A 109056-nucleotide genomic window follows, 5' to 3' on the forward strand; every position below is an offset into this window, starting at 1 on the left:
GGCGGCGAGGTCGATGGCGTGGCGGGCGAACTCGCCCTTGTCGCCCCAGCAGAACGCGCCGCCGCGAACGAGGACGGCGACGGGCTTCGGACCGGTCGCCGCCGGGTCGTCGTACAGGTCGAGCGCCAGCGTCTCGCCGTCCGCCTCGCGAAAGGGGAGGTCGCGCTGTACGGTCACCGTCGACGGAGCGCTGTCTGTCACAGTGGTCGGTCGGAGCGTCCGAACCATAAGACCGTCGGGCCGAACCGCCCGAACGCGCGGCCGCTCAGGGGTGGCTGAAGTACGCGACGGACTCCGTCTCGGCGTCCGCGGCCACGTCGTCCAGGCGGGCGAAGCCGATGCGCTCGAACTGGACGACCGCGTCGGCATCGTAGTCCAGCAGGCCGGGCTCTGCGACGCCCGTCACGTCGCCGTCCATCGTCCGCAGGCGGAGCGCGGGGCCGTCGGCCGGGGCCCAGTGGATCACGTCGACGCCCTCCTCGCGCACGGCGTCGATGTCGTCGCCGGCGTACTCGAAGGCGTCCCGCGTGTGGCGCACGCAGCCGTAGCCCTTGAGCCAGACGCGCTCGCCGTGGGGCGGCAGGTCGTCGCCCTCCACGGCCACGCCGCCGGCGACCGGAATCTCGCGGCGGCCGCGCTCCTCGTGATCGGGGTGCAGCGGCGGTTCGCCGGCGTCGGGACCGCCGACGATCTGTCGCTCGACGAGGCCGCCGTGGGCGTCGTCGTCGCGGACGAAGAAGGCGCGATCCGAAGCGTCGTCGACCAGTTCGCGGTTGTTCGCGTAGATCGAGGACATCGCGAGGTCGACGTTCGAGGTCGACGTGCCCAGTTGAATCATCGCGTCGACGACGGCCTCGCCGCGGATGCCGCGCCGTTCGAGGCTCGCGACGGTCGGCGCGCGCGGGTCGTCCCAGCCCGCGAGGTCGCCGTTTTCGATGAGTTCCGCGATGCTCGACGTGGACAGCGGCACGTCGTACGCGTCGACCTGGACGTGGCCCCAGTGGATGACCTCGGGGTACTCCCAGTCGAAGTAGTCGTAGACGAACTGCTGGCGCTTCGCGGAGTCCTGCAGGTCGATGCCGCGGATGATGTGGGTCACGCCGAGCAGGTGGTCGTCAAGCCCGCTCTGGAAGTCGAGCATGGGCCAGCAGCGGTACTCGGCCGCCGCCTCGCGCGGGTGTGGCGTGTCGACGATGCGGAACGCCACGAAGTCCCGGAGCGCCGGGTTCTTGTGCGTGATGTCGGTCCGGACCCGCAGGACCATCTCGCCGCTCTCGTACTCGCCGTCGACCATGGCCTCGAACTCCTCGCGGGTGGTCTCGGCGTCCTTCTCGCGGTGGGGACAGGCCTCCCCGCCGTTCTTCAGGTCGGAGAACTCGCCCTGCGGACACGAGCAGGTGTAGGCCCCGCCCTTCTCGATGAGGTCGCGGGCGTACTCGTAGTACGTCTCGACGCGGTCGCTGGCTTTCACCACGTCGTCGGGCTCGAAGCCGAGGTAATCGATGGCGTCGAGGATGGCGTCGTAGGCGTCGAGGTCGGGGCGCTTCGTCTCGGGGTCGGTGTCGTCGAACCGACAGAGGAACTCCCCGTCGTAGCGCTCCTTGTACGTGCCGACGACGGCCGCCATCCGCGCGTGTCCGATGTGCCACGGACCGTTGGGGTTGGGCGCGACGCGCATCCGGACGGTGTCGTAGTCGTCGGCGTCGGGCAGGTCCGGCAGCGGGTGGTCCTCGCCCTCGTCCTCGGCCTCCAGTTCCTCGAGCTTCTCGGGGGCGAGTTCGGCCAGTCGCTCCCGCCGTTCCGAACCACTCATGCCGTTGACCCGCTCGACGACCGGTGCGATGACGCCCGGGATCTCGTCGCCGTGCTCGCGGAACTCGGGGTTCGCGCCCATGAGCGGCCCCATGATCGCGCCGACCTGTGCCTCGCTGTCGTGTTTGACTGCGTTGAGGAGGGCGTTCGTCTCCGCCGCCTCCCTGACGCGGTCTCGCAGCTCGTCGTCCATTACCGGGACCTGCGGCTGGGAGGGTCAAAACGCCGTCGGGTTCGGCGAGCTATTGGGGTTGGGTGTCAGAACGCGGTTCACGTACTCCGCGGGCTGCGATGACTCGGCTCGTTCAGTTCGACCGAATCACGGGCCACTCAGATGTTAAACTAGCCGCATCTTGTCACCATCGACGTGCGGGCTACAGAGAGTATAGTCACAGAATGATACTCGGCCAACTTGCTGCCCCGCTATCCAGTTTGCCACTCGATGAACTTCTCGAACCCATAGGTGAACCCGAGAAAGACGACAACGAACACGAGCCAACGGATTCCGTCGAAGGTACCAGTGAACGCGAGAACGTTGAATATGTACGATAGCGACGCACCAACGAACGCAGCGACGTAGAGGGTACGTCGACTGTCCATGGGGGCACTTCTACCGAACCCGAATTAATTCTTTTCCAGTGCCGTATACGAACGGCTCCTCCGGTGGAGTCCGTCGCACGAGTTCTTTCCCGGTTACCGCCGAGTCAGCTCGCCTGTTTCTCGGATGTCGAAGGTGAGACGCTCTGTCCCGTCTCCTGATGGAATGAAGTGAACGTGGTCCTCGTCGGTCAGCCTGGAGTGGTCCTCGTAAGCGTGATAGCGAACCAGATACCGTCCGGTCGCAACGACTGCCTCACGCGTCACCTCTCCATCGGGTTCGACATCGAGGGACGAACGATACGCTCTCGCCGCTGTGGCTGAAGCACCGTCGTCGAAGAAGCCAATCTCGACAGTGTATGCGGCGTCTGTTTGATTGAAAACGGTCACGTCGACGCTTCCGTTGCGGGACTGGAGCCACGAACAGCCGCCGAAGAGGCCGGTCGTTGCGACGCCGAGCGTACCGATGACGGCTCGTCTGGAGGGCATAGTCCCAATGAGAAAGAACGCACGATAAGCTTTCTTCGTTTACTCCTCGCTGAGCCGCGCACGCTGTCTATACAGCCGAACGCTTTATTGAGTCAAGCTTCTGTCAGTTCGTATGGAAGCAATTCAACAGGTGTTGTTTCGCGAGCCAGGTGGACGGCGGAAGGGTCTCCTCTTCTTGCTCTTCTCGTTCATTTGCATCCTCGGGTGGGTGTATTTCGGTATCGCACTCGACGGGCCGCACGTCATGCTCTTTTTGGGTATCGCGTTTGCGTTCTCTGGGTTCGCCGAATCCCTCCCACCGACTCGACAACACGCAGCGGGAGTCCTGCGACTACTCGGCCTCGGTTTTCTCGTCGCCTTGATCGTTCTCCTCACCCTGGTTCCAGAACCGATATTGGGCTGAGTAATAGCAACCGGACTGGACAAATACGGACACGGGCTGTGCATTCCCCGCAGGCCAATTCACCCGCGCTCGAGGAGCGGTCACTCCACAGCACCCAGCGAGTCCGCGACCCGTTCCAGCGCGTCGAGGCCGGTCACCTCGCCGGACTGGTCGGGAATCGTCCACACGTCGAGGTCGGGGAGCGCGTCCCGGAGCGTCGCGATGGCTTCCTCCTGATCGGCCTGCTTCGCGTGACAGCGCTCGCAGTCCCCGGCGTCCTCGATGACCTTGTTCACGACGAGCGTCGTCACCGGGACCTCGAACTCGCGGAGCTTTCCGACCAGCCGCTCTGACTCGCGGACGGCCATCGTCTCCGGAATGGTGACGACGCGGAACTCGGTCTGTTCCGGGTCCCGAAGCACCCTTCCGACGCGCTCCATCCGCTCGCGCATCGCGGTGAAGTCGTCGGGGCCGTCGTCTCGCCGGCCGGCCATCGGGCCGAACATCATGGTCCGCGCCGTGTTCACTTTCCGGCGGACCTGGTCGCGCAGGTCCATCGCCGTCGCCACGCCGCGGTCGAGCACTGACGGGAGGTCGAGCAGGCGCAGCGTGTGGCCGGTCGGCGCGGTGTCGAACACCACTCGGTCCCAGCGGTCGCTCTCGACGTAGGTCGCGAGACCCTCGATGGCCGCCAGTTCGTCGCTGCCGGGCATCACGCCAGACGTGAACAGTTCCGCGACCTCGTCTTCGTCCAGCCTGATGCCGGCGTCGGAGAACTCCGCCGCCAGCCCCTCGAACAGCGAACGGTAGCGGTCGATACCCGCCTGAGGGTCGACTTCGACGCCCCACAAGTGGTCGCGGATTTCGGTGGGTTCGCCGCCGACGGTCGTCTCGACGGCATCGCCCAGCGAGTGTGCCGGGTCCGTCGAGACGACCAGCGTCTCCCGGTCCGCCTCGGCCAGTCGCAGGCCCGACGCCGCCGCGACCGTCGTCTTGCCGACGCCGCCCTTGCCGCCGTAGAGGACGAATCGAGTCACGGGCGTCGCTAGGGAGCGACGCGTCTTAACTGCTGACCGGCCGAGAACCGCGGAAAAGGGACCGCCGGGGCCTCAGTACTCGCGCTCGACGAGGTAGTTCGCGATGCCTTCGAGCAGGTAGCGCGCCTCGTTGTCCGGGAGGACTTCGAGGTTCTCCTTGCCGCTGGCGATGAGGTCCTGGCCCGTCTCGCGGGCGTACTCGATGGAGCCCACGTCGCGCAGGCGCTCGACGGCCGCGTCGATCTCGGCCTCGGAGACCGCGTCGACGGAGTCCGTATCGACCAGCTCGCCCACGTCGACGCCCTGCTGGCGGGCGTGCAGCGTCACGAGCGTCTGCTTGTTCTCAACGAGGTCGGAGCCGCGCTGCTTGCCCAGCTTCTCCGACGGCGTCGTCAGGTCGAGCAAGTCGTCCTGGATCTGGAACGCCCGGCCCACGTCCAGGCCGTAGTTGTACAGCGCGTCGACGGTCTCCTCGTCCGCGCCGAGCAGGGTCGCCGGGATGGACGCGGCCGCGCCGTACAGCACGGCGGTCTTGAGTTCGACCATCTCCAGGTACTCCTCGGGCGTGACCACGTCGCGTTGTTCGAACTCGATGTCGAGGGACTGGCCCTCGCAGATGCGCGTACAGGTCGTGGCGAGACGCTCGGTCGCTTCGACGGACCGCTGGTGATCCGCGCCGGTCGAGAGCAGGAACTCGAAGGCCTTCGAGTACAGCGTGTCGCCGGCGAGGATCGCCGTCGAGAGGTCGTACTCCTTGTGGACGGCCGGGACGCCACGCCGGAGGGCGTCGTCGTCCATGATGTCGTCGTGGATGAGCGTGAACGTCTGGATGACCTCGATGGCGAGCGCCGCCGACATGACGTCGGCTCGGCCGCCGTCGAGCGTCGGGAACTCACGGTAGTCCGCCGTCAGCGGGTCGACGTCGAGCAGCGACTCGGCGACCAGCAAGAGGACCGTCGGCCGGAGCCGTTTGCCCCCGGCGTCCAGCAGGTACCGCGACGCCTCGTAGAGGTGGTCCGGCTTCGTGACCGGGAGGTTCTCGGGGAGGGCGTCGTTGACCTGGTCTCGTCGGGCGACGATCGCATCTTCGACCTGCTGGTGGCGTTCGGACATGTGAGTCTACTCTGTGAGCTGGATCATGTTGCCGTTGCGGGTGATGTGGAGGTCCCGTCCGGCCTTGTAGCCCATGTCTTCGGCGAGATCGACGTACGGTGCGAACCCTTCGAGGCTCTGGTGGGCCGGGATGACGTTCCGGGGCTGGAGCGCGTCGAGCATCTCGTAGTGCCCCTCCTGTCGCAGGTGGCCGGAGACGTGGATGTCGTCGTAGATGCGCGCGCCCTGCATCCCGAGCAGCTTCTCGGACTGGTAGCGCTGGCCCTCGTTGGTCGGCTCCGGGATGACCCGGGCGGAGAAGATGACCTTGTCGCCGTCGTCCAGCTCGTAGGGCGTCTCGCCGCGGCCCATGCGTGTGAGCATCGCTCGCGGCTCGCCCTGGTGGCCGGTGACGATGGGGAAGAAGTTCTCCTTGCCCTCGTTCATAATGCGCTTGAACGTCCGGTCGACGGACTTGCGGTGGCCGTACATGCCCAGGTCCTCCGGGAAGTCGACGAAGTCCAGTCGCTCCGCGGTGCCGGAGTACTTCTCCATCGAACGGCCGAGCAGGACCGGCTGTCGGCCGATGTCGTCGGCGAACTCAACGAGGCTCTTCACGCGAGCGATGTGTGAGGAGAACGTCGTCGCGACGATGCCGCCGTCGTAGTCGGCGACGCTGTCCATCACGTCCTTGAGGTGGCGGCGAGCGACGGACTCGGAGGGGGTTCGGCCCTTCCGGCCGGCGTTCGTACAGTCCTCGATGTAACAGAGGACGCCGTTGCCCTCGCGGCCGATCTCGCGGAACCGCTCCATGTCGATGGGGTCGCCGATGACCGGCGTGTGGTCCATCCGCTTGTCGAGGCCGTAGACGACCGCGCCCTCCGGCGTGTGGAGGACGGGGTTGATGGCGTCGATGATGGAGTGGGTGACGTTGACGAACTCCAGTTCGTTGCGCTCGCCGATGGACATCGTCTCGCCCGCCTCCATCTTCACGAGGTCGTTCTGGACGCCGAACTTCTCCTCGCCCTTGATCTGCTGTTTGACGAGTTCGATGGTGAAGGGCGTCGCGACGATGGGCGCGTCGTAGCGGTGTGCGAGCTTCGAGATCGCTCCGATGTGGTCGAGGTGACCGTGCGTCGGCACGATGGCCTTCACGTCGCCCTCGAGGTCGGACATGACGCGGTCGTCCGGGATCGCGCCCATGTCGATGAGGTCGAGCGAGTGCATGCGCTCGGTCTCGACGTTGTCGTGAATCAGTACCTTCGAGAGGTTCAGGCCCATGTCGAAGATGACGACGTCGTCCCCCGCACGGACGGCCGTCATCTGTCGGCCTACAGCCTCGTAACCGCCAATTGTCGCAATTTCGACTTCCATGGTTGTAGCTCCGAGTGGAGAGCCGACCGCGAGAAGCGGTGGGGCACGGCAACGACGGTGGCTGCAATGGAGGCGACTCTGGTCCGCGCTGACGTGCCAGGCCATCCGGGTACGCCCGTAGCCCGCACGTCCGCAGTAGAGGGACTTCCGTCCCGCGACTCACATCCGCCGTCTGCCGGCCGCCGAACCGCGGTCCGCGGGCGGCCGTGCGCTCGGTTACTCGGGCCTACAACGGCGCTTCTTAAAACGGTGTGGGTTCCCGACGACGCGTGTCGGCTGTCGGACGGGAACGCGCGACGGCGTGACGAAAGCGAGCGGCCGACGGCCGCGCTCGTTACTTGTCGTCCAGCGCGTCCGACAGCGGGTCGTCGTCGCTGGCCACGTCGAAGCCGGAGACGTCCTCGTCGGCGAGCGTTTCGGCCCCGTCTTCGTCGCCCGACGCCTCGACTTCCTCCTCCGCCGACTCCACACCCGCGTCGGTCGGCACGTCGCGGAGTTCGCTTCTCGAATCGTTCGTCCGGCCCGGTTCGGTCCAGTCTGCTGGCTCGCCTTCCGGCGCGTTCCGGGGGTCGGACTCGGCCGCCGAGTCGTTCGTCCGGTCGGTCGAATCTCCGCCGAACAGGTCATCGGTGGTACGGGGTCCGTGCTGGTCGCTCGACTCGTCGAGCACGCGCGTCTCCCGGGCCGTCACGTCCTCGTGCGACTCGTCCGCACTCTCGTCCGCGCCGTCCCAGCGCGACCCTGAGTCCGCCGTTTGGGCGGAGTCGGAGTCCGACGGTGCGTCGGATGCAGGCGGCGTCGCGTCGCCGTCGGCCGCGGGCGCGTCGCGTCCGGCGTCCGCTGTCGACGACCCCCCCTCGTCCCCCGTCACCCAGCCCGATTCGTCGGCTGCCTCGTCGTCCGGCGTGTCGAACTCCGCGGGGTCCGGCGGCGTCCACTCCTGGGGCTCCGTCCGCGGTTGCTCCTCCTCCGGCGGGTCCTGATCTAGCAGGTCGCGGTCCGGTACGTCGCCCGCGTCGGACTGCTCGGGAGACGCCGTCTCGGACTCGGTAGCGACCCCAGCGGCTGACGGCGCGGCATCGGGTTCGGCGTCTGGCGTCGCCCCATCGTCGACAGCCGTCGCTGCGGTGTCGGTATCGGGCGTCACGTCGGCGGACGGGACCGCCGACGCCGACTGGTCGTCAGCGGACGCCGGTCCGGCGTCGGCAGCCGCGGCTCGCGTCTCCGCGGCCGCCGGTTCGGACGCTGCGGGTGCGCTTTCGGTCGCCGGCTCGGGCTCAGATACCGCGGGTGAGTTCTCAGGTTCCGGTTCGGCCCCGGCTTCGGCCGGAGGGTCCGAGTGCACCTCACCGGCGGACGGATCGGAGACCGGTTCCTCGTCGTTCTCCGCCGTGTTGGGCTCTGATTCAGCGGCGACCGGTTCGGTCCGTGGTTCGGTTTCGTCACCCTCGTCAGAGCGCTCGGAGTCGGTCTCCGGGCCCGTGGCGGGGGCGGGAGGGGCACTGTCGGACTCCGCCTCGCCGGTCGCCGCGCTCACGGTGTCCGGTCGCGTCGCCCGGGCCGCGACGGCGCCGGCCATCGTCGCGTCGGCGACGAGCTTGTGGAACAGCCCGATGAGGCCGGAGACGAGGAGCAGGCAGCCGAGCGCGCCGACGACGACGCCGAGCAGCGCACGGTAGCCGGCGTTGCCGGAGAGCGCGTCGAGCGAGCCGTTCTGTATCAGAACGTAGCCCGCGGCGACGAGGCCGCCACCGACGCCGGCGACGACGAGCAACGCGCCGAGAAACTTCGTTCCGTATCGATAGACGTCGGTCAGACCTACAGCAGACATGGTCCAATTATTGATAACAGTAGGCAAATATGTTACGCCGAGGTCGGGACCGGGTGTTTCCCGGGACGCTCGGTCAAAAACCACGAGACGGCGCCGTGGCCGTCTCGCTACGCAAGGGCGTAAACCGCGGTTCGGACGAACCCGGTCGGGATTCGGGCGACGACATTCTCAATAGATAACACGACGGCGTCACTGGTTCACTTCAGCGTCGCCGCCGTCGATAGTCGTCCCCGGACGCTCGCCCGCGAGGAAAGGCCCGAGCGCGTCCGGGCCGAAGACGACTGCCTCGGAGGACAGCGAGAGGAGCGAGCGGACTTTCCCGGCCATCCCGCCCGACACGTCCGTCGCGTCGCTCCCGCCGAGCGCCGACGCCACGGCCTCGAAGGACTCGATTCGGTCGATCACGTCGCCGTCCTCGTCGAGGACGCCGGGGACGGTCGAGCAGACGCCTACGCGGTCGGCGTCGACGGCCGGCGCGAGTTCGACCACCAGTTCGTCGCCGCTCAGGACCGTCGCGCCCTCGCCCGCGTGCGCGACGAGGTCGCCGTGCAGGACCGGAACGAATCCCTCGCCGAGCAGCGTCTCGACCTGCTCCGTCGGGAGCGAGAGCACCCCGTCGGCGTCGCGGGCGGCCGCCGAGAACGGGTGGACTGGCACGGCCGGAACGCCTCGCTCCGCGAGCGCGTCGACGACAGCGTCGTTGAGTCGACACATCGCGCCGTGGACGGCGCGCACGCCGGCGGGGTCGCGGGTCCCGGAGGTCGTGCTGACGCCGTACTCGGCGGCGTGGTGGTGGCCGAAGCTCCCGCCGCCGTGGACGACCACGATGTCGTTCCCGACCGCGGCGTCGGCGACCGCGGAGGCGGCGGCGTCCAGCGCCGCTCGGTCCACCGTCTCCGGTTCGTCTTTCTCGGTGACGACGCTGCCGCCGAGCTTGAGGACGACCGTCATTCCCGCCGGACTCCGTCGGTGTCCAGTTCGGCGCGGAACACGTCCTCACAGCCCGGCGTGTACTTCAGCGCCGTGAGCGCGTCGTCCGTCTCGTCCAGCGCGACGATACAGCCGCCGCCGCCCGCGCCGGTGAGCTTCGCGCCGTGGGCGTCCGCGTCGCGGGCCGCCCACACCATCGAGTCCAGCGACCGCGAGGAGACGCCGAGCGCCGAGAGCAGGCCGTGGTTGAAGTCCATCAGTTCGCCCAGCGTCTCGTAGTCGTCCGTGCCGAGGACCGACTCGCCCTCGCGGACGACGTCGCCGATGGCATCGACCGTGTCCGCGGCGAAGCCGTACTCGTCTCGGAGGTCGCGGACGCCGGCGACCAGCGCCCCGGTGTCGCCCGCGCCGCCGTCGTAGCCGATGACGAACGGGAGATTGTCGATGCCCTCCAGCCGGCGGCAGTCGTCGCCTTCCACGCGGACCGCGCCGCCCATCGCCGAACAGAAGGTGTCCGCGCGGGAGGCCTGCCCGTCCTGCACCGCGTGTTCGACCTGGTACGCCCGGTCGGCGATCTCCTCGGCGGCCAGGTCGACGCCCAGTTCCCCGGTCGCCGCGTCGATAGCCGCGACGACCAGCGCCGCCGACGAGCCCAGCCCCGCCCCCAGCGGGATGTCTCCCTCGACGAATATCTCGAAGCCGGCGTCGGGCGCGTCGGCCGCGTCGCGGGCCTGCGCGATGGCTTCGTTCACGTACCCCATCCCCGCCTCGACGAGCGGTTCGGCGACGTCCACGTCCGGGCGGCTCTCGCCGTCGCCGGTGTATTCGACGGTGAAGCCGTCCAGCTGCAGGTCGTTCGCGTGGATTCGGAGTCCCTCGTCGATCTCGGTGGCCGTCACGCGGACCCGGCGCTCGATGGCGCAGGGGACCGCCGGCTCCCCGTAGACGACCGCGTGCTCCCCGAACAGGTACACCTTCCCGGGAGCGCTCGCTGTGACCATACCCGCTCGTGTGCACCCCGAGCGTTAGGCGTTTTCGGAGCGCTCCCACCCGGCGAACGCCGGTCGTCGACGAGGGCCTCTCCGACTGCGACGACCCGCTCAGGACTCGGTCTTCCTGAGCGCGTAGCTCCGCCGGCCGTGGGTCTCAATCGTCAGGTACGCCAGCTCGCAGTCGGTCTCGGCGCAGAACTGGTGGACGGCTGGGATGACGCCGTGGAAGACGTTGTAGTCGTCACCGGCGATGTAGCCGTCGTCGACCACTTTTTCGGCGCTCGCTCTGAGTTCGGCGAGCGTGTCTTCGTACTCGTGCGTGCTGTTGACGTAGACCCAGTCGAGCGCGCCGTCGTCGAAGGCGTCGAGGACGGCAAGCGAGTCGGCGTCGTTCACGCGGACGGCGTCCGGATCGCCGCCGGCCCGCTCCCGCACGGCGCGGCGGGCCTCGTCGGTCTCCCAGTCGTCGGCGAGCGTCAGTGCGGCCGGGTCGGCGGCGCTCCGGATCGACGCGGCGAGGTCCTCGCTCACGCCGAACACCGCCACCGTGCCCTCGGCCGGTAGTTCCCGAAACAGTTCCTCCCGGTCGGAGAGGAGCGTGGCGTGCGCGAACGCTTCTCTGGGAAGCGATTCGGGGACCTCGTCGACCCGTTCGAGAACGCCCGCCGCAGTCGAGTCGGCCGACGACGAAGCGGGAAACGCGGTCTGATACAGTCCCGCCAGCAGCGGGTCGAGACGCTCGGGACAGGATTCCGCGACGACGCGCTTCGCGAGCGACAGCACCATTCTGTCGCTCGGTTGTCACCACGCGCGCCTAAGCGTTTCCATCGGGTCGAGCCGGCCGCCTACGACCGGCGCTCGACGCGCATCTGCATCTCTTGGCGAGGGTGCGCGGTCAGCGAGGGCATGAGTTCGAGCGGCGTCTCGCCGAGGAACTCGAGGCGATACTCGCTCGCCGTGGTCGCGAGGATGAGCTGGGCTTCGAGCATCGCGAGGTGCTTCCCGATGCAGTGGCGCGGGCCGCCCCCGAACGGGAAGTACGCGAAGCGGGGCCGCTCGCTGGCCCGCTCTGGCCGCCAGCGCTCGGGGTCGAACGCCTCGGGGTCGTCGTAGAACCGCGCTGAGCGGTGGACGCCCCACTGCGGGAGCATCAGCGTCGTTCCGGCGGCCACGTCGTAGCCAGCCAGTTCGACGTCCGCCGTCGGCTCCCGAAAGATGGTGTAGACCGGCGGGTACAACCGCATGGCCTCCTGCACGACCCACTCCAGGTACTCCAGGTCGCGGACGTGTTCCATCCCCGGCCGGTCGTCGCCGACGACGTCGTCGAGTTCCGCGTGGACGCGGCGCTCGGCCTCGGGGTGTTCCGAGAGCAGGAACCACGTGTACGTCAGCGTCAGCGCGGTCGTGTCGTGACCCGCCAGCAGCATCGTCATCATCTCGTCGCGCAGTTGCTCGGGTGACTGTTCCCCGTCGTCGCGGGCGCGAAGGAGGACCGACAGGAAGTCCATGGGTCCGTCGTCGTCGGTCCCGACGGACCCCTCGCGGGTCGCGACGATGTCGTCCAGCACCTCGTCGAGGGTCGCCATCGCGCGGTCGAACTCGGCGTCGTCGGGCATCGGGAGCCACGACGGCGCGGCGAAGCGGAGCGGGTCGGGCTCGAATCGCTGCCCCAGCGGGACGAGCTGTTCCTCGACGGTCCGAACGCGCTCCTCGGAGAGTTCCACGCCCATCATCAGGTCCAGAATCACGTCGAGCGTGACCCGCGTCATCGCCCGCTCGGCGTCGACGGTGTCGCCGTCGGACCAGCCGGCGATTCGGTCCTCGGCGTGGCCCGTGATACGATCCGCCATCCCGGACAGTCGGGCCATCGAGAACGCCGGGTTCGCGAGCTTGCGCTGTTGCTCCCACGTCTCGTCCTCGCTCAGCAGCAGGCCGTCGCCGAGCAGGTCGCCGAGCGCGTCGCCCTGGAAGTCCGGTTTGCGAAAGCGGTCGGCCTCGGAGACGAGGACGCGCTCGATCGCCGTCGGGTCACAGAGCATGACGGTGTCCATCGGCCCCATGTCGAACCGGGCCACGTCGCCGTAGGCCCGCTCCAGCGCCGAGATGAATCGGAACGGGTCGCGAGCGTACGTGCGGCTGCTGCCGAACAGCGGTTCGCCCTTCGGTCCGGGCGGCGTCCCTGACATTGGTGTCACTAGTGCCCGGACACGTTTGAACGCCATGCCAAATCACGACGGAGCGGGCCGAGCGAGCGGGTCTAGAGCCACCGGCTCGCGTCCATATTCCAGTCGGTGTGGGCCCGGACCCACACCCCGCCGAGTCCGCCGAGCGCGCTCAGTCCGACGGTGTAGGCGAGAAAGAAGACGAACACCAGCGCCAGGAACAGCCCGTACCCCGGCGCGCCGGGCGGGATACCGAATCCCAAGAGTCCGGCGATGTACAGCGCCGGGACGAACAGCGCGAGCAGCGGGACCATCGCCGCGACACCGGCGAGCGTCCCCAGCCACGCTCCGGTCCGGTAGCCGCCCCCGTGGGTCGTCGCGGCGACGGCCCCGCCGACGACGGACGAGAACGGGACGAACGAGAGGGCAATCGTGACGAGCGCGCCGACGCCGGCGTCGGACAGGACCTCACGCATACTGGTTCCCCCGTTGCACGTCGCGCTTCATGTAGGTTCCGTGCCGCGCGGCCGCCCCGTCCGTCGGTGGCTCACGAAAACAGGTCGGTGTCGTACCGGACGTAGTTTCCGAGCCACCCGCCGAGCGCGCTCAGGCCGAGGAAGTACGCGGCCGCCGTCAGCGTGCTGGCGATGAGAAAGAGAACGCCGACGGCTCCGACCGCCGCCAGCGCCTCCGGCGAAAACGCGAGAAATACCGACAGCACGAGCAGGACGAACAGCGTGACGAGCACCGTTCCCACGAGTCCGAACACCCCCGAGAGCAGTCCGACTCGAACGGCGTCGTCTCGCGTGCCGCCCTGCAGATACCCCGCGAGCGCCCCACCGAACAGCGGCGCGAACGGAACGAACCCGCCCAGCACGGCCGTCGCGATTGCACCGATGACCACGTTCAGCAGCGTGTCGCCGTCTCCCATTTCAAGTCGCTACTCGGGGTCGCGAGAAATGTCTTGTGCCGAGCGCCGTCGCTCTGCGACTCGAACGCGTCGGAAAAGTGAACTCCGCGAACGGCGTCAGATGTCGGACTCGAAGTCGTCGAGTCCGTAGGCCGGTTCGGCACCGCGGCGGTCGAGCGTCTCGTTGGCCAGCAGCCAGTAGACGACCGACAGCGCCTTGCGCCCCTTGTTGTTCGTCGGGACGACCAGGTCGACGTTCGACGTGGTGTTGTTGGAGTCACACATCGCGATGACCGGGATGCCGACCGTGATGGCCTCCTTGACGGCCTGGGCGTCGCCGATGGGGTCGGTGACGACCACGACGTCGGGTTCGATGTAGCCGTCGTAGTCCGGGTTGGTCAGCGTGCCGGGGATGAACCGGCCCGTCCGGGCGCGCGCCCCGACGGCCTCGGCGAACTTCTCGGCCGGGAACCGGCCGTACTGGCGCGACGACGCGACCAGGATCTGCTCCGGCTCGTAGTTGGCCAGGAAGTCCGCGGCGGTGCGGATGCGCTGGTCGGTCATCGAGACGTCCAGCACGTAGAGCCCGTCGGTCCGGACGCGGTGGATGAACCGCTCCATGTCCTGGGTCTTCTGCTGGGTCCCGATGTGGACGCCGGCCCCGAGGTAGTCCTCGACGGGGATGAGGAGGTCTGCCTCCGACTGCTCGTCGGGCATGACGTCCTCGTCGAGCTGCGGACCGGCGGCCTCCTCGGCCTCGTCCGCGTCCTCGGCGTCTTCGTCGGTTGGTTCGGCCTCCGTCGCCTCGGCGGCGTCGTCGGCGGGCTGTTCGGCTTCCGTCTCGGTCTCTGCGTCGGCGTCGACCGCTTCCTCGTCCTCCTCGGACGGGTCGTAGTCTGACTCGGACGCGTCGAGACCCTCTTTTTCGTTGCCGCTCATACTGCGTTGTCCTCGATACGAATGAGTTCGTTCAGCTTGGCTGTGCGCTCGCCGCCGACCGCGCCGGTCTTGATGAACGGCGCGTCGGTGGCGACGGCGAGGTGTGCGATGGTCGTGTCCTCGGTTTCGCCGCTGCGGTGGGAGACGACCGACTCGTAGCCGCTCTCTGTCGCCAGTTCGATGGCGTCGACGGCGTCCGTCAGCGTTCCGATCTGGTTCGGCTTGATCAGGATGGAGTTGCCCGCGCCGGCCGAGATGCCGGCCTGCAGGCGCTCGACGTTGGTGACGAACAGATCGTCACCGCAGACGAGCGTCTGGTCGCCGACCCGGTCGGTCAGGTCCGCAAAGGCCTCGTAGTCGTTCTCGTCGAGGGGGTCCTCGACGTAGACGAGGTCGTACTCCTCGACCTTCTCGGCGATGTAGTCGATCTGCTCCGCGGTCGACTTGACGCCGTCGTCGTAGACGTAGCCGTCCTCGTCGGCGTCGTACAGCTCCGCGCCGGCCACGTCGAGGCCGAAGGCGATGGCGAAGCCGAAGTCGTCCGCGACGGTCTCGACCGCTTCGTCCATGATCTCGAACGCTTCGTCGTCCGAGACGGACGGTGCCCAGGCGCCCTCGTCGCCCTTGCCCGCTGGCAGGTCGCGGTCGGCCAGGATGTCGTGGACCTCCTGGTGGACCGCGGCGTTGGCGAAGACGGCCTCCTCGACGCTCGGTGCGCCGACGGGAGCCGCGAGGAACTCCTGGATGTTGGTCGCGTCCGCGGCGTGCTCGCCGCCGCCGATGATGTTGCCCAGCGGCGTCGGGTACTCGTTGCCCCGGAAGGTGCCGCCGAGGTGCTGGTACAGCGGCGCGCCGAGCACGTCGGCGCCGGCCTTCGCGGCCGCCATCGAGATGGCGACGGCGCTGTTGGCCCCGATGCCGGAGAAGTCGTCCGTGCCGTCGGCGGCGTGTAGCGCCGCGTCGACGTCACGCTGGTTCCCGGCGTGCACCTCGCCGACGAGCCGCGGGATCGCGTCCTCGCGGGCGTTGGCGATGGCTTCGGTGGCGGGGAGCTCGATGGCCTCGTACTCGCCCGTGCTTGCACCGCTCGGTGCCTTGCCACGACCGAAGCCCCCGCTCTCGGTGAGGACGTCGGCCTCGACGGTCGCGTTCCCACGCGAGTCGAGGACGCGGCGGAGTCGTACGTCAGTGATGAGCGTCATTTAGTCACCTCGCTTGACCGTGAATGGCAGTACGCCAGCGTCGTACTCCTCGGCCGCGATGAGGATGGGCTGGGTGTGTTCCGTCTCGATGAGCACGGGAGCGCCGTGGGCCAACTGCAGCGCTCGCGCGCCGAGCTTGCGGGCCTTCTCGTAGCGGCTTTCCTGTGCGTTCATTGGTAGGGTGAGACGATGTCGACGAGGTCTTTGTGCGAGACGAGCATCCGACGGCAGCAGTGCCGCTCGACGCCGAGTTCGTCGAGGACCTTCTCCGGGTCCTCGGGCTCTTCGGCCTCGCGGGTGCGCGCCTTGAACTCCTCCCAGTGCTCGCCGACGACGTTGCCGCAGGTGAAACACCGGACCGGTACCATCATACCTGGATCACCTCAGCGGTAGGATTTCTGGTAGCGGGCCCGAGCGCCGGGACCACCCCACTTCTTGGATTCGGACTGGCGAACGTCGTTGACCAGCAGCGAGCGGTCGAACTCCATGTACGCGTCGCGGAGCTCGGCGTCGTTGGTGTGTTCGACGAGCCCGCGAGCGATGGCGGTCCGGGCGGCGTCTGCCTGTCCCATGACGCCGCCGCCCTCGACGGACACCTCGACGTCGACCTCCCCGCGGAGGTCGTCCTCGGCGATGCGGAACGGTTCCAGCATCTTGAGCTGTGCCAGCTCCGGGTCGACCAGTTCGACCGGCTGGGAGTCGATACGTACGCGGCCCTCGCCCTCGCGAATGGTCGCGCGGGCGACGGCGGTCTTCTTCTTGCCAGACGTGTTCGTTACCATGTCTTGTTCGCTCCGAGCGTTTCGCTGATTTCGCCCAGCGTGACGAACTTGATGTTCGACAGTCGGTCGAGAGACGTGCCTTCGAGGACCTGCGCTTCGACGGCGTCGCCGTCTCGTGGGCTCCCGCCCACGCTGCCCTCGTCGTACGGGTTCCCGACGTAGGTGCGGACGTTCTCGAACGCCTCGCGGCCGCGGGCCTTCTTGTGAGGCAGCATGCCGCGGATCGAGCGCTTGAAGATGCCGTCCGGTCGCTTGGGGTAGAAGTACGCGTTGTCGTCACCGATGTCGACGCGCTTCTTGTACTTCTCCTTGATCTGGCTCTCTCGGCCGGTGATGACCGCGCGTTCGGCGTTGACCACGGCGACCGTCTCGCCGTCGAGGGCGCGTTCGGCGACCTGCGATGCGACACGGCCCATGATGCAGTCGCGGGCGTCGACGACGACGTCCGCGTCGAACTCTGCGATGCTCATCGGATCACCCGGACCTGGGAGCCTTCTGGGTTGTTTTCGATTGCCTGTTCGAGTGATACAGCCTCTCCGACCTGATCGATCTTCGTCTCGGCGGTTCCGGAGAAGTCGACTGCGGCGACGGTGACGTCCTTCTGCAGGACACCGGAGCCGAGCACCTTGCCCGGCACAACCACGGTCTCGTCTTCCTGGGCGTATCGTTCGATACGGCCGAGGTTGACTTCCGCGTGTGTGCGCCGTGGCTTTTCCAAGCGCTCGGCGACGTCGCCCCAGACAGCGCCGCCCGAACTGCGGGCGGCCGACTTCAGGTCGGCGATGAGACTACTGAGTCTCGGGTTCGTCTTGCTCATATGATTCCTCCGTTGTAGGAAAAGTGCAGGGAGCAGGATTTGAACCTGCGGACCCCTACGGGACAGCGCCCTGAACGCTGCGCCGTTGGCCAGACTTGGCTATCCCTGCTCGCATTGATGCGTTTCGCGTGCCCCGTAAAACCCCTTTCGGTCCTCGCGCTCGGGGGGCGGGCGGTCATCGGCGCCGTGGGTGTGGTACGGGACATTGGTACGTTACAGCTGGACTGCGTCTTTCAGTTCGGTCGCGCGGTCACGCAGCGTCTCGACCGCGCGCAGGACCAGTTCCTCGGTGGTGAACGAGCCGTCGGTCTCGACGTGGAACACGAACGCGTTCTCCACGTCGGTGACCTCGACCTCCTTGCCGGGATAGCGGTTCCGGAGGTCGTTGTCGAACTCGTCGGTCGCGACGAGGTCGCCGTTCTCGGCGTCGCCGGCGGCGTGTTCGGCCGCCTGCTCCTCGATGACACCACGCAGGATGTTCGGGTCGTCGTCCTCGAACTCACCGAGGTCGCCGACGACGTCCACGCGCTGGAGGTGACGGTAGCCGACGGCCACGCCACCCTGATGTTTCGCGTGCTCCCGACCGGTGTCGAGGACGGCGTCGGCCTCGACTTCGAGGCGCTGGCCGTCCTTCAGGTCGATGATCGGGATGTTGTCGTCGGCCGGTTCGACCAGCGGGTCCGAGGAGACGAGGTCGCTGGAGTAGGCCGTGCTCGGCCCGTCGACGGACAGCGACAGCGTCACCTCGTCGCCGATCTCGAAGTCGTCGAGGTCGGTCGTGAGCGGGACCAGCCCCAGTCGGAGGCCGATCTGCTCGTTGAACATCACGCTGGTGTTCTCGATGACGCGGACGGTGTCGATGCTGAACGTCGGCACGTCCGCGACCATCGCTCGCCGGATGCCGTTGGCGAACGCCGGCGTGATGCCGCGCACGAGGACGCGTGCCTCGCGATCACCGCGTTCGACGAACTCGACCTCGTAGTCCTGTGTCATTGGTTAGAATCCGGAGTTCTTCGGCGCGCGGGTGCCGTCGTGGGGCGTCGGCGTGACGTCCTCGATGCGGCCGATCTCCAGGCCGGCGCGGGCCAGGGCGCGGATCGTCGCCTGCGCGCCCGGACCGGGCGAGGTCTGGAGGTTGCCGCCGGGGCCACGAACCCGGACGTGGACGCCTTCCACGCCGCGGTCGAGGGCCTTCTCGGCGACGACCTCGGCCATCTGCATCGCCGCGTACGGCGACGCCTCGTCGCGGTTCTGCTTGACGACCGTCCCGCCGGAGCTCTTCGCGAGCGTCTCCGCGCCGGTCTGGTCCGTGATGGTGATGATCGTGTTGTTGAACGATGCGTGCACGTGGGCGATGCCCCAGATGTCTTCGGTTTCTTCGCTCATTCTTGGGCCTCCGCTCGCTCGGGGTGGAGTTCGTCCGACAGCGAGCTGTTCTCGTCGAAGCCGACCGTGTTCTCCACGGCAGTCTCGACGGTCATGCCGGGTCGCGTGACGCGACCGCCGTCGAGGACGATGTGTCCGTGAACGATGAACTGACGCGCCTGCTCGGGCGTGTTCGCGTAGCCCTTGCGGTAGACGACGGTCTGGAGGCGGCGCTCCAGCACGTCGGTCACGTCGAGCGACAGGACGTCGTCGAGCTGGTCCTGCTCGCTGAGGATGCCGTAGCGCTTGAGCCGGGAGAGGAACTCCTCGGCCTCGTCGTCGTGCTCGCCGGCGCTACCGAGCAGCTTTCGGGCCTCGCGGCGGTAGCCACGAAGCTCGGACTGCGCGCGCCAGAGCTCCTCCTTGTTCTTCAGGCCGTAGCGGCCGACGAGGTTCGACTCGTCGGCGATGCGCTCGCCCTGGAACGGGTGGTTCGGCGTCTCGTAGAACTTGGTGTTGGAACCGAGCGCCATTATTCGTCATCCTCCGCGGCGGCTTCCTCGGCCTGTTCTTCCTTGATGGCCTCGACGTTGACGCCGATGGTGCCCTCGGTACGACCCGTGGACTTGGTCCGCTGTCCGCGGACCTTCTGCCCGCGCTTGTGGCGGACACCGCGGTAGGAGTCGATCATCTTCATGCGGTTGATGTCCTGCCGGCGGGTCAGCTGGAGGTCGTTGCCGGTCTCGTGGGTGGTCTCACCGGAGAAGTAGTCCTTCTGGTGGTTGGCCATCCACTCGGGAACCTCGTCGGCGAAGTTCTCGACGTGGTCGACGACGCGCTCGATCACGTCGTCGTCGAGCTTACCGAAGACCGCGCGACGGTCGACATCCGCCTTCTGGGCGATGATTCGGGCGGCCCGGTGGCCGATCCCGTTCAGTTCTGTCAGCGCACGCTCGACGGACTTGGTCCCGTCGAGGTCTGTCTGTCCGATACGGACGAAATAGCGGATGTCCTCCTCCTCTTCGGCATCCGCGTCCTCGCCCGCGTTGGGGTCTTCTGCACTCATATGTGGGTAATCGGTTTTGGTGAGCGTCGTGGCTGGGATTCGAACCCAGGAGGCTGTACGCCACAGAGTTAGCAACCCTGCGCCTTGGGCCAGGCTTGGCTACCACGACACACGCTTCGTCGACACTCGCGCCCGCAGCACGCGGACTCGGGGGCCGGTCCCCCTACACGAGTCTGTCAAACTGTATTCCGGGGTTGTATTTAAACGCAACGAAGGGCCGCGGCCGCGTCAGTCCTGGACACACGCGATGAGCCATGTATTAGCATGCAGCACGGTACGCGCCGTCCAAAGCCAGTCCGGAACTGGAGGCGTTCGGGCTCAATTTACGAACCGTCGATGCAGCATCGTGTGGGCACCATACGCGAGATAACTAGCCACGCCAAGCGACAAGAGGACCGGAGCAAGGACCGGGACGAGCATCGAACCAGACCCAAGCGTGGGGATTCCGATGACGGAGAGCGCAACTATCCCGAGGCCGGTCAGTATATTAGATGCGAAGAGCGACGGAATCAGCAGGGCAATGAATTCTGCAGACCGGGTCCCGGCCTGGTCCGTATCGGTCAGCACAGAGCCGATAATCGCACCGAGACACACGGCCGCGACGATACCCGGCCCACCATCGAGGCTGTAGTTGTCCTGTGTGGCAATGAGATACTGCCCGTACACGACGAAGCCAGTAAGGCCGACCAGCATTCCGACAACAGCGCCCTGGATTGCCCCGAGAAGTCTGGGCCGCCAGCGGTGGTACCAGTCGGTCCCTACTCGATAGGCCAACAGATACGAGCCTACGAAGACTGAGACGGCCGTCAGGGTCGGGATGACGAAGTATGGTATCGAAAACAGCCTATCTCCGAGAAGCCACTGGAGGGCGATCTCCGGGACGATAGCGACTGCCCAACCGGCGACGAGCGCTCCGACAAAGACGACGCGGTTCCGGTGTGCCGACGGTGATGCTACAGCGCGCCCACTCGTCACCCAGCGGTATCCGCCGATGCCGCCGATAAGAAGACCGAGCGGGGCGGCAAGTTGGAGTGACATCACCCAGTCAGGTGGAAAGAACGCGTCCGACGTTGCGCGGTAGTAGTTCCGGAGCAGTCGGCCGAGCGTGTCGAGAATGAACGTCTGGACCAGCCCCCACTGCAGGGCTGCTACGAGTGCATGTTTGCGCGTTGACAGAGTATCTTGCGGGGCCATATCTGAACGCCTGTCTCAGTTATGATGTCATATTGATAACCCATCATACTACTGGTAGACAGGAGCGTACCTGTCGGTCTGGCCCAGATATGTGGAGAGTTCTTCGTCACCATCTCTCGACACAAAGCATACCAGTTGGCTTTCCCTGCACAGACGCATGTCCCGGCGCGTCACCGACGGCGGCAGCGGCGTCGACCCAACCGACAGCACAGCGGTCCGTGACCACCTCGAACGCTTCGCGGGGTCCGACGCCGTCACCGAAACGGAAGACGGGACGCTCCGTGCCGATTTCGGCAGTCGAACCCACGTCGCCGTCGCCGCTGACGGAACGATCAATACGGGGATGCCGCTGCACTCGTTCGACGGCACTCCCGACCGGCTCGTGTTCGACCACGACGGCGGTGAACTCCGGGTCGAACTCGACGATGGCACCGTGTATGTGTTCCGCCGGCCCTGAGCGCCGCTGGTATTCGTGCCTCCCGCATAAGGACGAACCCTCTGTGACAGGTAGCAGGCGAAGTCGAGGGACTGTCACCCGATTGTCGGTTGGGTCCTGTCACAATCCTTATCGCACCTCCGGGACCTACTCCTGTGCATGAATACAGACGACGTACGCGAGCGCCTGCGAGCGGTCGAGGACCCGGATCTGGGAGCCGACATCGTCTCACTCGGGCTGGTCAACAGCATCAACGTGACCGACGACGAGGTCAGCATCGACCTGGCGCTCGGCGCGCCGTACTCGCCGACGGAGACGGGCATGGCGAGCGCGGTCCGCGAGGCGCTGGACGACGCCGACCGGGAGATCGACCTCTCGGCGAGCGTCGACCGCGGCGTCCCGGAGGCCGAGGACCCCCTGCCGAAGGTCAAGAACGTCATCGCGGTGGCGTCGGGCAAGGGCGGCGTCGGCAAGTCGACCATCGCGGTGAACCTCGCCGCCGGGCTCGCCCGCCTCGGCGCTCGAGTCGGCCTGTTCGACGCCGACGTGTACGGCCCGAACGTCCCGCGGATGCTCGACGCCGACGAGTCGCCCCGAGCCACGGAGGACGAGGAGATCATCCCCGTCGAGAAGTACGGGATGAAGCTGATGAGCATGGACTTCCTGGTCGGCAAGGACGACCCCGTCATCTTCCGCGGGCCGATGGTCGACAACGTCCTGACCCAGCTCTGGGACGACGTGCTCTGGGGCACGCTCGACTACATGATCGTCGACCTGCCGCCGGGGACCGGCGACACGCAGCTGACGATGCTCCAGCAGGTCCCGGTCTCAGGGTCCGTCATCGTCACCACCCCTCAGGAGGTTGCGCTCGACGACGCGCGAAAGGGCCTCCGGATGTTCGGCCGCCACGAGACGCCCGTGCTCGGTATCGTAGAGAACATGTCGACGTTCGTCTGTCCGGACTGCGGCGGCGAACACGACATCTTCGGGAGCGGCGGCGGGCACGAATTCGCCGACGAGACGGAGATGCCGTTCCTCGGCGAAGTCCCGCTCGATCCTGCCGTCAGAGAGGGTGGCGACAGCGGCCAGCCGCTCGTGCTGGACGAGGACAGCGACGTGGGCGAAGCGTTCCGGGACATCGCGGCCCGCACCGCCAACATGCAGGGCATCATCCACCGGAAGCGCCAGAGCGACGACCGCACCGCACAGCCGGAGCAGTAAGCCAGAGACGGCAGTCGCTCCGGACCGGAGAGCGCAGAGAGAAGAACCGAGTTACGCTTCGACGGGGTTGTTCATCTTCCGGGTGACGTAGCCGGCGATGCGGTTGCGCACACCCTTGGACTCGATGTTCGTCAGCTCCTCGACGACGTCCTTGTTGTGTTCGAAGTCTGCGCCGAAGGCGTCGGGGTATCGCTCCATGAGGAGCGTCCCGGTCTTCTTGACGTAGGCGGGTTTGATTGCCATGCGCGCTACTTGCTCTGTGGCACTCAAAAAGGGTTCGGAACGGACCACGCACGCGAACGGTTATCAGGAAAGGCGAGGCGACGGACGTTCGTGCGCTGACCGTCACCGTGACAGGCTCCGCAGTAGCGCGACACCGCCTGTCACGGACCGCCGCGTGTCGCCTGTCCGCCACACCCGCCAGCGGCGCTACCAGTCGGCGTCGATCAGTTCGCGAACGCGATCGAAGGCCTCCCGCTCGCGGTCGCTCCCCGCGGTCTCGACGACCGACTCGAAGTACGCGAGCCGAGCGAGCAGCGTCTCGCGGTCGTAGCTCGGCACGTCCAGCCGCGAGGCCGCGACCGTCGCCTCCACGACCGCGGCGTGGCCGCGGTTCGTCGTCGGTACGACGCGCCGCTCGACCCCGACGTCGACGGGGTCGAGCGCCCACTCGACCCACTGCGTGTCGCCCTCCGTTCCGGACGCACGGCGCTCGACGGCGACCTCCGCCCACGCGTCCGCGCTGTCGAGGATCGGTTCGTCTTCCTCTCGCACCGAAAGCGCCGCATCGGCGAAGTCGACGGGGTCCCGCGTGAACTGGACGTACCCCTCGCCGCGTTCGCGGAAGTTCCGCCACGTTCGGGTCCGTCCCCAGGTGGTCGCCGTCACGGGGTCGTCGCCGTCGGGCGCGTGGATGCCCAGCGCGGCGACGTTCCAGCAGTCGTTCGGCCCAAGCGTCGTGACGACGGTTTCGGTGAACCCGGCGAGTGCGACCGGCCAGTCGACGTTCTCGTCCCCGTCGCGCCCTTCATCGGGCGTCACACGACCAGCCCCCGCTCCAGCGCGACGAACAGGGTACCGGCGACCAGGTCGGCGGTCGTCCCGGGATTGACGTCACGGTCCACCAGCTCCTCGGCGAAGGCGGTGGCGTCCTCGTCGCCGTCGAGGACGGCCCGGGCCCGGCGCTGCACCTCCTCGGCCGTGGCGCGGTCCTGACGCGTGACGACGAAGGTGTCCGGCTCAGCCGCGAGGAGTTCGAAGAACGCGCGGGAGGCGCGGTCGGCGACCGGACCCGAGTCGTCGAGGAGTCGTTCACCCGCCGAGAACACGCGGTCGAACTCGGACGCCCACTCGGCCGCGACGCCGTCGACGTCGGCGCTGGATTCCATCACGTCGAACAGCGTCAGTTCGCGAGATTCGAGTTCGGGTATCGCGTCGCTCCCGCGGCGAACGTCGAGCGATTCGAGGTCGTCCGGCGGATCGTCGACGGCCACGTCGACGTGTTCGAAGGCGCGGTAGAACGACGCCGCGTCGGCGACGGTCGTTCCCCTGACGACCGAGTCCACACCGCCCCGGGTCAGGTCGCCGTCGCCCGCCGCTGCGACCAGCGGCGTGAGCACCAGTAGCGCGCCGAACTGCGTGTTCCCAGCCGACTGGCCGGCCATCCCTTCGACGGCGTGTTCGAAGGCGGAGCCGACGGCGTCGCCGACGGCCGCTCGCTCCAGACCCGGACGCGCGCCGACCGCGCCGGCCATGAAGTGCTCGAAGCGGAGGTCGTCGTACTCGCGCTCTCGGTCGACGTTACCCGGCTTCGGCGTACTGGAGACCTCCAATAGGAGCGCTAATTCGGCGTTTTGCGCGACGGACCGCTCAGTCATGGTCGCGGTTCCTCCGCGAACCACTCGTCGGTCGCCGTCCGGATCTCCCGAAGCGTCTCGGGATCGTCACTCGGGCGACCCACGCTGACCGCGTCCGCGCCGTAGGCGAGGTATTCCCGGGTCGACTCGCGGTCTCGGACGCCGTTGTTCGCGACGACGAACAGATCCGTCGCGTCGGCGACCGTTTCGACGATCGACTCCGAATCCATCGCGTCGACGTGGAAGACGTCGCCGCCGGCCGACTCGATCACCCGCGCGACTTCGGGAAGCGATACCCCCTCGACTTCGGCCCGGCCTTTCACCGAGACGGTCGCGCCGGCCGAGACCGCCGTCTCGACGAACTCGGCCAGGCGGTCCGTCTCTCGGAGCAGCGATTCGCCGGCCCCGGCGGCGCACATCTCGTCCTGTCGGCAGTGGGCGTTCACTTCGAGAATCGCGTCGTGATCGCGACAGACTCGCGCGGCGCGCTCGACCGGCTCCAGCGTCGCGCTCCGGACGTTGAACGCCGGGCGGACCGGGGCGTCAGCCAGGGCCGCGAGCTGGTCGTCGACGAACGCGACCGGGTCCGCGGGCAGGAACTCGGAGCGCTCGCGGTCGACCATCTCGCGAGCCGCTTCGCGCGTCGGCCCGTCGAGCGCGATGCCGCCGAGGAACGCACAGCCGACGTGGGAGGCGACGGCGCGCGCCCAGTCCGCGTCGGCTTCGCCGCTCAGACTCGCCAGTGCGAGGCGAGGTTCGAACATCAGGCCACCTCCGCGAGCGCGGTCTCGACGGCTCGCGCGACCCGACGGGAGTCTTCGCCGTCGTCGAGCCTCGTGTCGGTCCGGACGACGGGTCTGTCCAGCGGTGTCTCGTCCGCCGCGTCGAGGACGAACGCGTCGGCGAACGGGTACGCCTTGGCGACGCCGGCGGTGCTTGGGTCGTATCCCACGCCGTCCATCAGGTCCGCCGCCGGCCCGGAGAACACGGTGTCCTCGACGAACGGCGAGACGGCGACCACGGTCGTCTCGCCGAGCGCCCGTTCGATGTCCTCGATCGCGAGCATCGGTCCCAGCGAGGTAATGGGGTTCGACGGCCCGACGACGACGGGGTCAGAGAGCGCGGTCAGGACGGCATCCGTCGCGTCAGCCGCCTCCGCACCCCGGAACTCCACGTCTTCGACCGTCGGCTCGCCGTTCCGGCCGACCCACCACTCCTGGAAGTGCATCGCCCCGCTCGGAGTGTGGACGATCGAGGCGACCGGGTCGTCGCTCATCGGCAGCAGCGTCCGTTCCAGTCCGAAGGCGTCGGCGAGCGTCCGCGTCGCCTCGGTCAGCGAGCGCCCTTCGTCGAGGAGCGAGGTCCGAGTGACGTGAACCGCGCGGTCGCGGTCACCGATGTGCATGAACTCCGCGATCCCGGAAAACCGCCGCCAGCGGGCGATGTCGCGGCCCGAGGTCTGTGCCTCCTCGGGGAGGTACCGCGGACCGTCGGCTAGCCCCGCGGCGTCGGCCAGTCGCACGAGTTCGTCGTGGGTCTCGGCGGTGTCGTCGGCGATCCCCCACCACGTCTCGCGGTCGAGCACGTCGCCGTCCAGGAAGAGTTGCGTATCGAGGTCGGGACAGACGAGGTGGCCGCCGAGTTCGATGTCGTCGCCCGTGTTGGCGACGACGGTCGTCTCGCGGGGGGCGAACACGTCGTCGGCTCCGGCGAGCAGCTTCGGCGTGCCCGTCCCGCCGGCCAGAAACGTCACCATGCTTCGACGTAGGGGCAACGGACGGCATAAGCGTGGTCACTGACCGATCGAGTGGGTTCCGGTTTTATCCGACGGAACCACAGGGAGAATCAAGCCTGAGAACTGGGTGCATACAGTGAAGTTGGTCCGCCGACTGCGGTGAGATAATGGGTGCTATCCCCGCCGTGAATCCACACCGCCTTGCGCCCGCCGCCCCCAGCGAAGCGTACGTCTACGGGTCGTGTTGCCCCGGCTGGCACACGGCCGCGACGCACCGCGCCGCGATCGACGACTGGATCGACCACGTCCGCGACCGAGACATCGAGCGAGTCTGCTGTCTGCTGCCCGGCCGACAGCTCGACGAGAACGGCGCCAACGTCGACCGCTATCGGGACGCCTTCGGCGAGTCGTCGGTCCTCCACGCGCCGGTTCCCGATTACCGTCTCGTCTCGCGAGAGCGCCTCGAAGACGACATTCTGCCGTTCCTCGTGGCCGCACGCGACCGAGAGGAGCGCGTCGTCGTCCACTGCCTCTCCGGGATGGGCCGTACCGGTCAGGTGCTCGCCGCGTGGCTGGTGTACCACTACGACTACGGCCCCGACCGCGCCATCGAGACGGTCCAAGAGATGGGCCGCAACCCCGAGGAAGCCGTCGATGAAGGGAACGCGACGCAGTCGGACCTGTACGACCTGCTCGGGGCCGTCGCGCGACTGTAAGTGGCGAACGATTTTGCCGGAGGACGGCGTAGGCCACGCCGATGACCACGATCAAGGACAGCGTCCACGACCACATCGAGGTCCAGGGGGTCGCCGCGGCGCTGCTCGACACGCCGCCGGTCCAGCGGCTCAGGCACGTCTCACAGCTCGGGACGGTGACGCTCGTCTACCCCTCCGCGAACCACACGCGCTTCGAGCACTCGCTGGGCGTCTACCACCTCGCCGACCGGGCGCTGTCGCACCTCGGAATCGAGGGCCAGCAGGCCGAACGGGTCCGAGCGGCCGCGCTGTTACACGACGTAGGTCACTCGCCGTACAGCCACAACGTCGAGGAGGTCGTCTATCGCCGGACGGGCAAGTACCACGACGACGTGGAAGGACTGCTCGGCGAGGGGCCCGTCGCGCGGGTGCTGTCCGAGCACGGGCTGAACCCCGACCGCGTGGCGGGCCTCGTCGCCGGTGAAGGCGAACTGGGCCAACTGGTCTCCGGCGAACTCGACGTGGACCGGATGGACTACCTGGTCCGCGACGCCCACCACACCGGCGTCCCCTACGGAACCATCGACCACGAGCGACTGATCCGGGAGCTGAGCTTCGTCGACGGCGAACTCGTCCTCGACGAGGGAAACGTCCAGACGGCCGAGTCGCTCCTGCTGGCGCGGGCACTGATGAACCCGACGGTGTACCAGCACCACGTCGCCCGCATCGCGAAGTCGATGCTCCGGCGGGGGACCGAGCGCCTGCTCGCGACGACGGACGCGACGGCCGAGGAACTGCGCCGCTGGGACGACAGCGACCTCCTCGTGGCGCTACGCCGGTGCGAGGAGACAAGCGGCTACGCCCGTCGGCTGACCCAGCGCGACCTCTACAAGCGCGCCGTCTGGGCGGAGCGCCGCGCCGTTCCGGACGACCTCCTCGAAGCCGACCGCGAGACAATCGGTGGACTGGAGCGAGACATCGCAGGTGCGGCGAACGTCGACGGCGACGCGGTCGTCCTCGACGTGCCCGACGAACCGTCGATGACGGAGTCGAGTAGCCGCGTCCTCGTCAACGGCGAGGTCCGCCGCCTCGGCGAGCAGTCGACGCTCGTCAACGCCATCCGCGCCGCCCAGCGCGACCAGTGGCGACTGGGCGTCTACGCGCCGGCCGACGAGAGCGAGCGGGTCGGCGAGGCCGCGATCCGCGAACTTGGCCTGGACCTCGACGGAGCGCGGGTCAGGGACGTGCGCCCCGGAATCCACGCGACCCTCGATGAGTTTAACTGACAGAGGGCGCGAACAGCGAGTGTGATTCTCGAAGGGACGATTCTGACGGGCCGGGACTTCGATGCCGTCGAGGGCCGCGTCGTCGTCGAGGACGGGCGGATCGAAGCCGTCGAGGAAGCGAGCGTCGACAGCGACGACATCGTCCTGCCGGCGTTCGTCAACGCCCACACGCACATCGGCGACTCGATCGCGAAAGAGGCCGGCGAGGGGCTCTCGCTGGAGGAACTGGTCGCGCCGCCGGACGGACTGAAACACCGTCTGCTCAGGCAGGCCGACCGCGCGGACCTGGTGGCCGCGATGGCGCGCTCGCTCTCGTTCATGGAGTCGTCGGGGACGGGCGCGTTCGTCGAGTTCCGCGAGGGCGGCGTCGACGGCGTCGAGGCGATCCGGGACGCGCTGTCCGACTCACCGCTCGAGAGCGTGCTCCTCGGGCGCGAGACGACGGACGCGATGGAACTGGCCGACGGATTCGGGGCGAGCGGGGCCAACGACAGCGAGTTCGGGGCCGAGCGGCGGGCGACCCGCCGGGCCGGGAAACTGTTCGGCATCCACGCTGGCGAGGTGGACAGTTCGGACATCAACCCCGCGCTCGACCTCGACCCGGACTTCCTCGTCCACATGGTCCACGCCGAATCGCTGCACCTCCAGCGGGTCGCAGACAGCGAGATTCCGGTCGTGGTCTGTCCCCGCTCGAACATCGTCACGGACGTTGGCCAGCCGCCGGTCGAGGAACTGGCCGAGCGGACCACCGTCGCGCTCGGGACGGACAACGTGATGCTCAACAGCCCCTCGATGTTCCGCGAGATGGAGTTCACCGCGAAACTGTACGATCTCACCGCACGCGAGGTGTTGCGGATGGCGACCGTCAACGGAGCCGAGATCGCGGGCCTCGACCGCGGCGTCGTCGAGCCGGAGCGACCCGCAAGCCTGCTCGTGCTCGACGGCGACTCGGACAACCTCACGGGCGCGCGAAACGCCGTCCGGGCCGCCGTCCGCCGCGCGGGGACGGCCGACGTGAAGCGCGTCGTTCACCCGGAGTGAGCCGGGCCACTCTCCATGGCTTGCGAATGTATACCAAACGCCTATGCTGTCGGCCGGTCAATACTTCGCCATGTACGACAGGATTCTGGTACCGACGGACGGATCGGCGGGGATGGACGACGTGATCACACACGCCGGAACCCTCGCGAGAGCGCACGACAGCGAGGTACACGCGCTGTACGTCGTCGACACCGGGCGGTTCTCGACGCTCCCGGCGGAGACGACCTGGGAGAGCGTCACGACGATGCTCGAACGAGAGGGAGAGATGGCGCTGGACTCGTTCGAGCGCCTGATCGGGGATGGCGTGGCCGTGGAGGGAGCGGTCGTCGAAGGCGGACCGAGCCGGGAAATCGTCGAGTACGCCCGCGAGCACGACTGCGACCTGATCGTGATGGGGACCCACGGCCGCGGCGGCATCGACCGCCTGCTGCTCGGGAGCGTCGCCGAGCGCGTCGTCCGGTCGTCGACCGTCCCGGTCGTGACGGTCCCGGTGACGGCGACCGAGCGGGAAGCGCCCGACGGCGAACAACCCGCCGGCGTTCCGCGGTGAGCGCTACCGGACCCCGCGGCCGCTCACTCGGACAGCGGGCGGAGATGCTCGCAGTCGCCCGCTGAGACCACCTCGGTACCCGTTTCTGTCTCGATCACGAGCGCGCCGGGGAACTGCACGTCGACGGCCTCTCCTTCGACGGTCCCCGTCGACGTCTCGACGCGCACCCGGCGGCCGAGCGTCGTCGCGTACTCCCGCCAGGCGTCCAGCACACCGTCTGGATCGCGCCTGAGTGCGTCGAACTCCTCCAGCACCCGCTGGGTGAACGCCCGGCGGTCGACCGGTTCGCCGCGCTCCGCCAACAGACTCGTCGGCCGCGCGTCGCCGGGCAGATCCCCCGGGTCGACGTTCGCGTTGATTCCGATACCGACGACGACCCAGGAGACGCGGTCGGCCTCGCCCTCCATCTCGGTGAGGATGCCGACCAGCTTTCGCTCCTCGTCGCCGTGGCGCACCAGCACGTCATTGGGCCACTTGATGCCGGCGTCGACTCCGGCCTCGCGGGCCGCGCGGGTGACGGCGACGGCCGCGGCGAGCGTGAACACCGGCGCGTGCGCCATCGGCACGTCGGGCCGGAACAGCACGGACAGCCAGACGCCGCCGCTGGGCGAGGACCAGTCCCGGTCGAGCCGGCCGCGACCGCCGGTCTGCTCGTCGGCCAGGACGACCACGTCGGACGCGCCCTCGGCGGCGAGGTCGCGGGCGCGGGCGTTCGTGCTCGGGACGCTGTCGTGGTACTCGACCGAAAAGGGCGCCTCCAGCCCGTACTCGACGGCCGCCCCGCCGAACTCCGGCACCGAATCGAGGCCGTAGCCGTCGTCGCCGCTCTCGATCTCGAAGCCCTCGTCGCGGAGCGCCTCGACGTGCTTCCAGACGGCGGAGCGCGAGATGTCCAACTGCTCGGCGAGCGTCGGCCCCGAGACGGGGCCGTCCGCGAGCGCGTCCAGCACACGGTGGCGTGTCTCCTGCATACCCGCGGCTTCGGCGGGCCGGACTAAAAGGAATCGGCAGACATGGGTGGGTCGAGTGCAAACTGGTAGTCGGTAGTGACACAAACTGCCCGGTAGCGGAGACGTGCGTGGTTCAGTAGCGGTGGGTGCCGCGGCTAAGCGATTGATAGCGCACAGTGGGCTGTCGACGACATTGAGGCGGCAGCTTGAACAACGACCTTGGAGTCTTTAACTAAAAAGGTCTGATTTCGAGTTGCTTTCGTCCTAATAATGTCCCATCACGCCGCGACGCCTAGCGACTGAGGAACAGTAGCTGAAAATCACATACCCGACGAGAGGATAGACGATTGCGGTCACGACCAAGACTACCAGTTTCGGGGGAGCAAACTCCCACAGTCGGACTCCTCGGCGCATACTAGCCTGGAGCATTCCAGACCCCTGAACTAAAGGCAAGGCTCGGAGCCACGAGATGTCCGCAACTGGTGCACTGATCAATCCGACCATCGCGAACTGCATGATGTTGGAGACGCTCTGGACCCGTTTGTAAATCAATGCGAGGCCACCGAACGCGAACCCGAATCCGATGATTGTGAAGATCGTCAACACCAGGATTGGGCCAATAGTCACCAGGTCGACGGTAAGTATCCTGCCGGTCGTAACCATCATCAACAGCAGCATGATTCCACCGACGACAGTGCTTTGAACCAGGTTGACAATTGCTTTGACCCACATCACTCCGCCGAATCCGAAGGGAGACATGAACAGTTGTTCCAGTGTCCCCCACTCGGATTCCTGAGTAACATTACTCGCGAGACCGGAATACGCGCCCTGTGACATCGTCCACAAGAACCATCCAACGATTAACCCGTTTAATGTGGAGTCCAGTGAGTTGAAACTGCCGCCGGCCTGAGACACGGCCGCCTGACCACCAAAGAACACAATCGCAAAGAGCACGTACATCGTTACGATGTTGATCGCGAAGTTCACCCGATAGCGCAGCATGATGGTGAACTGCTTCTTCAAGACCGCCTTACAGAGGATGACCCACTTCGTCGGCGATTGTCTGTTCCGGACCCAGTCTACCAGGCGCATGTTCGTGCTATTCATCGATCCTCCCCGTCTTCCAGTTCACTCTCCTGATCGACAGTTGTTTGATCGTCTGTGACACGAAGGAATATTTCCTCTAGGTCAGGTTCCACAGCAGTGACAGTGTCGACTGAGACATCCGCCGCCTGCAGGGTATTCACGAAGTCGTAAAATTCATCCCCGATTACCTTCACCGTGAATCGGGTCGCCTCCTCCCTCTGATTGAAGTTCGTGGCGTGATACTCATCGATGACCGTCTCACGAACTGCTGGGGGGAACGGGTCGTCGACGGTTATCTCGTATTGCTGCGTGTCGAAGACATCGAACAGATTTTCAACGGTATCGTCGGCAATGATCTCCCCGTCGTTCATGATGACAACTCTGTCACAGATGTGTTCGATGACGTCCATGTCGTGGCTCGAGACGAGCAATGTCGTTCCTTGCTCATTTACCATCGTCCGCAGTTCACGACGGAGGTCGAGTGTACTCTCCACGTCGAGGCCCAGTGTGGGCTCATCGAGAAAGATGACATCGACGTCGCGAGCCAACGTACAGGCTATCGAAACCTTTTGTTTCTCGCCGCGAGAGAGGTTTTTCACCGTCTGTTCGGCCTTGTCTTCGAGACTGAATTGCTCGAGCAACGCCGCCTGTCGCTCTTTCGCCTCTGACGACGACTGCCCAGCGAGCGCGCTGAAGAACTCGAGATTCTCTCGAACTGTCAATCTCCAGTACGTGTTTCTGGCACCTTCCAGAACGGCACCGACCCGGTTATACGTCTCAGCAGGCGAATCGTGTACGTCTTTTCCGTGAATTGCCACCCGCCCGTTGGTCGGGACGATCAGACCAAGTAATGATTTGATCGTGGTAGTCTTTCCTGCTCCGTTCGGACCGAGCAATCCGACGGCCGTCCCCGATTCAATCTCTAAATCCACACTGTGGACCGCCTCGACAGAGCCACTGTCACTGCGATAAATCTTCTGGAGGGTCTCGACGCGTACCGCCGGTGCATTCGTCCTGCTCTCTGTCGTTCCGTTACTACGCGTTGATGAGGGATACTGTGACATTAGTATGAATGGAGGGGTTCTGCGGGCACACTATGGCCCGGGAACGTAGCGCTGAGACGATTCCGGGCCTCTGCGCCGGAGTCGTCACGAGCAGAAACGTTACCGGGTGGATATTTCAATCCGTAAGCTATCATTATCTCGTAACTTGTATGTGGTTGGTTTGATCGTCGAACGGTTCACGAAGAAACGGATCCTCGTATCGTCGTGACGCTCGTCGTAAGTCGTGTTGGCAATCGTGAGTACGTCCGCATTCCCTGACTGACGATAGCTGATGTGAGGGAGATAATCCAAAGCGGCCCCAACAGTCACTCGTTTGGATCCTTCCATATACCACTTCGAGTCGCCCTCGTGAAGGTGGAACATGTGAGAAGAGTTACTGGCGTGCTCTGCCTGGTAACGCGCCTGGCTCAGGTCGGTCGTCCGGTTATCGATCTGTATCTGTATCGAGCCGGACGCACTGACCCTCTCTCCGTCAGTACATCCTGCCCCCCCGGCCAACAGAGCGGCCACGACAAGGAGAGTACATAGTCGCTTACTCAGCATGGCTGGTACGGTGGCCGAGTATGTCCACAGTGACTGCGTCCCTTGGTAGTGACGCCATCAACGAGGGAGGTCATGTTTCTTACCATCGTTATTCGAAGAGGAGAACCGACGGGAGGGTATCCGGTCGGCGGAACCGAAGCAATTCGTAGGTGACGCCAGCAAGACCGTGGAAGAACGTTGGGTTGGCGAACTCGGTAGCGTGCCCCGTCATCGAGAAGATGCCATCTCGTTGCTGTCGTGCGAGACTGCGCCGCACCAGCGTCTCTGCATCTTCCCGATCCATTCCGGTTCGACGAGCACCGACAAGCATCGCCTCCGATCGGCCGAGGTTCCCGCAACACAGGTGGTCCATGTCAGCACCGTCACCGCGCGTGATTGCCGAGAAGGCGTCAATTGCGTCGGTTTTGAACGTGTCTTCATCGAGCGCAAGAGCGGTCCCGAGCCGGCCGAGTGCGATTCCCGTGCGGCCGTGGCACCACTTGTCCACATACTCCTCCTCTCGGGGAGATTTCGCCCAGTTACAGCGCTCCGGGTCAAAGAGGGAGCGTTCGAACGCGATCGCCTCTCTCGCAGCTGCTTCGAACCGTGATTCATCAGTTTTCTCCGCTAATCGGGCGAGCGCATAGGCACATCCACTGGAGCCGTGGGCGAAACTAGTGAGCGGGGGCTCATCGTCTGCACACTGCCATGTCTGATGACCGTCGACCGAGATACGCCCTTCCAGCAGTCGCTCCCCACAGAGCACGGCCCGGTCCAGAACATCTCCCCCTCCGAAACGGTCGTGGTGTGCGAGCAGTGCGAGAAGCGTTCCCGCCGCGCCTTCCATCACGTCGAACGACCGATCCTCGCTCACGAGCGGTTCCGTGACCATCTCGATGGCGTCAGTGGCCGCAGAACGATACTCTGCAGACCCAGTGAGACTCGCAACGACGGTGAAGGTGTATATTATCGATCCGATGCCGAGTGTTCCTCCGAGCGAAGCAGGCTGGTCGGCCGCCGAGACGTGGGCCAGGAGAGGCTCCAATAGTTCGGACGCAACCGCTTCGTAGCGAGACATCTCCGTGACAGTGCTCAGTGCGGCAGCAGCTAGTGCAATCCCACCCCGGCCATGATATAGCGAGACATCGGTGGGATAGATTTCCAGTCCCGAATTCGTTGGAGAGATTGAGACCCATTGACGGCGGTCGTCTATCTGTGCCGCCGCGTCCAGCACCCTCTCGAAGCACGTGCGAGCGACTGTTTCGAAGGGGGCCGTGTCAGGGATGGGTCCCGGTAATTCACCGGAAACAGTCGGTCGGAACGCGTATTCTAGCAGCCACGCTTGCCGTTTCCGATCGGCCGCAGTCATCGCGCCAACGAGTTGCTTCGACTGGGAATAGCCAGACTGCGATACTTCAACGCCGATCGACTCGCCATCGTGCCGGATAGCCGGGTCGGTAGCACTCGTCGCGAATCGGGGGATATCTCGCCGACGGAGCGCTCGCCGCTCGGCGGCAAACAGGTCGAGGTACTGACGGTCGTCGATCTGCCCGTCGAAGAACGGGGCCGCAAGCTGTTCGAACTCTACGGACAAACGCGCCCCATCACGGAGCTGATCTCGTCCCGTCGCCAGATGTAGTATCGAACCGTACTCGGCAGTGGCCCGATAGACGAATCTGGTTTCGACGTTCTCGACCAGTTCTGTTGGTGCGACTTCGTCGAAAAAACGCCCCTTGGCGTGCAACTCCGCTATTGTGTCGTAGGCATCGAGAAACCCGGATCGAAGCTCCGATATGTATTGACCAGGCGGGTGGTCGGTGCTATCGACCGTTACTGTGTTCGTCGTCATGTCAACCTCAGGATAAACTTCCTCTACTGTCATCACGTCGGTGTTCGCGGCCCGAATTTCTGGGCGTGGGACTTCCTTCGAGTGAACGGAGCTGGAGCGCCCGAGTCCGGCATGAGAGACACCCGTATCGTCGTCAGCGTTGTGCGGTGATTCCCCCATTGACCACGGGACGAGAAGCGTCGAGAGAATGGACTGCTGTGAGAGCCGTACAATTTCCGACGGGGTCGGCATTGCCGTCGCCTCGGTATGTGGGTGAAAGACCGTTTCACCGTCCACGATTTGCGGCTGTTCCCCGTCGACAAGCACGTTCTCGTACTGGCAGTCAGTCAGATTCAGGCAGTAGGCAACACACGTGAGGGAGCCGGCACGTTCGTAGTACTCTCGGACATCAGCCGTCGATTCAAGATCTGCGTAGTCAAGTGCCTCCATCCAGCCGTATCCGTCGCGCGATAGCAGTTCCGGTTGCGAGAAATCCCCGCTTGAGAGGCACGAGTCCAGCCGAGAAAGGACCGTATAGAGGACGCGCGCGCCGTCGACATCTCGAGGTTTGTATACCACGCTTCCGGTCTCGAACAAACACCGAACCGGTATCCTATTGTGACGGTGAGCATCCTCGGAGAGCGGTTTTACGGCGATTAGATCACCGGCGATTCCAAACTGATCACCGATCTCGTCGCGGTCGGTAGCAAGCCGATCAAACAATTCCCGTACCGCGCTAATCCACTGGTCGACACACAGCGCCAGTTGTCGCGCGAGTACCGGATACTCGAGGCAAAGGCTCTGGAACCCGTGTTCGTACATTCGGTGGATAAAGTCACGGTAATACTTCCGCGGAGGGTCATCGTACTCCGTGGGATCCGCGTCAGCGAGTTCCGAGTCATTATACTCGACAAAACTCTTGAACTCCACGAACAGGGCACGACGCGTAAGTAAACTCAGTTGGCCAACGAGCCACTCACTCATTGGTTCGAGCGGCGCGTGAGGGATATCGTCGGGCAGTTGGCGGCGAGCGTACGTCACAATTCCTTCTAAGAAGTCTCGGAACGGCTCATCGTCAGGCGTAGAATCGATTCGGTCCGGCTCGTTCTGGTGACAGAAACGGACGACATCATCAACGACGTCTACCCAGTCCGGAAGTGATTCGTCTTCCGGCCAGTGAGTGGCTGCTAACTGATCGTAGACAGTGGAGACGGAATCTGTCAAATCGTCGAGTCGGTCGCTGAATGCGTCTGTATCACTGAACTTATCTTGCCACTCGGCAAGAATCTCTTCTGGTTCAATTGGGGGTTCGGGGCCGGGGTCGTTCGGTGTGTTCGATAGACGCTCATGAATCGTCCGTGCTCGTCCGGCCAGTTCTCGTCGTTCCGCAACTGTGAATGTATGTTCCATTCTGCAGGTAAAGGGTAAGGTGCTGTATTTTCCCCTCGTAGGGGAACCACTACACGACCCTACGGAGGACCAGTATACGACCTAGTCACCAGATAGCGCCGGAGTCAAGGACTCGGCGAACCTGTGACCGGGGCGGTTAGCTCGTCGTATCACAGCACGGGAGGTACTTTGACGCGGTATGGCAGGGGAGATGACATGAAGCGGTCGCAGTTCGCTCATGACCGAGCCGTAGTTTGTCGGAAATGATCGAATCGAATAGGGAATCCCAATTTGACTTGTCAACTTTACTTTCAACCGGGTGGTCGATTACAACCGACATGCAAGCGCATTATATGACCGAATATCTATAAATACAAAGCATTGACAATAATGCAAATGTGTAACTTGCATTATTTGTCTATGTAATTAACTATATGGGCCAATCGCCAAACGTCCGAATGACCAGACCCGATCCAGGGACTTACGCTCGCAAAAAATTCAGCCGATGACGAACAGCAGGTCGCCCATGTCGACGGACTCGCCCTCGCTGACGGCCACGTCGTTGACCGTGCCGCCGCGCTCGGCGACGATGTCGTTTTCCATCTTCATGGCTTCGAGCACGCAGAGCACGTCGCCGGACTCGACCTCGTCGCCCTCCTCGACGTTGACCTCGAGGATAGTGCCCTGCATCTCGGCGGTGACCTCCTGGCCCTCGGCGGAAGAGGCGCTCCCGCCGTCGCTCCCGCCCCCGCCGCCGGCCTGCGGGCGCTGGGGCTGATTGCCGCCGCCGGCGTCGACGTCCCCGACGTTGATCGGGGGCGCGCCGCGCTCTTCGAGGTCGACCTGGAAGCGCTTGCCGTTGACTTCGACGGTGAACTCGCGCTCGACGACCTCCTCGTCCTCGTCGCCATCGGACTCTGTCGCCGTACCCCACTGCTCCTGGGCCTCCTCGACGCGCGAGCGGTCGAGGTGCTCGTCGAGGTACTTCGTGGTGTGCGTGCCGCCGACGAACTCGTCGTCGGTGAGCATCAGGCGGTGGAAGGGGATGACGGTGGGGATGCCCTCGATATCGAAGTCCTTGAGGGCGCGCTTGCCGCGCTCGATGCACTCCTCGCGGTCCCCGCCGTAGGTGATGAGCTTCGCGATCATCGAGTCGTAGTCGGTGACGAGGTCGTCGCCCTGCCGGAGCGCGTCGTCGAGGCGGACGCCGATGCCGCCCGGCGGGTCGTAGGTATCGAGGCTCCCGCCGGTCGCGGGGGCGAAGTCGTTGGCGGCGTTCTCGGCGTTGATCCGGAACTCCATCGCGTGGCCCTCGATCTCCACGTCCTCCTGCGCGAAGGAGAGTTCCTCCTCCATCGCCACCCGGATCTGCCACTTCACGATGTCGATGTCGGTGATCTCCTCGGTGACGCAGTGCTCGACCTGGATGCGGGTGTTGACCTCCAGGAAGTAGAAGTTCGCGTCCTCGCCGAGCAGTTCGCCGGGCTCGCGGTCGGGATCTTCCTCCACGAGGAACTCGACGGTGCCTGCGTTGTAGTAGCCGGCCTCGCGGACGCCGCGGCGCGCGGAGTCGCCGATCTTCTCGCGCAGCGCGTCGGTCAGCGCCGGCGACGGCCCCTCCTCGATGACCTTCTGGTGGCGCCGTTGCAGCGAGCAGTCCCGCTCGCCGAGGTGGCGGACGTTGCCGTGGTGGTCGGCGATGATCTGGACCTCGATGTGCCGTGGGTTCTCGAGGTATCGTTCGAGGTACACCGAGTCGTTCGAGAAGTACGCCTCGCCCTCGCGCTTCGCGCTCTCCAGTTGCTCCTCGGCCTCCTCGGGGTCGTGAACGATCTTCATCCCGCGGCCGCCGCCGCCGCCCTCGGCCTTGATCGCGACCGGGAAACCGTTCTCCTCGCCGAAGTCGACGACTTCGTCGGGGTCATCGACGGGGTCGGTCGTGCCCGGAACGATGGGCACGTCGGCCGACTGCATGATCTTCCGGGCCTTGGTCTTCTCGCCGAGGGCCTCCATCGAGTCGCTCTGGGGACCGATCCAGAGGACGTCCTCGGTCGACTCGACACGCTCGGCGAAGTCGGCGTTCTCCGCGAGGAAGCCGTAGCCCGGGTGGATGGCGTCGGCACCGGCCTGCTTCGCGGCGTCGATAATCGCTTCCTGATCGAGGTAGGAGTCGGCGGCGCGGGCCGGACCGACGTTGTACGCCTCGTCGGCGTACCGGACGTGCCCCGAGTGTTTGTCCGCCTCGGAGTAGACGGCCACGGTCCCGATGCCCAACTCCTCGCACGCGCGCATGACGCGCACCGCGATCTCCCCGCGATTAGCGACGAGCACCTTGTCGAACATACGCGCTCATACCGAGAGTTGCCCCATAAAACTATGCGCAGATAGCGGCCAATCTTTCATATAAAATCGTGTTAATCCCCAACACGGAGACGGAGCGACGCTGAGGCGGGACGACCCCCGCTGACGAAACGTGGGCTAACGTTCTCCACTCGGAGGGAATAGCGGTGCCGGTCGGAAGTGCTCTCACTCCGACTGGTTCCGGAAACCGATTTCCCGGCGAGATCTGCGAACTCCTCCGCGAATCCCTCTCAGAAGCGGTCGGTCCGACCCGCGGCGCTCCAGGGATTAGTCGGTGCGTCCGAGCGGATCCGAACCGAGCGCTTCTGTGTCCCTTCGACCCGACCGGAGAACGCCCACTCGCGGCCTGTCCAGGACTCGCCGTCGCTCGCGGCAGCGGCGGCCGCTGCAGCCGCGGCCGCTCGCTGACGATCGGTGAGGTGGGCCCCGACGGCGACAGCGATCGCGGCCGCCTCGTCGGCCGAAGCGTCGGGCAGTTGCTCGACGACGGCAGCGGCCAGTTCGGCGTCGACCGGCGCGTCTGATTCGGCAGCCATCGTCACAGCGGGATGTTCCCGTGCTTTCGATCTGGCTGGTCCTTGCGCTTACCTCGCAGGAGGTCGAGGTCGTCGATGAGCCGCGGGCGGGTCTCCTGGGGTTCGATGACGTCGTCGACGAAGCCGCGCTCGGCCGCGGTGTATGGGTTCGCGAAGGCGTCGCGGTACTCGTCGATGAGTTCCTGCCGGCGCGCCTCCACGTCGTCGGCGTCCGCGAGTTCGTCGTCGTAGAGGACGTTGACCGCGCCCTGTGGCCCCATCACGGCGATTTCGGCGGTCGGCCACGCGTAGTTCATGTCCGCGCCGATGTGCTTCGAGGCCATCACGTCGTAGGCCCCGCCGTAGGCCTTCCGCGTGATGACGGTCACCAGCGGCACGGTCGCCTCGGAGTAGGCGTACAGGAGCTTCGCGCCGTGGTTGATGATGGCGTTGCGCTCCTGGTCCTTGCCGGGCATGAACCCGGGCACGTCGACGAACGTCAGAATCGGGATGTTGAACGCGTCACAGAAGCGGACGAAGCGAGCGCCCTTCCGCGAGGCATTGATGTCGAGCGTGCCGGCGTTGACGCGCGGTTGGTTGCCGACGACGCCGACGCTGTGGCCGTCCATGCGGGCGAACCCGATGACGATGTTGCGCGCGAAGTCCTCGGCCACCTCGAAGAACGAGCCCTCGTCGACGATCCGCCCGACGACGTCCGTGATGTCGTAGGGCTTCTGCGGGGCGTCGGGGACGGCGGTCTTCAGCCCCTCGTCGCGCCGCTCCGGATCGTCCCACGGGTCGACGCGCGGCGGGTCCGCGACGTTGTTCTGCGGGAGGAACGACAGCAGGTAGCGGATGTCGTCCATCGCGGCCTTCTCGTCGGCGGCGGTGAAGTGGGCGACGCCGGACTCGGAGGCGTGGGTCTTCGCGCCGCCGAGTTCGTCGAATCCGACCTCCTCTCCGGTGACCGTCTCGATGACGTCGGGGCCGGTGATGAACATGTGGCTCGTCTCCTCGACCATGTACACGAAGTCAGTGATCGCCGGCGAGTACACCGCACCGCCGGCGCAGGGACCCATGATGGCCGAGATCTGCGGGACGACGCCGCTGGCCTGCTGGTTTCGGTGGAAGATGTCGGCGTAGCCGGCCAGCGAGTCGATCCCCTCCTGGATTCGCGCGCCGGCGGAGTCGTTCAGCCCGACGATGGGCGCGCCGGTCTCGATGGCCTTGTCCATCACCTTACAGACCTTCTGCGCGAAGGCCTCGCCGAGCGACCCCCCGAAGACGGTGAAGTCGTGGGCGAAGACGTACACCTGCCGGCCGTCGACCTTGCCGTAGCCGACGACGACGCCGTCTCCCGGAACCGTCTTCTCGTCCATGTCGAAGTTGGTCGATCGGTGTTCGCGGAGCGAGTCGATCTCGACGAACGTGTCGTCGTCGAGGAAGTAGTCGATGCGCTCGCGGGCCGTGAGTTTCCCCCGGTCGTGTTGCGCCTCGATGCGTTCTTCCCCGCCGCCGCGCTCGGCGGCGGCCTTGCGTTCCCGAAGGTCCTCGACTCGGTCTTCGTGACTCACGCGATCTCACTGCTCCCGGACCTGAGCATAATCGACCCCTGGCGGGCATCCGAGAAAAGCGTTATCAAAGTTAACCATTATTTGCCGTATTCGGTTGCGGAAACCGGCGGAGTTTTGAGCGACGCCGCGCTCGTGTCGCGCGTGAAGAACGTCACGTCCCGACGACACAACCCCTTCGGCTTCGAGGCTCCCTGCGAGCCGTTCGTCCCGGGGTACGGCGACGCCAACGCGCACTTCCACGTCATCGGGGACCACCCGGGCGTCCACGGCGGCGCGGAGTCAGGCGTGCCGTTCACCGGAACTCCCGCGGCCGAGAGACTCCAGGGCGCGCTGCTCGACGCCGGCCTCCTGACGGCGACCGGGACGCCGCCGACGGTCGAGAAGACGTACCTCTCGTACCTGTACATGTGCGGCGGCGACCCGCCGACGGAGGCGGACTACGCCGACCTCGAACCCCTGTTCGACACGGAGGTCCGGGCCATCACCGCCCACGTCCTCCTGCCCGTCGGCGAGCACGCCACGAGGCACGTCTTCGCCAACATGACGGCGGAACCGGCGTCCTCGGTCGACATGGAGGTCCACCACGCGACAGAGATCGCCGGCAGCGGCTGGCTGGTGTTCCCCATCAAGGACCCCGTCGAGTGGACGGACGAGGACGAAGCCGCCCTCGTGTCCGCGCTCACGGCGCTCAGGGAGACGGACTACCGCCGCGAGGCCGACCTCGGTCGGTTCATGCCCGGCGAGGACCCGTACCTCGTCCGGTAGCCGAGCGACGGCGAGGACGCGTCACAGCGAGAGCGCGTCCGAGACCGGGTCGGCGTCCGCCCAGTAGCGCTCGAACGACCGCTCCGCCCACGCGCGGACCTCGGGGTTCGTCGTCTCCAGCGCGGCGCGCAGGACGCCGTCTTCGTCCCGGAGCAACAGGTGGACCACGTCGTCGGCGACCATCACCGCGAGCGGGACGCCCGCCGGCCGGACGCGGACGGCGGCGTCCGGTTCCCCCAGCAGTCGACGGAGCCGCCCGCTGAGCTGGTCGTCCGCGGCGAGGGCCTCGATGGCGTGGGGCGAGAACACGCCACGAAAGGTCTGCTCGCCGGCGCTGACCCGCTCTCGAACGATCTCTAGCGTCTGGTCGTTGAAGGCGTGCGAGAACGTCCGCACGTCCTCGGCGTCCCGGAGCAGGTCGAGCAAGCGCTGGAGCGGCGCGTTCGGCCGCGTCTGACTGGGCGTCGTGATGGTCGCGTCCGCCAGGTGGCGCAGGTCGAAGTCCATCGCGTCGCTCGGTAGGTACCGGACGATGCCGCGCAGGTCCCGCTCAGTGTCGAGGATGTCGAGCAGGTCGGTGACGCCCTCGGCCACGATACGGCCAGTCGCCGTCGCGACGTACGCGCCGCCCTCGCGGCGGATCCACGACCGATCCTCGAAGTCCTCGATGATGCGCCCCAGCGTGGCCTGGGACGCGCCGGTCTCGGCGGCGAGTTTCCCCCGCGTGTGCGCGCTCTCGGAGAGCAGTCGCAGCACGTCGACGCGGTTCGCCGAGAGCGCGAGGAACTCCATCTCGGCCAGGGCGGATTCCATGCGCCCCAGTTGGCTCCTGTCTGGTAAAGCCGTTTCGAACTGTGAAATTATTTCATTGTATGAAATCACGGCACGTCAGTTCGCCGTTGCGCGTCGTGTAAGAATTTCTGAACGGACTGATAAGCGCCAGTCTCGTACCGTAGTGTACGATGACTCAAGGCCCTCTATTCGATTTTGCAGTCGGTTGCGGACCCGTATCAATATCGCTAGAGGAGGTGGGTCGATGACCTCGCGTCGGACGCTCGCATTCGCCGCCACCGCCGGGCTGTTGTTCGGCGGGACGTTCGTCGGTGCCAAGGCGGGACTCGCGTACCTCCCGCCGCTGCTGTTCGTCGCGCTACGGTTCGACGTGGCGGCGCTAGTGCTGTTCGGGTACGTCTTCGCGACGCGCTCGCGCGACGAACTGCTCCCGCGGACCCGCGGCGACGTGCTCGGCGTCCTCTCGACGGGGCTGTTCGCCATCGGCCTGTCGAACGCGCTCATCTTCGTGGGCCAGCAGTCCGCGACCAGCGCCGTCGCCGCCATCGTGTTCAGCCTCAACCCCATCCTGACGCCGGTGTTCGCCGCGCTCTTGCTCGCCGACGAGCGGCTCTCGGCCCGCGGCGGGTTCGGCATGGTGATCGGACTGCTCGGCGTCGGGCTGGTCGTCAGCCCCGACCCGGCGATGCTCCTGAGCGGCGGCCTCGGCAAACTGGTGCTGTTCGCCGGCGCTGTCAGCGCTGCACTCGGCAGCGTCCTCATCCGCTGGGCCGGCGGCGACCTGTCCAGCACGGTCCGGACCGCGTGGTCGCTCCCCGTCGCCGCCGCGCTCTGTCACGCGCTGAGCGTGGGCACCGGCGAGTCGCTCTCGGCGGCGGTCTGGAGTCCGACCGCGATCGCCGCGCTGCTGTACGTCGGCGTCTTCGCCGGCGCGGTCGCCTACATCGCCTACTTCGGCCTGCTCGACGCGACCGGCGCGATCCGCGCGAACCTCGTCTTCTACGTGGTCCCCGTGGTGTCGACGCTCGGCGGCTGGGCGCTGCTGGGCGAACCGATCACGTCGTCGGCGCTCGTCGGCTTCCTGACCGTCTTCGCCGGGTTCGCCGTCATCGGGAGCGAGTCCATAGATGTCCGCTCGCTGCTTTCGCACGGTGCAGACGAGGCTGACGCCGCGACCGAGGGATTCGGCCTCGCGGGCGAATCCCGCGGGTTCGAGTCCGACTGAGACGGACTAAGAGGGCGTCGTCCAACGGTCGTCACTCTCGGCTTGAAACAGGCAGTACAGGAAGTATACCCAACAAACTCTTCATCGTCTCATGGCTGATACGGGATGAATACTGTCAGAATCTGAACTGCTCTGCTCCATTCCAATGGGTAATAAATGAGGACTTAACCAATTTAATGTATTCTGGATTATTGACTTGGGTTATACCAAGGATCGATTGTGGGTCAAACGGGTCAGCCACGTAGACGGCGAGATCAGTTTGATCGATTATATCTAGTGAATTATGTACACCGTCGGTAATACGGACTTCGAAATTAGGATGATCATCAATCCCGTCCGCCATTTCCTCGACAAAGTCGTTTGGAAGTAGGTTAATTAATTGGGTGGTCATAAGTAGTTTAAATTGGGTTTCTTTCTCTAATACATCCCCAAAATACGGCCATATCTCATCAGTAGTATCTTCAAGACCGAACAGCCCTCCAGCGTTCGCCGTCCACGTCATCATCCACTCCTCTGTCACACGGTTGGCTCGGTTGACGAGGCCATCAAACAATGACTGTTCATCCTCATTTGCTATCCAGAACTTCCCGTCGATGGGAGTCTTTTGACCTATCTGTGAAAGAACATCGGCTGCAGTCGACTCTAACTGTACTTGTTTGAGGTCCAGTTCTTGTTTTCGCTGCTCCAGCAGGCGGGACACGACGAGTTCGGGATCGACAGGGCTGTATTCTCGAGGACGTGAATTCGGTTTTCGCCGTACGACTTCACGTGACTCAAGGCTGTTCAGCACATCGTAGATCCGCCCCATGGGGACATCGCTTTGATCTGCGATCTCCTCTGCTGTGCCGGTACGAAGCTCAAGAAGGGCAGTATACACTCGTTCTTCATAGCTTGAAAGCCCGAGATCACAGAGACTTGCCATACCCTGTCACTGGGACCCACGAATAAATGGGTTAATGTCATCAGATCACTACACGGCGAACTTCGTACCAATCAATATTAGTAAATAAACAAATATAATGTTTCAGATTATTCGAGAAAGGGTATACACTACCAACGGCACATCAATGTGTGAAGGAGAAATTAGCATCTCGCTTAGTAGGACGTAGTCGCCCGAGAAGCTGTTTCTCAATCGTTGGCGGAGGGGTTCTATTAGCGATTCATCTCACAGGCCTAGACCCAACGGTTTCACTAGAAGTAAACCCTCTCTTCATTGGTTATCTCTCTATCGAAGAGAGTCTTCGAAACACCAGTCCGCTTGTCCAATACGTGCTTGTATTCATTTTCGCGGCGACTCCTGCGTTGGAACTGTGGGCAGTGATTCCAATTGGAATCGCACTGGGAATGAATCCACTTGGAGTGGCCATATTCGGATTTTTGGGGAATATTATACCAGTATACATCATAATTATATTTTTCACCCGTATCAAAAATTGGCTGCAGGCGAGGGGATACATTGGCGAAAACCCAGCCAAGTCGAGACAACGGTCCTATAAGTTCTTCAAAAGATATGGGCTTCCAGGGTTCGCTGTCGGCGCACCCTTCCTGGTCGGGGTCCACATTGCCGCGTTTCTGGTTCTTACAATGGGTGCGAAGAGACGGAAGGCTTTGCTGTGGATGACAGTCTCCATTGCCTTTTGGACAGTTATTCTTACTACAGTTTCCTTAGCTTTGTAGATCAAGTAGGCAGTATCGCTGCGCAGCCTATTCAGACGACGCTGGCTGAAAGCAACACCCGACGAAGAACGGGATGACAGCTCGACGGATTGCGGTCCCTGTTTCCTGTGGTACTGTCTGGCACCGGACGCTTACATAGAAAATGACGCCCAGTGGTCCGAATACCCAGGCAATCAAATCCGGACAGCGTCTATATCGGCGGGACGATAGCCGGTTCGCTTCCGAGGAACAGGGTCTGGAGGCCGAGTGCGAGCGTCAGGATGACTGCGAGGATGACCACTGTCCGGACCATCCACAGCCAGACCGGGCCGAACGCGCCGAGTCCGCCGGTCCCCTGCCGCAGTTCGGCGACGGCCTCGCCCGAGAGGACCCAGCCGACGAAGACGAGCACCAGCAGGACCGACAGCGGGAGGAACAGCTTGTACGCGAGCGTGTCGAACCAGCCGAGCCACGCCGTGTCCCACGCCGAGGGAAGCCCGAGGACGAACAGCCCGGCCCCGGCCGCAAACGAGAGCGTCAGTCGGGAGAAGCCGGTGTTGTCGACGCCGTAGGCGACGATGACTTCGAGCAGGCTGATGGCCGAGGAGACGGCCGCGATGAGGACGACCCCGAAGAAGAGCACCCCGAGCACCCGGCCGGCCGGGAGCTGTCCGAACGCGGAGGCCATCGCGACGAAGATGGCGGACGGGCCGCTCGTGTCAGGACTCACGCCGATGGCGAACAGGATCGGGAACACCACCAGGCCGGCCAGCACGCCGATGAGCGTGTTCGTCACGACGATGATGCCGCCGTCGACGGGCAGGCTGTCGTCCTCGTCGATGTACGAGGAGTAGGTGATCATGATCGCCATCCCGAGCGAGAGCGTGAAGAACGCCTGGCCGACGGCGAAGGGAATCACGTCGCCGGCGTTCGCCGTCAGCGTCGAGAAGTCCGGCGTGAGGAAGTAGGCGTAGCCGTCCGCGGCCCCGCCGAGCGTGGCCGCCCAGGCCGCGAGCGCCAGCATCAACAGGACGATGCTCGGGACCATCACCTTCGTCGCCTTCTCGATGCCGTCTTCGATGCCGAGCGCGACGATGGACATACAGATGATAAGGAACAGCGCCTGTGCGAGCACCGCCTCGGGGCCGGCCGAGACCGCGCCGAAGTACTCGGCTGGGTTCCCGAAGTACGCGCCGGTGGCGCTCCCGAGGATGTACCGGAGGACCCACCCGCCCACCACGTCGTAGTACGAGAGGATCCAGAACCCGGTGAAGACGCCGAGCGCGCCGACAATTCGGAACTGCGGATGTCCCAGTTCCGCGAACGCGTCGATGGCGTTGCTCTTCGTCCGCCGCCCGACGACGAACTCCGCGAGGATCGCGGGGACGCCGATGAGCAGCACGGCGGCCAGGTAGAACACGAGGAACACTGCGCCGCCGTTGGTCGCGGTCTTGAACGGGAACTGCCAGATGTTCCCGAGACCGACTGCGCTCCCGATGGCCGCGAGGATGAACCCCAGCCGCGTGGCCCACGTCTCTCTGTCGCTCATTGTGGACGCGCTACCTCACTCCGAAATAAAACGCCGATGATTTTCGTCCGCGGTACCAGCCGGTGGTCGCCGCTCTCGGCGGAATCGTCCTCAGACCGCTATCAACGACGAAAATCGGGGTGATAGGTTTTTGACCGGCCGTTCCAGACACGAGTGACACGTGACTACCAAACGGATTCTCGGGTGTGGCTCGCTTGCGGTGACCGGCGTCGGCGTCGGCCTCGTCGCCGGACGACAGCTCGTCGCCGGCGGGAACGGCCTCGTCGGGGCCGCCATCGCAGCGTTCGGCGTCGTCATCGGCATCGGCTTCGTCGCCGGGAGTGCCGTCCTCTTCCGGAGCGACGTGCGGACGGAGCACGCGCTCAGAGTCGCCGGCTGGAACCTCCTCGGCGTCGTCGTCACCGCCGCGGTGCTGGCGCTGATCCTGCGCTACCAGCGGGCGAGCGGGGCGACCGTCGTCGCGCCGCTGTTCAGCGGAACCATCGTCGTCGGCGTGAGCGCCACTGCACACGTCCTCATCGGCGTGAACGACGTGCGGCGCATTCGGACGCGAAACCTCGCCCGTCAGCGCGAGAAGGCGAGCGTGATGAACCGCCTGATCCGACACGATCTGAAACACAGCGCGCAGGTGTTGCTCGGCCTCGGCGACGCGCTCGCGGGTCGCTCTGACCCCGACGTGGCCGAGATCGGGGAACGCGTGAGCGGCGTCGGCTCAGACCTTGCCGCCGTCGACAGTCAGGTCGAGACCGTGACGCGGCTCATCGAGATGGACGCCGTCGACCGAGAACCGATCGATATGGCGTCGCTGACCCGGTCGATCGTCGAGGACCTGCAGTCCGACTTCCCGGGGGCCGAGGTGGCCGTGACCGTCGACGGCGCCGGGCGTGCGCTCGCCGGCGAACCGATCGAAATCGCCGTCTCCGAGCTCATCGAGAACGCGCTGGAACACGGCGGCGACCCGGCCGCCGTCGAGGTCCGCGTCGAGCCCGCCGGTCGCTCGGTCGCGGTCACGGTTCGCGACGACGGGCCGGGCATCCCGGCCAACGAGCGCGACCTCATCACCGGCGAGCAGGAAGTGACTCAGTTGAGGCACAGCAACGGCCTGGGGCTGTGGCTGTCGAAGTGGGTCGTCGAGGCCTACGGCGGGTCGCTCGGATTCGAGGAACCGGCCGACGGCGGCACGACGGTCACGATTCGGCTGGACGCCGCAGACTGACGGCAACGGGGGCGCGGTCAGGAGCATCGCTGTGGCCCCCGCCGGTCAGGCCTCGCCGTAGACCGGGACCGCCGCCCCGCTGGTGACCGTCGCGGCGTCGGAACAGAGGAACAGCATCACGTCGGCGATCTCTCGGGGGTCGACCCACGCCTCGAAGTCCGAGTCGGGCATCATCTCGCGGTTCATCGGGGTGTCGATGACGCTCGGCATCACCGCGTTGGCCCGGACGGTCCCGAGGTTCTCCTCGGCGATGGTCTCCGTCAGCAGCCGGACGCCGGCCTTCGTCGCGCGGTAGACGCCGTCGCCCTCGCCGCCTTCGAGCGACGAGCGCGCGGAGACGGAGACGATGGCCCCCTCGGTCTCCCGGAGGTGCGGGACGGCGTGTTTCGAGGCCAGAAACATCGTCTTGAGGTTCACGTCGAAGAGGAAGTCGAACGTGTCGGCGTCCGTCTCGTCGACCGGCGTCCCGCCGCGCCAGGTCCCGGCGATGTTCAGCAGGAAGTCGAGGCGGCCGTGCTCGTCGACCACCGCGTCGACCGTCTCCGCCACCGCGTCCTCGTCGCTGAAGTCGGCCTGATAGAAGTCGACCCGGTCGGGGTCGGACAGCAGGAAGTCCTCGGTGTTCGGCTCGACGATGTCGCTCCCACAGACGGTCGCGCCGGCGTCGAGGAAGGCGTTCGCGACGGCGCTCCCGAGCGCGCCGCCGACGCCGCTGACCAGCGCGACCTCGTCGCCGAAGTCAAATGTCGCGGACATACGTGTGCTAACGTTCGGCACGCCGATAAAGGCTAACCCCGATAGCGCCCCTCCTGCAGGCGCGCCGAGGCGGCAGTCACCGTCCGCTCGACTTCCGCCGAGTTCGGAGCGCGTCAGCTTCCCGACGAGCGTGTGGCCGGCCGCTGTCGAACAGGTGGTAACCCACGAGCGTCCACGCAACGCCGTACGGAACCGAGAGGGCGGCGAACCGGATCGGAAGCGGCGTCGCGAGCGACACCGCGAGAGCGAACGCTGTCACCAGCGGCGCGGCGCAGAGCGCGGCCTCCGGAGTCAGGGCGCCCGCGGTCCACAGACGGGCCGCGCCGAACGCGCAACTGCAGCACAGTGCGCCGGTGAGGCCCAGGACGACGCAGAGGAACGCCGCGTCGGTCACCCCCGCCACGGTTCCGATCGAGAGCCCGAAGTACGCCGCGACGCCGACGGCGGCGACGGCGGTTCCGAGTTCCGAGCCCCGGAGCGCCGTCCGCGCGACCCGCCCGAGCTCGTCGGAGCGAGCGGCACGGAGCGCGACGTGGCCGGCGACGAGACAGCACAGCGGCGGCAGTAACAGGAGGCCGTAGAGTCGCGCTGTACCGCTGGTCACACTGAACGCGATCGGGACCAGCAGGTCCGGGAGGCCGTAGACCGTCAGGAGCGCGCCGCCGAGCATCCCCACCGAACCGAGGTCGCGAACCGTCCCGTCCCGAGAAGCGGCCATGCGAGAGGGTTCGCGACGAGCGGTATCAGTATACGGTCGCTACTCCCGTGCACAGGGCGCTCGGTCCGACGGACGGCAAGGGTGGACGGACGACCGTGGCCAGATCGACGAGCCGAGACGCCCGTCGAAATCGGTATAGAGCCCCTGAAATCGGTAAGAGAGCGGATAGCTTTGGGCCGAAGCGCGCACTATCAGGGCATGAATCGTCGGCAGGTCCTCTTCGCGCTGGCTGGCGGACTCGGCGTCGGCTCCGCGCTGACCGTGGGTGCGTCCGACGAATCGACGCCCGCCGCGACGGCCGGGACGAACGGTGTGCAGGCCCAGAATGGACGTGGATTCGCACACGAAGTAATCGACGACGACCCGCCGGTCCAGCGGCGGCTCACGGTGATGCAGACGACTGACCTGACCGGCAACGGACGGCCGGACGTGATCGTCGGCGGGAACGCGGACGCATACCCCGGACGCACGTACGTCCAGGACGCGGTCAGCGCCGGCGTCCCGGCCGTGGACCGCGTGGAGTCGCACCTGTTCTGGTACGAGAACCCCGGGTGGAAGCGCCACCCCATCTCCTTTGCCCCGTCGCTGGAGCGGGGGACGCTCGGCGACGTCGACGGCGACGGACGCGTAGACATCGTCGCTGGACAGGGCATCTACGAGACGAAGCTGTTCTGGTTCAGACAGCCGGCGGACCCGCGCTCGCGCTGGGAGCGCGTGCTCATCACCGACGACTTCGAGAAGTACCACGACGTGAAAGTCGGGGACATCGACGGCGACGGAGAGCCGGAGGTCGTCGCCGCCTCACAGGAGAGCGGCGTCGTCTTCTACTACGACGTCCCGGAGGACCCGACCGAGTCTCCGTGGCCGACGGAGAACAGGCACATCGTCGACGAGCGAACGGTCCAGGGCCTCGAACTCGTTGACATCGACGACGACGGGGTCACCGAACTCCTCGCGGGCCCGAACGTCTACCACAGAACCGACGACGGGGCGGGGTGGCGACGCGAGCCCATCGTCACCGGCTGGGACCTGACGAAGGTCGCGGTGGCCGACCTGGACGGCGACGGCGACCTCGAAGTCGTCCTCTCGGAGTGCGACTCGCCGACTTACGGGACGCGCCCGGGCCGCGTCGCCGTGTTCGATCCGCCGGAGTGGGAGCCGACGGTCCTCTCGGACGGGCTGTTCAATCCGCACACGCTCAAAATCGCCGACTTCGACGGCGACGGGAACCCGGACGTGTACGTCGCCGAACTCGGCCTCGGCAAGAATCCCGACCCGAAGCACCTCGTGTTCTTCGGCGACGGGACCGGTGGGTTCGAGCGGCGGGAACTGGACATCGACGTCCCGACGCACTGTGCGAAGGTCGCGGACGTCGACGGCGACGGCCGGCCGGACATCGTCGGCAAGCCGTGGGCCCCGCGGGCGAAGGTCGACGTGTGGTACAACCGACTGTGAGCGGCCGCCGCTGGGTCGAGTAGCTGCTGACGGTCAGGTGCTGACTGTCGGGCGCTGACGGCGGCCAGTCGTGTCATTCGACAGGCCCGTCGGGACCGGAATCGATCGAGCGCGACGGGCGTGCTTATCACTGCTGAGAATCGCGTAGGAACGCTTTATTGGGGTGTTTCCTTTGTGCCAAGGGATGGTAACCGATAGGGATTCACCGCTCCCGAGTTTCGTCGGCGGCAGTTACGCCGCGAGGCTCGGGGTCGCGCTCGCGTTCGCGATACTCGTCATCATCGGGGCGGGCGTTCTGACGAGCGTACAGGCGTCAGCGACGCTCGAAGCGGACGTGGCCGACGACATAACGGCGCTGTCAGAGACACAGGCCGCCCAGTTGGACGACTGGCTGACGACCTCGCGGCGGAGCGTCCGCTCGACGTCGCGACTGCCCGTGTTCACGACCGGAACGACCGACGAGAAGCAATCGCGACTGGAGCGCATGCAGTCGAACGAGGAGCTCCCGCCGACGGTGGTGGCGGCACACTACGTCGACACGGACTCGAACGAGATCCTCGCCAGTTCGAACCGGGACTTCGTCGGCGTCGACGCCGAGGAACAGGGCGCGCTGTTCGCGACGAACCCGCCGCAGTTCGACGGGCCCGACGACACCCACGTGACGGACCCGTTCTCCGTCTCGGTCGTCGATCACCCGATCGTCGCGGTCGTCTCGCCGGTCCCGGGAGAACGGGACCGCGCGGTCGTATACATGGTCGACCTCGCGGCGAAGGCCGACCAGATATCCAATCAGCGCGACGGGTCGTTCACGACGGTCGTCAACACCGACGGCGTGTTCGTCTCGCACCCGGACACCTCGAAGATCGGCACCACCGCGCCGATCTCACAGATGTCCTCGAACCCGCTCGCGTCGCTCGAACCCGGGCAGAGCGGCTTCCACGAATCCGAGGAGATGCTGATGGGGCTGAGCCGGCTCGAGTCCAACGACTGGATCGTGATGGTCCACTCGGACCCCGAGGTGGCCTACGCGCTGAGCGACCAGATCAACTCCGACCTCATCGGGCTGATCCTGCTCGCCGTCGTCAACCTCGGACTCATCGGGGTCACCATCGGCGGGAACACCATCGCCTCGCTCCGCCGGCTCTCGGCGAAGGCCGAGGCGATGGCCGACGGCGACCTCGACACCACGCTCGAGACGTCCCGCGAGGACGAGTTCGGGACGCTGTACGCGGCGTTCGACAACATGCGGACGAACCTCCGTGACAAGATTTCCGAAGCCGAGGCGGCCCGCGAGGAGGCCGAGGCGGCCAAGGAGTCCGCGCAGACGGCCCGCGAAGAGGTCGAGGCCGAGCGCAACGAGATGGAGGCGCTGACCGGTCACCTCGAACTCAAGGCCCAGCAGTACAGCGACGCGCTGGACGCGGCCGCGAACGGCGACCTGACCGCCCGCGTCGACCCGGACAGCATGAGCGATCCGATGGCCGAAGTGGGCGAGGACATCAACGCCACGCTCGACGCGCTCGGCGACACGATCGCGGACATGAAGACGTTCGCGACGAACGTCATCCAGTCCAGCGAGCGGGTCGGGTCCAACGCCGAACGCGTCGACCGGGCGAGCGAGCAGGTCGCGAAGTCGATCACCGAGATCTTCGAGGGCACGACCGAGCAAAACGAGGGCCTCGAATCGGCCGCCTCGGAGATGCAGAACCTCTCGGCCATCGCCGAGCAGGTCGCCTCGTCCGCCCAGCAGGTCGCCGACACCTCCCAGTCGGCCGCCCGCGTCGGCGAGGACGGACGCGAGGCGGCCCAGGAGGCCATCGCCGAGATGAACGCCATCGAGGACGAGACCGAGGAGACGGTCACAGAGATCAACGCGCTCGACGACGAGCTCGACGAGATCGGCGAGATCGTGAGCGTCATCACCAGCATCGTCGAGCAGACGAACATGCTGGCGCTGAACGCTTCCATCGAGGCCGCGCACGCGGACGGCGACGGCGAGGGCTTCGCCGTCGTCGCCGACGAGATCAAGGGCCTCGCGGAGGAGACCAAGGCGGCCGCCGGCGACATCGAAGGGCGCATCGAGGCCATCCAGGAGCAGGCCGGCGACACGGTCGAGACGATGGAGTCGACCAGCCGCCGCATCACGGAAGGCGTCTCCACGGTCGAGGAGGCCGTCGACGCGCTGGAGACCATCGTCGAATACACCGAGGAGGTCGACACCGGCATCCAGGAGATCGACCGCGCGACCGAGGAACAGGCACGGACCGCACAGGACGTGATGGAGACCATCGACGACCTCACGACCATCAGCCAGCAGACGGCGACGGAAGCGGACACCGTTGCTGGCGCGGCGGACGACCAGTCGGCCTCTATCGGAGAGGTGTCCGACTCCGCGGCGGAGCTCCGCCAGCGCGCCGACGACCTCGAATCGCTCCTCGACCGCTTCACCGTCGACGACGCGGCCGAGACGGACGCGGACGGCGCGACCGCGACTATGGACGACTGACAATGGCTGACATCACTACCTGGTTCACGCTGGGACTGCTCGGCGAACTGCTCGGGACGGCCGTACTGGCCTACGGCTACACGCTCGTCCCCGAAGAGACGCGGCGGCGCTACCTGCTACTGGTCGCGATTCCCGGTATCGCCATCGTCGCTTACGCGCTGATGACGCTCGGGTTCGGCGCGATACAGGCGCAGGGCCACGCCGTCTACGCCGTCCGGTACGCCGACTGGCTGTTGACCACGCCGATCAACGTCCTGTTCCTGGCGTTGCTTGCCGGGGCGGACCGACGCGAGACGGTCGCGCTCGTCGCGCTCCAGGCGTTGACCATCGCGTTCGGCTTCGCCGGCGCACTCGTCCCGGCTCCGTTCAGCTACGGGCTGTTCGCGGTCGGGGCGGCGCTGTTCGGCGGCGTCGTCTACCTGCTCTACGGATCCGTCGCCGAAGCGGCGAGCGAGACGCTGTCGGACCTCGAGATGAGCATGTACCGCACGCTCCGAAACTTCGTCGTCGTCCTGTGGTCGGTCTACCCCGTCGTCTGGCTGCTCGGCGCACCGGGCCTCGGCCTGATGGACATCGAGACGGCGTCGATGGTCATCGTCTACCTCGACGTGGTCACGAAGGTCGGCTTCGGCGTCATCGCGCTCTTCGCGATGACGAACATCGGGTCGGTCAGCGAGGACGAGGTAGTGGCGACCGCGGGGGACTAGCGAGCCACGAAGTCCGCTCCTCAGCGTACGAGCGGTGACCGCACCGAGCGCGCACCTGCGAAGGCGCACGACGTCACCATGAACGCGTTTTCAGAACGACAGACCGAGCCGGGAGCGGCGCTCAGGAACCGTCGTCACGCACGGCGCCGGTGTCGTTCGTCCCGTCGGCCGCATCCGATGGTTCGGCCTCGCCCTCCAGCGTATCGAGCGCGGCGGGAAGCCGGTTGTCGATCAGCCAGAAGGTCAGGCGATAGACGCCGTAACCGAGGACGACGAACAGCAGTAGGTCGATGAGATACAGTTCGAGAAATTCGACGAGCGAGATCTGGCTGAGCGCGAGGTCCCCGGTGAGAATGAGGAACTCCAGCGTGGCGACGACGAACAGCGCCGGCGCAAAGAGAACGACCAGTCCGATGACGAGAATGACGAGCCGCCGTTGCGATTCAGCCGATGACATACCTACAGTATTGCTGTCCAGACGGATAGGTTTGCACGACGGGAGTGGGGCTGCGTTCCGTGATCGAGGGGAGACGGCCGTACGACCGACCCACGACCACCTGTCGCTCACGAGGCGACGGCCGAAAAATCGGTGCGGGAGTCAGCCAGTCAGTGGATGCCCATCGCTTCGATCTGCTCTTGATACCGGTTTCGGATAGTGACCTCGGTCACCTGGGCCACGTCGGCGACTTCGCGCTGGGTCTTCTTCTCGTTGCAGAGCAACGAGGCGGCGTAGATGGCGGCGGCGGCGTATCCTGTCGGCGACTTGCCGGAGAGCAGGCCCTGCTCGGCGGTGGTGTCGATGATCTCGTTGGCCTTGGACTGGACCTCCTCGGAGAGTTCCAGTTCCGAGGCGAAGCGGGGGACGTACTGCTTGGGGTCGACCGGCTCCATCTTGAGTTCGAGCTCCTGGGCGACGTAGCGGTAGGTCCGACCGATCTCCTTCTGCTCGACGCGGGACACGTCCGAGACCTCTTCGAGGCTCCGGGGGATGCCCTCCTGCCGGCAGGCCGCGTACAGGCAGGCGGTGGCGACGCCCTCGATGGAGCGCCCGCGGATGAGGTCCTCGTTGAGCGCGCGGCGGTAGATGACCGAGGCGACCTCACGCACCGAGCGGGGCACGCCCAGCGCGCTCGCCATGCGGTCGATCTCCGACAGCGCGAACTGCAGATTCCGCTCGCCGGCGTCCTTGGTTCGGATGCGCTCCTGCCACTTTCGCAGCCGGTGCATCTGGCTCCGTTTCTCCGAGGAGAGCGACCGACCGTAGGCGTCCTTGTCCTTCCAGTCGATCTGGGTGGTCAGCCCCTTGTCGTGCATCGTCTGGGTCGTCGGGGCCCCGACGCGTGACTTCGACTGGCGCTCGGAGTGGTTGAACGCCCGCCACTCCGGGCCGCGGTCGATGTTCTCGTCCTCGATGACGAGGCCGCAGTCCTCGCAGACGAGTTCCCCCCCGCCGTCGCTGGTGATGGACTCCGACTCACACTCTGGGCAGGTCTGCTGGCCCGTGCTCTCGGATTCCTGCTCGCGTTCCTCCTGGTCAGAATCCCGCTGGCGCGTCGGCCGTTCCATGTGTTCTTTTACGGAGAAAAGCCAATCACGTATAAATGTTTGGGTGGTTCGCCTATATTTCTCATCCCACGGGCCTGTATACTGGGGGCGAATCGGGCCAGCGTAAAGGCTTAACCGCGGGCGCGCGGTGATGTTGTCATGATTGTGGCCGTACTCGGGGCCGGTCAGCGGGGGCGCGACATCGCACAGCGATGCGTCCGCGCGGGCCACGACGTGCGCCTCCGCGGCACAGACGCGACCGCCGTGATGGACCGCATCGACGAGATCGAGCGCGCACTGGACGCGACGGGCCAACAGGAGCGCGTCGACGGGACGACGGGGCTCGAAAGCGCCGTCAGCGGGGCCGAAGTCGTCATCGACGCGGACGACCGCGACACGGACGGCCACCGCGAACTGGTCGCCGAGACGGAGACGATGGTGGGCGAGGACGCGCTACTCGCGGTCAGCGAGCCGACGGTGTCGGTGACGGCGGTCGCGACCGGTCTTCGCGCCCCGGACCGGTCCGTCGGCCTCCACCTCGTCGACCCGCCGGACGGGGACGTCGTGGAAGTGGTCATCGCGGAGCAGACGACGGGACGGACCCGCGACCGGGCCGCGGCCTTCGTCGAGTCGCTCGACGCGACGCCGGTGGTCGTCCGCGACACGCCGGGGTTCGCTGCGATGCGCCTCGAACTCGCTGCGATCGCCGAGGCGGTCCGGATGGTCGAGGAGGGAGTCGCGTCCGTTCGGGACGTTGACCGCGCGTTCGAACGCGAGGGCGCGGGCGGACACGGCGCGTCCGACCGCCGGCGCGGACCGCTCGCACGCGCCGATCGACTCGGCCTGGAGACGGTACTGAGCGGGCTCACGGACCTCTCGGAGCGGCTCGACGCCCGCTTCGAACCGCCGGCGTTGTTACGGCGGAAGGTCGAAGACGGCCGACTCGGCGCGGCGACCGGCGAGGGGTTCTACGTCTGGGAGAACGGCGAACCGACGACGGGGGCCGACCCCGACCCGGAGGTCCCCACGCGCGACGACGACTCGGGCGTCCGATGAGTCCGCCGGACGCGCCGCCCGTGGAGTACGAGGAGGACGACGACGAGTTCTCGACGCTGTTCGACGAACTCGAAGAGCTCGAGGACCTCGTGGACTCCGAGGACGAGCGCCGACAGGTCCGCGAGGCGATGCGCGCGGCCGCCGAGTCACAGGACTCCGACCCGGCGGTGTTCGGCCGGGTGGTCTGGGGCTTCGGCCGGTCGGACCTCGCGGAGGCGCTGCTCGGCTCGCTCCTGTTCGGTATCCCGATGGCGGTCGAGGGCGGGACCGTCGACGCCGGCCGCCACATCGCACGGCACCCGCTGTACCTCGCGGCGACGCTCGCCGTTGCCATCGGTCTGGTCGTCGCGATTCTCTACGTCGCCGACTTCCAGGACGTGCGCGTCGCCAACGCCATCTTCGGGATCGTTCCCCGCCGGCTGGTCGGCGTCACCGGGACGGCGATGGTCGTCTCCGTGGCGCTGTTGACCGGGTGGGGGCTGGTCGACTGGTCGGGCGATCCGACCGCCGTCTGGGAGTCAGCCTGCATCTGTGCCGTCGCGTTCGTCCCGATGGCGATCGGTGCGGCACTGGGCGACATCCTCCCCGGGAGCTAGGCGTGGGACGCCGTCGCGGTGGCGGTCGCGTTTGGCAATCGTTAAAAGCCGCGGTCGGATACGGAGTGGTATGAGCGAGAGCCAACAGACACAGAAACGGACGCAGAAGTGCGTCTCCTGTGGCATCAACATCGCCGGCACGAACGCCGCGGCGTTCAAGTGCCCGGACTGTGGCCACCAGATCTACCGGTGTGCCACCTGTCGGAAGCAGAGCAACCTCTACAAGTGCCCCGACTGCGGATTCACGGGACCATAACGATGGGGAAAGTCGCCGCCAAGATGAAAGTCATGCCGCAGAGCCCGGAAGTCGACCTCGACGCCCTGCAGGACCGTCTCGAGGGCGCGCTTCCCGAGGGAACGAAGATCAACGGCTTCGAGCGCGAGGACGTGGCCTTCGGCCTCGTCGCGCTGACCCCGACGGTCATCGTCCCCGACGACTCCGGCGGGACCGACGCCGTGGAAGAGGCCTTCGCGAACGTCGACGGCGTCGAGTCGGTCTCCATCGAGAGCACCGGCCGCCTCTGAGCGTCCGGTCCTCCCCGCGTTCTCCCGTCCGTAGCGGCGGCACGACCCGACCTTGGACGGTCGCGGAACGCACGTTTTATTAGGGCGACCGGATTAGCGGGGAGCAAGAATGCCCAGTTCGAACGGACCACTCGAAGGAACGCGGAACAAGCTCAAGAACAACCCCCGAGAACGCGGCTCCTCGCCGCCCCAGCGCGCCGTCGAGCAGTTCGAGAACGGCGAGAAAGTTCACCTGAAGATCGACCCCTCGGTCCCGAAAGGTCGGTTCCACCCGCGCTTTGGCGGGCAGACCGGGACGGTCGTCGGCAAGCAAGGTGACGCCTTCAAGGTCGAAATCGTCGACGGCGGCAAGGAGAAGACCGTCATCGTCACGGCTGCGCACCTGCGCCGGCAAGAATGACGATCTTCAAAGAGAAGCTCGACGAAGAATACCTCACGGTCGCCGAGACGAAGGCGATCCTGGAGGACCTGGAGATGGAGCGGGCGGCCGACGAGGACCGCGAGATGCGCTACGAGCTCAAGCGAGCTATCGAGCACGTCAACCGCTTCGCCGTCCTCGACCCCGAGGAGTCGCTGGAATTCGTCGAGGAACTGCAGGAACTCGAGAAGGTCGACACGCCGACGGCCTACAAGATCGCGAACCTGCGGCCGCTCGACCGGGACGAACTCCGCGCCGTGTTCGCCCAAGAGCGCTACACGCTGTCCGGCGACGAACTGGACGAGATTCTCAATATCGTCAAGCGCTACGCCTGAGGCGTCGAGCCGACCGCGTTGGCGCTCCCGCTCTATCCAAACGAGCCCCGCGTATCGACAGCCGGCGACGTGATCCTCGCCATCCACCGGCATTAAGTGGACTCTGCTCGTACTGCCTGACATGACCGATTCGGAGAGCGGCGACAACATGATGGGAGCCGTCCTGGACGTCCTCCCGCACGGGCGACCGGGCGACGATCGCCCCCAACATCAGAAGGAGCCGCTCGCGTACGCCCTCGACGTCGAGGAGTTCTACATCTACGAGCTCTCGCTCGATGAGGACGACGACATCGCCTTCGGCGACCGCGTGGACCTGACGGAGTTCGGGCGGGTCACGGAAGTCGCGTTCGAGGACCTCCCCAGCGGCGCTCGCTCGGAGCTTGAGTACGCCGTCGAGGAGATCGTCGAGGGCGACGAGCGGCGCTTCGTCGACTTCTACAACGATGCCCAACCCATCACGCTCCGGCTCCACCAGCTCAATCTCCTACCGGGTATCGGCAAGAAGCTCCGAAACACGATCCTCGACGAGCGCAAGCGAAAGCCCTTCGAGAGCTTCGAAGAGCTCGAAGAGCGCGTGAGCGGCCTCCACAACCCCAGAGAGGTGCTCATCGAGCGGATCATCGAGGAACTGGAAGAAGACGACCTGAAGTACCGTATCTTCGTCCGGCGCGAGGAGCAGTCCTCGTAACGACGGTCGAAGGCGACCCTTTTCTATCCCGGTCCGCTACGCCCAGCCAATGACTACAGAGACTGGGGCGCGGGACCCGGACGCACTGGTCCGCCGGGCCGGCAAGCGCGCCGACACCCGCAAGGACCAGCACTTCCTCGTCGACGACAGGGTACTCGACCGGATTCCGGGCTACGCGACCGAGGCCGGCGCGGACTGCTCGCACGTCCTCGAAATCGGGGGCGGCCCCGGGGCGCTGACGGACCGCCTGCTCGCCGTCGCCGACCGGGTGACGGTCGTCGAGCGCGATCCCGACTTCGCGGCCCACCTGGGCGAGGAGTTCGCCGAAGAGGTCGCCGACGGCCGTCTGACGGTCGTACAGGGCGACGCCCTCGACGTGGCGCTCCCCGAGTTCACCGCCAGCATATCGAACCTCCCGTACGGCGCGTCCTCGGAGATCGCGTTCCGCCTGTTGCCCGCGGGGAAGCCGCTCGTGTTGATGTTCCAGCGGGAGTTCGCCGAGCGGATGGCCGCCGACCCGGGGACGGACGATTACGGACGGCTGTCGGTCACGGCGGGCCACTACGCCGACGTGGAGGTCGTCGAGACGGTGCCGCCGGAGGCGTTCGACCCCCAGCCGCGGGTGACCAGCGCCGTTGTCCGGACGACGCCGCGGACGCCGGACTACACCGTCCCCGACGACGCCTTCTTCATGGACTTTCTGAAGGCCGTGTTCACCCAGCGCCGAAAGACCATGCGGAATGCGATCCGGAACACGGCGCACATCTCAGGCCTGGGCGACCCCGACGCGGTCGTCGACGCCGCCGACGAGGAGCTACTGAGCGCCCGCGCGGGCACCCTCGCTCCGCGGGACTTCGCGACGCTGGCGACGCTCGCGTACGAGGTCGGCGAGCCGGAGGCGTGAGATGAGCGAGGAGACCGGCGACAGCGATCCGACCGACGACGGTGGGGACAGGAACGACGGGGGCTCGGGCGACCGACCGTCCCTGGCCGACCGGCGCGACGTGGAGTCGGTGTACCAGCCGGCCGAGGACTCGGACCTGCTGGCGCGGACGGCCCGCGAGCGCGTCGCGTCGGGAGATCGCGTCCTCGACGTGGGGACCGGATCGGGCTACGTTGCCGCCGTGCTCGCGGAGGCCGGCGCGGACGCGGTCGGGGTCGACGTGAGCCCGCTGGCCTGCCGGCAAGCCGCCGACAACGGCGTCCCCGTCGTCCGCGGGGACCTCGTCTCGCCGTTTCGGGACGGCGTCTTCGACCTGGTGACGTTCAATCCGCCGTACCTGCCGACGCCACAGGAACGGGAGTGGGACGACTGGATGGAACACGCGCTCTCGGGCGGGGAGGACGGGCGCCGGCTGGTCGACCCGTTCCTCGATACCGTGGAACGGGTCCTGGCTCCCGATGGCGAGGCGCTCGTGCTGGTGAGCAGTCTCACCGACCCCGGTGCCGTCCGCGAGTACGCGAGCGACCGAGATCTCGTTAGCGAGCGCCTCGCGAGCGAGAAGCACCCGTACGAGGAACTCGTCGTCCTGCGCTTTGCCGCCGAGTGATTACTGTGGAGCATTAGACTGAATAGGAAATATTAAAGCCCGTCATTTCTTATCCCGACGCAATGACACAGGTAGTCGCCACGACCCCTGGTCTCTTTCCCCTCCCGGACTGGGCCAAGGACGAACTGTCAGACCTGAAAGGCCACCAGAAGACCGATCTCGTCTCGGGCGACGAGTCCGGTGCCATCGTCGAGGCGTACGACGAGGTGCGCGCGGAAGTCGTCGCACGCCAGCAGAACGCCGGTCTCGATCGGATCGTCGAGGGGCAACTGCGCTGGGACGACATGCTCGCGCACCCGCTCGCCGTCCACGACAGCGTGGAGACGAAGGGCATCGTCCGCTACTACGACAACAACAACTTCTACCGCGAGCCGGTCGTGCAGGACGACCTCTCGGCCGACGGGGGCGACGTGGCCGCGGACCTCGGTGCGGCCGCCGACCTCGTCGACGAGGGACTGCAGGCGGTCCTCCCCGGTCCGTACTCGCTCGCCGACCTCGCGACCGACGAGCACTACGGCGACGAGGCGGCGTTCCTCGACGCCGTCGCCGACTTCCTCGTCGAGGAAGTGAAGTCCTTCCCCGACGTGGAGACGCTGTTCCTGCTCGAACCGTCGCTCGTCGAGAACGCGCCCGCGGACGGCGAGGACGAGCGCGCCGCGGAGGCCATCGACGCCGTCGCCTCGGCCGCCGACGCCGAAGTCGTCGCCCACACCTACTGGGGAGCGATCGAAGAGAAGGCCTACGCGCACCTGATGGACGCCGACGTGGACGCCATCGGCTTCGACCTCGTCGCGAACCACGATCAGAACGTGTACAACGTCCAGGAGTACGGCACGAAAGACGACGTGGCGCTCGGCGTCGTCGACGGGCAGAACACGCTCGTCGAGTCCCCCGAGACCATCCGCGACCGCATCGACTGGTTCGAACAGCAGACCAACAACGCCTACGACACCGTCTACGCGACGGCGAACACGGAGCTGTTCTACCTGCCCGTGAACAAGTTCGAAGACAAGCTCGACGCGCTCGCGAACGCCGCCGACCTGGAGGCGGCGGAGGCATAAATCCATGACAGGACCACGAGACCAGTTCAAACCGGCGGATCACCCGAACGACCACTTCCTGCTGACGACCGTCGTCGGCTCCTACCCCAAGCCCAAGTGGCACGACCGGGCGCGGGAACTGTTCGAGGACGAGGACGCGGACTTCGACGAGGAGCAGTGGGAGGAAGCAAAGGACGACGCCTCGCGGCTCATCACTCACGAGCACGAGCGCTCCGGGCTGGACGTCATCTGTGACGGCGAGATGCGCCGCAACGAGATGGTCGAGTACTTCGCCCACCGCATCGACGGCTACGAGTTCAACGGCCGCGTGAAGGTGTGGGGCCACAACTACTTCGACAAGCCGAGCGTCGCCGACGAGGTCGAGTACGGCGAGCAGTGGCTCGTCGAGGAGTTCGAGTTCACCGACGAGGTGGCCGAGCGCCCGGTCAAGGTCCCGATCACCGGCCCGTACACGCTCGCCAACTGGTCGTTCAACGAGGTCTACGACAGCGAGGAGCAACTGGCCTACGAGCTGGCCGAACTCGTCAACGAGGAGATCGAGGCGCTGGTCGAAGCCGGCGCGCGCTACATCCAGATCGACGAGCCCGCCCTCGCCACGACGCCGGACGACCACGCCATCGTCGGCGAGTGTCTGGAGCGCATCGTCGACGAGATTCCGGACGACGTGCGCCTCGGCCTGCACGTCTGTTACGGCGACTACTCGCGCATCTACCCCGAGATCCTCGACTACCCGGTCCACGAGTACGACCTCGAACTGGCCAACGGTGACTACGACCAGCTCGACGTGTTCAAAGAGCACGAGTTCACCAAGGACTTCGCGATGGGCGTCGTCGACGCCCACGTCGCCGAAGTCGAGTCCGTCGAGGAGATCAAGGAGAACATCAAGAAGGGCCTGGAGGTCGTCCCGCCGGAGCGACTCACCGTCTCGCCGGACTGCGGCGTGAAACTGCTCCCGCGCGACGTGGCCTACGGCAAGATGGAGAACATGGTGCAGGCGGCCCGCGAGATCGAGGAAGAACTCGACGCCGGTGAGATCGACGTGGTCGCGAGCGGTGCGGAAGCGCGAGCGGACGACTGAGCGGTCCGCTGTCCGTCCGGTGACAGAGACCGGGTGCTGAATCCGACCATCTCCCGCGGCGTCGCTGTATTTTGTACCCCCGCCGACATCCAGTTCGGCAACTATCGAAGTTTCTCGGGCGCGAGCGCCCCACGACCGGCCCGTGAGCGCCACGTCGCGGAGAACGCTCTCGGAAGCGGCCTGTAACCGATCTTGAACGCCGATCGGTGGGTGACCGACCACGCCGTCGATTCGGAACGCGTGGCAGGCCACCTGTTGAGAACGGGCCTGGTCACACACTCGCTCGTACTCTCGGAATTCAAATATATCAATGAGAAATATTTATAAATGGTTGGGTAACCAACCACTATGAATTCGATGATCGACGAATGTTCCATCGACTGTAATAGAAATAACGTATAGCAGACCCAACATATAACGGTGTTCTTGAGTTCCCACTTACTGGCCATAATAGCGTAATAGCGGCCACTAAAGTCAAAATACCTTCGAAAGAATAATGTTGTATGGTAACAATTGTATTTTGGGAAAGAGTTTAGTTAGCTTCTGGAGAATACTCAATTGATCAACCCATGACAGGAGACACACACCTTCGGGCGGAACTGTATCTTCGGGGCGACACCTACGGGACGTTCGACGCGCAGCAGCAGGTGCTGAACCGCGTCAAGCGCCTCGAAGCGAACGGCGTGTTCAGCGAGTCGATGGTCGCCGGCGAGTGGCAGCGCATCCGGACGATGGCCGAGGACAAGCGCTCGGGCGCTATCGCCACCTACGAGGAGTTCAAGGACTGGGCCGACCGCAACGGCCACTCCCTCGAACCGGCCTTCGAGCGCCGGACCCGGAGCTACGTCGGGATGGACCGCGTGGACGAAGTCGTCGTGTTCCCGGTCGTCTCGCTGGCGCTGTACGATGGCTCGGCGATGGAGGCCGTCTTCCCCTGCACGGACGAGGATCGGACCTACACCGTCGGCGACGCGCTAGAGGCGTTCGAACGTGGGGACGAGAACTGGCTTTCGCAGTTCGACTCCGTGACGGTCGGCCGGACGGATCCGTGGCTCGACCCGGGCGTCGAGACGACCATCTAACCTCGGAGCGCTTCGACGGGCTCCTCGCTCGCCGCTTTCCAGGCGGGATACAGACCGCTGACGATACTCGTTACCACGCCGAAGGAGAACGCCGCCCCGAGGTACCAGGCGTTGGCCATCCTGAAGACCGCGGTCGCGTCGCCGACCGTGTAGTGATTGATCGCCAGGCCGGCGCCGAGACTCAGGACGACGCCGGCGACGCCACCCAGGACGCCAAGTAGCGTTGCCTCCATGAGCATCACCTTCAGCACGTCGCGCTTCTGGTAGCCGACGGCCCGCAGGACGCCGATCTCCTCGCGGCGCTCGACGGTCGACATCAGCATCACGTTCAGGATGGAGATGCCGGCGACGAGCAGGGAGATGGAGGCGATGCCGACGAGGACGGTGTTGATGATCTGGAACTGCTGTTCGATCGTGTCGACGATCGAGCCGAGTTCCATCACGTTGACGCGCTCCTGGCGGTCGTTGAGCGAGTTTCGGATGGCCATCGCCGTCTCGTTGGCCCGCGAGCCCGAGGACTCGATGACGTACACCTGCGAGTATCCGCGCTCCTGGAAGGAACTCGCCGGCAGGAGAACCCGATTGTCGGGGTTGAGCGACGAGAAGGCGTCGCCCTCAGCGAGGACTGCCCTGACGCGGACGGTGCTCTCGTTGACCGTGATCGTGCTCCCGGGGTGGAGGTCGTGCTCCTCGGCGATGTTGGCCCCGACGAGCGCGCCGGTCCGGAACGGTTCGGTGATGCGGCCCTCGCGAGCCTCGTAGAGTTCCGCGGGATTCTCGACGCCGTAGACGAGCTGTCTCCCCGTCGTCCGTCTGTCGAAGGAGACCGGCTCGACGCGCTGTTTGACCGGCGCGACGGTCGCCGTCGGGCTCGCGACCCGCTGGATGTCGCGCACGTCGCGCTCGGTGAGTTCGGTGACGTTCTCGGCGGTGTTCGGCGAGACGGTGATCTGGTTGCCGATGTCCCCGAGGTTCTGCGTGAACGAGTACTGCAGCGCGACGCCGAACATCCCGAGCGAGGCGATGGCGATGACGCCGATGACGATGCCGAGCGACGCGAGCAGCGACCGCATCTTCGTCCGCGTGAGGTTCCGGCGGGCCATCAGCGCCGCCGGGAAGTACCTACCCGCCACTCTTGCGCTCCCTCCCGATGGTGCCGTCGACGAGGTGGACGGTCCGGTCGACGTACTCGTTGACGAGGTCGTCGTGCGTGACGGCGACGATGGCCACGTCGTCCTCGTCGGCGATGCGCTGGAACTCGTCTAAGATCTGGCGGCCGGTCTCGCTGTCGAGGTTGCCGGTCGGTTCGTCCGCGAGGACGATCTTCGGCTCGTTGATCAGCGAGCGGGCGATGGCGACGCGCTGTTTCTGCCCGCCCGAGAGTTCGTCGGGGCGGTGGTCGAGTCGGTCGCCGAGTCCCATCCGTTCGAGCAGCGACCGCGCCCGCTTCGTGAGTCCTGGTGGCTGGTCGAGCAGCAACGGTACCTCGACGTTCTCGACCGCGGTCAGCGTCGGCAGCAGGTAGAAGTGCTGGAAGACGAACCCGATGGTCCGCTTTCGGAGCGCTGTCCGCTTGCGGTCGCTGAGACCGGTCACGTCCTGCCCGTCGAGGCGGATCCGTCCCTCGGTCGGCGTATCGAGCAGCCCGAGGATGTTCAGCAGGGTCGTCTTGCCGCTGCCGCTCGGGCCCATGATCGAGACGAACTCGCCGGCGTCGAGGTCGAAGTCGACGCCGGCGAGGGCGTCGAGCGTCTGACCGCCGGTGCGATAGCGCTTGACGAGGTCGTCGGCGTCCACGACCTTCATACGTCGAGTTCGTCGTCGCCGCGACGGTATCGACGCACGAGGACGCCCACGACGAGGAGGGCGGCCAGTCCGGCCACGGCGAGGATCGGCAGGAGGCCGCTCTGGCCGCCGCTACTACTCTCGGGCGTCTCGGGCGACGCTGCCCCACCGAACTGGTTCAGATCGACCGAGAAGCGCTGAGTCTTCCGATCCTCGTCGACGAGGTACGTCACTTCGAGCGGGATCGACGTGGTGTTGCCCTCGGTTCTCGCGTACACGTCGAACGAGACGAAGTCGCTCGCCGGAACCGTCCCGACGAAGTAGTCGCGGTTCGGCGTCGCCGGCGTGACCGTCTCCGTGTCGACGACGCTGACGAGGACGCTGTCAGCCGCCGTCGAACCGACGTTGCTCGCGCTGCCCGAGATCTGGTAGCGCGAGCCCTGGCGTACGATGTCGAGGCCGGTGAGTTCGATCGCGCCCGGCACGGATCGGAGTTCGGTCTCGGTGACGGCGCGGCGGGTCTCAGAACCGAGATCGTAGGTCGCCGCGACCCGCACGTCGGCCCGCGGTTCGTTCATCGTCGCGTTCAGCCGCACCCGTTTCGAGGAACTGGCCGAGACGTTCTCGATGAGCGCTCGCGGGAACGTCGCGTTCTCGGAGCGGGCGGTGATCGCCACGTCGGAGATCGGGACGTTCGCGCCGTTCGAGACGGTGACCTGCAGGGCGCGTTCGGTGCCGCTACCGACCGCTTCGGTATCGATGGAGACGTTTTCCCGGAGCGGGTCGGTCTCGATCGTCGTGGTCCGCGAGACGTTGCGTCTGGTGTTACCCTCGATCGTGTAGCGGACGGTGGCGGTGAGGTCGTGGTCGCCTGCCGACCGCGGGCGGAAGCGGAACGGCGCCGTCATGGAACCGTTCTGCGGGACGGTCGCCTGCACGGTGCGGCGCTTCGTCATCTCGACGCCCTGCCCGCGGACGACCACCTCCACGTTCGAGAGCTGCGTATCGAGCCCGTTGGCGACGGTGACCCGGCCACTTGACTCGACGCCGGCGACGGAGTCGTTCGCCGTGATGTCGACCTGCGGGTGGTTCTCCTCGACCTGGAGCAATACCGGGTAGCGGATGGTGACGCTCTCGCCGGAGCCACGGTCTCGGCCGTAGACGATGACGCGCAGGTCACGCGTGCCGGCCGATCCGAAGGAAGCCGTCAGCGGCACTTCGAGGGAACTCCCCGGCGAGATCGAGCCGAGGTCCGAGACCCGTTCGTACTCGGTGATGCCGCGGCCGCCCGATCGCCGGATGGCGATGTCGTTGATCTCGAGCGGCGAGTCGCTGCTCTCTAAGTTGCGGACGGTGGTGTCGAACGTGACCGTCTCGCCGGGGGCCGGCGAGGACGGCGTCACCTCCACGTCGGAGATAGTGACGTTGACGCTCGCACCGGCCACCGACGGCGGGAGCGAGCCGAGGACGAGGAGACAGACGAGAACGGCCGAGAGCCGACGCATCAGTCCGTCACCCGCAGTCGCTGCGGTTGCTCGACGTTCCAGTCGCTCAACAGGAGGGAGAGATCGGGGACCGGTTCCATGACCGCTTCTGCGAAGGGCCGACTGTTAAATATATTGACTGTGTTTCGTCGCGAACTGACGGGGGGAACTGATATACCAGCGGCCGTCCCAGCGGGTGACATGCGCGTCATCTGTGCCGGGCACGTCAACTGGGACGTGACGCTCCACGTCGACCGGCTCCCGGAGCCGGACGGCGAGGGCCGGATCACGGACCGATCGCAGTCCGGCGGCGGGAGCGCGACGAACGCGGCCGTCGCGCTGGCCGGGCTGGGAGCGGACCCGCTAGTGTTCGGCAGCGTCGGCCGGGACGACCACGGGGAAAATGCCCGGCGGGAACTGGCCGAAGCGGGCGTCGAGACGCACCTGATCGAGTCGAGCGAGCCGACCACGGTGAAGTACCTCATCGTCGACGAGAACGGCGACGTGGCCGTACTGGGCAACGACGGCGCGAACGAGGCGTTCCGTGCGGCCGACCTGCCGGCGGACGCGCTGGCCGGCGCGGACCACCTCCACCTGACGGGCCAGGACCCGGACACGGCAGCGCGCCTCGCGCGTGACGCGGCGGCCGCCGACATCCCGGTCAGCTTCGATCCGGGACGGCGGCTCCCGTATCGCGATTACACGGCCGTGCTGTCACACGCGTCGGTGCTGTTCTGCAACGACCGCGAGGCCGACCACGCCCGCGAGCACGGACTCTTCGAGTCGGTGTCGACGGTCGTCGTCAAACACGGAGACTGCGGCGCGACGGCCCACACGGGCGACCGGACCGTCACGACGCCGGGGTGTCCCGTCGAGACGGTGGACACCGCCGGGGCCGGCGACGCGTTCGCGGCGGGCTTCATCGTCGCCACGCGGCGTGGGGACGACATCGACCGGGCGCTCGCCGTCGCCAACGCCTGCGGCGCGCTCGCGACGCAGACGAACGGAGCGCGTGCCGCGCTCGACTGGGACGCCGTCGACGGGCTGCTCGGACCGGACCGCTCGTCGGGGCCCGGGCGCTAGGCCGACTCGATCTCCTCGACGAGTCGCTCGAACTGCTGTCGGTACTGGGCCTCGGCGCGTGCCTGGGCCAGGCCGGACTCGTCGGCGAACGCGGCGTCGAAGCCCGCCATCCGCCACAGGAGCGTCGAGAGCTGGTACAGCGGCCGCCGTCGCTCGTAGCCCGCACCGAACTCCATCGAGCGGTGTTCGCGGTAGCCCTCGCGGAACGCCTCCCGGAGCGACGAGCGGATCTCGGGGTCTCTGAACGACGAGTCGATGAACAGGAACTCCGTCTGTGCGAGGTTGTACTCCGGCAGCGCCGCCAGTACGTCCTGCCAGTCGAGGACGGCCGTGATCGGCTCGTCTTCGGCGGGATCGAACAGGAGGTTCGCCGGCCGGAAGTCGTCGTGGACCAGGCGCGGCACGCCGGACTCGGGGACCTCGGAGAGGGCGGGTTCGATGGTCTCTCGCGCCCGCGAGCGCACGTCTCCGAAGGGCGTCCCGTCGAGGTTCGAGAGGTGCGACCGGGTGAGCGTCTCGAAGTACTCGCGCCAGCTCCCCATCCAGTCCCGGACGATGAGCCGGTCGTCGTGGAGGGTGAGGCGGCCGAACGCCTCGAACCCGATCTCGGAGTGCAGGTCGCCGAGGTTCCGCCCCGCCTGCGAGAGGACGCGACGGCGGTCCTCGGTCGTGAGGCCGGCGAACTCCTCGGCGAGGTTCTCCCCGTGGACGCGCTCGGTGACGAAGTACGGCGGCACGTCTGCGTCGGGCTCCTCCTCGTAGACGAGGATGCGCGGAACCGGGACCTCGGTCCGTTCCGCGACGTACTCGTGGAGGAACGGCTCGACGGCGAAGGGCACGTCGCCCGGCGGCTTGAACTTCACCACCACCTCGTAGGCCTCGCCGGCGTGGTGCAGCGTCACCATGTAGACGTCGCTCTGGTGGCCGCCGCCCGGGATCTCGAACTCGAACCCCTCGTAGTCCGGTCCCGACTCGGCGAGAACCGCCTCGATGTCCTGTTCCGGAGTCGACACTGCCTTCGTATTGCGGCGGCGTGTAAATAAATCTGTCAATCCCCTCAGCGCACGGGATCGACGGTGGGCGACGCGACCGCGGCCGGCAGGGGACCGCCGAGAGACACTGCCGATGTCGGGGGGTCTTTGTACCCACAGTCCTCAGGGGGCGGTATGCGCACGGTCGACATCGACGGCCTCCCGGTGGGCGATGGCCACCCCACCAGGATCATGAGCGTCCTGAACATGAGCTCGAACTCCGGGTACAAGCCGAGCGTGTACCTGGACCCCGAAGAAGCCGCCGAGGCCATCGAGGAGACCCTCGTCCCCGCCGGTGCGGACATCATCGACGTGGGGCTCCAGTCGGCCAACCCGAAGTACGAGTCCAAGCCGGTCGAGATGGAGAAAGACCGGCTCGAAGAGGTCGCGCCGCTCGTCGACGAACTCGACGCGGACGTGCCCCTCTCGCTGGAGACCCGCTACGCCGAGGTGGCCGAGGCGGCCATCGGCCACGGCTTCGACCTCATCAACGACGTCTGTGGCTTCGCCGACCCGGAGATGAAGGGCGTCGTCGAGGACCACGACGTGCCCGTCGTGAAGATGGCGAGCCCGCCGGACCTCGCCCGCCCGGGCGCGCTGAAGACCATCGACGACCTCTTCGAAGCGATCCAGCGCGACGGCTTCACGGACAAGACCATCATCGACCCGGCCTTCGGCGGCTGGTACGACGGCAAGGAGTTCGAGGACAACTGGGAGCTGTTCCGCCGCCTGCGAGAGTTCCGGGCCTTCGGCCGACCGATGCTCACCGCGACGAACCGCGAGGACTTCCTCGGCGACCTGGCCGACCAGCCCGAGACCGAGAACCAGCTCGCGGTGTCGCTGGCCGCCGCGACGATGGAGGTCGAACGGGGCTCGCACATCGTCCGCACGCACGACACGCGAGAGACCCACGACGTGGTTCGCGTGGCCGACGCGCTCGGCGACGAGCGGACGACCCGCGCCGAGACCGAGCCCGGGCCGACCGTCGCGGAACTGACAGACGTGACACTGCGGGAGGTCGCGCGCCACCAGTCGGTCGGCGAGACGGTCGCGGGCGGCACCGACGACGGCGCGACGCTCACGTTCCTGCTCGGCGACCTGACCGACGACGCCCGCGCCAGCCTCCGGGCCGTCGCGAGCGTCACCGACGTTGTGCTGGTCGAGAGGAACGACGGCGGCCAGTACGTCGGCGGCTCAGCCACCGCGATGAAGGTCGTCGCCGACAGCCTCGCGGAGGACGGCCACCGCGAACTGGCCGGGGAACTGCGCGCGTCGCTGTCGCGGCGCGTCTAACCGACCGACAGCAGGCTTATTAGCCCGGCACAGGTCGCACCCGACATGGACCGGACAGCGGCGTGGGGCTTGCGCCTCCGGATGGTCGCGATTCTCCTCGCCCTCGCGGTCGCCGTGCTCGCCCTCCCGATTTTCGCGGTCGCCGCCGGACTCCTGGTGACGGTACAGGCGCTGACACTGCTCGCTGCGGCGGTCGGTGCGGTGGTGTCGCTGTCGGCGATTCCGCCCGAACTGACGGTGGCCGCGGTCGTTCTCGGAACCGCCGTGGGGGCCGTACTCATTCTCCGTGACGTGTGGCGGTTGTCGGTGAGCGGCGGCCGGGAACTCCTCGACGGCATCGAGACGGAGCCCGCCGGCCCCGCGCTGGTCAGGACCGTCGAACGTCTCGCCCAGCAGGTCGACTGTCTCCCGCCGGCCGTCCGGGTGACCGACGACGCGGTCGGCGGCGCGATGACCGTCGGAACGCGCCCGTCGTCGTCGACGCTCGTGGTGTCGACGGCCGCGACGGACGCGCTCTCCGACCGGGAACTGCGGGCGGTCCTCGCCCACGAACTCGCGCACCTCACGAACCGCGACGCGGCCGTGCTGACCCTGGCGTCGAAGCCGCTCGTCGTCGAGCGCGGCGAGGCCGAAGGCGTTGGCTCGGGGTCGTCGTGGGCCCGGGCGGTCAGCGCGGTGCTGGTGGCGTGGCTCTCGCGGACGCGCGAACTCGCGGCCGACCGGGGAGCCGTCGCGACTACCGGCGACCCCGCCGCGCTCGCGAGCGCCCTGGAGACGCTCTCCGACGGGGTGGCGACGCCCGGCGAGGACCTGCGGACGTCCTCACACGCGGCGTTCGGCATCGTACCGCCGAGCGACGAGCGAGAGGTGGGCTACGACCCGTCCTGGCCACGCGAGCCGCTGTTCTGGTCGGTTCGCAAGCCGATTCGGCGGGTCCGGGCCGCACTCAAGGCGACTCACCCCCGGACGGCGGACCGGATCGAGCGCCTCCGGCGGCTGTCGCGGTCGAGGGAGCGGTAGCTCCCGCGCCGTACTCAGTCGACCAGCTCGTCCCGGAGGTCGTGGAACGACGCGATGGTGAGGTCCGGCTCGCCGGCGAAGGAATCCCACGGGCCCCCGTCGCGGTTGACCCACACGGCCTGCATCCCGGCGTGCATCGCGCCGTACACGTCGAAGTAGCCGGCGGTGACGTGGGCGAGTTCCTCGATGTCTGTCCCGATTCGGTCGGCGGCGTGGTGGTACAGTTCGGCCGCCGGCTTGAACGCCTGCACCTCGTCGGCGCTGACCGTGTCCGCGACGAGGCCGCCGATGCCGGCGTGGTCGACCATCGACTCCAGCATCTCCGGATTGCCGTTCGAGACGACGTAGAGGTCGTAGCCGGCGTCGTACAGCCGGTTCATCCCCTCGCGCACGTCGTCGAACACGTCGAGTTCGTGGTAGACCGCGAGGATCTCGTCGCGCTCCTCCGGCGAGATATCGACGCCGTGGGCGTCCAGCGCGAACTGGAGCGCGTCGCGGTTCATCTCGTAGAACGGCCTGTAGGCGTCGATCTGATTGGCGAGGAAGGTGTAGGCGAGCGAGCGGGAGCGCCACAGCCGCGACACCGGTTCCGGGTCCGAGACCCGGTCGGCGAGGGCCGTCTCGGCCGCCTCGACGTCGACGATTGTGCTGTACGAGTCGAACGTGAGCGTCGTGACGCGGTCCGGGTCGAACGGCATGGCACCCCATTGGACCGCGGTGCACAAATAGCTCCGTCGCCGTGGGGTACGGGTCCGTCCGGACACGCGTCAGCCAGAACAGTGAGAATAAACGGCGTTCAACGGGCCGCCGTCCCCCTCTCACCCGGATTTATCCCGCCCGCACACCCACAATGACCAATGCGAACGAGACGCACGCTACGGACGCGGTCGGGAATCGCAAAGCCGACGGCGACGACCGCTCGCGCTCGGGCCGTGGAGGCCGAGCGATGACCGCCAGGGACGTGTTCCTCCCCGTCGCGGCACAGCCCTCGGTGGACGCCCTGGTCGATATGAGTCGGCAGGCCGAGGAACGGGGCTACGGGCGAGTGTGGCTTCCCGAGACGTGGGGCCGCGACGCCGTGACGACGCTTACCAGTATCGCCGAGCGAACCGAGGAGGTCGGGATCGGGACCTCGCTGCTGAACGTCTACTCGCGGTCACCGGCGCTGCTTGGTCAGACTGCGGCCACCCTGCAGGAAGTCTCCGACGGGCGCTTCCGCGCGGGTATCGGTCCCTCCGGTCCCATCGTCATCGAAGCCTGGCACGGCGTCGAGTTCGACAGACCGCTGAAGCGGACCCGGGAGGCCGTCGAAATCGTGAAGCTGGTCCTCTCCGGCGAGGCGGTCGAGTACGACGGCGACGTGTTCTCGCTCTCGGGCTTTCGCCTGCGGTGTGATCCGCCGGAGCCCGCCCCCGGCGTGGACGCGGGAGGGCTGGGGCCGAAGTCGGTCGAACTCGCCGGGCGCTTCGCCGACGGCTGGCACGCGCTGTTGCTCACGCCGGAGGGCCTCAGAGATCGGCTCGAAGACTTCGAACGAGGCTGTTCGCTCGGTGATGGCGACCTGGACGACAAGCGCGTGACGCTGTCGCTGCCCTGCTGTGCGCTGGCCGACCGTGAGCGGGCCCGCGAACTGGCCCGCCAGCACCTCGCGTTCTACGTCGGCGGCATGGGGACGTTCTACCGCGACGCGCTGGCTCGCCAGGGGTACGAGGAGACGGCAGACGAGATCTCGGCTCGGTGGGCCTCGGGCGAGAAAGACGCGGCCGTCGCCGCCATCGGCGACGACCTGCTCGACAGCCTCGCGGCGGCCGGAACGCCCGAGGAGTGCCGCGAGCGCATCGAGACGTTCGAGGCCATCGACGGCGTCGACGCGGTCAGCGTCTCGTTCCCGCGGGCCGCGGACCGCGCGGTCATCGACGCGACGATGGACGCGCTCGCGCCCTGATCGGCGCGGTCGTCAGTCGGTCGAATCCGGCTCCCCGATCGGGTCGATGGCCTCGCGTCGCTCGTCGAGCACGTCGAAGCGCTCCCCGCGCCGGCGTTCGAGCCAGTGGAGCAGCCGCTCGGCCCAGCGGAGCTTCCGGCGCTTCTCGGGGCCGACCGACGGGTCGTCGAAGTCCCAGCCGGGGAACGTGAGCGACGACGCGCCGAAGTGGTCGGCGAAGAAGGCGGCGCGGTCGCCGTCGGTGAAGCCCCCGAAGTTGCGGACGGCGGCGGTCGGGGCCGCTTGCGTCGTCGGCACGACGAACGCGGCGTCGTACGCGGGGACGTGGCCGTTCAGCGCCGGGACGTTGTCGCCGTGGGCGTGGACGACGACGGGCGTGCCGTCGGCCGTCAGCGCCCGCCCGGTCGCGGCGTTCTTGTCCAGATCGGTGACCATACAGTCGACGGCGACGCCGGCGTCACGGAGCCGGTCGGCCGCCGTCGAGGCGGCGAGGACCACGTCCGCTTCCGCCGCTCGGTCGGCCTCCGCTTCGAGCGACGGGCCGGCGCCGGCGACGGCGACCGTCGCGCCGTCGAGTCCGAGCGCCGCGGGGTCGTACGTCTCAGCGCCGTCGAGCAGCGCTTCGAGTCGGTCGCGGGCCCGCTCGTCGCCGTCGCGGGGATAGCCGAAGTCGTCGAGCACGGCCTCGTAGACGGGTTCCCACGTGTGAAAGTCCATAGCTGTCGCTGCCAACGTAGGTTCCAGATAAACCGAGTTGAGCCGAAATGGCACGTCCGTGTACCCCTACCCGGGTGCCCTTTCGGCTTTCACGCCTGTGTTTTGGGTCCTCCGGTATAAGCTTTCTCTTACTACCAGCCCGCTGTGGTGTTCGCTTCGGCTGCTTCCGAGGTGGGACAGATACTCTCCGAGCAGGCGCTTCACGACAGTCTCAAGGAGAGCCGGACCGTACCGTCGGGGGATGGAAGAGGACCTGTCAGGAGAGCGGACGGTCGGGGCCGGTCCGGCATCGCTGGTGGTCGTCTCGAACCGCGAACCGTACAGCCACGAGCGGGGCGCGGACGGCGAGACGCAGGTCCAGTTCGCGACGGGGGGACTGACGAGCGCGCTCGACCCGGTCATGCGCGAGCGCGGCGGGACGTGGGTCGCGTGGGCCAGCGGCGACGCGGACATGGCCGTCGCCGACGACGGCGTCGTCGAGGTCCCGCCGTCCGACCCGGCCTACCGCCTGAAGCGGCTCCCGCTTTCCGACGAGGCCGTCGAGGGCTACTACTACGGCTACGCCAATCAGGTGCTCTGGCCCCTCTGTCACGAGGACACGGGACGGATGTGGGCAGAACCGTCCTTCTGGGAGCAGTACCGCGCCGTCAACGAGCAGTTCGCGGCGGCCGTGAGCGAGGTCGCCGACGACGGCGAGCCGATCTGGTTTCAGGACTACCACCTCGCGCTCGCGCCCAGACGAGTGCGGGACCGTCGCCCCGACGCGACCTTGCACCACTTCTGGCACATTCCCTGGCCCGCGCCGTCGGTGTTCCGACACTGTCCCCACGGCACGGCCATCCTAGACGGGCTCCTGGCCTGTGACGTGATCGGCTTTCACACGCTCGCCTACGCCGAGCGGTTCCTGGGCTGCGTCGACGACGTGCTCCCCGACGCGTCCGTCGAGACGGGCGACGGGGTCGTCCGATACGACGACGAGACGCGCGTGGTCGCGAACCCGCTCGGCATTGACGCCGACGCCGTCCGAGCGCGGGCCCGAGCAGCCGACACGACCGCGGTGCGCCGCTCGGTGCTGGGCGACAGCCGCTCGGACCCGTCGATTCGCCTCGCCCTCGGCGTCGAACGGCTCGATTACTCGAAGGGGATTCCAGAGCGCATCGAGGCGCTGGCGCACCTCTGGGAACGCCGGGCCGCCCTCCGAGGGACGTTCACCTACGTGCAGAAGGCGAGTCGGACGCGGGAGGGAATCGCGGCCTACCGGCGCTACCGCCGGGACGTGCTCGACGCCGTCGAGCGGGTGAACGACCGCTTCGGCACCGCCGACTGGCAGCCCGTCGTCTACACGGAAGCGAACCTGAGCGGCGAGAGCCTCGCCGGCCTGTATCGCGCCGCGGACGTCGCGGTCGTGACGCCCCACCGCGACGGGATGAACCTCGTGGCCCACGAGTACCCCGCGGCGTGCGTCGACGGCGGCGGTGCGCTGGTCCTGAGCGACCTGGCGGGCGCGGCGTCCCACCTGGACGGCGCACTGACGGTCAACCCCCACGACATCGGGGGCATCGCCGACGTTATCGAGCGGGCGCTGGAACTCGACGCGCCCGAGCGAGCCGAGCGGCTGCGGTCGCTCCGCGAGAGCGTCGAGCGCCTCGACAGTCGACACTGGGTGGCCAGACAGTTCGGTGCGGGAAAATAGCAGAGACGGAGCGAATCGAAATCGGGCCGTCGGTCAGGCGGTCGCCTTCGACAGCCAGTCCGGTTCCTCGACCGTCGTCTCGCCGACCCCGGAGACGGACAGCGTCAGCGTGACGCTGAACGGTCGGCCGTCGCGCTCCGTGGCGAGCGAGTACCGGAACGAGCGGACGACGCCCCGCTCGTCGACCAGCACCGACGCGCTGACGGCGTCGATCGACTCGCCCTCGGTGACGTTCGCAGCCACGGCCTCGTCAGCCGCGAAGCCGGTGACGTTGCGCCCGCTCGCCTCGAATCGGGAGACGCGGTCGCCGTCGACGGTCTCGGTCCCGGCGAACGTCCAGTCGACGTCCGACCCGAGCGACTGGACCAGCGATCGGTCGAGGACGCTGCTGGCGTTGACCGGGCGGACGGCGCCGTCGTAGGGGGCCGTGTCCGAACGGTACTCGGTTGCCGTCCGGTTCGGCGTCGAGAGGACCCGTCGCTCGGCCGTCGTCCCGTTCGCGGTGTAAGTCGTCGTCTCCAGTGCGGCCCCGTTCGCCCGGACCAGCGCGCCAGTGGCGAGCGCGCGATCGTCCGTCCGGTCGACGGCGACGGTTCGGTTGACGAACACGGAGCGGTTCTCGCCGTCGCGGACCGTCGAGAGCCGGAACGACAGCGACGCGGTGAACGACTCGGTCGACAGCGTCTCGAAGTGGCCGGTCTCGATGGCCGCCGCGTCGAACCCGCTGGTCCCCGGCGCGGGACCGTTGCCGTCCGTCGGCGTCGCCATCGAACCGCTTGCGCCGGTGTCTGCACCGCCGAAGATACCGCTACAGCCCGCCGTCAGAGCCAGGAGAACGACCATGACGAGCGAGACGTGAGTTCGTTGGAGAGGCATACCTGAGCCACTTTATACACACAGTAGTGCGTTGTGGCCGTTTCGCTGTCAGGTATCGCTGGCGACACACCGCGCTCTTTTAGTCGGAGAACCCCCGACGCTGAGACATGAGCAAGGTCAACATCGGGCTTCGGGGCTGGCGCTTCGACGAAGACGTGCTCGGCCCGGACGGGCGGGTCCGGCTGCTCAAGACGATGGAGCCCGACACCCGACAGCGACTCCTGGTGCTCGCGGACCGGGTCGTCGACCCCTGTGACGCCTGCTGGCTGATCCACGGCGACGAGGACATCTCCCAGTGCAACGTCGCCGAGGTCATCTACGGCGAGCCGATGGGCGAGGTCGTCCTCTGTTCGGCCCACGAGCCGGACTTCCTCTACTGGTTCCGCGAGGCCGGCGGCGACGCCTACGCCGGCGAGGCCGACCTCCAGTCCGCGTTCCACGAGTGGTTCGCGGAGGGCAACCGCGCGCCGGAGGGCTACGAGGGCCTCGAACACGTCGAAGAGGACCCGACCGCGCTGCCCGACGCCCCGGACCCGGACGAGGCGATTCCGGGCCTCGAAGAGGAGGTCGAAGCGATGGACCAGGACGAGATCGACGCGCTGGACATCGACCTGAGCGACCTCGACGTATGATCTCGGTGGCCGTCGTCGGCGCGGAGACGCCCGGCAACGTCGGCACCATCGCCCGCTCGATGAAGAACTTCGGCCTCTCGGAGCTGCTGCTGGTCGATCCGCCGGAACTCGACCCCGACGGCGAGGCCTACGGCTTCGCGGGGCAGGCCCGCGAGGACGTCCTCCCGAACGCGGAGACGGTGACGTTCGACCACCTCGCCGAGAACTACCACACCGTCGCCTGCACGGCGACGACCAACGAGGACCCAGCCAACCACGTCCGGTACCCGGCGACGACGCCGGCCGACCTGGCCGACTCGCTCCGCCGCGTCGACGGCGATATCTGCGTCGTCTTCGGCCGCGAGCGGGTCGGACTGACGAACGACGAGCTCTCGCGACTCGATGTGATCTGCTCCATTCCCGCCAGCGAGTCCTACCCCGTTCTGAACCTCGGGCAGGCGGCGACCATCGTCCTCTACGAGCTTCGGGACCTCACCGTCGCGTCCGACCAGCACCCCGAAGAGCTCCACGCGCTCGCCGAGAAGCCGGCCGTCGAGGGTCTCCACGAAGAGTTCGGGCGGTTCCTCACGGCCATCGGCCACCCCGAGGAGAAACGGCCGAAGGCCCGGCGGCTGTTCCGCCGGCTGCTGGGTCGCGCCCAGCCGACCGGGCGTGAGACCAAGACGCTCAGGGGGCTGTTCCGGCGGGCCAGACAGCGCATCGAGCACCGCGACGACTGACGGAGGCGGTGTCGGCGTGCGGTGGTCCCGCCGCGGTGCGGGCCGTCAGTCCCCGTCGTCGCGCTCGAACAGCGAGGCCATCACGGTGTCGTGTGCCTTGCGTAACCGGTAGTGGAGCGTCGGGGCCGAGATACCGAGCGTCTCCGCCAGTTCCTCGGCCGAACTCTCGCGCGGCCAGTCGTAGTAGCCGCGGGCGTAGGCGGTCTGGAGCGCCGTCGCCTGCTTCGGCGTCAGTCTCTCGCGCACCTGCGTCTGGAAGTCGGAGACCGTCGTCACCGGCTGGTCGAGGTACTGCTTGCTCCGCAGTTCGACCGTGGGTTCGATCTCCCGGATCGCTTCGACGACGGCGCGCACGTCGGTCTCGGGGGCGAGCTCCGCCGAGAACAGCAGGTCGCCGCTCTCCGCCACCGCTCGCGTGACCGCGCTACCGTAGTCGCTGAGCACGTCGAGCGGCGACGCGTCGATCGCGTCGAACGTGACTTCGAGCAGCGCCGATCGGTCCGTGGTCGCCTCCTGGACCACGGCGCAGGCGTCTACCTCGCCTGACGCCGCCAATGCACGACACACCGCCACCGGGTCCGCGTCGTGGACCCGGACGTAGTTGAGCCTGGTTCCGTCGCTGGTCGGGACCCGTCGCTCCAGCGCGAGGACGCAGTCGAACTCCGCCGAGACGTCGGCGTAGATAGAGTCCGAGTCCGTGATGCGGAATTCGAGTTCGATGGCCGTCGCGGACAGCAGCGAGCGCTGGCTGTTGACCCGCTGGATCGCGAGCGCGATCACCTGCCCGAGGTCGCCGAGAATCTCCGCCTCCCGTTCGCCAATTGCGTCGCCGACGGGAGCGTAGACCAGCAACGCGCCGAAAGTGGTCTCGCCCGTGGTCAACGGGACGGCAGCTACCGACGAGTGGTCTCGGACGAGCGGCGCGTCCGTCTCGACCGACGACCGCTGTGCGACGGCCGTGAGGTCGTCGACGACTACCACCTCGTCGGTCGCCAGCGCGTCCGTCGCCAGCCGGTGTTCGTGCGGCGAGACGGTCTCCAGCGAGTCGCCCGGGACGCCGGCTGCCGCGACCGGTTCGACCGTCGACTCGCTCTCGCGTGTCGCGACCCACACCGATCTGTACAGGTCCGATCGGGTGAGGTGGTCGCACACAGCCGCCTCGATGGCCTCGCGCGTGGTCGCCCCCTGCAGCGCCTTCATGATCTCACGGCCGAGCACGTTGAGCCGCTGGAGCTGTTCGAGCTCGTCTCGCTGGCGTTCGAGGGCCGCCTGGCGCTCCTTGTACTCCGTGATGTCCCGGGCGACGACGATAGCGGTGTCCGGGTCGTACTTGCCGCCGTCGAGCGGCGCCACGCGGGCCTCGAACCACAGCTCGCCGGCCGGCGCGTCGAGCCGGTACTCGACGGACTGAAAGGAGTCGGTCGAAATCGCGTCGCGGACGGTCGAGAGCAGCGAGTCAGCGGTCGCGTCCGGGAGCACGTCGTGGAGCGTCTTGCCGAGCAGCGAATCGGCGTCGTCGACGATCCGGTCCAGCGCCTCGGGAACGGTCAGGCAGTCGAGGTACCGCCCCTCGGCGTCGACGACGAAGCTGGGGTCCGGAAACGCGGTGTTCAGCGCGTCGAGCTGGTCGGCGTGTCGCCGGCGTTCCAGTTCGTAGCTCGCCCAGTCGGCGAGAATCCGGACGAACGTGAGGTCCCACTGGGTGTACTCGCGTGCGGCCGGTTCCTGTCCGTAGAAACAGAACGTCCCGTACACGTCCCCGTCGACGACGATCGGTGCACCGACGTAGTTCGCGATGCCCCACTCTGGGTCTTCGAGCGCCGGGGCCTGCGCGGCCACGTCGCTGAGCGCGAGCGGTTCGCGGTGGTCGACGACGTGCTGGCACACCGGGAGCGCGTCCGTGAGTGTGGTCTCGCCGGGTTTCAGGTCCACGCCGGGTGGGGCCGTGACCGCCTCGAAGACGTACTCGTCGCCGTGGACGTGCGAGAGCGTGCCGAAGTCGGTCCCCAGCACCTCGCATCCGAATTCCAGGAGCGCGTCGACCTGTTCTGCGAACGTCCGGTCAGCGTCGGTACAGATGTCGTGGGCCCGCTGCAGCGCCTCCTCCCGTGCTTTGCGTTCGGTGATGTCGACGTGGGCGACGGCGACGAACCGCGTTCCGTCGACGGTGAACGGGGCCGCACGCAGGAGGTACCACCGACCGGACGAGGGGGAGTGGCGGGGATACGCGAGTTCGACCTGCGAGCGCTCGCCCTCGAGTACCGCCCGGAGTCCGTCGGACACCCGTCCGGCGTGGTCGCCGTCAGCAGCGGCCGCGACTTCGCGGTACGCCACACCGAGCGCGTCCGACTCGGTCGGGCGACCGTCCGGGCCGGCGAACTCCCGCCACGCTCTGTTGGCCGCGAGAACCGTCTCCTCCGGGTCGATGACCGCGAACGGAATCGGGAGCGCTTCGATGGCCGGTCCCAGGAGTGACCACTCGTCGTGTCCGTCGGCCACGCTCGGAGCCATGGGACTGCTGTGGGGCCGAGTCACTTAGTCCCGGCAGTTTCGTTAGAATACCGACAGTACTGGCGTGGGAGGGCACTCACTGCGCTTCTCGTCCGATGTGTCCGCGGGCCGAACGGCAGAGTACGGCCGACTCTACCATTAGAGAACAGGGAGAGAAGGGAGCGGAAGCCGGTGTTTCTAGGGACCTAGAGAGAGTGCTTAGGCGGCTGACAATTGAACTGGAGAATAGGTACCACACCGAATCGATCCATGCCACCAGACACCTATCTCCCGAGCGTCGAACTGTACGTCCGGTCGCTCTCGCCCGCCGGCGTCTCCCAGCAGCAGGACCACGTCATCGGACAGTTACAAGCCCTCGAAAACGACGGACGCATCGCCGACCTGTCGATCTACGTCTGGGGCGACCGCCTCGCGCCAGACACCGCCCACCGGACCGAACACGGAGAGTTCCTGCTCGACAGGCTCACCGCCTTCGAACGCTGGGAACGAGCCTCGGGCGCGTCGCTCGACGCCTTCGGCTGGCGGGACAGTTCGACGACGATAGCGTCCGATCGGACGATCGACGTGATCTCGCTCCCCCTGATGGGGCTCGCCGAGTTCGTCGACGGGGAGTTGCGACACGTCGCGCCGTGTACGCGCGACGGAACGGTCCAGTGCGTTCGGGATCGCGTCGCCGCCCTCTCCGCGCCGACGCCGTCGAGCGAGCGCGAGGCGGAGAGCGAGCGCGCGCCCGCAGTCCCGGGAGACCGATGACCGAGCGAACGACGCTGTCGGCGCGAACGCGACTGGCCGAGGCCGAGACGCACCTCCGGCGCGCCCGCGAGGAACTCGACGGTGGTGACGACGCCTTAATCGCGCTCGTCGACGAAACCCTTCGCGACGTAACGACGCTTCGGGCCGTGCTCGAATCGCAGGGAACCGACGCAAAGTGGCTCGACGACACGCACGCACTCACGCAATGACTATCAAGTCCCCGCAGGAACCGACGGAGTCCGAACCGCTCAGCGTCGACAAACGATTGTCGCTCCTCTCCTCACGCTTCCGTCGCTACCTCCTCTATACGCTCTCGATGTATCCGACGCCGCTCTCGCTGCCGGACGTCGCAGACGCGGTCACGGCCCTGGAATACGGCACGCCGGCCGGAGAGTATCCCGACGAACGCCTCGAGATCTACACCTCGCTGTATCACCATCACCTGCCGCAGCTCGTCGAGGCCGGCGTCGTCCGCTACGACCAATCGGACGACTCGGTGTGTGTGGGTCCGAACGCAGGCGAACTGGTATCGCTGCTCGAACTGACGATCGCGCACGACCGCCCGGCGGAAAACGGAGTGGCACCGCGTGAGCCGGACCTCGACTCGCTGTCGTGATCAGGCCCGCTTCTGGATCTCCGAGCGCAGCACGTCGCTGACCACGTCGCCGTCGGCCTTGCCGCGGAGCGCGCCCATGCACTCGCCCATCAGCGCCGAGAACGCGCCCATCCCTTCCTCTTCGACCTGGTCTTCGTGGCGCTCGACGACCTCAGCCACGGCCTCCTGGACGGCCGCCTCGTCGACGCCACCGAGGTCCTCTTGCTCGACCGCCTCCTCGGCCGAGAGCGACGGATCCTCTGCGAGCGCCGTCAGCAGGTCCTCGATGCCCTCCCGGGGCACGTCCCCGCCGTCGACCAGCAGGATCGCCGCCCGGAGGTGGTCGTCGGTGAGGTTCTCGACGGGCACGTCGTCGCGGCGGAGTTCGGTCAGCGTCGACTCCAGCGTCCCGGCGGCCAGCGTCGGGTCGACGCCCTCGTCGTCGACCAGCGTCTCGAACAGCGGCCACCGCTGGCCGTAGGCGACCTGGTCGGCGAGACCGGCACCGAGGCCGAACTCGGACTGGTAGCGCTCGACCTTCTCGGTGAGCAGTTCCGGCGTCTCCACCTCGGTCACGTCGGGCTCGACCGGCGGCACGTCGGTCTCGGGGTACATCCGCGCCGCGCCGGGGAGCGGACGGAGGTAGCGCGAGGTGGCGTCCTCGTTGGCGTCTCGGGTCTCCTCGGGCACGCCGTCGAGCGCCGTCTCCGCGCGTTCGACGACGGCCTCGATGGCGAGTTCGGCGGTCTCGGGGTCGTCGGCGACGAGCGCGACGGCGTCCTCGGGACCGGCGTCGATCGCCTTCCGCAGGGCCTCGACCTCGGCCTCGGTGACGCCGTAGGCCGGCAGTTCGTCGGTGTGGAAGATGCCGCCGGCCCCGTGGCGCTTGGCGTGGTCCGAGAGCTCCGTGCCGAGCCGTCGGTCCGGCTGGATCTCCCGGCCGACGAGGCCGTCGAAGCCTTCCAGTAGGACCGCCTGCACTCGTCCGCCGCTATCGAGCGCGCCGCCGATGACGCCCGAGTCCGTGCCCTCGAACACCGCGGTCACGTCCCGGGGCTCGCCGACAGTGGCCTCGCGCTCGCCGAGTTCCTCGGCGATGTCCAGCAGCTCGACCTGCCGGCGGACCTCGTTGCGGACCAAGTCGTCGATGTCGTCGAGGCTCTGGACCCCCTTCAGTTCGATGCGCGCGCCCTCGGCGATGGAGACGTTCACGTCCTGGCGGATGGTCCCGAGGCCGCGCTTGACCTTCCCCGTCGAGCGCAACAGCATGCCGATGCGCTCTGCGGCCTCACGGGCCTGCTCGGGCGAGCTGATGTCGGGCTTGGTCCCGATTTCGACCAGCGGGATGCCCAGCCGATCGAGCGAGAAGCGCACGCCGTCGTCGGTCTCCTCGACGCGCTGGCAGGACTCCTCCTCCAGGAGCATGTCCTCGACGCCGACCGCGCCGTCGCTCGTCTCGATCTCGCCGTCGTTGGCGACCAGCATCGACCGCTGGAACCCCGTGGTGTTCGAGCCGTCGACGACGATCTTGCGCATGACGTTGACCTGGTCGACGACGTTCATGTCGAGCAACTGCGCGATCTCCAGGGTCGTCTCCGTCGCCTCGCGGTCGACGCGGTGGGGCGGCTCGTCGTCTTCTTCGACGAGGCAGGTGGTGTCGTACGAGAGGTACTCGAACTCCCGGTCGACCATGCTCTCCTCCAGGGCGGCCTCGTCGATCTCGCCCAGTTCGCTCTTCGTCGGGTGGAGATAGCGGGTGAACGACCGCCCGGACTCCTCGGGCTCGCGAAGCTGCGTCGGGCAGTCACAGAACAGCTTCGTGTCGGTGTCGAGCTGCTGGTGGATCTCCAGGCCGGCCACCAGTCCCAGATCCTCGTAGTCGAAGTCGGCGGCAGTCATTGTCGGATGGTCCGGGACCGGGGGCCAAAAAACGCTCCCTTCCGCCGCCTCGGCGCTGTCCTTTTGGGTCTCTGCTCCGCAGAACAGGTATGCGCTGGCTGTCCGCGGCGCTGCTCGCCTGCCTCCTGACGACAGCCGGCTGCAGCGCGCTGGTCGGGCCCGACGAGGCGGGGCAGACGACCGTCACGCCGGCACCGGTCCCGACGGCGCAACCGAGCGCCACGGGTCCGGAGTACCCGCCGGGCGTCGCGCGCGACGGCCTCCACAGCGTGTCGCGCCTCTCTGTAGCACACCGGGAGGCCCTCGAAAACACGTCGTACACGCTCAGAGAAGAAGATCGGGCGTTCAGCGCCGCCAACGGGTCGGAATCCGTTCGGCGGGCGGCCGCCATCGCGGTGGCGTCGCCCACCCGCTACCGCGACGAGATGGTCCAAGTGCGAACCGCGGCGAACGGGAGCGTCGCCCGCTTCGAGCAGTCGACGTACGCGGACGGGACACGCTGGTACGAGCGCCGCGACGACGGCACCGTCGAGTATCGGCGCGGGCGACTGGAGTTCACACGGGACAAGTTCGCCGCCCGGACGGCGTTCTACCTGGGGCGATACGGCGTCGTCGACCGGAGCGAGACGGCGGTCGTCGTCAGGAACGGGACGCGATTCTACCGGATCCGCGGAACCGGCGGCGAAGTCCCCTCGACGGAGCGACTTGAGGAGTACCGCGTCGAGTTCCTCGTCGCTCCTGACGGACTCGTCCGGCGCTTCGAGGTCCGCTACCGGACCGAGACTGACATCGTGAGCTACCGGTTCCGATACGAGGAGGTCGACGAGACGACCGTTTCCCGTCCGGTGTGGCTCGAAAACGCGACGAACGAGTCGGGGTCGCCAGTGGGCCAGACGCCGGCAGGACGACCGACCGGCGGCGCGTGACGGCCCTTACAGCATGTCCACGTCGGACCGGACAGTCTTCGTTCCCGACGTGCTCCCGGCCCGGTCGTCGTAGTACTTCCGTCCGATAAAGGGGTCGCCGAGGTTACCGACCAGCGACGTGTACAGTTCTTCCGACGTGTGATACGTACTCTCGTCGGTCAGCGTCAGTATCTCGCGGACTGTGACCGAATCGCCCGTCTGTGACGTCAGTTCCACGTCCCCGAGCTGTCGGACGACCGTCTCGTGGTCGGCGGGGAAGTCACACGCCTGCTCGAACAGCTGGTGGGTCTCGGAGTAGCGCATCGGTGTCTGCACCCAGACATCCATAATTAAAGAATGTTATGAATTTTGACCGACTGTTCTTGCGGTCGTCAGCACTTGGCTGTCGATGCGCCGCTGCCTGCGCCCGTCAGGAGAGTCGCGTGACCAGTTCGGTGACCCGACCGCCTGGGTACTCTACCTCGTCCACTTCCTGTTCGACCACGTCGCCGGCGACGCCCGCGACGTTCCCGAGCGGAATCACGCGCTCGCCGCCGTCGCCGTCGGCGACCGCCCAGACGACGTTGCCCATGATCTTCGCCGTCTCGCACTCGATTCGGGACTCGTCGCCCATCGGACTGTCGAGGAACACTGTCGCTCCCATTGTATGAGACCGTTTAGCACAGAGTAGCATAACCGGTTCGGGGGTTCGAGGGAAACCGCCCTCCCGTTCGCCCCGTCACCCACGTTCAACGCCTCGGACACACGCAGCGGTCGTCTACTCTCACGCGTCGCGACGCTCCCCCATCGAGAGCCGCTCCCTTCGGTCGTCCCGCCGCGGCTCACGGCTTCGCCGTTCGCACCATCGAGGGCCGCTCCCTTCGGTCGCGCCCCTCGCGCCCCTCGCGTCCCCCGCTACTCGCGTGTCGCTATCGCTCCCGCTCGCTCTATCGAGGGCCCTCACTTCGTTCGGCCCCTCGCTACTCTCCGAGTATCCCCCGCTCCGTCATCTTCGCGGGGTCCAGCACCTCGTCGACCTCGTCTTCGTCCAGGTAGCCCTCTTCGAGGACGACCTCGCGGATCGTCTTGTCCTCGGCGAGGGCCTTCTTCGCGACCTTGCTGGCCTTGTCGTAGCCGATGGCGGGGTTGAGCGCCGTCGCGAGCGCCATGCTCTGCTGGACGCGCTCGGCGCAGTGCTCCGCGTCGGCTTCGAGTTTGGCGACGAACTTCTCGCCGAACACCTCGCTCCCGTTGGCGATGAGGCGGGCGGACTGCAGGAAGTTCGAGGCCAGCACGGGCTTGTAGAGGTTCAGGTCGATCTGTCCCTCGGCCGCGCCGGCCGAGACGGCGGCGTCGTTGCCGACGACCTGCTTGTGGACCTGATTGACCGCTTCGGCGACGACGGGGTTGATCTTCCCGGGCATGATCGAGGAGCCGGGCTGGTTCTCCGGCTGGTCGATCTCGCCGAGGCCGTTGCGCGGGCCGGAGGCGAGCAGGCGGAGGTCGTTGGCGATCTTGTTCAGCGAGCCGGCGACGGTCCGGAGCGCGCCGTGGGCCTCGGACATCGCGTCGTGTGCGGCCTGCGCCTCGAAGTGGTTGTCGGCCTCGCGGAACTCGATGCCCGTCTCCTCGCTGATGTACTCCGCGGCCTTCGCCGGGAAGTCGGGGTGGGTGTTCAGCCCGGTCCCGACGGCGGTGCCGCCCAGCGCGAGTTCGGCCAGGCGGCCGTGGGTGTCCTGCACGCGGGAGATGCCCTTCTCGACCTGCGTGCGGTAGCCCGAGAACTCCTGGCCGAGCGTCACCGGCGTCGCGTCCTGGAGGTGCGTGCGACCGGTCTTGACCACGTCGGCGAACTCGTCTTCCTTGGCTTCGAGTTCGTCGCGCAGCGTTTTCAGGCCGGGGATCACGTCCTTCTCGACCGCTTCGAGGGCGGCGACGTGCATCGCCGTCGGGATCACGTCGTTGCTCGACTGGCCGAAGTTGACGTGGTCGTTCGGGTGGATCTCGCGGGTCCCGATCTCGCCGCCGTACAGTTCGGTCGCGCGGTTCGAGATGACCTCGTTCGCGTTCATATTCGAGGACGTGCCCGACCCGGTCTGGAACACGTCGACGGGGAACTGGTCGTCGTGCTCGCCGGCGATGACCTCGTCGGCGGCCTCGACGATGCAGTCGGCCTTGTCCTCCGGAATCGTCCCGAGGTCGCGATTGGCCTGTGCGGCGGCTTTCTTGACCACCCCGAGCGCGCGAACGAACCGCCGTCCGAATGTCACGTCGCTGATGGGGAAGTTCTCGACGGCGCGCTGGGTCTGGGCTCCCCAGTACGCGTCGGCTGGCACCTGCATTTCACCGAGGCTGTCCCGCTCCGTCCGGTACTCATCGGTCATACGTGCGGGGGGTCGACCCCGTGGTCGTAAAACCCATCGGTACGGACTGGCACGGATGGGTCGGTCGACGACGACTGACGACTCCAGGTCGGGGAATCGCCGGCCACAACCCCCGTGACCTCAATAAACGTGTGTTATCATTCGGAAATGTTAAGTAGAATCTCTCTCCACTTAGCATGAGTTCGACGCCACAACGACGTTGGTGACTGACGACCCCGCTCGGTCCGCTGACTGCGGTCCACCGACCCCGGACGAGCGGGACAGACCGGACGTCGACGGACGACGTGAACGCAGGCTTCGCAATCGGCCAGACGGCCGCGCTGCTCGCTGGTGCACGCGCTCGACGGAATGGCACACCCGTCGACGACGCGACCGCCGCGGTCCGATCGGCTGTCTGTCTCGGTGTGACAGGCCTTCGAGACCGCGGGCGACCGTTCCGGTCCCGCAGCGAATCCCCTGATGACGCGTCCGTCGACTGACGGACGGCGAACTCACGTCGGCGAACGACTGACACAACCATGCGCGAGATACTCAGCAGACTCCGCGCCGCCGGAGGCGGGCTCCGGGCGGCGATATCGAGAGACGAATCGAACGGAGACCAACTGGCGACAGACGGCGGAACGACGGTGACGACGGCCGGGGACGACACCCTGCGGAAGTCGCTCCCGGTCGAGTGGGAACTCGTCGAGTCGGCCCCGTTCTGGCTGCCGCCGGTCCTGCTGGCGGGCTTTTTCGTCTACGGCGCAATCGCCTGGAACTTCCTCCTGTCGCTGACGGACTACAACGGGCTGGGCGGGGCGACGTACGCGAACTTCGATTTCAGCATGTACGCCCGCATGCTGAACGACGGGGCGTTCTGGCACGCGGCCCAGAACACGGTCGTGTTACTGGTCGTGTTCACCGTCCTCTGTCTGGCGCTCGGATTGCTGGTGGCGATTCTCATCGACCAGAACATCCGCTTCGAGAACTCCTTCCGGACGATCTACCTGCTCCCGATGAGCCTCTCGTTCGTCGTCACCGCGACGATGTGGGCCTGGGTGTACAACGCCCGCAGCGGGGTGTTCAATCAGCTCCTCCGACTGTTCAACCTCGAAGGGCTGCTGGTCGGACTCCTCCGGCCGGCCGGGGTCAACGCCGAGGTCATCCAGTGGCTCTCGTGGAACACCACCGCGCTCGCCGCGGTCATCTTCGCGCTCATCTGGCAGTTCAGCGGCTACGCGATGGTCGTGTTCCTCGCGGGACTGCGCGCGATTCCGCAGGCCCACTACGAGGCCGCGCGCGTCGACGGGGCCACGACCGTCCGGATGTACATGCGCGTCATCATCCCCCAGCTCCGGGCTTCCGCCGTGTCGGCGTCCGTGGTCCTGATGGTGTTCGCGCTGAAAGCGTTCGACTTCATCTACGCGCTGCGGGGCTCCCAGCCGGGGGCGAACATGGACATCCTGGCGACGATGATGTACCGGGTCGCCTTCGACAGCCTGCAGTGGGCGTACGGCTCCGCCATCGCCATCGTGCTGTTCGCCCTCGCGCTGCTGGTGATCGGACCGTACCTCTACAGCGAGTACCGACGGGGTGAACTATGAGCACCGGAACCCGCGACTACGTCGAGGAACTGCGCGACATGGACAACAGCCGTATCGGGCTGTACGCCGTGTTGCTGTTCGGTATCGTCTTCTACCTCTTCCCGGTCGAGACGGCCGTGATGACGATGTTCAAGACGCAGGGCGAGTTCGCGCGGACGCTCCCGTTCGCGCCGCCGAGCGCCGACGGCTTCACGCTGTCGGCGCTCGCCACCGCCTGGAACACGCTCAGGCCCGGCCTGCTGAACTCGCTAGTGATGGCGATTCCGGCGACGATCATGTCGGCGCTGCTCGGCAGCCTGACCGCGTACGGGCTGACGACCATCAGCTGGCGCGGCCAGGTCGGCGTCGTCGTCTTCATCATCGCCGGCATCTTCATCCCGTATCAGGCCGTTCTGGTCCCGCTCGCGCAGTTCTGGTACCAGATCCTGCCGGGGCTGCTCAACGGCTTCGTCAACACGGTCTTCGGCTTTATCACGGGTGGCGACTGGGCGTACCCGAGCCGCAACGGCTACGTCCAGCTCTTCCAGTTGTCGATCACCCACGGCGCGTACGGGATTCCGATCTGTACCCTGCTGTTCCGGTCGTACTACCAGGCCATCTCCGACGAGATGATCGAAGCGGCCCGCCTCGACGGCGCGAGCGCGTTCAGTATCTACCGCAACATCATCCTGCCGCTGTCGCTTCCGATGTTCGCGGTGACGCTCATCTACCAGTTCACGCAGGTGTACAACGACCTGCTGTTCGCGCTGGTCCTCGTCAACGAGCCGGCGGCGCAGGTCGCGACGCAGCGACTCGCCGCCCTGACCGGCGGTGTCGTCCAGTCGTTCAACACCACGATGGCGGGAGCCATCGTCGCGGCGTTCCCGACGCTGCTGGTGTACATCGTGTTCGGCGAACAGTTCGCGAAAGGCGTCGCAGGCGAAAACTGAGGAGATTCACAATGGCACAACTCACTCTCGACAACGTAACGAAGACGTTCCAGGACGACGACGGCGAGATCATCGCCGTCGACAACGTATCGGTCGATATCGAAGACGGCGAGTTCCTCTGTGTCGTCGGTCCGTCAGGCTGTGGCAAGTCGACGACGCTGCGGATGATCGCCGGGCTCGAAGACATCACGAGCGGCGAGATCCGGCTCGGCGGCCAGATCATCAACGACCAGCCGCCGGCCCGCCGGAACGTGGCGATGGTGTTCCAGTCCTACGCGCTGTACCCGCACATGACCGTGCGAGAGAACATGGCGTTCGGGCTGGAGGAGTCCACGGACATGCCCGACTCGGAGATCGACCAGCGGGTCGAGGAGGCGACGAAGATGCTCGGCATCTTCGACCTCATCGACCGCAAACCGGGCGAACTCTCGGGCGGCCAGCAACAGCGCGTCGCGCTCGGCCGCGCCATCGTCCGTGACCCCGAAGTGTTCCTGATGGACGAGCCGCTGGCCAATCTGGACGCCAAGCTCAAGGCCGAGATGCGGACGGAGCTCCAGCACCTCCAGGAGGACCTCGACGTGACGACGGTGTACGTCACCCACGACCAGACCGAGGCGATGACGATGTCCGACCGCATCGCCATCCTCAACGACGGCATTCTCCAGCAGTGCGCGACGCCGCTCGAGTGCTACCACGAACCGAACAACCTCTTCGTCGCGGGCTTCATCGGCGAGCCCTCGATGAACTTCTTCCCGACGACCCGCGAGGGGACGACGCTGCGCGCGGACCGGTTCGAGTACGAACTCGGCGACGAGACGGCCGCCGCCGTGAGCGAGACCACGAACGTCACGCTGGGCATCCGCCCCGAGGACATCGAACTCGCGGACTCGACCGCCGCCGTGAACACCTTCGAAGCGGTGGTCGACGTGGTCGAGCCGCGCGGGAACGAGAACACGGCCCACCTGCAGTTCGACGCGGACGCCGACGAGCAGTTCACCATGACCGTCGACGGCATGACGAGCCTCAAATCCGGACAGCGAATCTCCGTCGCGTTCCCCGAGGAAGCGATCCACCTCTTCGACACCGGGAGCGGCGAGGCGATCCGAAACCGGACGCTCGACGAGATCGAAACCGTCGAGTCGGTCGTCTGACGGGGTTCGCGGTTCGGTTTCCATAGTTCTGGTCCAAGAGATTCGGCGCGTCGAGTAGCGGCCGGACCGCGTCCGTGCCGGTTCGTGAACAGCATTTAGTATCACGCCCACTGACACTAGTTCGCATGGACGAGAACAATCCGTTCAGACCCGCGTTCGAACTCCAGCGCCAGACGATAGAGGGCGGTCGGCAGGCGATCTCGACCGGACTCGCCTTTCAGCAGCGCCTCAATCGCGCCCTGTTGCAGGGGATGGAACAGGGCGCGGAACTGAACGAGCAGGGGGCCGAGACGACACGGGAGACGATGCACCGGACGCTCGACGCCATCGAGGAGGCCGTCCCCGGTGCGTCACCGGGGATGGAGCAGGTACGACAAGCGATCGACGACCAGTTCGACGCGGCCGCGGAGGCTGGCCAGCAGGCGGTCGAAGCGGCCGACCAGGGCGTCGAGGAGTTCGAGGACGCGTCGGAGGCGTACTTAGAGACCGTCGAAGAACAGACGGAGATGCTGCTGTCGACCCACGAGGACTTCGAGGCACAGACGATGTCGTTCGTCGAGGAGACCGAAGCGCAACTCGACGAGCTACAGGCGGCGAGCGAGGGGCAACTCGACGAGCAGATCGAGCGGCTGCAAGATCAGATGCAACGCCTGCGCGACCAGCTTGATCACGAGTCCGAGTAATCGCGGCAGTCGGGAACGCGGGCGCGTTGCCGGCTCAAGCCCAGCGGTCGAGTCCCGTCTGGACGACGGACTCCTCGATGCGTTCGAACCCGCGGGCCACCTCGTCGGCGTCGACCTCCCACTGGTCGGTGACGAACGCGCGGGCCGCGTCGACGTCCGGCTCGATCGCGTCGGGAATCTCGTACTCGTCGGTGACCGCCGGGTCGAGGAACAGGTCGCGGATGCGGTCGGCGTGGTCGATGTGCTCGCCCCTGGCCTCGAGCACCGCGTAGAGGTCGCCGTGTTCGTGAATCTCCGAGACGGCGGTCTTGGGTCCGATACCGGAGATGCCCTCGTTGAAGTCGGTCCCCATCAGGATGGCGGCGTCGACGAGCTGCTCCCAGGTGAGGTCGTGGCGTTCGAGCGTCGCCTCGAAGTCCATCAGTTCGGGGTCGCCCTTCGACGTGAGTTGCCGGAGCGTCAGCGGCGCGCCAAAGAGCAGTGCGTCGTAGTCTTCGGTCCCGACGTAGTCAACGTCGCCGCGGCGGGCCATCACCGACGCCTGCCCCTCGCCCTCGGCCGGCGCGTCGACCACCGGCACGTCGAGCAGAGAGAGCAGTTCGCGGGTCGTGTCCACGATGGTGTCGGTCAGGCGCTGGGACCGCGAGTCCAGTTTCGCGACGCGGGCGGCGTCGCCGGCCTCGCGGGCGTCCGCCAGTTCCGACTCGTACTTCTCTCGCTGGGCGCGGCGCTTCTCCACCTCGTCGTCTTTGAGGTCAGTCACCGCGCCGTCGAAGACGAACACCGGCGTCAGGTCGTGTTCGAAGAACTTCGGCAGCCCCTGGACGACGCCGATGAGGTTCGCGACCTCCTCGCCGTCGCCGGTGGTGTACTTGGCGTCGCCGGTGAACTTCACCGTCGTCGTGAGGTAGCGATAGAGCCAGTTGTGGGCGTCGACGGCGACGACGCTTCCGTCGAGGTCGCCGAACGACACGTCTTCGAGCGCCGCGAGCGAGCGGAGGTCTGCGTTTCCCATTGGCAGTCGTTGGGCGGACAGCGGTTTGAATCTCCCGGAGCGGGGCAATCACTCGGACGACGTGGGCGGGTCGGTCCAGGTGTCGAGGACCGGCGGCGGGTCGACGTCGGCCTTCGCCGCGAGAAACGACTCCTCCTCGGCGGAGAGGTCGCGCTCGCGGAACAGGTCGAGGCCGGCCTGATACCGCGTCGCGCTGCGGTCGCCGGGCCAGACGAGGTCGAGTTCGGCCAGCCCCGACTCCGCGCCGCTGAAACAGAAGCCGGCGCGATACGCCGCCTGGTACGAGAAGGGATTGTTGACGCCGATGGAGACGCGGTCGAAGCCCCGTTCGGCCGCGCGCTCGCGGACGAACCGGAGCAGTCGCGGACCGAGCCCCTCGCCCTGTCGGTCCCGGCGGACGGTGACGTAGCGGACCCGTAGCGTGTCCGGGTCCGTCCGGTCGGCGTCAAAGGCCGCGGCCGCCGCGACGCCGTCGTCGCCGGCGACGGCCTTGCCGGTCGACGTCATCACGAACTTGCCCGCGTAGGCGAACCGTTCGTGGTCGAGGCGGAGCCGGTGGCCGTCCTCGGCCCAGCCCAGCAGCGAGAACTCCATGTCCCGGTCTGGGCTCCGCGCCCTCTAAGCCGTGGTGGTCTCGGCCACCCAGCTATATCCCCGCTCGTCGCGATGGTCGGGGCATGAGCGGCGACGTGAGCGCCTTCGATCGCTTCGCCACGGCGTACGACCTCGTGATGCCGCCCGCCCGAGCCGGGAAGCTCCGGGCCGGGCTGGCCGTCGCCGAGCGGGACGTGGCGCGAATCGTCGACATCGGCGGGGGATCGGGACGGGGAATCAGACGGCTGGACGTGCCGGAGCGGCTCGTCGTCGACGCGGCTCCCGGAATGCTCCGGCGGGCACGCGACCAGGGATTGGACGCCATCGCCGGAGACGCGGCGCGACTCCCGCTGTGCCAGAACTCAGTCGACGCGGCCATCATCGTCGACGCCCTGCACCACATGCACGACGTGGACGCGGTGTTTCGCGCGGCCGCCTCGGTCGTCCGACCGGGCGGCGTGCTCGTGGTCCGGGAGTTCGACCCGACGACGCTCCTCGGGCGGGTCCTGGTGGCGTCCGAGCACCTGGTCGGCTTCGAGTCCGAATTTCACACCCCGGACGAGCTGGTCGCTCGCCTCGCGGACGCGGGGCTCGCCGGGACCGTCGTCGAGCGGGGCTTCGGCTACACGGTCGCCGGGGTCGCCGAATCCGAGGGAGCAAAGTACCCCGCGGGTCAAGAGCGAGTATGAGCGTCTCGACGGTCGGGAACGGTCGTGTCGAACTGTCCGGTCGGAGCGCGCTGTTGGCCGTCGGCGACCTGCTGGCCATCGGCACGTTCGTCGCCGTCGGCGAGTTCACTCACGGTATCAATCCGTTTCTGAATCCCGGACGGTTCGCCGGTACGCTGACGCCGTTCCTCCTCGGTTGGGTCCTCGTGGCGGCTATCGGCGGTCTGTACACCAGCGACGGAATCGGAACGCTCCGCGCGGCCGTCTCCCGAACCGCCGTCGCCTGGGTCCTCGCGGTCGGTATCGCACAGGCGCTTCGCGCGACCGAGCTATTCCCCGGTAACGCGGCGCTCACCTTCGCGCTGGTCTCGATTCTCGTCGGCGGGACGCTGCTCGTCTGCTGGCGCAGCGTGGCGGCGACGCTGTTGCACCGATACGTCGACAGGAAAGAGGGTCTGTTGCGGTAGCGGCCTACCCGTCCGCCCCGCACCGCGGGCGAAGGCCTACCGAAGCTCCGCTACTTCGATCGAGACTGTCGACTGGATCCACGCCTGATGGTTCTCTCGATCGTAGATGACGAATTCCTCGTCCCCGATGTTGAGTTCGGCGTACTGTCGTGCTTGCTCGTCCGTCGTGTTGTCCGTAGCGTTCGTACTCATAGTCTCGGATGGAGTTCGGCTGTGCCTTCTGTCTCCGAATACGGGTATCGGACCACACGTAATAAGCGCACGGACCCAGTTATCACGATAGAGAACAGAGGGTTTAGTATCGACCCATGCCACACGAACTAGTTCTCATAATTAATAAATTTCCCGCAGCAGCCTCCTATCGTCCGTTTTGATTCGGCCCGGAATGAATCAGCATGTCTGTCGGTAACAAGGGTCGCACAATTGCTCGCAGAATACATCGCAAGTATTCGTAGAATACGTTTCGTGACGATCGGTGTGCGAACCACTCGATATCCGGATTTCTTGTGACTACTCTACAAGAATTTTTGTATATATACTTTGGGGCAATATCCTACTCATAAGTTATGAGTTGGATTTGTTGGGGGTTCAGAGCAAATTTGAAAAGGCCATTCAATGTATTATCTGGAAGAACGGGGAAAGGTTAATAAGCAATTACCCCATAGTATTATCCATACTTATGACGGGTTACTACGACGTTGTTCTGGGACTCATCCCGCTCGCAATGGCAGGAATCACCGGCTCGCTGTTCGCAGCGGGCTTCGAACTGACCACCGCGATTCCGATGGCCTCCGTCGTGGCCGTCGGTCTCATCGGCCACGCGATGTTCGTCCGCGCCCCCGTGGACCCGACGCCGACCGACGCGGGGACGCAGCGGAACGCACAGTCTGAGCCGCTCCAGACCGCCGATTAGGGACCCTTCGACCCGTCTTTCCCTCCGACGTTTACTTCCCCGGCAAGCGACAGCGCCGTCACCGCTGTTAAGGGCGCGTCGGTCGAAGGGCGGGATATGACATCCGACGCGAAAGCGCTGTTTCTCCGGAGCGACGAAGTCTCCGACCTCGCCGAGCCCGCCGAGTACGTCGACGCGGTGCGCGCGGGCTACCGCGAGCGGGGCGAGGGCGCGCCCGCGACGCCCCGGACGACGCTGTTCTCCGACGACCCCGCGGGGATGCTGACGGGCTATCTGGCGATCCTCCCCGAGACCGGCGCGATGGGCGGGTACACCTACGCGGCCGGATTCGGCGGGCGCGACGCCCACTTCTCGCTGCCGATCTTCGACGCAGAGAGCGGCGACCCGCTCGCCGTCCTCGACGGCGCGAGCATGAACCCGCACAAGACCGGAGCGGCCGGGGCGGTCGGCGTCGACGCGCTCGCCCGCCGGGACGCGAGCGACCTCGCCGTCATCGGGAGCGGGGCGCAGGCCCGCGGGCAGGTCCGGGCGACGGCGACCGTGCGCTCGTTCGACCGCGTCGAGGTGTACTCGCCGACCGCGGAGCACCGAGAGTCCTTCGCCGCGGAGATGAACGACGCGCTCGACGCCACCGTCGCGGCCGTCGCCTCCTCGGCGGCGGCCGTCGAAGGGGCCGACGTGGTCATCACCGCGACCGACGCGAGCGAACCCGTGTTCGACGGCGACCTGCTCGAAGACGGGACGCACGTGACCGCGATGGGCCAGTATCACCCCGAGAAGAACGAACTCGACGCGACCACCATCGAACGGGCGAAGTACGTCCCGGACCTCCGCGAGCGCGTCACCAAGGACGCGGGGTCGTTCATCAACGCGCTCGACGAGGGCGTCGTCGACGAGGACCACGTCCACGCCGAACTGGGCGACGTCGTCGCCGGGACCGCCCCCGGCCGGGAGTCGCCCGAGGAGATCACGGTCTTCGACTCCGGCGGCACGGCCATCGAGACGGTCGCCGCCGGATACCTGCTGTACGAGCGTGCGAAGGCCGAGAACCGCGGCGAGGAAATCGAGTTCGCGCCGGCGAGCGAAGCCCTGACCGGCCGCTAGAGGTACGGCGCGAGTCCGAGCGCGTCGACGAGGCCGATTCCCGCGACGAGCGCGCCGAGCACGTAGCCCGCGATGGTCCCGCCGTTGAGCAGGGGGAGCCCCGCGTGTGCGCGCCCTTTCAGTACCATCCAGAGGAGGACCGCCAGCCCGAGGTAGGTCCCGATCATGGCGGTGACGGCCGGCAGCGGCACGCCCAGGATGCTCTGGACGCCCGACGGGGCGAAAAAGGCCGCGCTCGCGACGAGCACGGAAGGAATGATGGCGTCGCCGAGACCGATGAACAGCGCGTCGCGGTCGAGCGGGTCGGCGTGGCCGTCCGCGCCGGACTCGTCTCCGTCGCCGCCCTCAGTGGCCGACTCACTGCCGTCGGCGACCGCGGTCTCGCCGTCACCGGCTGTGGGCTCGGCCCCCTCGGCGGACTCACCCTCGTCCGCGTCGTCGGTCGGGTCCGGCATCGTCGCGTCGAGGTACGAGTACGACAGGGACAGCGGAATCACGAGCACGACGGGGACCTTGAGGTCCATCACGCCCGAGGCGAGCGTCAGCATGTGTTCGGTGCCGTAGACGCTGATGGCGTCGTAGACGGCGAGGACGGTCAGCAGGACGAGCGCGGGCAGGATGCCGAAGCTGATCCCGAACAGCCCGGCGGCGGCGGCCCCCATCACGGCTCCCGAGGCGTCGATGACGTACCATTCGGGGTAGAGGAGTAGCGCCCCACCGAGCGCGAGCGCGAGCGCGACGGCGACGACGTTGAGCCCGGCGTAGGTCAGGACCGGCGGGACGAGCACCTGGAACACGTACAGCGAGAGCCAGGCGGCCGAGAACACGATGAGGCCGCGAATGAGCTGATCCACGTCGTAGCGGAAGGCCAGCAGCATGACGGCCGTGGCGACGAGAATCGCGCCGACGTACATGAGGCTGTTCGTCGGGTCCGAGGGGTCCTCGACCGCCTGGTAGCCGGCCGATTCGAACGGCTGGACGAGCGCCAGCGCACCGAGCTGGACGAACAGGAAGATGCCAGCGATGAGTCCACAGCCACCGACGAGCCGCCACCGTCTCTCCATGCACACACGTCCGACAGGGACCGGTTTGAGGGTTACGGAGCCGACACGAGGAGGAGTGAAACAGCCGCACGGCGGCGGGGTCGTGACGTGATCGACCGAAGCCGGTCCGCGACTTACCGCGCGTACAGCACCGCGCCCACCAGCCCCGGCAGGTGAACGTCGTCGTCGGGCGAGACCGCGAGGTACGGTCTGTCCACCGGGCCGAACACGTCGACGACGGAACCGACCGTGTCGAGGGCCTCGTCGACGACCGTCGTCCCCACGTCGGCGTACTCGTCGTCCGGGGCCCGGACGATAGCGAGTCCCTGTGCGACCCGCGAGACGGTTCCGATGCGCTTCATTCCCGGAGCGCCTGTACGTAGGCCGCGACGGCCCCGAGCAGGTCGCTCTTCGTGGCGTCGTCCGCGTTCCTGACGAGGACGCGCCCTCGCGCCTCGTACTCGCGCGGATACGTCTTTTCGCGTTCGATGACCGCGTCGTAGCCGACCTGCTGGACGGCCTTCGCGATCTCGTCCACGGTCGGGTCCTCGACGGCGAGGTCGCGGGAGACGCGCCGCCCGTCACTGCGCGAACAGCCGGCGTCGAGCGCCACCGGCCAGATTACGTTCTCGACCATACCGGACGTGGTCACCGGCGGCATATATGGGTTGTCGTCACCGGACGGGGAACCGATCCGTCGCTATGTGTCGTACTCAAGCAAGTAACTTACATACATCTGTGCTCTAAAAAAGATAGAGATGGCAAAGAAAGCACTACTCGGGGTCGCAGCAGTCGCCCTGCTCGTGGTCCTCGGAACGGGCATCCTCATCGGGACCCAGTTCGCCGGTGGGCCGGCTGAAACACCGTCACAGACGGGGGCGGATCAGGGTGACGGGAGCGACGGCGATGACGGGGGAACGGCCTCGACGCCGGCGGCGAACAACAGCACCACGCCGACACCAGCGCCGAACGTGACGGCCACCCCGACTGCGACTGCCACGCCGGAAGAGCGATCGGTCCCGGCCCGGAAGTTCAACGAACAGAACATCTCGAAGTACGTCAAACAGTACCTCAACGAAGAGCGCGAGGCCGCTGGCGTACCGGCGTTCGAGTCCGGCCTGAAGACCGAGGACGACCTCGACGAGATGGCACAGGGCCACAGCGAACAGATGGCGATCGAAGGCAAAGCCATCCACAAGATCGACGGGGTGTCGAGCAAGAAGCGATACGAGAATAGCGGCCTCTACGACCGCTGTACCTTCTCCTCGTCGGAGGGCGACTACATCGAAACCCCGGCCCGAACCCGCTTCGAGGCCGTCGAGAAGACGGTGGCCGGACAGGTGTACGAACAGGACGGCGAGGAGCAGTTCAACGCGAACGACAAGGAGGTCGCGCGGACCATCGTCGACGCGTGGATGGACTGGCCGGACTACCGCGAGCGCCTCACGCTCAGGAACGCGAACCTCGTCGGAATCGGTATCGAGGTCACCGACACCGGAAACGTGTACGCGACCGCGAATATCTGCGGCTAGGCGGCTTTCGCTCGTTTTTCAGTCGGGCGTTGATTCGCCGTCCTTTTCGAAACGCAACTGCTGACAGCACCATCCGAGAGACAGCGCGTGGGGTCTGCGCGACGAATCCGGTTCTCGCACGTGTTCTCCCGTCGGCCCACTCGAACGGGGATCTAGGACGTGAGCGGCCGTCGCGCGATTAGGCAGTCAGTTGACCGGGAACACGGAATCAATCGTTCACCAGCTGTCGAATATAGTAGCCATTGAAAGTCAGTGCACACCCGATCGCACTGCTGTCGTGCGATCGGTGTGTAAACCGTTTCAATTGTTACTATAGTAATATCAGGAGCGACCCGCGCCGATGGAGGGCTGGGTACGCTGGGGCGTGCCGGTCACCAGTCACAGTGCGATGGTGGTTGTGGTGCTTCCGTGAGAACGGCTAGAAATCGCCGGCGAGGATTCCGGCGACGCGTTTCGCGATCGAACAGCGTTACACCCTCGAAGGCGTCCGGATAGATGTTCAGTGCCGCCTGTTCGGTGTGGTGGGAGTTGGCGACCGGACCCTGATCGAGAGACCCCAGCCCGGTAGACGGTCTCGGGACCAGAGAAGAACCGCTGAGGCGACCAGTAGGAAGGCGTCGACGAGACGAATCGGAAAAGGACCGGAAGCGAACCGCGACCGTCAGTTGCTACTCGTGCTGTTGTTCTGTGCGCCACCGCTCCCGCCGCTCGACTGCTGCTCGGAGAGCCACTGGTCGTACTCGTCCTGGGGGACGACTTCGACGGTTCCGAGCATGTTAGAGTGACCGGAGCCGCAGTACTCGGCGCAGTAGAGCTGGTACGTCCCGGGGTTGTTGACGTTCGTGCGAAGCCGGTTGTACTGGCCGGGGAAGGCGTCGGACTTCAGCCCGAGCCCGGGGACGTGGAACGCGTGGAGCCAATCGACCGATGTGATGCGTAAGACGATGTCCTGGTTCGCCGGGAGTTTCAGGGTGCCGGTCGTCGTCGCGGCCGCCTCGCCGTCCCAACTGGACTCGTTGTGGTAGAACGTCCAGCCGTAGCGCTGGGCCTCGACGGTTACGAGTTCGGGGTTCTCGTCGGACAACTGGGCCTGATCGGCGGCCGACGCGGTGACGTACGGGCTGGCCATCACCTGATACGACGCGACGCCCACGAACAGGAGGATGATCGCCGTCGCGATGGTCCACGTGATCTCCAGTCGACGGTTCTCCTGGGTCGGAAGGGGGTCTTCCTGATTACGGAACCGCCAGACGGTATAGATGAGGATTCCCTCGACGAGCACCGTAATCGGGATGGCGACGTACAGCAGATTCTGATTGAGTCCCCAGATGAGGGTCTCAGTCGCCGAGTCCGTGGTCTGGGCAGCGGCCGGTTCGACAGCCAGCGCGAGCAGCGCAGCGCCGAAGAGAGCGACCAGACCGGCACGTTTCCGGGTCATAGATGCGGCTTAGGATTTCGGGGATAAATAACTGCTGTCTTCGCCGCAGTCGCCTGATTTCGGTGGCCCCGACCCGTGAAATTGCGGGCGTGACGACGGCGGAATCGCGGGGTCTAAGTGCACAGCACCGAAGCCTAGGACAATGGCAGAGAGCAGGACGTTCACCGGGCTGCTCGCCGCGACGGCGGTCGGCGTCTACCTGCTGGTGCTCGCGGGCGCGACGACGACGCTCACGGACGCGGCGTCAGCCTGCACCACCTGGCCCCTGTGTGACGGCCCCGTCGCGATGACGAACACGGCGCTGCTGGTCGCCTGGGGCCACCGCCTGACCGCGGCGGCCGTCGGCCTGTTGGCCGCGGCGACGGTGGTCGTCGGTCTTCGATCCGACTGCCGCCGCCGCGTGAAGGCGACTTTGCTCGCCGGCGCGGTGCTGTACCCGGTACAGATCGGACTCGGCGCGTTCGTCGCGACGACGGCGGGAGACAGTATCTTCCCCGGTCTGCACCTCGCGGTCGGGATGGGAATCTTCGGCTCGTTCGTCCTGGGACTCGCCTGGCACCTCGAGGCCGAGACCGGGAGCGACGACGAGGACCCGGTCAAGAACCCGACGCTCGCGCCCGAACCGGTCGCCGACGAGAGCGACGGAGCGCCGGTCGACCTCTCGTTCGGCGAGCGACTCACCGCCACCGCGGCGGCGTACTTCCGGCTGATGAAGCCCCGACTGATGTGGCTGCTGTGTCTGGTCGCCGCCGCGGGGATGGCGCTGGCCGTCGGCCCCGACCTCACCGTCCGGACGGTGCTCCTGACTCTCGGGGGCGGCGTCCTCTCTATCGGCGCGTCGGGGACGTTCAACCACGTGCTCGAACGCGACATCGACAAGCGGATGGACCGCACGTCCGACCGCCCCATCGCGACCCACCAGATCCCGGTCCGGAACGCGCTCGCGTTCGGCGGCTTCCTGTCGCTCGCCTCGCTGTGGCTGTTCTGGCAGGTCAACGCCCTCGTGGCGGTGCTCGGCCTGACGGCCATCCTGTTCTACAGCGTCGTCTACACGCTCCTGTTGAAGCCGAACACGGTCCAGAACACCGTCATCGGTGGGGCCGCCGGCGCGCTGCCGGCCCTCATCGGCTGGGCGGCCGCCGAGGGCACCATCGGGCTCCCCGGCGTGGTGCTCGCGGGCGTCATCTTCCTGTGGACGCCGGCGCACTTCTACAATCTCGCGCTCGCGTACAAGGACGACTACGAGGCGGGCGGCTTCCCGATGATGCCCGTCGTCCGCGGCGAGACCGAGACCCGAAAGCACATCGTCTACTACCTCGGCGCGACGCTCGTCTCGGCCGGCGTCCTCGGCGTGTTGACTGACCTCGGCTGGCTGTACGCCGTCACGTCGGTGTCGCTCGGCGCGGTGTTCCTCTGGACGGTCATCAGGCTCCACCGCGAACAGACCGAGGCGGCGGCCTTCCGCGCCTTCCACGCGTCGAACGCGTACCTCGGTGCGGTGCTGGTCGCCGTGGTCGTCGACGCACTCGTCCTATGAGCACGACAGCGTTCGACCTCGGCGAGCACGTCCCGGACACACGGTCGCTCGTCACGTGGGCGGCCGTTCTGAACGCCGAACTGTTGCTTATCTTCGGGTACGTTCTGCTGACGCCGCGGCCGGCGACCGACCCGTTTCTCCTCACGTTCCCGTTCGTCTGGCTCAACGTCGCGGCGCTCGTGTTCCTTCGGGTCCGCCCCGCGCCGGCGGACCGACGGCGAACGGTGCTCGCCGCCGCGCTCGCGGTCGGGTACGCGCTGCTCCTGGGCTACGTCGGCGGCGTCTTCGGTACCGGCGGGCAGGGGACCGGCCTCCGACTGGTCACGCAGGCCCCGCCGGGTTTCGCGCCGACGGTGGTGTTCAGCGGGGCGACACTCAGCGCCGTCCTCATCCCGTGGAAGGTCGCCGGCTACCTGGCGCTCACCTACCTGGTGTTCGTCACCGTCGTCGACGCGAGCGGCGGCGCGCTCGGCGGCGTCCTCGGACTGTTCTCCTGCGTGAGTTGCGTCCTCCCGGTCGTCGCCTCGCTCCTCGGCGGGTTCGCCGGCGTCGGCGCGACGCTGTATCAGGCGGCCCTCTACCAGTCCTACGGCGTCTCGACCGCGGTGTTTCTCGTCTCCGTCGGCCTGCTGTACGGCGTCCACCGGTTCGACGTGACGGTCGTGGGGCGACTCCGGTCGTAGGGGCGCAGGCCTTTCCCGCTCGCGGACGTAGCGAGGGTATGCACACTGTCGAAATCGAGTACTGCGTTCCGTGTGGCTTCCGAGACAGAGCGCTGGACGTACAGCGGGCGATCCTGGGCGGACTGGAGGGGCAACTGGACCGCATCGCCCTCGTGACGGGCGACCACGGCGTGTTCCGCGTCAGCGTCGACGGCGAACCGGTGTTCGACAAGGACGACGACGAGTTCGACGTCGACGAAATCGTCAGAGCGGTTCGAACGAGACTCCGATAGCGGTCGCTGGTCCGCTCCTCTCAACGTGGCCGGCGTCTCCTCGTGAGTGGTCCAAACGTCTATATTTATCACCCAGAGTCCGACAGGAGATTCACGACAAACTATTTATCCTTCTGGTGTGACACTCATGTCAAATGGCTACGAAGACTGAGTTCTGTGACAACTGCGAGGACACCCAACCGGTAATGGAAGACAAGCCGTGGCTTCCAGTGGTCTGTCTGGAGTGCGGCCGGAACGTGTAGCCGCTGGCGCAAGACTTCGTGGCAGAACGGTAACCAGACACCGAGACCGACCGACGACGCGACGAGAACGGAACTGCTTTCGGCGCGCCGGCCGGACCTGCGCGCATGGACGAGGTACTGGTCGCGTCGGACGTACGGCGGGCGTACGGCGACACCGTCGCGCTCGACGGCGTCTCGCTTTCGGTCACTGCGGGGGAGGTGCTGGCGCTCGTCGGTCCCAACGGCGCGGGGAAGACGACGCTCGTACGTGCGCTGACGGGCACGACGGACGCGTCGGGCACGGTCGAACTGTTCGGCGTGCCGCCCGAAGCGGTCGACCGCGACAGAATCGGCCTGCTCCCGCAGTCGTTCGATCCCCACGAGCGACTGACCGCACGGGAACTCGTCAGTTACTACGCCGGCCTGTACGACGACACGCGCGACGTGGACAGAGTTCTGGACGACGTGGGACTCTCCGACACCGCGGCGACGACCTACGAGAACCTCTCCGGCGGGCAGCAGCGCCGGACCTGCGTCGCGACGGCGCTCGTCAACGACCCCGACCTGCTCGTGCTCGACGAGCCGACGACCGGCATCGACCCGGCCGGCCGGCGCGACCTCTGGGCGCTGCTCGAAGGCCTGGCCGACCGAGGCGTGACCATTCTCGTCACCACGCACTACATGGAAGAGGCACAACAGCTCGCGGACCGCGTCGGCCTGCTCGCCGACGGCCGGCTGGCGGCGCTCGACTCGCCGGAGCGCCTGATCGGCGAGCACGGCGGCGACAGCCGGCTGCTGGTCGACGGGACCTTCGACGACTCGGCCGTCTCGGCCATCGACTACCCGGCCGAGATGCGGGTCCTGGACGAGCGACTCGTCGTCTACGGCATCCGCCCGGAATCCATCGGGAGCGTCGTCGAAGCACTCGAACTCGCGGGGCTGGACTACGACAGCCTCACGTGGAAGGAACCGGACCTGGAGGACGTGTACCTCGAACTCACGGGCACCGCTGTCGGCCGCCCCGGCGGCGAGCGCGCCGCGGCGACGGCAGGTGATTCGCAGTGAGCCGGCTCGGTCGCCTCAGAGCCGAGACCCGCGCGGCGTCGCTGTCGTTCCTGCGGCGGCGGACCGCGGTCTTCTTCACGTTCTTCTTCCCGGTCATCATCGTCGTCATCTTCGGCGTGCTGGTCCAGACCCAGCCCGGCGGTGGCGGCCTGTTCACGGAGGAACCGGCCTTCTACGCGCCGGGCTACCTCGCCGTGGTCGTCCTGTTCACGCCGCTGTCGCGGGTGGGCAGCGAGGTGGCGCGCCACCGCGACGGGAACCGCTTCGAGAAGCTGGCGACGACGCCGCTGTCGCGGACGGAGTGGCTGCTGGCTCAGACCGTGGTCAACGTCGTCATCATCGGCATCGCCGGCTTGCTCATCCTCGGGCTGATGGTGTGGCTGACCGGGGCGGTGATCCGGCCCTCGGTCCTCCTGGTCCCGTTCGTCGTCCTCGGCGTGGCGCTGTTCTGTGCCGTCGGGGCGATGCTCGGCAGCCTCGCGGACTCCCAGGACGGCGTCATCGCGGCGAGCAACGGACTCGCCCTGCCGCTGCTCTTTCTCTCCGAGACGTTCGTCCCCCAGTCGCTCCTCCCGGCGTGGCTCCCGACGTGGCTGTCGCCGCTGACGTACTTCTCGCGGGGCGTTCGGGCGGCGACGACGGGCGCTGGCGACGCCGTCACGCCGCTCGTGATTCTCACGGCCTGTGCAGTCGTCGGATTCGCCGTCGGGGCCCGGCTCCTGCCGCGAACGGACTGAGGGCGACGGAGTCCGGGTCCCGTTCAGCGCGGGACCCAGCCGTAGACGTGGTTCAGCATGACGTAGGTGACGAGACCGAGAAAGAGGCTCAGGCTCCAGGCGGCGACGGCGATCCGGCCGACGCGGGCGTGGATCGTCTCCCTGAGTTCCGCGGGCGAGTGCGTCAGCCCGAGGACGACCGCGTGGACGACGACGGGCACCGACACCGCGGAGAGGAGGATGTGGACCGCGAGCATGATAATGTACGCGCCCCAGACGATCCCCTCGGCGACGATTTCCTTCTCGAAGCCGCCCCCGACCTTGAGGATGTACAGGGCCAGAAACGCCATGATGAGACCGAAGGCGGTCAGCATCGCGGCTCGGTGCTTTTGGACTTCGCCGTTCCTGATGTAGTAGACGCCGACGAGAATCGTGACGAGCGCGACGCTGTTGACGGCGGCGATGGCGTCACCGAGGAGGATGACGGTCTCTCGCGAGAGATCTGGGAGGGGTAACACGCCGCCGAACGCGCCGAAGACGAGCGCGTAACCGACGACCGAGACGGCGGCGGTGACGAGGCGCGGTCGAGCGCGGGCGCGCGACTGGAGCGAATCTGCGACGGCCATACCCCGATTCGGGCCCGGAGCGGTAACTGTGTTCTGAAAACGGCACGGAGGTACGCGGCTCGAAATCGAGTGAGAACGGACCGCGAGCGTCAGGCGAAGGTGCGAGAGATGTCGTCGTCTTCCGACTCTTCCTGTTGTATCTTCTCCCAGGCGTTGCGGAAGTCGTCCATCGTGACCTCGGTCCGATCGTCGCGGATGGCGAACATCCCGGCCTCGGTGCAGACGGCCTTCACGTCCGCCCCGGAGGCGTCCTGGACCTCCTCGGCCAGCACCTCGAAGTCCACGTCGTCTGAGACGTTCATGTTCCGCGTGTGGATCTGGAAGATCTGCTTGCGGCCCTCGAAGTCGGGGTTCGGCACCTCGATGAGGCGGTCGAAGCGGCCGGGGCGGAGGATGGCGCGGTCGAGCATGTCGAAGCGGTTCGTCGCCGCGATGATGCGGATCTCGCCGCGGTCGTCGAAGCCGTCCATCTCCGAGAGCAACTGCATCATCGTCCGCTGGACCTCGGCGTCGCCGGAGGTCTTCGACTCCGTCCGCTTGGCCGCGATAGCGTCGATCTCGTTGATGAAGACGACGGCGGGCTCCTCCTGCCGGGCGAGTTCGAACAGGTCGCGGACGAGCTTCGCGCCCTCGCCGATGAACTTGTGGACCAGTTCGGAGCCGGCCATCTTGATGAACGTCGCGTCGGTCTCGTTGGCGACGGCCTTCGCCAGCATCGTCTTGCCCGTCCCGGGCGGGCCGTGCAGCAGCACCCCGCTCGGCGGGTCGATGCCCACGTCCTCGAACATCTCGGGGCTCTTGAGGGGCATCTCGACGGTCTCGCGGACCTCGTCCATCTGCGCTTCGATGCCGCCGATGTCGGCGAAGGTCACGTCCGGCGACTGGTCGACCTGCATCACGCGGGCGCGGACGTCGGTCTCGTCGTCCAGTTGCTTGACGATGGAGAGAGAGTTGTTGACGGCGACGCGGTCGTCGGGTTCGAGGTCCTCGCGCATCTCGTCGGTGACCTCGGTCAGCGCCTCCTGGTTGTTGCCGTGCTGCTTGATGATGACGCCGTCTTCGGACAGTTCCTGCACCGTTGCGACGAACAGCGGCGACTGCTTGAGCTTCTTGTTCTCGTGGGTGAGTCGTTCGAGCTTCTGCTGGTACTTGTTGTTCTCCGCGTTGGCGTCCAGCAGTTTGTCGCGCATCTCCTCGTTCTGGGCTTCGAGCACCTCGAGCCGTTCCTGCAGCGCCTCGATTTTCTGTTGCTGAGAGGCGTCGTCGTCGTACGGCAGGTCGACCTCGTCGACGGTGTCGGTCATTACGAAACGTGTAGTAGGTGTATCGTTATGAGGCTTCGGGTAGCGCCAGATACCGATATCGCCCGCCGTGGGCCCCGAGGTCGCCGATACGTCGGGCGAGCCCCGGCGGTTCCGAATCGGCATCCTTCTTGAGATGGGCCGGAAACGGCCACCCATGGCAGACGAACCCGAAGACGTGCTGATCGTCGGCGGCGGCGTCGCCGGACTCTCGGCGGCGATCTTCACCGCCCGCGCTGACATGTCGACGCGAATCATCTCGACCGGGGAATCGATACTGAATCGCAACGCGCACCTCGAGAACTTCCCCGGATTCCCAGCGGGGATCAATCCGCGACTTCTGCTCGAACTCATGCGCGCGCAGGCCCGACGAGCCGGCGTGTGGTTCATCGACGGGAGGGCGGAGTCCGTCGAACGGACGGGCGACGGCTTCGACGTGACCTGCGACGACGGGGAGACCTACGACGCGACGTACCTCGTCGCGTCGTCCTGGTCCGACCCCTCCTATCTCGACGGGCTGGACCTCCCGCTGATCGACCGGGGCTCGAAACAGTTCATCGGGACCGACGACCGCGGCCGGACGGAGGTCCCGGGCCTGTACGCGGCGGGTCGGCTGGCCGAGCAGCACCACCAGGCAATCGTCGCCGCGGGCCACGGCGCGCAGGTCGGGCTGACGCTCGTCGAGGACTCCGACGTGGACTTCTACCACGACTGGACCGCGCCGGAGGGGTACTTCACCGAGCGCGGGCGGGAGGTCCCGCCGGGCTGCGAGGAGATCGACGAGGACGAGCGAACGCGCCGCGAGGAGGAGTCCCTAGAGGTCATGCGGCGCTACTTCGAACAGCCGATGCCGGGCGAGCCGACGATGCACCCGAGCGTCGCGGACGACGACTCAGACTGAGCGCGCCTCGATCTCGCGGGCCACGGCCCGCAGCCGCTCGATTCGCTCGTCCGTCGGCGGATGCGAGCGCGTCTCCGTGACGACGCTCGAGGTCCCGTCCGACGCGGCCCCGAATCCGTGAGGGAGGAAGCACAGTCCCTGCACGCTCGCGTACGCGCGACGCTTGTCGGCCGTCGGTCGGTCGTCTCCCGATCCGTCGAGGGCTTCCAGGGCCCTGACCAGCGCGGCCGGGTCGCCGGTCAGTCGCGCCGCGCTCCGGTCGGCGGCGAACTCCCGAGCGCGAGAGAGCGACCGACCGAGGACCACGACGGGGGCGGTGAGCGCCCCGAGCGCGACGCCGCCGACGAGGGCGGTGCAGGCGAACAGGAACAGGAAGCCCAGCGTGAACGAGAGGCTCCCGAGCGGGGCGTCGAGCAGTCGCGCGCTGCCAGCGTACGCCGCGACAAGCGCCACCGCACCGACCGCGTAGCGGCCGCCGCCGGGGAGATGGTCGGCGAGCGGGTCGTACCCGCCGTCGGTCAGCGACGGGAGGAAGCTCGCGAGCGTCATCACGGTCGCGTCGCGGTTCGCGACGTGCGCGAGTTCGTGGGCCAGCACGGCGTCGAGTTCGTCGCCGTCGAGCGCCGAGAGCAGGCCCTCGCTGACGACGACGGTCGCGCCGCCGAGCGTGCCGAGCGCGAAGCTGTTCGGGACGGCGCTGTCGGCGACGGCGAGCCGCGGCGGCTCCACGTCGGCGAGCTGTGCGAGCCGCCGGACGCGCTCGTGGAGATCAGGGTACGCCTCGGGACCGACCTCGCGGGCGTCGACCTCGGCCATCGTCTGGGCCCGCGTGTACCGCAGTTGCGCCCAGACGAAGGCGACCAGCGCCGGCAGGAGGACCGCGAGCCACCAGGCGATCCGCGTCGACGCGTCCCCGAAGGGTAACTGG

General features: G+C 66.8%; 119 protein-coding genes and 2 tRNA genes (2 of these 121 running past the window's edge). 52 read left to right on the forward strand and 69 right to left on the reverse strand.

The genetic code is table 11. From position 1 onward, the window contains the following. The 4 genes from GM656_RS00305 to GM656_RS00315 form a co-directional block, all read right to left on the reverse strand. A protein-coding gene (locus GM656_RS00305; RefSeq protein ID WP_174242907.1) for an alpha/beta hydrolase crosses the window boundary here: on the reverse strand, positions 1-228 show its 5' portion. Its footprint begins 735 nt before the window's first position; 228 of the gene's 963 nt are visible here — the first part of the coding sequence; its start codon is at positions 226-228; the stop codon falls past the left edge of the window. A gap of 37 nt (positions 229-265) precedes the next feature. After that, positions 266-2005, reverse strand: a complete 1740-nt coding sequence (locus GM656_RS00310; protein ID WP_162411654.1) for a glutamate--tRNA ligase — start codon at positions 2003-2005, stop codon at positions 266-268. Positions 2006-2235: 230 nt separating this feature from the next. Further along, positions 2236-2412: a hypothetical protein gene (locus tag GM656_RS18950; RefSeq protein ID WP_174242908.1), complete on the reverse strand. Its 177-nt coding sequence runs from the start codon at positions 2410-2412 to the stop codon at positions 2236-2238. A gap of 93 nt (positions 2413-2505) precedes the next feature. After that, positions 2506-2898, reverse strand: a complete 393-nt coding sequence (locus GM656_RS00315) for a hypothetical protein (RefSeq protein ID WP_162411655.1) — start codon at positions 2896-2898, stop codon at positions 2506-2508. Between the two features lie 112 nt (positions 2899-3010). Here GM656_RS00315 and GM656_RS00320 point away from each other — a divergent pair, with 112 nt between their 5' ends. Continuing rightward, positions 3011-3301, forward strand: coding sequence for a hypothetical protein (locus tag GM656_RS00320; RefSeq protein ID WP_162411656.1), 291 nt, complete (start codon positions 3011-3013; stop codon positions 3299-3301). Positions 3302-3381: 80 nt separating this feature from the next. Here the strand turns inward: GM656_RS00320 and GM656_RS00325 are convergent, their stop codons facing one another. From GM656_RS00325 to GM656_RS00440, 24 genes are all read right to left on the reverse strand, one after another. Next, the gene (locus GM656_RS00325) at positions 3382-4317 is read right to left on the reverse strand and encodes an ArsA family ATPase (RefSeq protein ID WP_162411657.1); all 936 of its coding nucleotides are present in this window, start codon (positions 4315-4317) and stop codon (positions 3382-3384) included. A 72-nt stretch (positions 4318-4389) separates the two neighbouring features. Further along, positions 4390-5430, reverse strand: coding sequence for a geranylfarnesyl diphosphate synthase (gene idsA3 / locus GM656_RS00330; protein ID WP_162411658.1), 1041 nt, complete (start codon positions 5428-5430; stop codon positions 4390-4392). Between the two features lie 6 nt (positions 5431-5436). Continuing rightward, positions 5437-6783 carry a ribonuclease J gene (locus tag GM656_RS00335; RefSeq protein WP_162411659.1) on the reverse strand — a complete coding sequence of 449 codons (1347 nt, stop codon included), beginning with the start codon at positions 6781-6783 and terminating at the stop codon, positions 5437-5439. A 334-nt stretch (positions 6784-7117) separates the two neighbouring features. Then, the gene (locus tag GM656_RS00340; RefSeq protein WP_162411660.1) at positions 7118-8614 is read right to left on the reverse strand and encodes a hypothetical protein; all 1497 of its coding nucleotides are present in this window, start codon (positions 8612-8614) and stop codon (positions 7118-7120) included. A gap of 189 nt (positions 8615-8803) precedes the next feature. Beyond that, on the reverse strand, positions 8804-9565 hold the full coding sequence (locus tag GM656_RS00345) for an isopentenyl phosphate kinase (protein ID WP_162411661.1): 762 nt from the start codon (positions 9563-9565) through the stop codon (positions 8804-8806). Continuing rightward, on the reverse strand, positions 9562-10545 hold the full coding sequence (mvk, locus tag GM656_RS00350) for a mevalonate kinase (RefSeq protein ID WP_162411662.1): 984 nt from the start codon (positions 10543-10545) through the stop codon (positions 9562-9564). The genes GM656_RS00345 and mvk overlap by 4 nt, the downstream gene beginning before the upstream one ends. A 99-nt stretch (positions 10546-10644) precedes the next feature. Then, positions 10645-11322: a class I SAM-dependent methyltransferase gene (locus GM656_RS00355; RefSeq protein WP_162411663.1), complete on the reverse strand. Its 678-nt coding sequence runs from the start codon at positions 11320-11322 to the stop codon at positions 10645-10647. Positions 11323-11381: 59 nt separating this feature from the next. After that, positions 11382-12722: a cytochrome P450 gene (locus GM656_RS00360; protein WP_162411664.1), complete on the reverse strand. Its 1341-nt coding sequence runs from the start codon at positions 12720-12722 to the stop codon at positions 11382-11384. 71 nt (positions 12723-12793) lie between these two features. Further along, positions 12794-13174, reverse strand: a complete 381-nt coding sequence (locus GM656_RS00365; protein WP_162411665.1) for a DUF5518 domain-containing protein — start codon at positions 13172-13174, stop codon at positions 12794-12796. A 71-nt stretch (positions 13175-13245) separates the two neighbouring features. Beyond that, positions 13246-13629: a DUF5518 domain-containing protein gene (locus tag GM656_RS00370; protein WP_162411666.1), complete on the reverse strand. Its 384-nt coding sequence runs from the start codon at positions 13627-13629 to the stop codon at positions 13246-13248. A gap of 96 nt (positions 13630-13725) precedes the next feature. Further along, positions 13726-14547 (reverse strand): 30S ribosomal protein S2, encoded by an 822-nt coding sequence (rpsB, locus tag GM656_RS00375; RefSeq protein ID WP_162411667.1) that lies wholly within the window; start codon positions 14545-14547, stop codon positions 13726-13728. Beyond that, positions 14544-15749, reverse strand: coding sequence for a phosphopyruvate hydratase (gene eno, locus GM656_RS00380; RefSeq protein ID WP_162411668.1), 1206 nt, complete (start codon positions 15747-15749; stop codon positions 14544-14546). The genes rpsB and eno overlap by 4 nt, the downstream gene beginning before the upstream one ends. After that, complete coding sequence (locus GM656_RS00385; protein WP_162411669.1) at positions 15750-15923, reverse strand: DNA-directed RNA polymerase subunit K; 174 nt, start codon at positions 15921-15923, stop codon at positions 15750-15752. Further along, entirely contained in the window at positions 15920-16120 is a 201-nt protein-coding gene (locus GM656_RS00390) for a DNA-directed RNA polymerase subunit N (RefSeq protein ID WP_004516797.1), read from the reverse strand. The genes GM656_RS00385 and GM656_RS00390 overlap by 4 nt, the downstream gene beginning before the upstream one ends. 12 nt (positions 16121-16132) lie before the next feature. Further along, the gene (locus GM656_RS00395) at positions 16133-16531 is read right to left on the reverse strand and encodes a 30S ribosomal protein S9 (protein WP_162411670.1); all 399 of its coding nucleotides are present in this window, start codon (positions 16529-16531) and stop codon (positions 16133-16135) included. Beyond that, positions 16525-17001 carry a 50S ribosomal protein L13 gene (locus tag GM656_RS00400; protein ID WP_162411671.1) on the reverse strand — a complete coding sequence of 159 codons (477 nt, stop codon included), beginning with the start codon at positions 16999-17001 and terminating at the stop codon, positions 16525-16527. The genes GM656_RS00395 and GM656_RS00400 overlap by 7 nt, the downstream gene beginning before the upstream one ends. Beyond that, positions 16998-17348, reverse strand: coding sequence for a 50S ribosomal protein L18e (locus tag GM656_RS00405; protein ID WP_162411672.1), 351 nt, complete (start codon positions 17346-17348; stop codon positions 16998-17000). The genes GM656_RS00400 and GM656_RS00405 overlap by 4 nt, the downstream gene beginning before the upstream one ends. 24 nt (positions 17349-17372) lie before the next feature. Continuing rightward, a tRNA-Leu gene (locus tag GM656_RS00410) sits at positions 17373-17457 on the reverse strand. Positions 17458-17561: 104 nt separating this feature from the next. Next, the gene (locus GM656_RS00415; RefSeq protein WP_162411673.1) at positions 17562-18341 is read right to left on the reverse strand and encodes a DNA-directed RNA polymerase subunit D; all 780 of its coding nucleotides are present in this window, start codon (positions 18339-18341) and stop codon (positions 17562-17564) included. A gap of 3 nt (positions 18342-18344) precedes the next feature. Then, a complete protein-coding gene (locus tag GM656_RS00420) occupies positions 18345-18734 on the reverse strand; it encodes a 30S ribosomal protein S11 (RefSeq protein WP_162411674.1) in 390 nt (129 codons plus the stop codon). Further along, a complete protein-coding gene (locus GM656_RS00425) occupies positions 18731-19246 on the reverse strand; it encodes a 30S ribosomal protein S4 (protein WP_162411675.1) in 516 nt (171 codons plus the stop codon). Before GM656_RS00425 ends, GM656_RS00420 begins: the two co-directional genes overlap by 4 nt. Continuing rightward, positions 19246-19779 carry a 30S ribosomal protein S13 gene (locus GM656_RS00430; protein WP_162411676.1) on the reverse strand — a complete coding sequence of 178 codons (534 nt, stop codon included), beginning with the start codon at positions 19777-19779 and terminating at the stop codon, positions 19246-19248. The genes GM656_RS00425 and GM656_RS00430 overlap by 1 nt, the downstream gene beginning before the upstream one ends. A gap of 24 nt (positions 19780-19803) precedes the next feature. Continuing rightward, positions 19804-19888: transfer RNA gene (locus tag GM656_RS00435), tRNA-Ser, on the reverse strand. A 209-nt stretch (positions 19889-20097) separates the two neighbouring features. Beyond that, positions 20098-20973: a hypothetical protein gene (locus tag GM656_RS00440; protein WP_162411677.1), complete on the reverse strand. Its 876-nt coding sequence runs from the start codon at positions 20971-20973 to the stop codon at positions 20098-20100. A 157-nt stretch (positions 20974-21130) separates the two neighbouring features. On the opposite strand from GM656_RS00440, the gene GM656_RS00445 reads away from it, so the two are divergent. Together GM656_RS00445 and GM656_RS00450 are read left to right on the forward strand one after the other, a co-directional pair. Then, positions 21131-21430 (forward strand): hypothetical protein, encoded by a 300-nt coding sequence (locus tag GM656_RS00445; RefSeq protein ID WP_162411678.1) that lies wholly within the window; start codon positions 21131-21133, stop codon positions 21428-21430. A gap of 138 nt (positions 21431-21568) precedes the next feature. Next, positions 21569-22630, forward strand: a complete 1062-nt coding sequence (locus GM656_RS00450; protein ID WP_162411679.1) for an Mrp/NBP35 family ATP-binding protein — start codon at positions 21569-21571, stop codon at positions 22628-22630. Between the two features lie 51 nt (positions 22631-22681). On the opposite strand, the gene GM656_RS00455 is transcribed toward GM656_RS00450, so the two are convergent. The 5 genes from GM656_RS00455 to cofD form a co-directional block, all read right to left on the reverse strand. Continuing rightward, entirely contained in the window at positions 22682-22873 is a 192-nt protein-coding gene (locus GM656_RS00455; protein ID WP_004516807.1) for a 30S ribosomal protein S17e, read from the reverse strand. Between the two features lie 186 nt (positions 22874-23059). Then, positions 23060-23671, reverse strand: coding sequence for a DUF447 domain-containing protein (locus GM656_RS00460; RefSeq protein ID WP_162411680.1), 612 nt, complete (start codon positions 23669-23671; stop codon positions 23060-23062). Continuing rightward, a complete protein-coding gene (locus tag GM656_RS00465) occupies positions 23668-24507 on the reverse strand; it encodes a triphosphoribosyl-dephospho-CoA synthase (RefSeq protein WP_174242909.1) in 840 nt (279 codons plus the stop codon). The genes GM656_RS00460 and GM656_RS00465 overlap by 4 nt, the downstream gene beginning before the upstream one ends. Further along, entirely contained in the window at positions 24504-25250 is a 747-nt protein-coding gene (locus GM656_RS00470; protein WP_162411682.1) for a tRNA-dihydrouridine synthase, read from the reverse strand. Before GM656_RS00470 ends, GM656_RS00465 begins: the two co-directional genes overlap by 4 nt. Then, positions 25250-26242: a 2-phospho-L-lactate transferase gene (gene cofD / locus GM656_RS00475; RefSeq protein WP_162411683.1), complete on the reverse strand. Its 993-nt coding sequence runs from the start codon at positions 26240-26242 to the stop codon at positions 25250-25252. The genes GM656_RS00470 and cofD overlap by 1 nt, the downstream gene beginning before the upstream one ends. Before the next feature lie 155 nt (positions 26243-26397). Between cofD and GM656_RS00480 the strand changes: the two genes are divergently transcribed. From GM656_RS00480 to GM656_RS00495, 4 genes are all read left to right on the forward strand, one after another. Then, positions 26398-26937: a protein-tyrosine phosphatase family protein gene (locus GM656_RS00480; RefSeq protein WP_162412526.1), complete on the forward strand. Its 540-nt coding sequence runs from the start codon at positions 26398-26400 to the stop codon at positions 26935-26937. 41 nt (positions 26938-26978) lie between these two features. Then, entirely contained in the window at positions 26979-28202 is a 1224-nt protein-coding gene (locus GM656_RS00485; RefSeq protein WP_162411684.1) for an HD domain-containing protein, read from the forward strand. Between the two features lie 21 nt (positions 28203-28223). Continuing rightward, positions 28224-29243, forward strand: coding sequence for an amidohydrolase family protein (locus tag GM656_RS00490; RefSeq protein ID WP_162411685.1), 1020 nt, complete (start codon positions 28224-28226; stop codon positions 29241-29243). A gap of 70 nt (positions 29244-29313) precedes the next feature. Further along, positions 29314-29793, forward strand: a complete 480-nt coding sequence (locus GM656_RS00495; protein WP_162411686.1) for a universal stress protein — start codon at positions 29314-29316, stop codon at positions 29791-29793. Between the two features lie 23 nt (positions 29794-29816). On the opposite strand, the gene GM656_RS00500 is transcribed toward GM656_RS00495, so the two are convergent. From GM656_RS00500 to GM656_RS00530, 7 genes are all read right to left on the reverse strand, one after another. Continuing rightward, positions 29817-30764 (reverse strand): biotin--[acetyl-CoA-carboxylase] ligase, encoded by a 948-nt coding sequence (locus GM656_RS00500; protein WP_162411687.1) that lies wholly within the window; start codon positions 30762-30764, stop codon positions 29817-29819. Between the two features lie 243 nt (positions 30765-31007). Continuing rightward, positions 31008-31850, reverse strand: coding sequence for an ABC transporter permease (locus tag GM656_RS00505; RefSeq protein ID WP_241692681.1), 843 nt, complete (start codon positions 31848-31850; stop codon positions 31008-31010). Then, a complete protein-coding gene (locus GM656_RS00510) occupies positions 31847-32893 on the reverse strand; it encodes an ABC transporter ATP-binding protein (protein WP_162411688.1) in 1047 nt (348 codons plus the stop codon). The genes GM656_RS00505 and GM656_RS00510 overlap by 4 nt, the downstream gene beginning before the upstream one ends. Positions 32894-33524: 631 nt before the next feature. Beyond that, positions 33525-36653: a type 2 lanthipeptide synthetase LanM family protein gene (locus GM656_RS00515; protein ID WP_162411689.1), complete on the reverse strand. Its 3129-nt coding sequence runs from the start codon at positions 36651-36653 to the stop codon at positions 33525-33527. A gap of 477 nt (positions 36654-37130) precedes the next feature. Further along, positions 37131-38975, reverse strand: a complete 1845-nt coding sequence (locus GM656_RS00520; RefSeq protein WP_162411690.1) for an acetyl-CoA carboxylase biotin carboxylase subunit — start codon at positions 38973-38975, stop codon at positions 37131-37133. A gap of 248 nt (positions 38976-39223) precedes the next feature. After that, positions 39224-39529, reverse strand: coding sequence for an acc operon protein (locus GM656_RS00525; protein WP_162411691.1), 306 nt, complete (start codon positions 39527-39529; stop codon positions 39224-39226). Between the two features lie 2 nt (positions 39530-39531). Beyond that, positions 39532-41082, reverse strand: coding sequence for an acyl-CoA carboxylase subunit beta (locus GM656_RS00530; RefSeq protein WP_162411692.1), 1551 nt, complete (start codon positions 41080-41082; stop codon positions 39532-39534). Positions 41083-41223: 141 nt separating this feature from the next. Between GM656_RS00530 and GM656_RS00535 the strand changes: the two genes are divergently transcribed. After that, positions 41224-41847, forward strand: a complete 624-nt coding sequence (locus GM656_RS00535; protein ID WP_162411693.1) for a uracil-DNA glycosylase family protein — start codon at positions 41224-41226, stop codon at positions 41845-41847. 21 nt (positions 41848-41868) lie between these two features. On the opposite strand, the gene GM656_RS00540 is transcribed toward GM656_RS00535, so the two are convergent. Beyond that, positions 41869-42660 (reverse strand): helix-turn-helix transcriptional regulator, encoded by a 792-nt coding sequence (locus GM656_RS00540; RefSeq protein WP_162411694.1) that lies wholly within the window; start codon positions 42658-42660, stop codon positions 41869-41871. A gap of 223 nt (positions 42661-42883) precedes the next feature. Between GM656_RS00540 and GM656_RS00545 the strand changes: the two genes are divergently transcribed. Further along, positions 42884-43864: a DMT family transporter gene (locus GM656_RS00545; RefSeq protein WP_162411695.1), complete on the forward strand. Its 981-nt coding sequence runs from the start codon at positions 42884-42886 to the stop codon at positions 43862-43864. A 115-nt stretch (positions 43865-43979) separates the two neighbouring features. On the opposite strand, the gene GM656_RS00550 is transcribed toward GM656_RS00545, so the two are convergent. Next, entirely contained in the window at positions 43980-44786 is an 807-nt protein-coding gene (locus GM656_RS00550; protein ID WP_162411696.1) for a TrmB family transcriptional regulator, read from the reverse strand. A gap of 149 nt (positions 44787-44935) precedes the next feature. On the opposite strand from GM656_RS00550, the gene GM656_RS00555 reads away from it, so the two are divergent. Further along, a complete protein-coding gene (locus tag GM656_RS00555; protein WP_206673688.1) occupies positions 44936-45541 on the forward strand; it encodes a small multi-drug export protein in 606 nt (201 codons plus the stop codon). 190 nt (positions 45542-45731) lie between these two features. On the opposite strand, the gene GM656_RS00560 is transcribed toward GM656_RS00555, so the two are convergent. Further along, positions 45732-47069, reverse strand: a complete 1338-nt coding sequence (locus GM656_RS00560) for a sodium-dependent transporter (protein ID WP_162411697.1) — start codon at positions 47067-47069, stop codon at positions 45732-45734. Positions 47070-47229: 160 nt separating this feature from the next. Here GM656_RS00560 and GM656_RS00565 point away from each other — a divergent pair, with 160 nt between their 5' ends. Further along, complete coding sequence (locus tag GM656_RS00565; protein ID WP_162411698.1) at positions 47230-48285, forward strand: sensor histidine kinase; 1056 nt, start codon at positions 47230-47232, stop codon at positions 48283-48285. 45 nt (positions 48286-48330) lie between these two features. Here GM656_RS00565 and GM656_RS00570 read toward each other — a convergent pair whose 3' ends face one another. Beyond that, positions 48331-49041, reverse strand: a complete 711-nt coding sequence (locus GM656_RS00570; RefSeq protein ID WP_162411699.1) for an SDR family oxidoreductase — start codon at positions 49039-49041, stop codon at positions 48331-48333. A gap of 76 nt (positions 49042-49117) precedes the next feature. Next, the gene (locus GM656_RS00575; RefSeq protein WP_162411700.1) at positions 49118-49759 is read right to left on the reverse strand and encodes a hypothetical protein; all 642 of its coding nucleotides are present in this window, start codon (positions 49757-49759) and stop codon (positions 49118-49120) included. A gap of 390 nt (positions 49760-50149) precedes the next feature. On the opposite strand from GM656_RS00575, the gene GM656_RS00580 reads away from it, so the two are divergent. The 3 genes from GM656_RS00580 to GM656_RS00590 all read left to right on the forward strand — a co-directional run bounded on the left by GM656_RS00580 (position 50150) and on the right by GM656_RS00590 (position 54427). Then, complete coding sequence (locus GM656_RS00580; protein ID WP_394352093.1) at positions 50150-51214, forward strand: FG-GAP repeat domain-containing protein; 1065 nt, start codon at positions 50150-50152, stop codon at positions 51212-51214. Positions 51215-51398: 184 nt separating this feature from the next. Then, positions 51399-53720: a methyl-accepting chemotaxis protein gene (locus GM656_RS00585; protein ID WP_162411702.1), complete on the forward strand. Its 2322-nt coding sequence runs from the start codon at positions 51399-51401 to the stop codon at positions 53718-53720. Between the two features lie 2 nt (positions 53721-53722). Then, positions 53723-54427, forward strand: a complete 705-nt coding sequence (locus GM656_RS00590) for a bacteriorhodopsin (RefSeq protein ID WP_162411703.1) — start codon at positions 53723-53725, stop codon at positions 54425-54427. Positions 54428-54548: 121 nt separating this feature from the next. On the opposite strand, the gene GM656_RS00595 is transcribed toward GM656_RS00590, so the two are convergent. Both GM656_RS00595 and GM656_RS00600 read right to left on the reverse strand, forming a co-directional pair. Next, the gene (locus GM656_RS00595; protein ID WP_162411704.1) at positions 54549-54884 is read right to left on the reverse strand and encodes a hypothetical protein; all 336 of its coding nucleotides are present in this window, start codon (positions 54882-54884) and stop codon (positions 54549-54551) included. 149 nt (positions 54885-55033) lie between these two features. Then, complete coding sequence (locus tag GM656_RS00600; RefSeq protein ID WP_162411705.1) at positions 55034-55993, reverse strand: transcription initiation factor IIB; 960 nt, start codon at positions 55991-55993, stop codon at positions 55034-55036. A gap of 138 nt (positions 55994-56131) precedes the next feature. Between GM656_RS00600 and GM656_RS00605 the strand changes: the two genes are divergently transcribed. The 12 genes from GM656_RS00605 (at position 56132) to GM656_RS00660 (ending at position 64361) form a co-directional block, all read left to right on the forward strand. Next, a complete protein-coding gene (locus tag GM656_RS00605; protein ID WP_162411706.1) occupies positions 56132-57028 on the forward strand; it encodes a 3-hydroxyacyl-CoA dehydrogenase family protein in 897 nt (298 codons plus the stop codon). Beyond that, entirely contained in the window at positions 57025-57624 is a 600-nt protein-coding gene (locus GM656_RS00610; protein ID WP_162411707.1) for a DUF2391 family protein, read from the forward strand. The genes GM656_RS00605 and GM656_RS00610 overlap by 4 nt, the downstream gene beginning before the upstream one ends. A 70-nt stretch (positions 57625-57694) precedes the next feature. Then, positions 57695-57880 carry an HVO_2753 family zinc finger protein gene (locus tag GM656_RS00615; protein WP_162411708.1) on the forward strand — a complete coding sequence of 62 codons (186 nt, stop codon included), beginning with the start codon at positions 57695-57697 and terminating at the stop codon, positions 57878-57880. Positions 57881-57882: 2 nt separating this feature from the next. Further along, on the forward strand, positions 57883-58149 hold the full coding sequence (locus tag GM656_RS00620) for an elongation factor 1-beta (RefSeq protein WP_162411709.1): 267 nt from the start codon (positions 57883-57885) through the stop codon (positions 58147-58149). A 109-nt stretch (positions 58150-58258) separates the two neighbouring features. Continuing rightward, positions 58259-58549: a 50S ribosomal protein L21e gene (locus GM656_RS00625; RefSeq protein WP_162411710.1), complete on the forward strand. Its 291-nt coding sequence runs from the start codon at positions 58259-58261 to the stop codon at positions 58547-58549. Then, positions 58546-58902 carry an RNA polymerase Rpb4 family protein gene (locus GM656_RS00630; RefSeq protein ID WP_162411711.1) on the forward strand — a complete coding sequence of 119 codons (357 nt, stop codon included), beginning with the start codon at positions 58546-58548 and terminating at the stop codon, positions 58900-58902. The genes GM656_RS00625 and GM656_RS00630 overlap by 4 nt, the downstream gene beginning before the upstream one ends. A 121-nt stretch (positions 58903-59023) precedes the next feature. Next, positions 59024-59590, forward strand: coding sequence for a DUF655 domain-containing protein (locus GM656_RS00635; RefSeq protein ID WP_162411712.1), 567 nt, complete (start codon positions 59024-59026; stop codon positions 59588-59590). A 49-nt stretch (positions 59591-59639) separates the two neighbouring features. Further along, positions 59640-60494, forward strand: coding sequence for a 16S ribosomal RNA methyltransferase A (locus GM656_RS00640; RefSeq protein WP_162411713.1), 855 nt, complete (start codon positions 59640-59642; stop codon positions 60492-60494). A 1-nt stretch (position 60495) separates the two neighbouring features. After that, positions 60496-61140 carry a HemK2/MTQ2 family protein methyltransferase gene (locus GM656_RS00645; protein WP_162411714.1) on the forward strand — a complete coding sequence of 215 codons (645 nt, stop codon included), beginning with the start codon at positions 60496-60498 and terminating at the stop codon, positions 61138-61140. A gap of 62 nt (positions 61141-61202) precedes the next feature. Then, complete coding sequence (locus tag GM656_RS00650; protein WP_162411715.1) at positions 61203-62201, forward strand: 5-methyltetrahydropteroyltriglutamate--homocysteine methyltransferase; 999 nt, start codon at positions 61203-61205, stop codon at positions 62199-62201. 4 nt (positions 62202-62205) lie between these two features. Further along, entirely contained in the window at positions 62206-63279 is a 1074-nt protein-coding gene (locus GM656_RS00655) for a methionine synthase (protein ID WP_162411716.1), read from the forward strand. 569 nt (positions 63280-63848) lie between these two features. Further along, positions 63849-64361 (forward strand): HTH domain-containing protein, encoded by a 513-nt coding sequence (locus tag GM656_RS00660; RefSeq protein ID WP_162411717.1) that lies wholly within the window; start codon positions 63849-63851, stop codon positions 64359-64361. Here GM656_RS00660 and GM656_RS00665 read toward each other — a convergent pair. Genes GM656_RS00665 through GM656_RS00675 form a run of 3 tightly spaced genes read right to left on the reverse strand, consistent with a single transcriptional unit; the run spans position 64358 to position 67651 of the window. Then, positions 64358-65494 carry an ABC transporter permease gene (locus GM656_RS00665; RefSeq protein WP_162411718.1) on the reverse strand — a complete coding sequence of 379 codons (1137 nt, stop codon included), beginning with the start codon at positions 65492-65494 and terminating at the stop codon, positions 64358-64360. The genes GM656_RS00660 and GM656_RS00665 overlap by 4 nt on opposite strands. Then, on the reverse strand, positions 65484-66167 hold the full coding sequence (locus GM656_RS00670; protein ID WP_162411719.1) for an ABC transporter ATP-binding protein: 684 nt from the start codon (positions 66165-66167) through the stop codon (positions 65484-65486). Before GM656_RS00670 ends, GM656_RS00665 begins: the two co-directional genes overlap by 11 nt. Continuing rightward, entirely contained in the window at positions 66164-67651 is a 1488-nt protein-coding gene (locus GM656_RS00675) for a COG1361 family protein (RefSeq protein WP_162411720.1), read from the reverse strand. The genes GM656_RS00670 and GM656_RS00675 overlap by 4 nt, the downstream gene beginning before the upstream one ends. A gap of 180 nt (positions 67652-67831) precedes the next feature. On the opposite strand from GM656_RS00675, the gene GM656_RS00680 reads away from it, so the two are divergent. After that, on the forward strand, positions 67832-68713 hold the full coding sequence (locus GM656_RS00680) for a carbohydrate kinase family protein (protein ID WP_162411721.1): 882 nt from the start codon (positions 67832-67834) through the stop codon (positions 68711-68713). Here the strand turns inward: GM656_RS00680 and GM656_RS00685 are convergent. After that, complete coding sequence (locus tag GM656_RS00685) at positions 68710-69726, reverse strand: phosphotransferase family protein (RefSeq protein WP_162411722.1); 1017 nt, start codon at positions 69724-69726, stop codon at positions 68710-68712. The genes GM656_RS00680 and GM656_RS00685 overlap by 4 nt on opposite strands. A gap of 153 nt (positions 69727-69879) precedes the next feature. Here GM656_RS00685 and GM656_RS00690 point away from each other — a divergent pair, with 153 nt between their 5' ends. After that, complete coding sequence (locus tag GM656_RS00690) at positions 69880-71037, forward strand: dihydropteroate synthase (RefSeq protein WP_162411723.1); 1158 nt, start codon at positions 69880-69882, stop codon at positions 71035-71037. Positions 71038-71082: 45 nt separating this feature from the next. Continuing rightward, complete coding sequence (locus GM656_RS00695) at positions 71083-72057, forward strand: M48 family metallopeptidase (protein WP_162411724.1); 975 nt, start codon at positions 71083-71085, stop codon at positions 72055-72057. Positions 72058-72071: 14 nt separating this feature from the next. Here GM656_RS00695 and GM656_RS00700 read toward each other — a convergent pair whose 3' ends face one another. Beyond that, positions 72072-72755: a haloacid dehalogenase type II gene (locus GM656_RS00700; protein WP_162411725.1), complete on the reverse strand. Its 684-nt coding sequence runs from the start codon at positions 72753-72755 to the stop codon at positions 72072-72074. Positions 72756-73003: 248 nt separating this feature from the next. On the opposite strand from GM656_RS00700, the gene GM656_RS00705 reads away from it, so the two are divergent. Further along, positions 73004-74002, forward strand: coding sequence for a TIGR04024 family LLM class F420-dependent oxidoreductase (locus tag GM656_RS00705; protein WP_162411726.1), 999 nt, complete (start codon positions 73004-73006; stop codon positions 74000-74002). Positions 74003-74014: 12 nt separating this feature from the next. Here the strand turns inward: GM656_RS00705 and GM656_RS00710 are convergent, their stop codons facing one another. Next, entirely contained in the window at positions 74015-74719 is a 705-nt protein-coding gene (locus GM656_RS00710; protein ID WP_162411727.1) for a 6-hydroxymethylpterin diphosphokinase MptE-like protein, read from the reverse strand. Positions 74720-74960: 241 nt separating this feature from the next. Between GM656_RS00710 and GM656_RS00715 the strand changes: the two genes are divergently transcribed. Further along, positions 74961-76412 (forward strand): alpha,alpha-trehalose-phosphate synthase (UDP-forming), encoded by a 1452-nt coding sequence (locus tag GM656_RS00715; RefSeq protein WP_162411728.1) that lies wholly within the window; start codon positions 74961-74963, stop codon positions 76410-76412. A gap of 33 nt (positions 76413-76445) precedes the next feature. Here the strand turns inward: GM656_RS00715 and GM656_RS00720 are convergent, their stop codons facing one another. After that, on the reverse strand, positions 76446-77288 hold the full coding sequence (locus GM656_RS00720) for a DUF7537 family lipoprotein (RefSeq protein WP_162411729.1): 843 nt from the start codon (positions 77286-77288) through the stop codon (positions 76446-76448). 107 nt (positions 77289-77395) lie between these two features. Here GM656_RS00720 and GM656_RS00725 point away from each other — a divergent pair, with 107 nt between their 5' ends. Next, positions 77396-77920, forward strand: a complete 525-nt coding sequence (locus GM656_RS00725; RefSeq protein ID WP_162411730.1) for a hypothetical protein — start codon at positions 77396-77398, stop codon at positions 77918-77920. Further along, entirely contained in the window at positions 77917-78639 is a 723-nt protein-coding gene (locus GM656_RS00730; protein WP_162411731.1) for an RNA methyltransferase, read from the forward strand. Before GM656_RS00725 ends, GM656_RS00730 begins: the two co-directional genes overlap by 4 nt. A 45-nt stretch (positions 78640-78684) precedes the next feature. On the opposite strand, the gene GM656_RS00735 is transcribed toward GM656_RS00730, so the two are convergent. Then, positions 78685-81150 (reverse strand): bacterio-opsin activator domain-containing protein, encoded by a 2466-nt coding sequence (locus tag GM656_RS00735; RefSeq protein WP_162411732.1) that lies wholly within the window; start codon positions 81148-81150, stop codon positions 78685-78687. A gap of 249 nt (positions 81151-81399) precedes the next feature. Between GM656_RS00735 and GM656_RS00740 the strand changes: the two genes are divergently transcribed. The 3 genes from GM656_RS00740 to GM656_RS00750 are packed head-to-tail and all read left to right on the forward strand — an operon-like array spanning position 81400 to position 82519. Further along, positions 81400-81903 carry an HTH domain-containing protein gene (locus GM656_RS00740; RefSeq protein ID WP_162411733.1) on the forward strand — a complete coding sequence of 168 codons (504 nt, stop codon included), beginning with the start codon at positions 81400-81402 and terminating at the stop codon, positions 81901-81903. Then, positions 81900-82112 carry a hypothetical protein gene (locus tag GM656_RS00745; RefSeq protein ID WP_162411734.1) on the forward strand — a complete coding sequence of 71 codons (213 nt, stop codon included), beginning with the start codon at positions 81900-81902 and terminating at the stop codon, positions 82110-82112. The genes GM656_RS00740 and GM656_RS00745 overlap by 4 nt, the downstream gene beginning before the upstream one ends. Then, positions 82109-82519 carry a DUF7344 domain-containing protein gene (locus GM656_RS00750; protein WP_162411735.1) on the forward strand — a complete coding sequence of 137 codons (411 nt, stop codon included), beginning with the start codon at positions 82109-82111 and terminating at the stop codon, positions 82517-82519. The genes GM656_RS00745 and GM656_RS00750 overlap by 4 nt, the downstream gene beginning before the upstream one ends. Here GM656_RS00750 and gatE read toward each other — a convergent pair whose 3' ends face one another. Then, on the reverse strand, positions 82520-84397 hold the full coding sequence (gene gatE, locus GM656_RS00755) for a Glu-tRNA(Gln) amidotransferase subunit GatE (RefSeq protein WP_162411736.1): 1878 nt from the start codon (positions 84395-84397) through the stop codon (positions 82520-82522). 89 nt (positions 84398-84486) lie between these two features. On the opposite strand from gatE, the gene GM656_RS00760 reads away from it, so the two are divergent. After that, positions 84487-85323, forward strand: coding sequence for a DUF7537 family lipoprotein (locus tag GM656_RS00760; protein WP_162411737.1), 837 nt, complete (start codon positions 84487-84489; stop codon positions 85321-85323). A 6-nt stretch (positions 85324-85329) separates the two neighbouring features. On the opposite strand, the gene GM656_RS00765 is transcribed toward GM656_RS00760, so the two are convergent. The 3 genes from GM656_RS00765 to GM656_RS00775 all read right to left on the reverse strand — a co-directional run bounded on the left by GM656_RS00765 (position 85330) and on the right by GM656_RS00775 (position 87686). Beyond that, positions 85330-85626, reverse strand: coding sequence for a DUF5789 family protein (locus GM656_RS00765; protein WP_162411738.1), 297 nt, complete (start codon positions 85624-85626; stop codon positions 85330-85332). Positions 85627-85732: 106 nt separating this feature from the next. Next, entirely contained in the window at positions 85733-85966 is a 234-nt protein-coding gene (locus GM656_RS00770; protein WP_162411739.1) for a hypothetical protein, read from the reverse strand. Positions 85967-86282: 316 nt separating this feature from the next. After that, the gene (locus GM656_RS00775; protein ID WP_162411740.1) at positions 86283-87686 is read right to left on the reverse strand and encodes a class II fumarate hydratase; all 1404 of its coding nucleotides are present in this window, start codon (positions 87684-87686) and stop codon (positions 86283-86285) included. Between the two features lie 518 nt (positions 87687-88204). Between GM656_RS00775 and GM656_RS00780 the strand changes: the two genes are divergently transcribed. The 4 genes from GM656_RS00780 (at position 88205) to GM656_RS00795 (ending at position 92032) form a co-directional block, all read left to right on the forward strand. Beyond that, positions 88205-89269 (forward strand): carbohydrate ABC transporter permease, encoded by a 1065-nt coding sequence (locus tag GM656_RS00780; RefSeq protein WP_162411741.1) that lies wholly within the window; start codon positions 88205-88207, stop codon positions 89267-89269. After that, positions 89266-90198: a carbohydrate ABC transporter permease gene (locus GM656_RS00785; RefSeq protein WP_162411742.1), complete on the forward strand. Its 933-nt coding sequence runs from the start codon at positions 89266-89268 to the stop codon at positions 90196-90198. Before GM656_RS00780 ends, GM656_RS00785 begins: the two co-directional genes overlap by 4 nt. An 11-nt stretch (positions 90199-90209) precedes the next feature. Beyond that, on the forward strand, positions 90210-91349 hold the full coding sequence (locus GM656_RS00790; protein ID WP_162411743.1) for an ABC transporter ATP-binding protein: 1140 nt from the start codon (positions 90210-90212) through the stop codon (positions 91347-91349). Positions 91350-91474: 125 nt separating this feature from the next. After that, complete coding sequence (locus GM656_RS00795) at positions 91475-92032, forward strand: DNA repair protein RecN (protein WP_162411744.1); 558 nt, start codon at positions 91475-91477, stop codon at positions 92030-92032. A gap of 34 nt (positions 92033-92066) precedes the next feature. Here the strand turns inward: GM656_RS00795 and fen are convergent, their stop codons facing one another. After that, on the reverse strand, positions 92067-93047 hold the full coding sequence (gene fen / locus GM656_RS00800; protein ID WP_162411745.1) for a flap endonuclease-1: 981 nt from the start codon (positions 93045-93047) through the stop codon (positions 92067-92069). 48 nt (positions 93048-93095) lie between these two features. Further along, the gene (locus GM656_RS00805; RefSeq protein WP_162411746.1) at positions 93096-93641 is read right to left on the reverse strand and encodes a GNAT family N-acetyltransferase; all 546 of its coding nucleotides are present in this window, start codon (positions 93639-93641) and stop codon (positions 93096-93098) included. An 83-nt stretch (positions 93642-93724) separates the two neighbouring features. Between GM656_RS00805 and GM656_RS00810 the strand changes: the two genes are divergently transcribed. Further along, a complete protein-coding gene (locus tag GM656_RS00810; protein ID WP_162411747.1) occupies positions 93725-94330 on the forward strand; it encodes a class I SAM-dependent methyltransferase in 606 nt (201 codons plus the stop codon). Continuing rightward, a complete protein-coding gene (locus GM656_RS00815; protein WP_162411748.1) occupies positions 94327-94776 on the forward strand; it encodes a DUF3054 domain-containing protein in 450 nt (149 codons plus the stop codon). Before GM656_RS00810 ends, GM656_RS00815 begins: the two co-directional genes overlap by 4 nt. Positions 94777-94812: 36 nt before the next feature. Here the strand turns inward: GM656_RS00815 and GM656_RS18955 are convergent, their stop codons facing one another. Continuing rightward, the gene (locus GM656_RS18955) at positions 94813-94968 is read right to left on the reverse strand and encodes a DUF7331 family protein (protein ID WP_174242910.1); all 156 of its coding nucleotides are present in this window, start codon (positions 94966-94968) and stop codon (positions 94813-94815) included. Between the two features lie 487 nt (positions 94969-95455). Here GM656_RS18955 and GM656_RS00820 point away from each other — a divergent pair, with 487 nt between their 5' ends. Beyond that, positions 95456-95689, forward strand: a complete 234-nt coding sequence (locus tag GM656_RS00820) for a hypothetical protein (protein ID WP_162411749.1) — start codon at positions 95456-95458, stop codon at positions 95687-95689. A gap of 96 nt (positions 95690-95785) precedes the next feature. Beyond that, on the forward strand, positions 95786-96793 hold the full coding sequence (locus GM656_RS00825) for an ornithine cyclodeaminase family protein (RefSeq protein WP_162411750.1): 1008 nt from the start codon (positions 95786-95788) through the stop codon (positions 96791-96793). On the opposite strand, the gene GM656_RS00830 is transcribed toward GM656_RS00825, so the two are convergent. The 3 genes from GM656_RS00830 to srp19 all read right to left on the reverse strand — a co-directional run bounded on the left by GM656_RS00830 (position 96790) and on the right by srp19 (position 98473). Then, complete coding sequence (locus GM656_RS00830; RefSeq protein ID WP_162411751.1) at positions 96790-97857, reverse strand: presenilin family intramembrane aspartyl protease PSH; 1068 nt, start codon at positions 97855-97857, stop codon at positions 96790-96792. The genes GM656_RS00825 and GM656_RS00830 overlap by 4 nt on opposite strands. 113 nt (positions 97858-97970) lie before the next feature. After that, the gene (locus GM656_RS00835; RefSeq protein WP_162411752.1) at positions 97971-98198 is read right to left on the reverse strand and encodes an H/ACA ribonucleoprotein complex subunit GAR1; all 228 of its coding nucleotides are present in this window, start codon (positions 98196-98198) and stop codon (positions 97971-97973) included. Beyond that, positions 98195-98473, reverse strand: coding sequence for a signal recognition particle subunit SRP19 (gene srp19 / locus GM656_RS00840; protein ID WP_162411753.1), 279 nt, complete (start codon positions 98471-98473; stop codon positions 98195-98197). Before srp19 ends, GM656_RS00835 begins: the two co-directional genes overlap by 4 nt. A 121-nt stretch (positions 98474-98594) precedes the next feature. On the opposite strand from srp19, the gene GM656_RS00845 reads away from it, so the two are divergent. Beyond that, entirely contained in the window at positions 98595-99368 is a 774-nt protein-coding gene (locus GM656_RS00845; protein WP_162411754.1) for a CAP domain-containing protein, read from the forward strand. A 661-nt stretch (positions 99369-100029) separates the two neighbouring features. Here GM656_RS00845 and coxB read toward each other — a convergent pair. Next, a complete protein-coding gene (gene coxB, locus GM656_RS00850; RefSeq protein WP_162411755.1) occupies positions 100030-100806 on the reverse strand; it encodes a cytochrome c oxidase subunit II in 777 nt (258 codons plus the stop codon). A 142-nt stretch (positions 100807-100948) separates the two neighbouring features. On the opposite strand from coxB, the gene GM656_RS00855 reads away from it, so the two are divergent. The 5 genes from GM656_RS00855 (at position 100949) to GM656_RS00875 (ending at position 105321) form a co-directional block, all read left to right on the forward strand. Continuing rightward, on the forward strand, positions 100949-102343 hold the full coding sequence (locus GM656_RS00855; protein WP_162411756.1) for a heme o synthase: 1395 nt from the start codon (positions 100949-100951) through the stop codon (positions 102341-102343). Further along, on the forward strand, positions 102340-103026 hold the full coding sequence (locus tag GM656_RS00860) for a DUF7546 family protein (RefSeq protein ID WP_162411757.1): 687 nt from the start codon (positions 102340-102342) through the stop codon (positions 103024-103026). Before GM656_RS00855 ends, GM656_RS00860 begins: the two co-directional genes overlap by 4 nt. A 38-nt stretch (positions 103027-103064) precedes the next feature. Further along, positions 103065-103298: a SelT/SelW/SelH family protein gene (locus GM656_RS00865; RefSeq protein ID WP_162411758.1), complete on the forward strand. Its 234-nt coding sequence runs from the start codon at positions 103065-103067 to the stop codon at positions 103296-103298. 347 nt (positions 103299-103645) lie between these two features. Beyond that, positions 103646-104584, forward strand: coding sequence for an ABC transporter ATP-binding protein (locus tag GM656_RS00870; protein ID WP_162411759.1), 939 nt, complete (start codon positions 103646-103648; stop codon positions 104582-104584). Continuing rightward, the gene (locus GM656_RS00875) at positions 104581-105321 is read left to right on the forward strand and encodes an ABC transporter permease (protein WP_162411760.1); all 741 of its coding nucleotides are present in this window, start codon (positions 104581-104583) and stop codon (positions 105319-105321) included. Before GM656_RS00870 ends, GM656_RS00875 begins: the two co-directional genes overlap by 4 nt. A gap of 23 nt (positions 105322-105344) precedes the next feature. Here the strand turns inward: GM656_RS00875 and GM656_RS00880 are convergent, their stop codons facing one another. Both GM656_RS00880 and pan1 read right to left on the reverse strand, forming a co-directional pair. Then, the gene (locus GM656_RS00880; protein ID WP_162411761.1) at positions 105345-105926 is read right to left on the reverse strand and encodes a DUF420 domain-containing protein; all 582 of its coding nucleotides are present in this window, start codon (positions 105924-105926) and stop codon (positions 105345-105347) included. Positions 105927-106015: 89 nt separating this feature from the next. Continuing rightward, positions 106016-107230: a proteasome-activating nucleotidase Pan1 gene (gene pan1, locus GM656_RS00885; RefSeq protein ID WP_162411762.1), complete on the reverse strand. Its 1215-nt coding sequence runs from the start codon at positions 107228-107230 to the stop codon at positions 106016-106018. 154 nt (positions 107231-107384) lie between these two features. Between pan1 and GM656_RS00890 the strand changes: the two genes are divergently transcribed. Then, positions 107385-108128 carry an NAD(P)/FAD-dependent oxidoreductase gene (locus GM656_RS00890; RefSeq protein ID WP_162411763.1) on the forward strand — a complete coding sequence of 248 codons (744 nt, stop codon included), beginning with the start codon at positions 107385-107387 and terminating at the stop codon, positions 108126-108128. Here GM656_RS00890 and GM656_RS00895 read toward each other — a convergent pair. Further along, on the reverse strand, positions 108120-109056 hold the 3' portion of the coding sequence (locus GM656_RS00895; RefSeq protein ID WP_162411764.1) for a M48 family metalloprotease. The gene runs 128 nt beyond the window's last position; the window shows 937 of its 1065 coding nt (coding positions 129-1065); its start codon lies beyond the right edge, outside the window; it ends in the stop codon at positions 108120-108122. The genes GM656_RS00890 and GM656_RS00895 overlap by 9 nt on opposite strands.

Origin of the sequence: Haloarcula salina (assembly GCF_010119195.1) — an archaeon.
GTDB lineage: Archaea > Halobacteriota > Halobacteria > Halobacteriales > Haloarculaceae > Haloarcula > Haloarcula salina.

What these genes read in the sequence shown, in the direction of transcription:
- GM656_RS00310 (WP_162411654.1), bottom strand. Translation starts at nt 2,005, where the DNA reads ATGGACGACGAGCTGCGAGACCGCGTCAGGGAGGCGGCGGAGACGAAC.
- GM656_RS18950 (WP_174242908.1), bottom strand. Translation starts at nt 2,412, where the DNA reads ATGGACAGTCGACGTACCCTCTACGTCGCTGCGTTCGTTGGTGCGTCG.
- GM656_RS00315 (WP_162411655.1), bottom strand. Translation starts at nt 2,898, where the DNA reads ATGCCCTCCAGACGAGCCGTCATCGGTACGCTCGGCGTCGCAACGACC.
- GM656_RS00320 (WP_162411656.1), top strand. Translation starts at nt 3,011, where the DNA reads ATGGAAGCAATTCAACAGGTGTTGTTTCGCGAGCCAGGTGGACGGCGG.
- idsA3 (WP_162411658.1), bottom strand. Translation starts at nt 5,430, where the DNA reads ATGTCCGAACGCCACCAGCAGGTCGAAGATGCGATCGTCGCCCGACGA.
- GM656_RS00335 (WP_162411659.1), bottom strand. Translation starts at nt 6,783, where the DNA reads ATGGAAGTCGAAATTGCGACAATTGGCGGTTACGAGGCTGTAGGCCGA.
- GM656_RS00340 (WP_162411660.1), bottom strand. Translation starts at nt 8,614, where the DNA reads ATGTCTGCTGTAGGTCTGACCGACGTCTATCGATACGGAACGAAGTTT.
- GM656_RS00345 (WP_162411661.1), bottom strand. Translation starts at nt 9,565, where the DNA reads ATGACGGTCGTCCTCAAGCTCGGCGGCAGCGTCGTCACCGAGAAAGAC.
- mvk (WP_162411662.1), bottom strand. Translation starts at nt 10,545, where the DNA reads ATGGTCACAGCGAGCGCTCCCGGGAAGGTGTACCTGTTCGGGGAGCAC.
- GM656_RS00355 (WP_162411663.1), bottom strand. Translation starts at nt 11,322, where the DNA reads ATGGTGCTGTCGCTCGCGAAGCGCGTCGTCGCGGAATCCTGTCCCGAG.
- GM656_RS00360 (WP_162411664.1), bottom strand. Translation starts at nt 12,722, where the DNA reads ATGTCAGGGACGCCGCCCGGACCGAAGGGCGAACCGCTGTTCGGCAGC.
- GM656_RS00365 (WP_162411665.1), bottom strand. Translation starts at nt 13,174, where the DNA reads ATGCGTGAGGTCCTGTCCGACGCCGGCGTCGGCGCGCTCGTCACGATT.
- GM656_RS00370 (WP_162411666.1), bottom strand. Translation starts at nt 13,629, where the DNA reads ATGGGAGACGGCGACACGCTGCTGAACGTGGTCATCGGTGCAATCGCG.
- rpsB (WP_162411667.1), bottom strand. Translation starts at nt 14,547, where the DNA reads ATGAGCGGCAACGAAAAAGAGGGTCTCGACGCGTCCGAGTCAGACTAC.
- eno (WP_162411668.1), bottom strand. Translation starts at nt 15,749, where the DNA reads ATGACGCTCATCACTGACGTACGACTCCGCCGCGTCCTCGACTCGCGT.
- GM656_RS00385 (WP_162411669.1), bottom strand. Translation starts at nt 15,923, where the DNA reads ATGAACGCACAGGAAAGCCGCTACGAGAAGGCCCGCAAGCTCGGCGCG.
- GM656_RS00390 (WP_004516797.1), bottom strand. Translation starts at nt 16,120, where the DNA reads ATGATGGTACCGGTCCGGTGTTTCACCTGCGGCAACGTCGTCGGCGAG.
- GM656_RS00395 (WP_162411670.1), bottom strand. Translation starts at nt 16,531, where the DNA reads ATGGTAACGAACACGTCTGGCAAGAAGAAGACCGCCGTCGCCCGCGCG.
- GM656_RS00400 (WP_162411671.1), bottom strand. Translation starts at nt 17,001, where the DNA reads ATGAGCATCGCAGAGTTCGACGCGGACGTCGTCGTCGACGCCCGCGAC.
- GM656_RS00405 (WP_162411672.1), bottom strand. Translation starts at nt 17,348, where the DNA reads ATGAGCAAGACGAACCCGAGACTCAGTAGTCTCATCGCCGACCTGAAG.
- GM656_RS00415 (WP_162411673.1), bottom strand. Translation starts at nt 18,341, where the DNA reads ATGACACAGGACTACGAGGTCGAGTTCGTCGAACGCGGTGATCGCGAG.
- GM656_RS00420 (WP_162411674.1), bottom strand. Translation starts at nt 18,734, where the DNA reads ATGAGCGAAGAAACCGAAGACATCTGGGGCATCGCCCACGTGCACGCA.
- GM656_RS00425 (WP_162411675.1), bottom strand. Translation starts at nt 19,246, where the DNA reads ATGGCGCTCGGTTCCAACACCAAGTTCTACGAGACGCCGAACCACCCG.
- GM656_RS00430 (WP_162411676.1), bottom strand. Translation starts at nt 19,779, where the DNA reads ATGAGTGCAGAAGACCCCAACGCGGGCGAGGACGCGGATGCCGAAGAG.
- GM656_RS00440 (WP_162411677.1), bottom strand. Translation starts at nt 20,973, where the DNA reads ATGGCCCCGCAAGATACTCTGTCAACGCGCAAACATGCACTCGTAGCA.
- GM656_RS00445 (WP_162411678.1), top strand. Translation starts at nt 21,131, where the DNA reads ATGTCCCGGCGCGTCACCGACGGCGGCAGCGGCGTCGACCCAACCGAC.
- GM656_RS00450 (WP_162411679.1), top strand. Translation starts at nt 21,569, where the DNA reads ATGAATACAGACGACGTACGCGAGCGCCTGCGAGCGGTCGAGGACCCG.
- GM656_RS00455 (WP_004516807.1), bottom strand. Translation starts at nt 22,873, where the DNA reads ATGGCAATCAAACCCGCCTACGTCAAGAAGACCGGGACGCTCCTCATG.
- GM656_RS00465 (WP_174242909.1), bottom strand. Translation starts at nt 24,507, where the DNA reads ATGACTGAGCGGTCCGTCGCGCAAAACGCCGAATTAGCGCTCCTATTG.
- GM656_RS00470 (WP_162411682.1), bottom strand. Translation starts at nt 25,250, where the DNA reads ATGTTCGAACCTCGCCTCGCACTGGCGAGTCTGAGCGGCGAAGCCGAC.
- cofD (WP_162411683.1), bottom strand. Translation starts at nt 26,242, where the DNA reads ATGGTGACGTTTCTGGCCGGCGGGACGGGCACGCCGAAGCTGCTCGCC.
- GM656_RS00485 (WP_162411684.1), top strand. Translation starts at nt 26,979, where the DNA reads ATGACCACGATCAAGGACAGCGTCCACGACCACATCGAGGTCCAGGGG.
- GM656_RS00495 (WP_162411686.1), top strand. Translation starts at nt 29,314, where the DNA reads ATGTACGACAGGATTCTGGTACCGACGGACGGATCGGCGGGGATGGAC.
- GM656_RS00500 (WP_162411687.1), bottom strand. Translation starts at nt 30,764, where the DNA reads ATGCAGGAGACACGCCACCGTGTGCTGGACGCGCTCGCGGACGGCCCC.
- GM656_RS00505 (WP_241692681.1), bottom strand. Translation starts at nt 31,850, where the DNA reads ATGAATAGCACGAACATGCGCCTGGTAGACTGGGTCCGGAACAGACAA.
- GM656_RS00510 (WP_162411688.1), bottom strand. Translation starts at nt 32,893, where the DNA reads ATGTCACAGTATCCCTCATCAACGCGTAGTAACGGAACGACAGAGAGC.
- GM656_RS00515 (WP_162411689.1), bottom strand. Translation starts at nt 36,653, where the DNA reads ATGGAACATACATTCACAGTTGCGGAACGACGAGAACTGGCCGGACGA.
- GM656_RS00520 (WP_162411690.1), bottom strand. Translation starts at nt 38,975, where the DNA reads ATGTTCGACAAGGTGCTCGTCGCTAATCGCGGGGAGATCGCGGTGCGC.
- GM656_RS00525 (WP_162411691.1), bottom strand. Translation starts at nt 39,529, where the DNA reads ATGGCTGCCGAATCAGACGCGCCGGTCGACGCCGAACTGGCCGCTGCC.
- GM656_RS00540 (WP_162411694.1), bottom strand. Translation starts at nt 42,660, where the DNA reads ATGGAATCCGCCCTGGCCGAGATGGAGTTCCTCGCGCTCTCGGCGAAC.
- GM656_RS00545 (WP_162411695.1), top strand. Translation starts at nt 42,884, where the DNA reads ATGACCTCGCGTCGGACGCTCGCATTCGCCGCCACCGCCGGGCTGTTG.
- GM656_RS00550 (WP_162411696.1), bottom strand. Translation starts at nt 44,786, where the DNA reads ATGGCAAGTCTCTGTGATCTCGGGCTTTCAAGCTATGAAGAACGAGTG.
- GM656_RS00560 (WP_162411697.1), bottom strand. Translation starts at nt 47,069, where the DNA reads ATGAGCGACAGAGAGACGTGGGCCACGCGGCTGGGGTTCATCCTCGCG.
- GM656_RS00570 (WP_162411699.1), bottom strand. Translation starts at nt 49,041, where the DNA reads ATGTCCGCGACATTTGACTTCGGCGACGAGGTCGCGCTGGTCAGCGGC.
- GM656_RS00575 (WP_162411700.1), bottom strand. Translation starts at nt 49,759, where the DNA reads ATGGCCGCTTCTCGGGACGGGACGGTTCGCGACCTCGGTTCGGTGGGG.
- GM656_RS00580 (WP_394352093.1), top strand. Translation starts at nt 50,150, where the DNA reads ATGCAGACGACTGACCTGACCGGCAACGGACGGCCGGACGTGATCGTC.
- GM656_RS00585 (WP_162411702.1), top strand. Translation starts at nt 51,399, where the DNA reads ATGGTAACCGATAGGGATTCACCGCTCCCGAGTTTCGTCGGCGGCAGT.
- GM656_RS00590 (WP_162411703.1), top strand. Translation starts at nt 53,723, where the DNA reads ATGGCTGACATCACTACCTGGTTCACGCTGGGACTGCTCGGCGAACTG.
- GM656_RS00595 (WP_162411704.1), bottom strand. Translation starts at nt 54,884, where the DNA reads ATGTCATCGGCTGAATCGCAACGGCGGCTCGTCATTCTCGTCATCGGA.
- GM656_RS00600 (WP_162411705.1), bottom strand. Translation starts at nt 55,993, where the DNA reads ATGGAACGGCCGACGCGCCAGCGGGATTCTGACCAGGAGGAACGCGAG.
- GM656_RS00605 (WP_162411706.1), top strand. Translation starts at nt 56,132, where the DNA reads ATGATTGTGGCCGTACTCGGGGCCGGTCAGCGGGGGCGCGACATCGCA.
- GM656_RS00610 (WP_162411707.1), top strand. Translation starts at nt 57,025, where the DNA reads ATGAGTCCGCCGGACGCGCCGCCCGTGGAGTACGAGGAGGACGACGAC.
- GM656_RS00615 (WP_162411708.1), top strand. Translation starts at nt 57,695, where the DNA reads ATGAGCGAGAGCCAACAGACACAGAAACGGACGCAGAAGTGCGTCTCC.
- GM656_RS00620 (WP_162411709.1), top strand. Translation starts at nt 57,883, where the DNA reads ATGGGGAAAGTCGCCGCCAAGATGAAAGTCATGCCGCAGAGCCCGGAA.
- GM656_RS00625 (WP_162411710.1), top strand. Translation starts at nt 58,259, where the DNA reads ATGCCCAGTTCGAACGGACCACTCGAAGGAACGCGGAACAAGCTCAAG.
- GM656_RS00630 (WP_162411711.1), top strand. Translation starts at nt 58,546, where the DNA reads ATGACGATCTTCAAAGAGAAGCTCGACGAAGAATACCTCACGGTCGCC.
- GM656_RS00635 (WP_162411712.1), top strand. Translation starts at nt 59,024, where the DNA reads ATGACCGATTCGGAGAGCGGCGACAACATGATGGGAGCCGTCCTGGAC.
- GM656_RS00640 (WP_162411713.1), top strand. Translation starts at nt 59,640, where the DNA reads ATGACTACAGAGACTGGGGCGCGGGACCCGGACGCACTGGTCCGCCGG.
- GM656_RS00645 (WP_162411714.1), top strand. Translation starts at nt 60,496, where the DNA reads ATGAGCGAGGAGACCGGCGACAGCGATCCGACCGACGACGGTGGGGAC.
- GM656_RS00650 (WP_162411715.1), top strand. Translation starts at nt 61,203, where the DNA reads ATGACACAGGTAGTCGCCACGACCCCTGGTCTCTTTCCCCTCCCGGAC.
- GM656_RS00655 (WP_162411716.1), top strand. Translation starts at nt 62,206, where the DNA reads ATGACAGGACCACGAGACCAGTTCAAACCGGCGGATCACCCGAACGAC.
- GM656_RS00660 (WP_162411717.1), top strand. Translation starts at nt 63,849, where the DNA reads ATGACAGGAGACACACACCTTCGGGCGGAACTGTATCTTCGGGGCGAC.
- GM656_RS00670 (WP_162411719.1), bottom strand. Translation starts at nt 66,167, where the DNA reads ATGAAGGTCGTGGACGCCGACGACCTCGTCAAGCGCTATCGCACCGGC.
- GM656_RS00675 (WP_162411720.1), bottom strand. Translation starts at nt 67,651, where the DNA reads ATGCGTCGGCTCTCGGCCGTTCTCGTCTGTCTCCTCGTCCTCGGCTCG.
- GM656_RS00680 (WP_162411721.1), top strand. Translation starts at nt 67,832, where the DNA reads ATGCGCGTCATCTGTGCCGGGCACGTCAACTGGGACGTGACGCTCCAC.
- GM656_RS00690 (WP_162411723.1), top strand. Translation starts at nt 69,880, where the DNA reads ATGCGCACGGTCGACATCGACGGCCTCCCGGTGGGCGATGGCCACCCC.
- GM656_RS00695 (WP_162411724.1), top strand. Translation starts at nt 71,083, where the DNA reads ATGGACCGGACAGCGGCGTGGGGCTTGCGCCTCCGGATGGTCGCGATT.
- GM656_RS00700 (WP_162411725.1), bottom strand. Translation starts at nt 72,755, where the DNA reads ATGCCGTTCGACCCGGACCGCGTCACGACGCTCACGTTCGACTCGTAC.
- GM656_RS00705 (WP_162411726.1), top strand. Translation starts at nt 73,004, where the DNA reads ATGACCGCCAGGGACGTGTTCCTCCCCGTCGCGGCACAGCCCTCGGTG.
- GM656_RS00710 (WP_162411727.1), bottom strand. Translation starts at nt 74,719, where the DNA reads ATGGACTTTCACACGTGGGAACCCGTCTACGAGGCCGTGCTCGACGAC.
- GM656_RS00715 (WP_162411728.1), top strand. Translation starts at nt 74,961, where the DNA reads ATGGAAGAGGACCTGTCAGGAGAGCGGACGGTCGGGGCCGGTCCGGCA.
- GM656_RS00720 (WP_162411729.1), bottom strand. Translation starts at nt 77,288, where the DNA reads ATGCCTCTCCAACGAACTCACGTCTCGCTCGTCATGGTCGTTCTCCTG.
- GM656_RS00725 (WP_162411730.1), top strand. Translation starts at nt 77,396, where the DNA reads ATGAGCAAGGTCAACATCGGGCTTCGGGGCTGGCGCTTCGACGAAGAC.
- GM656_RS00730 (WP_162411731.1), top strand. Translation starts at nt 77,917, where the DNA reads ATGATCTCGGTGGCCGTCGTCGGCGCGGAGACGCCCGGCAACGTCGGC.
- GM656_RS00735 (WP_162411732.1), bottom strand. Translation starts at nt 81,150, where the DNA reads ATGGCTCCGAGCGTGGCCGACGGACACGACGAGTGGTCACTCCTGGGA.
- GM656_RS00740 (WP_162411733.1), top strand. Translation starts at nt 81,400, where the DNA reads ATGCCACCAGACACCTATCTCCCGAGCGTCGAACTGTACGTCCGGTCG.
- GM656_RS00745 (WP_162411734.1), top strand. Translation starts at nt 81,900, where the DNA reads ATGACCGAGCGAACGACGCTGTCGGCGCGAACGCGACTGGCCGAGGCC.
- GM656_RS00750 (WP_162411735.1), top strand. Translation starts at nt 82,109, where the DNA reads ATGACTATCAAGTCCCCGCAGGAACCGACGGAGTCCGAACCGCTCAGC.
- gatE (WP_162411736.1), bottom strand. Translation starts at nt 84,397, where the DNA reads ATGACTGCCGCCGACTTCGACTACGAGGATCTGGGACTGGTGGCCGGC.
- GM656_RS00760 (WP_162411737.1), top strand. Translation starts at nt 84,487, where the DNA reads ATGCGCTGGCTGTCCGCGGCGCTGCTCGCCTGCCTCCTGACGACAGCC.
- GM656_RS00765 (WP_162411738.1), bottom strand. Translation starts at nt 85,626, where the DNA reads ATGCGCTACTCCGAGACCCACCAGCTGTTCGAGCAGGCGTGTGACTTC.
- GM656_RS00770 (WP_162411739.1), bottom strand. Translation starts at nt 85,966, where the DNA reads ATGGGAGCGACAGTGTTCCTCGACAGTCCGATGGGCGACGAGTCCCGA.
- GM656_RS00775 (WP_162411740.1), bottom strand. Translation starts at nt 87,686, where the DNA reads ATGACCGATGAGTACCGGACGGAGCGGGACAGCCTCGGTGAAATGCAG.
- GM656_RS00780 (WP_162411741.1), top strand. Translation starts at nt 88,205, where the DNA reads ATGCGCGAGATACTCAGCAGACTCCGCGCCGCCGGAGGCGGGCTCCGG.
- GM656_RS00785 (WP_162411742.1), top strand. Translation starts at nt 89,266, where the DNA reads ATGAGCACCGGAACCCGCGACTACGTCGAGGAACTGCGCGACATGGAC.
- GM656_RS00790 (WP_162411743.1), top strand. Translation starts at nt 90,210, where the DNA reads ATGGCACAACTCACTCTCGACAACGTAACGAAGACGTTCCAGGACGAC.
- GM656_RS00795 (WP_162411744.1), top strand. Translation starts at nt 91,475, where the DNA reads ATGGACGAGAACAATCCGTTCAGACCCGCGTTCGAACTCCAGCGCCAG.
- fen (WP_162411745.1), bottom strand. Translation starts at nt 93,047, where the DNA reads ATGGGAAACGCAGACCTCCGCTCGCTCGCGGCGCTCGAAGACGTGTCG.
- GM656_RS00805 (WP_162411746.1), bottom strand. Translation starts at nt 93,641, where the DNA reads ATGGAGTTCTCGCTGCTGGGCTGGGCCGAGGACGGCCACCGGCTCCGC.
- GM656_RS00810 (WP_162411747.1), top strand. Translation starts at nt 93,725, where the DNA reads ATGAGCGGCGACGTGAGCGCCTTCGATCGCTTCGCCACGGCGTACGAC.
- GM656_RS00815 (WP_162411748.1), top strand. Translation starts at nt 94,327, where the DNA reads ATGAGCGTCTCGACGGTCGGGAACGGTCGTGTCGAACTGTCCGGTCGG.
- GM656_RS18955 (WP_174242910.1), bottom strand. Translation starts at nt 94,968, where the DNA reads ATGAGTACGAACGCTACGGACAACACGACGGACGAGCAAGCACGACAG.
- GM656_RS00820 (WP_162411749.1), top strand. Translation starts at nt 95,456, where the DNA reads ATGACGGGTTACTACGACGTTGTTCTGGGACTCATCCCGCTCGCAATG.
- GM656_RS00825 (WP_162411750.1), top strand. Translation starts at nt 95,786, where the DNA reads ATGACATCCGACGCGAAAGCGCTGTTTCTCCGGAGCGACGAAGTCTCC.
- GM656_RS00830 (WP_162411751.1), bottom strand. Translation starts at nt 97,857, where the DNA reads ATGGAGAGACGGTGGCGGCTCGTCGGTGGCTGTGGACTCATCGCTGGC.
- GM656_RS00835 (WP_162411752.1), bottom strand. Translation starts at nt 98,198, where the DNA reads ATGAAGCGCATCGGAACCGTCTCGCGGGTCGCACAGGGACTCGCTATC.
- srp19 (WP_162411753.1), bottom strand. Translation starts at nt 98,473, where the DNA reads ATGGTCGAGAACGTAATCTGGCCGGTGGCGCTCGACGCCGGCTGTTCG.
- GM656_RS00845 (WP_162411754.1), top strand. Translation starts at nt 98,595, where the DNA reads ATGGCAAAGAAAGCACTACTCGGGGTCGCAGCAGTCGCCCTGCTCGTG.
- coxB (WP_162411755.1), bottom strand. Translation starts at nt 100,806, where the DNA reads ATGACCCGGAAACGTGCCGGTCTGGTCGCTCTCTTCGGCGCTGCGCTG.
- GM656_RS00855 (WP_162411756.1), top strand. Translation starts at nt 100,949, where the DNA reads ATGGCAGAGAGCAGGACGTTCACCGGGCTGCTCGCCGCGACGGCGGTC.
- GM656_RS00860 (WP_162411757.1), top strand. Translation starts at nt 102,340, where the DNA reads ATGAGCACGACAGCGTTCGACCTCGGCGAGCACGTCCCGGACACACGG.
- GM656_RS00865 (WP_162411758.1), top strand. Translation starts at nt 103,065, where the DNA reads ATGCACACTGTCGAAATCGAGTACTGCGTTCCGTGTGGCTTCCGAGAC.
- GM656_RS00870 (WP_162411759.1), top strand. Translation starts at nt 103,646, where the DNA reads ATGGACGAGGTACTGGTCGCGTCGGACGTACGGCGGGCGTACGGCGAC.
- GM656_RS00880 (WP_162411761.1), bottom strand. Translation starts at nt 105,926, where the DNA reads ATGGCCGTCGCAGATTCGCTCCAGTCGCGCGCCCGCGCTCGACCGCGC.
- pan1 (WP_162411762.1), bottom strand. Translation starts at nt 107,230, where the DNA reads ATGACCGACACCGTCGACGAGGTCGACCTGCCGTACGACGACGACGCC.
- GM656_RS00890 (WP_162411763.1), top strand. Translation starts at nt 107,385, where the DNA reads ATGGCAGACGAACCCGAAGACGTGCTGATCGTCGGCGGCGGCGTCGCC.